General features: G+C 62.0%; 100 protein-coding genes and 4 pseudogenes. 64 read left to right on the forward strand and 40 right to left on the reverse strand.

Features of this window, described 5'->3' with window-relative positions:
* Positions 1 to 263: 263 nt before the first annotated feature.
* Together IVA95_RS29530 and IVA95_RS29535 are read right to left on the reverse strand one after the other, a co-directional pair.
* The gene (locus tag IVA95_RS29530) at positions 264 to 536 is read right to left on the reverse strand and encodes a hypothetical protein (protein ID WP_057841791.1); all 273 of its coding nucleotides are present in this window, start codon (positions 534 to 536) and stop codon (positions 264 to 266) included.
* 217 nt (positions 537 to 753) lie between these two features.
* Entirely contained in the window at positions 754 to 1080 is a 327-nt protein-coding gene (locus tag IVA95_RS29535) for a hypothetical protein (RefSeq protein WP_247513697.1), read from the reverse strand.
* 416 nt (positions 1081 to 1496) lie between these two features.
* Between IVA95_RS29535 and IVA95_RS29540 the strand changes: the two genes are divergently transcribed.
* Together IVA95_RS29540 and bfr are read left to right on the forward strand one after the other, a co-directional pair.
* The gene (locus IVA95_RS29540; RefSeq protein WP_247513784.1) at positions 1497 to 1772 is read left to right on the forward strand and encodes a (2Fe-2S)-binding protein; all 276 of its coding nucleotides are present in this window, start codon (positions 1497 to 1499) and stop codon (positions 1770 to 1772) included.
* A gap of 138 nt (positions 1773 to 1910) precedes the next feature.
* Positions 1911 to 2396, forward strand: a complete 486-nt coding sequence (bfr, locus tag IVA95_RS29545; protein WP_057841789.1) for a bacterioferritin — start codon at positions 1911 to 1913, stop codon at positions 2394 to 2396.
* Positions 2397 to 2535: 139 nt separating this feature from the next.
* On the opposite strand, the gene IVA95_RS29550 is transcribed toward bfr, so the two are convergent.
* The gene (locus IVA95_RS29550; RefSeq protein ID WP_247513698.1) at positions 2536 to 3138 is read right to left on the reverse strand and encodes an MSMEG_1061 family FMN-dependent PPOX-type flavoprotein; all 603 of its coding nucleotides are present in this window, start codon (positions 3136 to 3138) and stop codon (positions 2536 to 2538) included.
* 64 nt (positions 3139 to 3202) lie between these two features.
* Complete coding sequence (locus IVA95_RS29555) at positions 3203 to 3556, reverse strand: hypothetical protein (RefSeq protein WP_247513699.1); 354 nt, start codon at positions 3554 to 3556, stop codon at positions 3203 to 3205.
* Between the two features lie 384 nt (positions 3557 to 3940).
* On the opposite strand from IVA95_RS29555, the gene IVA95_RS29560 reads away from it, so the two are divergent.
* Positions 3941 to 4573: a hypothetical protein gene (locus IVA95_RS29560; RefSeq protein ID WP_247513700.1), complete on the forward strand. Its 633-nt coding sequence runs from the start codon at positions 3941 to 3943 to the stop codon at positions 4571 to 4573.
* 29 nt (positions 4574 to 4602) lie between these two features.
* Here IVA95_RS29560 and IVA95_RS29565 read toward each other — a convergent pair whose 3' ends face one another.
* Entirely contained in the window at positions 4603 to 5667 is a 1065-nt protein-coding gene (locus tag IVA95_RS29565) for an alpha/beta fold hydrolase (protein ID WP_247513701.1), read from the reverse strand.
* A gap of 116 nt (positions 5668 to 5783) precedes the next feature.
* Positions 5784 to 6023, reverse strand: coding sequence for a DUF2188 domain-containing protein (locus tag IVA95_RS29570; protein ID WP_247513702.1), 240 nt, complete (start codon positions 6021 to 6023; stop codon positions 5784 to 5786).
* Between the two features lie 131 nt (positions 6024 to 6154).
* On the opposite strand from IVA95_RS29570, the gene IVA95_RS29575 reads away from it, so the two are divergent.
* The 6 genes and pseudogenes from IVA95_RS29575 to IVA95_RS29600 all read left to right on the forward strand — a co-directional run bounded on the left by IVA95_RS29575 (position 6155) and on the right by IVA95_RS29600 (position 10899).
* A complete protein-coding gene (locus IVA95_RS29575; protein ID WP_028347019.1) occupies positions 6155 to 6421 on the forward strand; it encodes a DUF2277 domain-containing protein in 267 nt (88 codons plus the stop codon).
* A 506-nt stretch (positions 6422 to 6927) separates the two neighbouring features.
* Positions 6928 to 7389 carry a hypothetical protein gene (locus tag IVA95_RS29580; protein WP_247513703.1) on the forward strand — a complete coding sequence of 154 codons (462 nt, stop codon included), beginning with the start codon at positions 6928 to 6930 and terminating at the stop codon, positions 7387 to 7389.
* A 96-nt stretch (positions 7390 to 7485) separates the two neighbouring features.
* A complete protein-coding gene (locus IVA95_RS29585; RefSeq protein ID WP_247513704.1) occupies positions 7486 to 7950 on the forward strand; it encodes a cupin domain-containing protein in 465 nt (154 codons plus the stop codon).
* 364 nt (positions 7951 to 8314) lie between these two features.
* Positions 8315 to 9345, forward strand: a pseudogene (locus tag IVA95_RS29590) (IS110 family transposase).
* A 522-nt stretch (positions 9346 to 9867) separates the two neighbouring features.
* Positions 9868 to 10332 carry a cupin domain-containing protein gene (locus IVA95_RS29595; RefSeq protein ID WP_213253831.1) on the forward strand — a complete coding sequence of 155 codons (465 nt, stop codon included), beginning with the start codon at positions 9868 to 9870 and terminating at the stop codon, positions 10330 to 10332.
* A gap of 129 nt (positions 10333 to 10461) precedes the next feature.
* Complete coding sequence (locus IVA95_RS29600; RefSeq protein WP_247513705.1) at positions 10462 to 10899, forward strand: hypothetical protein; 438 nt, start codon at positions 10462 to 10464, stop codon at positions 10897 to 10899.
* A gap of 256 nt (positions 10900 to 11155) precedes the next feature.
* Here the strand turns inward: IVA95_RS29600 and IVA95_RS29605 are convergent, their stop codons facing one another.
* On the reverse strand, positions 11156 to 11392 hold the full coding sequence (locus tag IVA95_RS29605) for a hypothetical protein (RefSeq protein WP_247512877.1): 237 nt from the start codon (positions 11390 to 11392) through the stop codon (positions 11156 to 11158).
* A gap of 480 nt (positions 11393 to 11872) precedes the next feature.
* Between IVA95_RS29605 and IVA95_RS29615 the strand changes: the two genes are divergently transcribed.
* Together IVA95_RS29615 and IVA95_RS29620 are read left to right on the forward strand one after the other, a co-directional pair.
* Positions 11873 to 12226 carry a hypothetical protein gene (locus tag IVA95_RS29615; RefSeq protein WP_247513706.1) on the forward strand — a complete coding sequence of 118 codons (354 nt, stop codon included), beginning with the start codon at positions 11873 to 11875 and terminating at the stop codon, positions 12224 to 12226.
* A complete protein-coding gene (locus IVA95_RS29620; RefSeq protein WP_247513707.1) occupies positions 12223 to 14211 on the forward strand; it encodes an alpha-amylase family glycosyl hydrolase in 1989 nt (662 codons plus the stop codon). Before IVA95_RS29615 ends, IVA95_RS29620 begins: the two co-directional genes overlap by 4 nt.
* A 36-nt stretch (positions 14212 to 14247) precedes the next feature.
* Here the strand turns inward: IVA95_RS29620 and IVA95_RS29625 are convergent, their stop codons facing one another.
* The 6 genes from IVA95_RS29625 to IVA95_RS29655 form a co-directional block, all read right to left on the reverse strand.
* On the reverse strand, positions 14248 to 15273 hold the full coding sequence (locus IVA95_RS29625) for a Gfo/Idh/MocA family oxidoreductase (protein ID WP_247513708.1): 1026 nt from the start codon (positions 15271 to 15273) through the stop codon (positions 14248 to 14250).
* The gene (locus IVA95_RS29630; RefSeq protein WP_247513709.1) at positions 15270 to 16262 is read right to left on the reverse strand and encodes a zinc-binding dehydrogenase; all 993 of its coding nucleotides are present in this window, start codon (positions 16260 to 16262) and stop codon (positions 15270 to 15272) included. Before IVA95_RS29630 ends, IVA95_RS29625 begins: the two co-directional genes overlap by 4 nt.
* 138 nt (positions 16263 to 16400) lie before the next feature.
* On the reverse strand, positions 16401 to 17546 hold the full coding sequence (locus IVA95_RS29635) for a DUF305 domain-containing protein (protein WP_247513710.1): 1146 nt from the start codon (positions 17544 to 17546) through the stop codon (positions 16401 to 16403).
* A complete protein-coding gene (locus IVA95_RS29640) occupies positions 17546 to 18715 on the reverse strand; it encodes a zinc-dependent alcohol dehydrogenase (RefSeq protein ID WP_247513711.1) in 1170 nt (389 codons plus the stop codon). Before IVA95_RS29640 ends, IVA95_RS29635 begins: the two co-directional genes overlap by 1 nt.
* Before the next feature lie 168 nt (positions 18716 to 18883).
* Positions 18884 to 20218 (reverse strand): phosphoribosyltransferase, encoded by a 1335-nt coding sequence (locus IVA95_RS39175; protein WP_346658075.1) that lies wholly within the window; start codon positions 20216 to 20218, stop codon positions 18884 to 18886.
* Between the two features lie 2 nt (positions 20219 to 20220).
* Positions 20221 to 21558, reverse strand: a complete 1338-nt coding sequence (locus IVA95_RS29655) for an erythromycin esterase family protein (RefSeq protein ID WP_247513712.1) — start codon at positions 21556 to 21558, stop codon at positions 20221 to 20223.
* Positions 21559 to 21805: 247 nt separating this feature from the next.
* On the opposite strand from IVA95_RS29655, the gene IVA95_RS29660 reads away from it, so the two are divergent.
* Positions 21806 to 22270 carry a YbhB/YbcL family Raf kinase inhibitor-like protein gene (locus IVA95_RS29660; RefSeq protein WP_213249177.1) on the forward strand — a complete coding sequence of 155 codons (465 nt, stop codon included), beginning with the start codon at positions 21806 to 21808 and terminating at the stop codon, positions 22268 to 22270.
* A 186-nt stretch (positions 22271 to 22456) separates the two neighbouring features.
* Here IVA95_RS29660 and IVA95_RS29665 read toward each other — a convergent pair whose 3' ends face one another.
* Positions 22457 to 22897, reverse strand: coding sequence for a CBS domain-containing protein (locus tag IVA95_RS29665; RefSeq protein WP_247513713.1), 441 nt, complete (start codon positions 22895 to 22897; stop codon positions 22457 to 22459).
* 217 nt (positions 22898 to 23114) lie between these two features.
* Between IVA95_RS29665 and IVA95_RS29670 the strand changes: the two genes are divergently transcribed.
* Positions 23115 to 24023 carry an SDR family oxidoreductase gene (locus IVA95_RS29670; protein WP_247513714.1) on the forward strand — a complete coding sequence of 303 codons (909 nt, stop codon included), beginning with the start codon at positions 23115 to 23117 and terminating at the stop codon, positions 24021 to 24023.
* A 45-nt stretch (positions 24024 to 24068) separates the two neighbouring features.
* Here the strand turns inward: IVA95_RS29670 and IVA95_RS29675 are convergent, their stop codons facing one another.
* Positions 24069 to 24257, reverse strand: coding sequence for a hypothetical protein (locus IVA95_RS29675; RefSeq protein ID WP_247513715.1), 189 nt, complete (start codon positions 24255 to 24257; stop codon positions 24069 to 24071).
* A 308-nt stretch (positions 24258 to 24565) separates the two neighbouring features.
* On the reverse strand, positions 24566 to 25039 hold the full coding sequence (locus tag IVA95_RS29680) for an Lrp/AsnC family transcriptional regulator (RefSeq protein ID WP_247513716.1): 474 nt from the start codon (positions 25037 to 25039) through the stop codon (positions 24566 to 24568).
* A 142-nt stretch (positions 25040 to 25181) separates the two neighbouring features.
* On the opposite strand from IVA95_RS29680, the gene ald reads away from it, so the two are divergent.
* A complete protein-coding gene (gene ald, locus IVA95_RS29685) occupies positions 25182 to 26297 on the forward strand; it encodes an alanine dehydrogenase (RefSeq protein ID WP_247513717.1) in 1116 nt (371 codons plus the stop codon).
* 285 nt (positions 26298 to 26582) lie between these two features.
* The gene (locus IVA95_RS29690; protein ID WP_247513718.1) at positions 26583 to 28019 is read left to right on the forward strand and encodes an NAD-dependent succinate-semialdehyde dehydrogenase; all 1437 of its coding nucleotides are present in this window, start codon (positions 26583 to 26585) and stop codon (positions 28017 to 28019) included.
* A 72-nt stretch (positions 28020 to 28091) separates the two neighbouring features.
* On the opposite strand, the gene IVA95_RS39180 is transcribed toward IVA95_RS29690, so the two are convergent.
* Together IVA95_RS39180 and IVA95_RS29700 are read right to left on the reverse strand one after the other, a co-directional pair.
* Positions 28092 to 29804, reverse strand: a complete 1713-nt coding sequence (locus IVA95_RS39180; protein WP_247513719.1) for a bifunctional protein-serine/threonine kinase/phosphatase — start codon at positions 29802 to 29804, stop codon at positions 28092 to 28094.
* A 33-nt stretch (positions 29805 to 29837) separates the two neighbouring features.
* On the reverse strand, positions 29838 to 31097 hold the full coding sequence (locus tag IVA95_RS29700) for an MFS transporter (protein WP_247513720.1): 1260 nt from the start codon (positions 31095 to 31097) through the stop codon (positions 29838 to 29840).
* Between the two features lie 648 nt (positions 31098 to 31745).
* Between IVA95_RS29700 and nirB the strand changes: the two genes are divergently transcribed.
* The 3 genes from nirB to IVA95_RS29715 are packed head-to-tail and all read left to right on the forward strand — an operon-like array spanning position 31746 to position 37207.
* The gene (nirB, locus tag IVA95_RS29705; RefSeq protein ID WP_247513721.1) at positions 31746 to 34205 is read left to right on the forward strand and encodes a nitrite reductase large subunit NirB; all 2460 of its coding nucleotides are present in this window, start codon (positions 31746 to 31748) and stop codon (positions 34203 to 34205) included.
* Positions 34202 to 34537: a nitrite reductase small subunit NirD gene (gene nirD / locus IVA95_RS29710; protein ID WP_247513722.1), complete on the forward strand. Its 336-nt coding sequence runs from the start codon at positions 34202 to 34204 to the stop codon at positions 34535 to 34537. The genes nirB and nirD overlap by 4 nt, the downstream gene beginning before the upstream one ends.
* A gap of 12 nt (positions 34538 to 34549) precedes the next feature.
* Positions 34550 to 37207, forward strand: a complete 2658-nt coding sequence (locus tag IVA95_RS29715) for a nitrate reductase (RefSeq protein WP_247513723.1) — start codon at positions 34550 to 34552, stop codon at positions 37205 to 37207.
* Between the two features lie 83 nt (positions 37208 to 37290).
* On the opposite strand, the gene IVA95_RS29720 is transcribed toward IVA95_RS29715, so the two are convergent.
* From IVA95_RS29720 to IVA95_RS29730, 3 genes are all read right to left on the reverse strand, one after another.
* Positions 37291 to 38145: a hypothetical protein gene (locus tag IVA95_RS29720; protein ID WP_247513724.1), complete on the reverse strand. Its 855-nt coding sequence runs from the start codon at positions 38143 to 38145 to the stop codon at positions 37291 to 37293.
* Between the two features lie 194 nt (positions 38146 to 38339).
* Complete coding sequence (nhaA, locus tag IVA95_RS29725) at positions 38340 to 39530, reverse strand: Na+/H+ antiporter NhaA (protein WP_247513725.1); 1191 nt, start codon at positions 39528 to 39530, stop codon at positions 38340 to 38342.
* Entirely contained in the window at positions 39527 to 40165 is a 639-nt protein-coding gene (locus tag IVA95_RS29730; protein WP_247513726.1) for a TetR/AcrR family transcriptional regulator, read from the reverse strand. Before IVA95_RS29730 ends, nhaA begins: the two co-directional genes overlap by 4 nt.
* A gap of 153 nt (positions 40166 to 40318) precedes the next feature.
* Between IVA95_RS29730 and IVA95_RS29735 the strand changes: the two genes are divergently transcribed.
* From IVA95_RS29735 to IVA95_RS29770, 8 genes are all read left to right on the forward strand, one after another.
* Positions 40319 to 40528 (forward strand): ferredoxin, encoded by a 210-nt coding sequence (locus IVA95_RS29735; RefSeq protein ID WP_213249156.1) that lies wholly within the window; start codon positions 40319 to 40321, stop codon positions 40526 to 40528.
* A gap of 60 nt (positions 40529 to 40588) precedes the next feature.
* The gene (locus IVA95_RS29740) at positions 40589 to 41809 is read left to right on the forward strand and encodes a cytochrome P450 (protein WP_247513727.1); all 1221 of its coding nucleotides are present in this window, start codon (positions 40589 to 40591) and stop codon (positions 41807 to 41809) included.
* A gap of 222 nt (positions 41810 to 42031) precedes the next feature.
* Positions 42032 to 42565 (forward strand): VOC family protein, encoded by a 534-nt coding sequence (locus IVA95_RS29745; RefSeq protein ID WP_247513728.1) that lies wholly within the window; start codon positions 42032 to 42034, stop codon positions 42563 to 42565.
* Between the two features lie 94 nt (positions 42566 to 42659).
* Positions 42660 to 43220 (forward strand): carboxymuconolactone decarboxylase family protein, encoded by a 561-nt coding sequence (locus tag IVA95_RS29750; protein ID WP_247513729.1) that lies wholly within the window; start codon positions 42660 to 42662, stop codon positions 43218 to 43220.
* Between the two features lie 63 nt (positions 43221 to 43283).
* Positions 43284 to 43709, forward strand: a complete 426-nt coding sequence (locus IVA95_RS29755; protein WP_247513730.1) for a DOPA 4,5-dioxygenase family protein — start codon at positions 43284 to 43286, stop codon at positions 43707 to 43709.
* A 254-nt stretch (positions 43710 to 43963) separates the two neighbouring features.
* Positions 43964 to 44899, forward strand: a complete 936-nt coding sequence (locus IVA95_RS29760) for a DUF2778 domain-containing protein (protein ID WP_247513731.1) — start codon at positions 43964 to 43966, stop codon at positions 44897 to 44899.
* The gene (locus IVA95_RS29765; RefSeq protein ID WP_247513732.1) at positions 44896 to 45165 is read left to right on the forward strand and encodes a hypothetical protein; all 270 of its coding nucleotides are present in this window, start codon (positions 44896 to 44898) and stop codon (positions 45163 to 45165) included. The genes IVA95_RS29760 and IVA95_RS29765 overlap by 4 nt, the downstream gene beginning before the upstream one ends.
* A gap of 81 nt (positions 45166 to 45246) precedes the next feature.
* On the forward strand, positions 45247 to 45858 hold the full coding sequence (locus tag IVA95_RS29770; RefSeq protein ID WP_247513733.1) for a nuclear transport factor 2 family protein: 612 nt from the start codon (positions 45247 to 45249) through the stop codon (positions 45856 to 45858).
* Here IVA95_RS29770 and IVA95_RS29775 read toward each other — a convergent pair.
* The 8 genes from IVA95_RS29775 to IVA95_RS29810 are packed head-to-tail and all read right to left on the reverse strand — an operon-like array spanning position 45851 to position 52605.
* On the reverse strand, positions 45851 to 46891 hold the full coding sequence (locus IVA95_RS29775; RefSeq protein WP_247513734.1) for a uroporphyrinogen decarboxylase family protein: 1041 nt from the start codon (positions 46889 to 46891) through the stop codon (positions 45851 to 45853). The two genes, IVA95_RS29770 and IVA95_RS29775, sit on opposite strands and share 8 nt — an antisense overlap.
* 37 nt (positions 46892 to 46928) lie before the next feature.
* Complete coding sequence (locus tag IVA95_RS29780) at positions 46929 to 47798, reverse strand: fumarylacetoacetate hydrolase family protein (protein ID WP_247513735.1); 870 nt, start codon at positions 47796 to 47798, stop codon at positions 46929 to 46931.
* Positions 47795 to 48460 (reverse strand): polysaccharide deacetylase family protein, encoded by a 666-nt coding sequence (locus IVA95_RS29785; protein WP_247513736.1) that lies wholly within the window; start codon positions 48458 to 48460, stop codon positions 47795 to 47797. The genes IVA95_RS29780 and IVA95_RS29785 overlap by 4 nt, the downstream gene beginning before the upstream one ends.
* An 11-nt stretch (positions 48461 to 48471) precedes the next feature.
* The gene (locus tag IVA95_RS29790; protein WP_247513737.1) at positions 48472 to 49272 is read right to left on the reverse strand and encodes an ABC transporter permease; all 801 of its coding nucleotides are present in this window, start codon (positions 49270 to 49272) and stop codon (positions 48472 to 48474) included.
* A gap of 7 nt (positions 49273 to 49279) precedes the next feature.
* The gene (locus IVA95_RS29795; protein ID WP_247513738.1) at positions 49280 to 50077 is read right to left on the reverse strand and encodes an ABC transporter ATP-binding protein; all 798 of its coding nucleotides are present in this window, start codon (positions 50075 to 50077) and stop codon (positions 49280 to 49282) included.
* Positions 50056 to 50811, reverse strand: a complete 756-nt coding sequence (locus IVA95_RS29800; RefSeq protein ID WP_247513739.1) for an ABC transporter permease — start codon at positions 50809 to 50811, stop codon at positions 50056 to 50058. The genes IVA95_RS29795 and IVA95_RS29800 overlap by 22 nt, the downstream gene beginning before the upstream one ends.
* 10 nt (positions 50812 to 50821) lie before the next feature.
* Positions 50822 to 51793, reverse strand: a complete 972-nt coding sequence (locus IVA95_RS29805) for an ABC transporter substrate-binding protein (RefSeq protein ID WP_247513740.1) — start codon at positions 51791 to 51793, stop codon at positions 50822 to 50824.
* A 47-nt stretch (positions 51794 to 51840) separates the two neighbouring features.
* A complete protein-coding gene (locus IVA95_RS29810; protein WP_247513741.1) occupies positions 51841 to 52605 on the reverse strand; it encodes a GntR family transcriptional regulator in 765 nt (254 codons plus the stop codon).
* Between the two features lie 173 nt (positions 52606 to 52778).
* On the opposite strand from IVA95_RS29810, the gene IVA95_RS29815 reads away from it, so the two are divergent.
* The 3 genes from IVA95_RS29815 (at position 52779) to IVA95_RS29825 (ending at position 55728) form a co-directional block, all read left to right on the forward strand.
* Positions 52779 to 53219, forward strand: coding sequence for a MarR family winged helix-turn-helix transcriptional regulator (locus IVA95_RS29815; protein ID WP_247513742.1), 441 nt, complete (start codon positions 52779 to 52781; stop codon positions 53217 to 53219).
* Positions 53216 to 53989 (forward strand): enoyl-CoA hydratase, encoded by a 774-nt coding sequence (locus IVA95_RS29820; protein WP_247513744.1) that lies wholly within the window; start codon positions 53216 to 53218, stop codon positions 53987 to 53989. The genes IVA95_RS29815 and IVA95_RS29820 overlap by 4 nt, the downstream gene beginning before the upstream one ends.
* Positions 53990 to 54114: 125 nt before the next feature.
* Positions 54115 to 55728, forward strand: coding sequence for a choline dehydrogenase (locus IVA95_RS29825; RefSeq protein ID WP_247513746.1), 1614 nt, complete (start codon positions 54115 to 54117; stop codon positions 55726 to 55728).
* 146 nt (positions 55729 to 55874) lie between these two features.
* Here IVA95_RS29825 and hemE read toward each other — a convergent pair whose 3' ends face one another.
* Positions 55875 to 56921 (reverse strand): uroporphyrinogen decarboxylase, encoded by a 1047-nt coding sequence (gene hemE / locus IVA95_RS29830; RefSeq protein ID WP_247513747.1) that lies wholly within the window; start codon positions 56919 to 56921, stop codon positions 55875 to 55877.
* Positions 56922 to 57053: 132 nt separating this feature from the next.
* Here hemE and IVA95_RS29835 point away from each other — a divergent pair, with 132 nt between their 5' ends.
* On the forward strand, positions 57054 to 57275 hold the full coding sequence (locus IVA95_RS29835; protein ID WP_247513748.1) for a hypothetical protein: 222 nt from the start codon (positions 57054 to 57056) through the stop codon (positions 57273 to 57275).
* Between the two features lie 74 nt (positions 57276 to 57349).
* On the opposite strand, the gene IVA95_RS29840 is transcribed toward IVA95_RS29835, so the two are convergent.
* The gene (locus IVA95_RS29840) at positions 57350 to 57565 is read right to left on the reverse strand and encodes a SlyX family protein (protein WP_247513749.1); all 216 of its coding nucleotides are present in this window, start codon (positions 57563 to 57565) and stop codon (positions 57350 to 57352) included.
* The gene (locus tag IVA95_RS29845; RefSeq protein ID WP_247513751.1) at positions 57558 to 58310 is read right to left on the reverse strand and encodes a rhodanese-related sulfurtransferase; all 753 of its coding nucleotides are present in this window, start codon (positions 58308 to 58310) and stop codon (positions 57558 to 57560) included. The genes IVA95_RS29840 and IVA95_RS29845 overlap by 8 nt, the downstream gene beginning before the upstream one ends.
* A 192-nt stretch (positions 58311 to 58502) precedes the next feature.
* Between IVA95_RS29845 and ggt the strand changes: the two genes are divergently transcribed.
* From ggt to IVA95_RS29880, 7 genes are all read left to right on the forward strand, one after another.
* The gene (gene ggt / locus IVA95_RS29850) at positions 58503 to 60089 is read left to right on the forward strand and encodes a gamma-glutamyltransferase (RefSeq protein WP_247513752.1); all 1587 of its coding nucleotides are present in this window, start codon (positions 58503 to 58505) and stop codon (positions 60087 to 60089) included.
* 85 nt (positions 60090 to 60174) lie between these two features.
* Positions 60175 to 60588 carry an FKBP-type peptidyl-prolyl cis-trans isomerase gene (locus IVA95_RS29855; RefSeq protein WP_247513786.1) on the forward strand — a complete coding sequence of 138 codons (414 nt, stop codon included), beginning with the start codon at positions 60175 to 60177 and terminating at the stop codon, positions 60586 to 60588.
* Between the two features lie 24 nt (positions 60589 to 60612).
* Positions 60613 to 61593: a D-2-hydroxyacid dehydrogenase family protein gene (locus IVA95_RS29860; RefSeq protein WP_247513753.1), complete on the forward strand. Its 981-nt coding sequence runs from the start codon at positions 60613 to 60615 to the stop codon at positions 61591 to 61593.
* Positions 61594 to 61722: 129 nt separating this feature from the next.
* A complete protein-coding gene (locus tag IVA95_RS29865) occupies positions 61723 to 62229 on the forward strand; it encodes a cupin domain-containing protein (RefSeq protein WP_247513754.1) in 507 nt (168 codons plus the stop codon).
* Positions 62230 to 62274: 45 nt separating this feature from the next.
* Positions 62275 to 63012: an enoyl-CoA hydratase-related protein gene (locus tag IVA95_RS29870; RefSeq protein ID WP_247513755.1), complete on the forward strand. Its 738-nt coding sequence runs from the start codon at positions 62275 to 62277 to the stop codon at positions 63010 to 63012.
* A 128-nt stretch (positions 63013 to 63140) separates the two neighbouring features.
* A complete protein-coding gene (locus tag IVA95_RS29875) occupies positions 63141 to 63572 on the forward strand; it encodes a VOC family protein (protein ID WP_247513756.1) in 432 nt (143 codons plus the stop codon).
* Positions 63573 to 64181: 609 nt separating this feature from the next.
* Positions 64182 to 65444 carry a phospholipid carrier-dependent glycosyltransferase gene (locus IVA95_RS29880; protein ID WP_247513787.1) on the forward strand — a complete coding sequence of 421 codons (1263 nt, stop codon included), beginning with the start codon at positions 64182 to 64184 and terminating at the stop codon, positions 65442 to 65444.
* 237 nt (positions 65445 to 65681) lie between these two features.
* Here IVA95_RS29880 and IVA95_RS29885 read toward each other — a convergent pair whose 3' ends face one another.
* Positions 65682 to 66314 carry an OmpA family protein gene (locus IVA95_RS29885; protein ID WP_247513757.1) on the reverse strand — a complete coding sequence of 211 codons (633 nt, stop codon included), beginning with the start codon at positions 66312 to 66314 and terminating at the stop codon, positions 65682 to 65684.
* A 498-nt stretch (positions 66315 to 66812) separates the two neighbouring features.
* Between IVA95_RS29885 and IVA95_RS29890 the strand changes: the two genes are divergently transcribed.
* The 9 genes from IVA95_RS29890 (at position 66813) to IVA95_RS29930 (ending at position 76811) form a co-directional block, all read left to right on the forward strand.
* The gene (locus IVA95_RS29890) at positions 66813 to 67043 is read left to right on the forward strand and encodes a hypothetical protein (RefSeq protein WP_247513758.1); all 231 of its coding nucleotides are present in this window, start codon (positions 66813 to 66815) and stop codon (positions 67041 to 67043) included.
* A 71-nt stretch (positions 67044 to 67114) separates the two neighbouring features.
* A complete protein-coding gene (locus IVA95_RS29895) occupies positions 67115 to 68287 on the forward strand; it encodes a crosslink repair DNA glycosylase YcaQ family protein (RefSeq protein WP_247513759.1) in 1173 nt (390 codons plus the stop codon).
* A gap of 68 nt (positions 68288 to 68355) precedes the next feature.
* A complete protein-coding gene (locus IVA95_RS29900) occupies positions 68356 to 68895 on the forward strand; it encodes a hypothetical protein (protein WP_247513760.1) in 540 nt (179 codons plus the stop codon).
* A 247-nt stretch (positions 68896 to 69142) separates the two neighbouring features.
* Positions 69143 to 70249: an efflux RND transporter periplasmic adaptor subunit gene (locus IVA95_RS29905; RefSeq protein WP_247513761.1), complete on the forward strand. Its 1107-nt coding sequence runs from the start codon at positions 69143 to 69145 to the stop codon at positions 70247 to 70249.
* Positions 70250 to 70289: 40 nt separating this feature from the next.
* Positions 70290 to 73442 (forward strand): efflux RND transporter permease subunit, encoded by a 3153-nt coding sequence (locus IVA95_RS29910; RefSeq protein ID WP_247513762.1) that lies wholly within the window; start codon positions 70290 to 70292, stop codon positions 73440 to 73442.
* Positions 73443 to 73461: 19 nt separating this feature from the next.
* Complete coding sequence (locus IVA95_RS29915) at positions 73462 to 74070, forward strand: TetR/AcrR family transcriptional regulator (RefSeq protein WP_213249106.1); 609 nt, start codon at positions 73462 to 73464, stop codon at positions 74068 to 74070.
* A gap of 150 nt (positions 74071 to 74220) precedes the next feature.
* On the forward strand, positions 74221 to 74844 hold the full coding sequence (locus tag IVA95_RS29920; RefSeq protein ID WP_247513763.1) for a flavin reductase family protein: 624 nt from the start codon (positions 74221 to 74223) through the stop codon (positions 74842 to 74844).
* A 108-nt stretch (positions 74845 to 74952) separates the two neighbouring features.
* Entirely contained in the window at positions 74953 to 75945 is a 993-nt protein-coding gene (locus IVA95_RS29925; protein ID WP_247513765.1) for a L,D-transpeptidase family protein, read from the forward strand.
* A gap of 89 nt (positions 75946 to 76034) precedes the next feature.
* Positions 76035 to 76811 (forward strand): potassium channel family protein, encoded by a 777-nt coding sequence (locus IVA95_RS29930; RefSeq protein ID WP_247513766.1) that lies wholly within the window; start codon positions 76035 to 76037, stop codon positions 76809 to 76811.
* A gap of 16 nt (positions 76812 to 76827) precedes the next feature.
* On the opposite strand, the pseudogene IVA95_RS29935 reads toward IVA95_RS29930, so the two are convergent.
* A pseudogene (locus tag IVA95_RS29935) lies at positions 76828 to 78040 on the reverse strand (serine hydrolase domain-containing protein).
* 377 nt (positions 78041 to 78417) lie between these two features.
* Between IVA95_RS29935 and IVA95_RS29940 the strand changes: the two are divergent.
* From IVA95_RS29940 to IVA95_RS29965, 6 genes and pseudogenes are all read left to right on the forward strand, one after another.
* Positions 78418 to 79656, forward strand: a complete 1239-nt coding sequence (locus IVA95_RS29940) for an SMP-30/gluconolactonase/LRE family protein (protein ID WP_247513767.1) — start codon at positions 78418 to 78420, stop codon at positions 79654 to 79656.
* A gap of 284 nt (positions 79657 to 79940) precedes the next feature.
* On the forward strand, positions 79941 to 80207 hold the full coding sequence (locus IVA95_RS29945; protein WP_247513768.1) for a hypothetical protein: 267 nt from the start codon (positions 79941 to 79943) through the stop codon (positions 80205 to 80207).
* 255 nt (positions 80208 to 80462) lie between these two features.
* Complete coding sequence (locus IVA95_RS29950) at positions 80463 to 82730, forward strand: acyl-CoA dehydrogenase (RefSeq protein ID WP_247513769.1); 2268 nt, start codon at positions 80463 to 80465, stop codon at positions 82728 to 82730.
* On the forward strand, positions 82730 to 84013 hold the full coding sequence (locus tag IVA95_RS29955) for an acetyl-CoA C-acetyltransferase (RefSeq protein ID WP_247513770.1): 1284 nt from the start codon (positions 82730 to 82732) through the stop codon (positions 84011 to 84013). Before IVA95_RS29950 ends, IVA95_RS29955 begins: the two co-directional genes overlap by 1 nt.
* 2 nt (positions 84014 to 84015) lie before the next feature.
* Positions 84016 to 86112: a 3-hydroxyacyl-CoA dehydrogenase NAD-binding domain-containing protein gene (locus tag IVA95_RS29960; RefSeq protein ID WP_247513771.1), complete on the forward strand. Its 2097-nt coding sequence runs from the start codon at positions 84016 to 84018 to the stop codon at positions 86110 to 86112.
* Positions 86113 to 86186: 74 nt separating this feature from the next.
* Positions 86187 to 86471: pseudogene (locus IVA95_RS29965) on the forward strand (acyl-CoA thioesterase); the annotation flags it as partial.
* A gap of 204 nt (positions 86472 to 86675) precedes the next feature.
* Here IVA95_RS29965 and IVA95_RS29970 read toward each other — a convergent pair.
* Positions 86676 to 86975 (reverse strand): annotated as a pseudogene (locus IVA95_RS29970) (YMGG-like glycine zipper-containing protein); the annotation flags it as partial.
* A gap of 140 nt (positions 86976 to 87115) precedes the next feature.
* Between IVA95_RS29970 and IVA95_RS29975 the strand changes: the two are divergent.
* Positions 87116 to 87304 carry a hypothetical protein gene (locus IVA95_RS29975; RefSeq protein ID WP_057844059.1) on the forward strand — a complete coding sequence of 63 codons (189 nt, stop codon included), beginning with the start codon at positions 87116 to 87118 and terminating at the stop codon, positions 87302 to 87304.
* Positions 87305 to 87328: 24 nt separating this feature from the next.
* Here IVA95_RS29975 and IVA95_RS29980 read toward each other — a convergent pair whose 3' ends face one another.
* Positions 87329 to 87775: a nuclear transport factor 2 family protein gene (locus IVA95_RS29980; protein WP_247513772.1), complete on the reverse strand. Its 447-nt coding sequence runs from the start codon at positions 87773 to 87775 to the stop codon at positions 87329 to 87331.
* Positions 87776 to 88003: 228 nt separating this feature from the next.
* Here IVA95_RS29980 and IVA95_RS29985 point away from each other — a divergent pair, with 228 nt between their 5' ends.
* On the forward strand, positions 88004 to 88846 hold the full coding sequence (locus IVA95_RS29985) for a DeoR/GlpR family DNA-binding transcription regulator (RefSeq protein ID WP_213249086.1): 843 nt from the start codon (positions 88004 to 88006) through the stop codon (positions 88844 to 88846).
* Here the strand turns inward: IVA95_RS29985 and IVA95_RS29990 are convergent.
* Complete coding sequence (locus IVA95_RS29990; protein ID WP_247513773.1) at positions 88843 to 89448, reverse strand: ABATE domain-containing protein; 606 nt, start codon at positions 89446 to 89448, stop codon at positions 88843 to 88845. The two genes, IVA95_RS29985 and IVA95_RS29990, sit on opposite strands and share 4 nt — an antisense overlap.
* An 88-nt stretch (positions 89449 to 89536) precedes the next feature.
* Between IVA95_RS29990 and IVA95_RS29995 the strand changes: the two genes are divergently transcribed.
* Positions 89537 to 90472, forward strand: a complete 936-nt coding sequence (locus IVA95_RS29995) for a DMT family transporter (RefSeq protein WP_247513775.1) — start codon at positions 89537 to 89539, stop codon at positions 90470 to 90472.
* 116 nt (positions 90473 to 90588) lie between these two features.
* Positions 90589 to 90732 carry a hypothetical protein gene (locus IVA95_RS30000; RefSeq protein ID WP_247513776.1) on the forward strand — a complete coding sequence of 48 codons (144 nt, stop codon included), beginning with the start codon at positions 90589 to 90591 and terminating at the stop codon, positions 90730 to 90732.
* A 7-nt stretch (positions 90733 to 90739) separates the two neighbouring features.
* Here the strand turns inward: IVA95_RS30000 and IVA95_RS38945 are convergent, their stop codons facing one another.
* A complete protein-coding gene (locus IVA95_RS38945; RefSeq protein WP_346658076.1) occupies positions 90740 to 91333 on the reverse strand; it encodes a LysR family transcriptional regulator in 594 nt (197 codons plus the stop codon).
* Between the two features lie 129 nt (positions 91334 to 91462).
* Between IVA95_RS38945 and IVA95_RS30010 the strand changes: the two genes are divergently transcribed.
* The 8 genes from IVA95_RS30010 to IVA95_RS30045 all read left to right on the forward strand — a co-directional run bounded on the left by IVA95_RS30010 (position 91463) and on the right by IVA95_RS30045 (position 99704).
* Positions 91463 to 91846 carry a RidA family protein gene (locus IVA95_RS30010; protein ID WP_247513777.1) on the forward strand — a complete coding sequence of 128 codons (384 nt, stop codon included), beginning with the start codon at positions 91463 to 91465 and terminating at the stop codon, positions 91844 to 91846.
* 187 nt (positions 91847 to 92033) lie between these two features.
* The gene (glpD, locus tag IVA95_RS30015) at positions 92034 to 93578 is read left to right on the forward strand and encodes a glycerol-3-phosphate dehydrogenase (protein WP_247513778.1); all 1545 of its coding nucleotides are present in this window, start codon (positions 92034 to 92036) and stop codon (positions 93576 to 93578) included.
* Entirely contained in the window at positions 93575 to 94711 is a 1137-nt protein-coding gene (locus IVA95_RS30020; protein WP_247513779.1) for an ABC transporter ATP-binding protein, read from the forward strand. The genes glpD and IVA95_RS30020 overlap by 4 nt, the downstream gene beginning before the upstream one ends.
* Before the next feature lie 12 nt (positions 94712 to 94723).
* The gene (locus tag IVA95_RS30025; RefSeq protein ID WP_247513780.1) at positions 94724 to 95809 is read left to right on the forward strand and encodes an ABC transporter ATP-binding protein; all 1086 of its coding nucleotides are present in this window, start codon (positions 94724 to 94726) and stop codon (positions 95807 to 95809) included.
* Complete coding sequence (locus tag IVA95_RS30030) at positions 95809 to 96711, forward strand: sugar ABC transporter permease (RefSeq protein WP_065743369.1); 903 nt, start codon at positions 95809 to 95811, stop codon at positions 96709 to 96711. Before IVA95_RS30025 ends, IVA95_RS30030 begins: the two co-directional genes overlap by 1 nt.
* Entirely contained in the window at positions 96711 to 97517 is an 807-nt protein-coding gene (locus IVA95_RS30035) for a carbohydrate ABC transporter permease (RefSeq protein WP_213249068.1), read from the forward strand. Before IVA95_RS30030 ends, IVA95_RS30035 begins: the two co-directional genes overlap by 1 nt.
* A 9-nt stretch (positions 97518 to 97526) precedes the next feature.
* Positions 97527 to 97853, forward strand: coding sequence for a DUF2160 domain-containing protein (locus IVA95_RS30040; RefSeq protein ID WP_247513781.1), 327 nt, complete (start codon positions 97527 to 97529; stop codon positions 97851 to 97853).
* Between the two features lie 108 nt (positions 97854 to 97961).
* Positions 97962 to 99704 carry an ABC transporter substrate-binding protein gene (locus tag IVA95_RS30045; RefSeq protein ID WP_247513789.1) on the forward strand — a complete coding sequence of 581 codons (1743 nt, stop codon included), beginning with the start codon at positions 97962 to 97964 and terminating at the stop codon, positions 99702 to 99704.
* Positions 99705 to 99889: 185 nt separating this feature from the next.
* On the opposite strand, the gene IVA95_RS30050 is transcribed toward IVA95_RS30045, so the two are convergent.
* Together IVA95_RS30050 and IVA95_RS30055 are read right to left on the reverse strand one after the other, a co-directional pair.
* Positions 99890 to 100987, reverse strand: a complete 1098-nt coding sequence (locus IVA95_RS30050) for an alkene reductase (protein WP_247513782.1) — start codon at positions 100985 to 100987, stop codon at positions 99890 to 99892.
* Between the two features lie 221 nt (positions 100988 to 101208).
* Positions 101209 to 101733 (reverse strand): SPFH domain-containing protein, encoded by a 525-nt coding sequence (locus tag IVA95_RS30055; RefSeq protein ID WP_247513783.1) that lies wholly within the window; start codon positions 101731 to 101733, stop codon positions 101209 to 101211.
* Positions 101734 to 102191 lie beyond the last annotated feature (458 nt).

Raw genomic sequence — 102191 nt, forward strand, 5'->3', positions numbered from 1 at the left:
TCCGGCATAGTAGTACATGGTCGTCCCTCGATGATGCTTGGAGCGGGCTTGCCCGACTCCGGTTTTTGACACCATCAGTTTGAGGGACGACCGCCTCCCGGCAAAGCCGCACGCGAGCGCGCTCTCAAATCGCGCCGTAGCGAGCGTGCGGCTCGATCGGCCGGCCCGTTACCCCATCTACGGAAGCGACAAACAAAAAGCCCGGCCGAGATATCGGCCGGGCTTTCGATTAAGACGCGCAGCTCGCGCGCCGATCAGTCAGATCAGTGGCAGACCTCGACGCGGCGATAGCGCCAGTCGTAGCCATCCCAGAAGCGCTCGCGCACCATGCGGCACGCCGGATAGGGCGCTTCTTCCACATACACCGGTCCGCCGTAAGCCGGGCGGCTGGAGGCGATCGCACCGCCGATGATCGCGCCGCCGAGCAAGCCGGCCGCTACGCCTGCGGCAACGCCACGCTGTGCGCTCGCGGGCGTCGAGGCAAGCGAACCGGCAATCGTTGCGACCGCGACGAAGGCAGCAAATGTCTTCTTCATGTCCTGGGCTCTCCTGGAGTGACGCCTTCGGGCGCCGGGTTTAGGGGATGACTCACACGCTGTTTCGCTAAAAAAGCGCACATCGGTCAATCGAAGGTAAACGTCTCAAACGGTCGACGAAAAAAGCGGTCTTTTTCGGGCCGGAAATGACATGCATCCCGGAACAGCAGCGCCTTTCCGGGATGTCGGACGCAATTTAATGAAGATGAACGGGGTGCTAGTCGCAAACCCTGACGCTGCGGACCCGCCAGCCATAGCCATCCCAGAACCGCTGCCGCTGCCAGAAGCAGGATTCGCCGTAGCCGGGATCGACCACATAGGCCGGGCCGCCATAGCCGGGCCCGTAATAGCCGGGCCCGTAATAGCCGGGGCCGTAATAGTAGCCGTTCTGCGAAGCAATCGCGCCGCCGACAATAGCGCCGCCGATCAATCCGGCTGCGACGCCCGCGGCAACGCCGCGCTGCGCCTGGGCGGGAGCGGGAACAGCCACGGCCGAAACGGTCAACGCGGCGGCGGCACCGAGCGCCATCAATGTCTTCTTCATGGCCTCACCTTTCTCGTGGAGCAAAGGACATTCGGGTTTGTCCCGGCGAAAGTTCCACATTTCGCTTGAATGATCAATGAACGGCGATGTCTCCGCGGGCGACAAAATGGCGAACGGCCGGCGGATTGGCGGTGCAACAATACCGAACGTCCCCCCGGCGCGAGCGCGCGGCGGCGACACCTGTGGGCATGGCTTCCAGCGGAGTTCTGGTGAGAGGGGATGGCGGCGATTGATCCCGAAACCCAACGGGCAAGTGACCGGCAGTGTGATCTACCGCAATTCCGGCCTTTTAGATTCATTCCAGTGTTTCTCCGGCATCAGTTTGGAATTGCTTGAAAATGCGGCTTTTCCTTTTGCATCTCGGCGCGCTCTTAAATATCGATGAAGTCGCATCACCGAAGGGTCTTACCGGTTTCATGATCGTCTGTTCCTGCAACGTTTTGAGCGACCACGATGTCCGTAATGCCGTAAGTGCGGCTTCGGACCTGCCGCGAAATCCCAAACAGATTTACGGTTGCCTCGGCTGCAGCGCCGAATGCGGCCGCTGCGCGCGCACCATCAAGACCATCATCGATGAAGCGCTCGGCGCCTGCGCCAAGGAGTGCTGCGCCGGTTGCCCGCACACGCGTCACGCCGCCAATGACGAGCCGGCGCAGGAAGCCGCCCCGGCCTTCGCCCTCGCGGCCTGCTGAAAAACCCTTAAAATCCACCGATTTCCACCGTTCCCCACGGCTTTTTTCGTGGAACGGTTGCCCTTGGCACTAAACTGATTTAGAAGCGTTCTAAATACAGTGTCAGGTCGCGTCGGCCTGAGGAAATTGGAGTGGACCATGCAGGGCGATCCCAAAGTCATCGACTATCTCAACAAGGGCCTGCGTAGCGAGCTTACCGCGATCAACCAGTATTGGCTGCACTACCGGCTGCTGAACAATTGGGGCCTGTTGGAATTTGCCAAGGTCTGGCGCAAGGAATCCATCGAGGAGATGGAGCACGCCGACAAGTTCACCGACCGGATCCTGTTCCTCGACGGCTTTCCCAACATGCAGGTGCTCGATCCCTTGCGCATCGGCCAGAACGTTAGGGAAATCATTGAATGCGATCTGGCAACCGAGATGACCGCGCGCACGCTCTATCAGGAAGCGGCGACCTACTGCCATGGCGTGAAGGATTACGTCTCGCGCGACTTGTTCGAGACCGTGATGAAGGACGAGGAACATCACATCGACTTCCTCGAAACCCAGCTTGACCTGATCCAGCGCATCGGGCTTGAGCTCTACACCCAGAAGCACGTCGGCGGCCTCGAGAACGGGGACTGAGGCGTCGCGTATAATTTTAGCGCGCAACTCTGTCAGTTCGTCATGGCCGGGCTTGACCCGGCCATCTCCGTCTTGGCCCCGCAACCACCAAATGTGGATGCCCGGGACAAGCCCGGGCATGACGGGGAGAGAGAAATCCCTACAACTGCGTCTTGTAGCGCTCGTAAATCTCCGCCTGGCTTTCGCGCTCGCCAAGTCCGGTCTGGTCGTGGATCACTTCGCCGATGCTCGGCATCACCGAACGCTCGACCTGCGTAGCCGCCCACAGTTTGGAGCGCATCAGCGCCTTGCCGCAGTGGAAATAGGCTTCCCTGACGTCGATATGCAGCACCGCGCGCGGCGGCTTGCCGAACTCGATCATCGAAGCCATCAGCTCCGGATCGACAGATAGCTTGCCCTTGCCGCCGACGCGCAGCGTCTCGTCGATCCCGGGCACGAAGAAGATCAACTGCACGAAGCCCGATCCCTCGACAATATTGCGAAAGCTGTCGATCCGGTTGTTGCCAGAGCGATCCGGCATCAACAGCAGGTTCGGTCCCGCGACATGGACGAAGCCGGGATTGCCGCCGCGCGGCGACGCATCAACGCTGCCGTCCGAGCCTGAGGTGGCGAGCACACAGAACGGCGACATGCCGATGAACTTTTTCGCGTGCGCGTCGATCTCCGGCCGCGCCTTGGCGATCACGCGCGGCGTGGGAGCGGGATAGATCGTTGCGAGGTCAGAAGGGGCAAGATCGGACAAGGGCGGCTCCTTTGCGTTTTTCTTCAGATTATCATCCGCGGGTTCCGCCGTCATCTTGAAGAACCTAAACCGCGTCCGCCGGCACGAAGCAGCTGATGATGATGCTGCCGCGGTGGTGGACGTACCACACCACGGCTTCGCCGATCGGGTTGCCCTGGTCGCGAATGACCGCGCGCTCGGGCACCTGCATCCATTGGCCCTCGATCGGAACCCAATAGGTCCCGCCGCGGACGTCGTAGTTCGTGCGATGCCCGTCGGAGATATCGCAGCATGGCACGCCGTTCGGCGCGATCACGCTCTTGAACCAGGCGCGAATATCAGGCGGCACGTGGTCGTACTGGCCCCTGTCGACGGCAAGCGCTGCGTCGGCCAGCACCGAAAGGCAGACGAGCAAGCCGAATGGCGCAAGCCTTCGCATCCGATCCTCCGCTGCGTTTGTCTCGTCCTCGCGCCGGCGCATGCCGCCCACGATTCGTAATCCGAAGACAATTCAAGCGGAGCCCGGTTGCGGATGCACGCTCAAATAATGAGCGATGTGAGCGAAGCAGATTTGATGCATTGCGAAATCGGGACTTTCCGGCTGGTCCCGTCCTGTACACAGTTTGATGCGAGCCACTGCCGGCTCAACGATCGCACTGAACTGGTTGCTGCCCTGAAGTAGGAAAACTACGAACGTGCTATCGATCTTGCGTATGGATTCGTGGTGAGCTGCCGGGCGCAGCAAGCTGCCTGACATGCGGTCTAACCGCCCGTGCTTGGTGGAAGGAGCCGGTCAACGGTCATCTTCACGATTGGAAACGCGTTGGGCACGAACCCGAAGACTGCGATAGGCCTGCTTTCACCCGTGGGATTGCTGTTTGCGCTCCCCATATTGCTTTGGGCTTTCAGCTTCACCGAACGTTTCGGACTGGAGAAATGCAGCATCGGTTCGATCAGCGGTGCTGAATACCAGAACATATTGTCGCGAGCCGGCGAGCAGCGCTGGACAGTATGGCCCGGTTTGTCGAATGGGGTGTTTTGGCCGTCAGACAGGGACTTTCGAGGCCCGACAGCATCTTTCAACAGCAATCTCAATGATCAGCTTCTCTCGCATATCAGAGAGCTTGCTGGACCCGACGCGTCCATGAATCGCCAACTTGCTTCGGGCCATGCCGTCATGCGCAGCATGGGCGCAGAATACGTCCAAACTCAAGAACGCGCCGGTTCGCGCGTCCGTTTCACATACTACCTGCCGCAAGTGCGTTTCGCGCCTGTGTGTGTTCTTTGCCTGATATGGTGGTACACGACCATTGACGTGATCTTTTCTCATGACCTCGCCACCGATCGATACGAGTTGCAGGCAGTGAACGTTCTGCACGCCGGGCTGAAAGGTACTCCCGACAAAGAGCGCGCGCGCAACGTTCCATGGGGTAGTTGCCCTGAGTTTCGAAGATAATCGTGCCTCTGCTTTCACGAATATCGGGTTCACATCGCCCGCTGCGGCGCGGTTTGCAACAACTCCTGCAGCTCCTTCTTGTAGAACTTCGCGTTGCCGGTGGTGAGATGGCCGCGCGTCTCGCTGGAGGCCGGGATCAGGAACAGGCGTCCGTTCTTCACGCGCTTCATCGCCGCCTCGGTGACGCCGGTTTCCGGCGGATTGCGCTCGTCGTCGGCGGCATTGATCAAGAGCAGCGTCGCCTCGATCTTTTCCAGCGCGGGTGCGGGATTGTAATCGTGCGAGGCCTCCCACTGGTAGATGAAGTCGTTGGCGTCGGCGGTGATTGCGGTAGCCAGCCGGTCGTCGACCATCTTGTCGGCTTTCGCCGCCGTCGGCGCCAGCGCCTGATATGCCAATGTGCCGCCGGCGGTCGCAATGCCATAGGCATTGATGGCGTATTTCATCATGCGCGGCTGGGCGGTGTAGTTGCCGCCATTGTACTCGGGATCGTTCCTGATGGTCTCCAGCATCATCCTCCGCAGCATCCAATTGCGCGCCGCCATCTCGGTCGGCTGCGAGGCCATCGGCACCAGCGCGTCCATGAAGTCAGGATATTTGCCGCCCCAGATCCAGGTGTGCATGCCGCCCATCGAATTGCCGATGACGAGCCGCAGATGCTTTACTCCGAGACCTTCCGTGACAAGGCGATACTGCGCATCGACCATGTCCTCGTAATTGTATTTCGGAAAAATGGTCTTCATGCCGTCGGAGGGCTTTGACGATTTGCCGTGGCCGAGACTATCAGGAATGATGATGTAGTACTTCGTCGCATCGAGCGGCTGGCCGGGGCCGAACAATTCGCCGCCGAAGGTGGCCGTCAACATGCTGGCGGCCGAGCCGCCCGAGCCGTGCAACACCAGCACCGGCTGACCGGTCGGCTCGCCGATCGTGGTGTAGTGCAGCCGCAGCTCCGGCATCGTCTCGCCGGTGTGGAACTTGAAATTCTTGGCGATCCAGTTGCCCTGTTTCGGTGCGGGATAATCGGCGGCGAAGGCAGTGAAGGAGGTGAGCGCCAGTGCGGCGGCCGCAAAGGCCGCGTGCAAAAAATTCATCATCGTCTCCCCAAGACTCACAGTTTTCCAGAACCTGCGGCTATCTTTTGCGAACCGCTTGGCAGGGAACCTAGCACACCGGCTATTTCTCCGTCATCAGATCGCCCAACGATGCATTAGCCCTCCACCTCGGTTTCCGGCCGGTCGTTGCCGGCGGCGGTTTCCGAGTGCCATCGTCCGTCAGCGGTTTCGTATTCGATGACCTCGGTGCGGCCGGGCACCCGCTGCTCGGCGGCCGCGCGCCGGGCGGCTGCCAGCGCCGCGGCGCGGTTCGGAAACGGCTCGGAAAACACGCCGTTGACGGTGTAGGCCCAGCCGCCGTCATGTTCGACGATCTTGTAGGTCAGATGGGGCATCGGGAACTCGCTGCTTGCAGGTGCCGACAGGGGGTGAACGCGCCGCTGGATTCATGACAGAATAAGCCAGGCTGTCGGATTTTGCACCGGCCGTTCGTCCTTGATCGAAGACCTCTGCAGAAGAGAGAACCATGTGCCGTAACATCAAGACCCTGTTCAATTTCGATCCCCCGGCCACGCACGCGGAGATCCATGCCTCCGCGCTGCAATTCGTGCGCAAGCTTTCCGGATTCAATTCGCCGTCGCAGGCCAATGCCGAGGCGTTCAACCGCGCGGTTTCCGAAGTCTCCGACAGTGCGCGGCGTCTGCTCGCCTCGCTGCAGACCAACGCGCCGCCGCGCGACCGCGAAGTCGAGGCAGAGAAGGCGAGGGAGCGTTCGCGGGCGCGGTTTGGGTAGGGGCGTGGACTCATAAGCGCGCAACTAAATGCGGCGGGCATCGATTTCCGGATCGCGCTAGGGAGCATCGAGTGCAAGACCCAAGATACCTTTCAGGACGCGTCGGTCGTCAACACGGGGAATGCCACGCGGTCATTTGGAAGGAACGACCTGATCACAGCGCATCCAGAGCCTGTGAGTTCGTACCGACACCCCCACGTTGGGTGCCGCGATGTATCTTTCGAAGGTGCCATCGTTGCAGAGTTGCGCATCCTTTGGCAGCGCGGCGATCTGAACCGAAACATGCATAATCACGCGTCTAATAGACGCATTATCCAAAAATGGGTCTGCGCAAGTCCTCCTTGGAAGCAGTGGTATGATTGGCATCGTGAAACTGGATCATGGAGATTCTTGCTCCGACCAAATTGTAACCTGCAGCCTATCTGGGAGGAAACCATGAGACATCATCTCAGTTCATCGTGGATGTGCGTTGTGTTGTGCTTGCTTTGGCAGTCCCGGGGGGCGCTGTGCCGGCCTTGGCGGAAGAAGCGGGCCAATGGTTCGGTCGAGCCGTTCTGGTCACCCTGTCCAGTAAGAGCGTGAAGGTGGAAGACAGGGCCGACCATACGGTGTCGGTCACCGAATACGACGGCGCCGTGTTCAACGCCGATGGCAAGCCATTCCTCGACAAAGCTCGCTATCAGGTTGTTGATCTGACGGATGCTGGCATTTCCAGCGGCGGCCATAAGACCTTCACAGAGGCCGATGGATCCAAGGTCTTTGCCAAGTACGTCCTGAAAGACGCGAAGCCGAAAGAGTTCCGCGGCACCTTCGAGTTCACTGGCGGCACGGGAAAATATGCAGGGATCACGGGCCGCGGTGAATACCACGTCGTGCTGGTCAGCGACACGGCCTTGTGGGATGAACTCCGCGGCGAGTACAAAATTCCGGCTACCGTCGGAAGTTCGCGACCTGATCCGAGCAAATGAACATGGAGAACCCGCTATGGGGAGCGGGGCGGCGATCGTGCTGTCGGCAAGCAATAGCACTCTGAAAAATGGAGCAACAATCGTAAGGAGGACCTCATGAAAAAGCTTCTGGCCTTGACGGTCTTGATCGCACTGGCAAGTCCGGCACTGGCGCAAGATGCCGTGACCATGGTCAAACCAGATGCGCTGACATGGAAGGACAATCCGAACATTCCGAAGGGTGGCCAAACCGCGGTCCTGGTAGGCGATCCAACGAAAGCTGGCAGCGTGGTGGTCCAGCGCGTCAAGCTTCCGCCCAACTATAAAATTCCGCCGCACACTCATCCCTATGCCGAGACCGTCACCGTGATCAGCGGTAGCGTCGGCTTTGGCATGGGCGAAAAATTTGACTCTACGAAAGGCGAGGTGGTCAAGGCGGGTGCCTTGCAGGCGATGCCGGCGAAGCACGCTCATTATACTTGGACGGGAAACGAGGAGGCGATCATCCAAGTTCAGTTCATCGGCCCAGGAGGCATCGACTACATCAACCCGGCTGATGATCCCCGCAAGAAGACGCAGTGAAGTATACCAACTCTAATTTGCAAACCGGTGGTGTCCATCACTCATCGTGTCTGGAAGCGAGCCTCCTTGGCACCACCTGCATGAGACCACCTCTAGACCGGCCCCGCTGCGGCCGAAGCCGAGCGGGGCCTTTGCATATTGAGCGAGAGTCTTGCCGCTGCGTTTGTCTGAGTGGCATGTCGGGTCATGGCACCTTTGAGACATGCCCTCCTATCCTGAGATTGTCCGTTCACCGGGCTAGACCGGAAGTCGCCATAGTCCGGTCAAATCGACGCGAATGATGTGGTGGACGACGCCCGCTCCCGGCATCGAATGTGCCAAAGGGTGATTGTTCAACAACGAATCACCGGAGGGGGTCGTCCACATGCAGGTTAGCACCATCGGCGTTGATCTTGCCAAGAACGTGTTCCAAGTGCACGGCGTGGATAGTGCGGGCAAGGTCGTCATCATTCGTCAGTTGCGGCGCAAGCAGGTCATTGACTTCTTTAGCAAGATTCCCCTTGCCTGGTCGGCATGGAAGCCTGCGGAACCGCTCATCGTTGGGCGCGTGAAGTTTCCAAGCTCGGTCACACCGTGCGCCTGATGCCGCCGAGTTACGTGAAGGGCTATGTCAAACGGTCGAAAAACGATGCTGCCGACGCAGCCGCCATCTGTGAGGCCGTGACACGCCCACCAATGCGGTTCGTGCCGATTAAGTCGGCCGATCAGCAAGCCTTGCTGATGTTGCATCGAACGCGGGATCTTTTAATCCGTCAGCGCACGCAGCTGATCAATGCGCTCCGAGGCCACCTTGCCGAGTTCGGCCTCGTTGCGGAGACGGGGCGCGAAGGTCTCGCGCAGCTTGCCGCGATCATCACGGACGAAAGTAACCGCGAAGCTCTTCCATCTGCGATGAAACAGGCGCTGCAGGCCATTGTCGACCAACTCGCTGCTCTGGAATTGCAAATCGCGACTCTGGATCGCGCCATTCACGCCCATCATCGTGCCAATGACATGAGCTGCCGCCTCGAGACCGTGCCCGGGATTGGCGTGATCGGGGCCATGGCCATTGCTTCTACTGTCACAGACCCGAGTGACTTCAAATCCGGTCGGGATTTTGCGGCATGGATCGGACTTGTGCCGCGGCAGCACTCGACGGGGGGCAAGGAGCGGCTCGGCGGCATCTCCAAGCAAGGAGATCGCTATCTCCGACGGTTGCTCGTCATCGGTGCAACAGCCGTTGTTCGACACGCCCGGCAGCAGCCGCAAAAGCATCCCTGGGTCATGAGGCTGCTGGCCAAGAAGCCGGCCCCGCTCGTCGCCGTTGCCGTTGCCAACAAGATGGCGCGCATCGCTTGGGCGATCATGGCCAAGGGAGGATACTATCGAGCGCCGGAGCTTGCTGCAGCCGCCTGAAGAGGCTTGGCAATAGGAGCCTGAGGCGACGGCGGGGCAAGACAACCGAATTGCGAGGGTGATGATGGCGTGATGCGAAACGGTCGAGCCGTCGATTGGGACGACCCGCTTCTGGGTCATGGGCGTCAAAGCCCGTGCGAATGATTGGGACCCGATCCGCGGACTACATCAGGGCCAGCGGTCATGGTGCCGCGCAAACAGGCCGGACACATGACTTGTACCCGACCGCAAGCCGAACGTCAGATTCTTCTTGCAACGTGGGCGTCGTCCACACATGACCCTAAACGGAAAACGCATCCGAATTCCGGTAGCCGAGCGCGCCCACAATCTCTTGAAGAGGCGGCTGCCACGACGTAACCTAAAGCTCCAAGGTGGCGAAATTGCCACTTGCTTTTTCGGCTGCGCACATAGGCAGCCAAGCATTCGGACAATCGATAGAAGGCGCTTTTTTCTTGGGAGCGACCGCTATCGTTCACGCCGATCCTTGGTCATCTGAAACGTCGGATAACAAGGGAGGGATTCATGATCTTTTCATTCACCCGCGCCCTGATCGTTTTATCTGTCGCTGCGCTTGGGCCGTCCGGTATCTTCGGCGGAGTCGATGAGGCAAGGGCCGACGACGTGCCCGACGCACTATCTGTTGAGTGGCAAGGCAAGAAACCTTGCGAGAAGCTTTTTGACGACGCGCATGTCCGCGTGGCCCGGTGCACGTTCCCACCGGGGGCTATGCACGTCTGCCACTCACACCCGGGTTACCTTACCTATGTGGTGAGCGGAGGCCAAGGACAGATCGAGGACGAGAAAGGAATACGTAAGATTAATATACCCGCCGGCGCATTGTTCGATGCGCCTCCAACCCCATGGCATGAGTTTGCAAACCTAGGAGACACCACGATTCAATACATCATCGTCGAGAAAAAATACCAGGGTGTCACCCCAGTGAGTCAGACCGCATGCCCGAAAGGAACAGTGGGCCGCTCTCAATAACTGACGGCAGGGTCAAGCCGCCGGCTCACTTTTCGGTTCGCAGGCAGCGAGTCGTTTGCTGAAACGACTGCTGGTAGCGCCTTGCGATCGGAAAGGGACAAATCGGGTGCCACAGAATGCGAGACTAGCGTGACTTCTCAGTGGCAGTACCAGGTTAGGTTCGATCTGAACGATTCTGCCACGGCGGAATCGGTACGCCGAAAACACCGTGTTCCGGCACTGGCGCCGCTGTTCGATATCCTCGCCGAGCATCGCGCTGCGCTGAAATGTCAGTTCGACGCCTTTGCGGAGTATGTCGCCGCAGCAGAAGAGCACGGCGTCGAAAACTATCCGCTCTACCAGTGGACGAAGGCGACGATCGAAAATCCGGCGAAGAAGGAAAAGTATTTGAGATCCTTTACAGTCTACGTGGACGACCGGGAGGTCTATGCCAAGGAGATTGCTGACGCGCTGGAGGCGGACTTGCAGCGGCTCGCCACTAGCGGGCTCATCACGCGAATATCCAAGTACGATACCAATCCCGCCAACAATCCTCAGCCGCCGCAGGGCCCCCGCGAGCGGAGCTAGTCCATCCGCGAGAGCGAACTGAATGCCCGCTCCTGGCACCCTTGAGACATGCCCACCTATCCTGAGAATGTCCGTTCACCGGGGTAGACCGGAAGTCACCGTGGTCCGGCCAAACCGACGCCAAAGCGGGCATTACCCCTCCGGCACCCCGGCCATTCGCATCTCAAAGGTGCGCTCGCGCCAGAGAAGCTGGTTCGGATTGTCACTCATCAATGCGCCAGCGAAATTGTTGTGCTGACGGCCTCTGCAACACTGTTCAAAACAGAAAAAAGCTCCCGATCAGCAGGCCCGCAGAAAAGGACCAAAGCCCCAAGGTGCAAGCTGACACAAGGCGCACGAGGTTGCGAACCTGCACCTCGAATTCCGCTTCTGTTGTCTCATGGAACTGAGCTGTCATTGGCGTGGCCCTGCCCAGTAGGCGCGGCCGGATGTACGCACAAATCATGGTGAAGGTGGGGCATTTGCGCCCCGCAGTGATGGCAACGGTGCTCACGCTTGAGGGCTCCCAAGCGGACATGCGGCATCATTCCTCCGATGTCTGCTGTCGAGGGGATTGTGTTGCAAAAGTCGTTTTGCCGAAGGTGTCAAAAATTCTGAGGGCCGCAGGCGCGATTTTCGTGTAGAGATCTGAGGGACCTCATCGCCTCATGCTAAACACTTCGGTAACGCGATTGAGGTTATCCGAATCGTCGATCGCCTCGCGTTTTAAGGTTTCACCAAAAATTCGGACTGATGCAACTTTCGGCTTTTGCAACAGTATCGAGGGCAGAACGGACATGCTGTTCAGTTGGGCCAACTTCCGCTTTGCCTATGGGCGTCCCGAGGCGGGTGAGGAGGACATCTTGGCGGCCACACGCGCCGCCCACGCACAAGCGTTCATCGACCGGCTTCCGGATCGATACGATCGTTCGTAGGGGAGCGCGGCAGTCAGCTCTCGGTAGGGGAGCGCCAACGGATCACCATTGCGCGCGCATTGCTGAAGAACCCGCCGATCCTGGTGCTCGACGAAGCTACGTCTGCGCTCGATGCCGAGTCGGCGGAGGCGGTGCAACACGCGCTCGACAATCTCAAGAGGCAGCGAACGACTTTCATCATTGCGCATAGGCTATCGACGGTGGTGAGTGCCGACCGCATCGTCGTTCTGAAGGACGGAACCGTCGCGGAGAGCGGAACCCACGGCTCGCTGATGAAGGCCGGCGGCCATTACGCGTCGCTGGTGAAACGGCAAAGTCGCGGCTTGATCGCCAACGAGGTCGATTCATGGGCGCGCCTTGATGGAACCGGGTATACGGACTATTCCGCACCTGTTCCTCGAGACAGCGGATGAAATTCTCGGCCAATGACGTTGGGTCGGGAGCGGCGATGAAAATAGCGTCCCGGCAAAGTGCGTCTCGCAAGTACCTGCATTTGATACGTGCCGGCCTGCTTGGCGCGGCCCTGTTGTTGACAGGCGCCACGGATCAGGTTCCCGTCTCATTCGGCACCGCCGGAGGCGATGCGTGGGACTTTTCCAAATCGGTTGACATCACTGTCCCTAAAGGCCGCTGCGATCAAATTGTGGTCACCTCACCGGGCTCGGCCGTCACACTGCCGGCCAAGCAAGGGCGGACTCACGCCCGGATTTCGCTTCAGCCAGGTGACAATCAGGTCAGGGCCGAATGTCGACAAAACGGCGTCGAGCGTGGGTCGGCACAGCAGAGCTGGAACGTCCGACTCCGCAACACGCCAACCGCATTGGTCGACACATCCGAGAACAGCAGGGGCGTTACGCTGAGTGCGCAACGAAGCTTGCCTGCGCCGGTCCGCGGCAGCGCGATCGCCGCGTACGAATGGCGCGCGCGCGATGACAATCCGGCACCGCTTGCTGGATTGCCGGCGAACGGCGCGCGCATCGAGTTCTCCGATGTGCCGCCGGATGGCGAATATTACGTCACCGTCAAGGTCACGGATGGCAATGGTCGCGCCGACGAGGCGACGGTGATGCTTCGTGCGCAGGGCGGCACCCTGCGGACGGTTGATGCCCAGCATGATCACGCCGCCTGGATCGACCGCGCCGTCGTATATGGTGTTGTGCCCACGCTGTTCGGCCCTCGCGGCCTTGCCGATGTCACCGCGCGCCTCGATCAGCTCAGGGAGCTCGGGGTGACGGCCCTGTGGCTTTCGCCGATTACCGAAAGCCCGCCGGGCGACTTCGGCTACGCCGTGACGGACTATTTTCGGATACGGCAGAGCGTTGGCGATGAACGGAAGCTGCGTGAACTGGTCCAGGCTGCCCACACGCGCGGGATCCGGGTGATCATCGACTTCGTTCCGAACCATTTGTCGGATCAGCACGCGTACTTCGCAGATTCTGTGCGGCGTGAGCGCTCGTCACCTTACTTCAGCTTCTTCGCGCGCGGGCGGGACGGCAAGGCCGAGCACTACTTTGATTGGAGCAATCTCAAGAATCTCAACTACGCCAATCCGGAGGTGCAGCGCCTGGTGATCGAGGCTTTCGCATATTGGGTGCGCGAATTCGATGTGGACGGCTTCCGCGTCGATGCCGCATGGGGCCCGAAGCAGCGGGCGCCGGAGTTCTGGCCCCGCTGGCGTGCGGAGCTCAAGCGCATCAAGCCAGATCTGTTTCTGCTTGCCGAAGCTTCCGCGCGCGACCCCTATTACGGCCGACATGGGTTTGATGCAGCCTATGACTGGACCGGGAAGCTTGGTGAATGGGCCTGGCGCGATGCATTCGAGGACAAGCCAAACACGGCGCGACGACTGCGTTCCGCGATCGAAGCATCGGCGTCAGGCGACGTTCTGGTATTCCGGTTTCTGGATAACAATGACACCGGGCCGCGTTTCCGTTCACGCCACGGAGTTGGCCGGACCCGCGTCGCTGCGGCCATGCTGCTGACGCTGCCCGGCATTCCGGGCATCTATACGGGCGAGGAGGTCGGTGCAGCCTACGAGCCGTACAAGGATGCCCGCCAGATCGCATGGGATGATGCTTATGGACTGCAGCATTGGTACAAGCGGCTGATCGCATTGCGCCAAGAGCATCCCGCGCTGCGTTCGCGCGAAATCCGCATGCTGGACGTGGCCGACGGCCAGAATGTGCTGGCCTATCTGCGAGTGGCCGGCACACCGTCAAACAACGTGCTGGTGCTTCTGAGCTACGGCAAATCGCCCGCACAAATGTCGATTCCGCACGATATCATCGAGAAGCTGTCCGGCGGGAGTTTGAGCGATCTCTTGACCGGTGAGGAAATCGGCATCGATGGCAACATCAGACTGGATGGCGAGACCGTTCGCATCCTGAAGCCCCGCTAAGGCATGTCAAACGTGGTGTAGCTGCAGGCAAGGCTTTCACCTGCCATATATCCGGTCCAACACCGCCGCCACGTCGGCACATCGTTCGACGGAAGGATCGAAGTTCGTGCCCGCAGCGAGCGCCCGCGCCCATTCGACGGCGGCGCGTCCGAACCATGCATCCGGCGGGGTCGCGAGTGTTTCACTTGCCGTTCCACGGTAGAGTTCGGCGACGAAATCATAGAACGATCCATTGATATTGCGCATCGCGGCGCCGCCGCGCGTGCCGTAGAAGGCCGCGGAAATCACCGCATCGCGCCCGGCAGGCAGCCGCCATGAGCAGGTAAGATGCACCGTCGCGCCAGTTTCCAGATCGATTGTGGCGAGTGCATAGTCTTCGGCGCGCTCAGCATACGTGGAAAGCAACTGGCCATCGGCAAATAGCCGTGAGGAGGAGCGTGCGACCGCCGGAAAATCAAGCACCCATAGCGCCAGGTCGACCAGGTGAACTCCCAGATCGATCACGCAACCGCCACCCGCCAGTGCCGGGTCGTAGAACCACGGCTTGTCCGGCCCGTAGGCATTATGGAAGGTCAGCTCCACCGCGTAAACATGTCCGAGCTCGCCACTCCGCACCAACCGCCGGATCTGACGCATGGCCTCGGTAAATCGGTACGAAAGGTCGACTGCGAGCAGCCGGTTTGCCGAGTGCGCCGTATCGATCACCGCGCGGACTTCTTGAGCCGTGCGTCCCAGCGGCTTCTGGCAAAACACCGCTTTACCGCGGGCGAGTGCGCGGATCGATTGCTCGGCATGGAGTGCTGTTGGCGTTGCAATGACGACGCCGTCGATGTCCTGGTCCAGAAGCTCTTCGAATGTCGAAAGCGCTTTCGCATCAGGCGCAAGCGGCGCCGCCTGCGCAATCATCGCATCAGAGGAATCGGCAACGGCTGCGATCTCGACCACATCCGCTTCGGCGATCGCTCTCATACGATGGTGTCCGATCCAGCCTACGCCGAGGAAGCCGATCCGCGGGCGCGTCGTTGCGCGCGCGGGGCTAGTCTTGATCGACACTTGCGTCATGTGCATGTCACCAGGGCTTTGAGAAAGCCGTCCGGACGATCGCGTGTCGCGTCGAGGGCATCGCCCAGGCGGTCGAGGGGAAAACTGTGCGTATACAGGGGGCTCGGATCGAGTTGGCCCGCATTGACGATGTCGATGGCGTCGCGAATGCCACGCATGTAGATCTGCGGATCGCGCTCATGCGCATTGATCACGTCAATCCCGCGCCAATTCCAGAGCTGCATATTCACCTGTCGCGGTCCGTCCTGATGATAGCCTGCGACGATCAGGCGGCCGCGCTCGCGCGTCAGCTCTGTGGCAAGGTCCAGCGGCCACTGCTTTCCGGTCGCCTCGATCACGCGATCGCAGAGCTCACCCCCGTTCAGCGCTTTTGCGCGCTCGATGGCGCTTGATTTGTCGTCGATCAGAATGGTCTCGGCTGCTCCCATTTGCCTGGCCATTTCGAGCGCGAATGGCCGTCTGGAGAGGGCGATGACGTTGGCGCCGGCACTGGCGGCCAGGCTCGTCAGGATAGCGCCGAGAAATCCGATTCCGACAATTGCTACCGTCTGTCTCGTGCCGATTTCGCTCCGCCGAAAGATGTTCATGGCGCAACCGAGCGGTTCGCCTGGAAACGGCTGATCCTTGAGCGTTACGGGGATCGGCACCACGGCGTTCGCATCCGCCAGATCGTATTCGGCGTAGCTGTGATAGGACAGCGCGGCCACCCGTTCGCCGATCGATACACCCGTGACGTTCTCGCCAACGGCATCGACGATGCCCCAGCCTTCGTGACCGAGATCGCCGGGTTCCGTCGGAAACGTCGCCCACTGCGGGCCCGCCCAGACCGCGAGGTTGGACGCGCAAACGCCGCAGCCCTGCAAGCGGATGCGTACCTGATTGGCTGCAGGCTCTGGCCGATGCACCGTCTCGACGCGCGCCACGCCCGGTCCGCGAAGAACAGCCGCGCGCATGGTCCGCGCGATGGGTGAGACTGAAAGAACGTTCATGGCTATCGCTTGCTTTGAAAGGGCAGGACCTTCACGCCACTAACTTTCTTCGGGCGGCGCGAGTTCCCCGGCGGCAACCGAACGGCCGACGCCGTACGCTCGGATGCGCAGGTAATCACACCCTCGTGTGAGCGTCGGCTAGTTAACATTGTCGGCAAACATGTTGCGGAGCGCCGTCGCGACCGCCGTAGTTCCTTCTATCCCTTGCATGAGCGCGATTTGGCCTTGCTGCTCATGCCGGATCGCGTGCGCCATGATGCGCAGGCGAAAGTCTGCGGGGCTGCGCCAAGCCAGATCGGCCATCTTGACGGCGCCCTTGTGATGCAGAGTCATCATTGCGGTGAATTGCGCATCGAATTGCTCCGGCGCTGCGCTCCTGACCTGCTGTATCTGCATGGGCGTCAGATAGCCTGGCATTATCGCGCGCTCATCCGCCGTGCAATCCGGCATCGGTGTCTTGAACCAGCTTTGCCACCAGCTCTCGAATATCCTGGTCTCGCCGCTCTGGCTTGCGACCATTAGGTTTGCGAGCGCGCGCAGATGCGGATCGCGGGCCCGCTCGGCGCCGAGACTGGCCAGCTCGATCCCCTGGGCGTGATGCGTGGTCATGTGGCGGATATAGGCTTGGTCCGCATCCCTGTCCCGCCCCATCCATGGCAACTCGCGGCCGATAGTGCTCAAGAACGCTATGCCCCCGAGCACGAGGATCACAGCCGCCGACGCTGCCGCCCACACTTTGACGACCCGCACATCCCTGATCGGCGCGCAGCCGGGCGCCCAGCGCAGCCATGCAAACAGCGGATACATGAGGGCTGATGCGCCGTGAACGAGGAGGCCGATCCAATAGGGCTGCTGAAGCGTGAACAGCGGCTGCCAGAATGGAATGAGCGGCACCAGCAGGAGCCATTCCGTCGCAGACGAAAAGACCGCCCAGAGCAGGGCAAGCAGCAGGATGGCGAGCGGACGAAGCTGCGCGGTCCAGCGGCCGAGTACACCGAAGAACACCATCGCCCAGGAAAAATCCGCCCATTGATGAAAGGCAATTCCCGCGAGGACCGCGCTCCACGAAGGCTCGGCACTGAGCGCCCAGTCGCGCGCCGGTATCGCGGCGACCGTCGTCCAGTCGACCCATGCATCGCGTCCGATGCGCGCAGCAAAAAGCTGGCTGACGATGGTTGAGAACGTGCTGCTGATGAGGCCAAGCTCCGCCGCAGCGATCCAGCGCGACCGAAGCTGATGCGCCGGGATCGCTGCACGTCCGTCGAGGGGGCCTCCAAGCTGCACTAGGGTTTCATCACCACTTTGATGCAGCCGTCCTTCTTATCCCGGAACGTCTTGTACAGCTCCGGTCCTTGTTCGAGCGTGGCGCGGTGGGTGATGACAAAGGAAGGATCAATCTCGCCTTTGGTGATCCGCTCGAGCAGCTTTGGCAGGTAGTGCTGCACTGGTGTCTGGGCCATACGAAAGGTGAGGCCGCGGTTGATCGCCGAGCCCATCGGGATTTTGTCCAGCAATCCGCCATAGACGCCGACGATCGAGACCACGCCGAAATTGCGGCAGCAATGGATGGCTTGGCGCAGGACGTGCGGACTGTCGGTGCCGAGATAGGTGGCGACCTTGACTCGATCGACGACCGCGTCGAAGCCGGAGCGGATGTCCGGTTCGGTGCCGACCGCATCGATGCAGGCGTCGGCACCGCGGCCTTGGGTCAGCTCCTGGATCCGATCGTAGATCTCTTCCTTCCTGAAATCGAGTGTGATGGCCCCGGATGCTTGCGCCAGCGCCAGCCGCTCCGGCACGGTATCGATCGCGATCACCCGCCCGGCGCCGAGCAGGAAGGCGCTCTTGATGGCCATCTGGCCGACGGGCCCGCAACCCCAGACCGCGACCGTCTCGCCGCCTTTGAGGTCGCAGAACTCGGCGGCCATGTAGCCGGTCGGGAAGATGTCGGAGAGAAACAGCACCTGTTCATCAGTGAGACTGTCAGGAACCTTGATTGGTCCGACGTCGGCATACGGCACGCGCATATACTCTGCCTGTCCACCGGCAAACCCGCCGAGCATGTGTGAATAGCCAAACAGTCCGGCGGGCGAATGCCCCCACAGTTTTTCTGCGGACTTCGCGTTCGGGTTGGATCGTTCGCAACCTGAGTAGAAGCCATTCTTGCAGAAGAAGCATTCCCCGCAAGCGATTGTGAATGGTACGACAACGCGTTCGCCGGCCTTCAGCGTCTTGATCTCCGGCCCCACCTCGACCACCTCGCCCATGGTTTCATGTCCGAGCACGTCGCCCTTTTCCATGCTGGGCATGATGCCGTCGTAGAGGTGAATGTCGGAGCCGCAAATCGCGCAGGCCGTCACCTTGATGACGACGTCGCGTCCATGCTCGATCTTCGGGTCGGGCACGGTATCGCAGCGGATATCGTTTTTGCCGTGCCAGGTGAGGGCGCGCATCGAGTGAGCTCCGGCATACAAATGGCCGAAGACTTAAATCGCAAAATTGCGGCCGGTTCCTATTTTTGAGCCCGCAGAATTGGAACGAGCAGGCGCCGGCGGGGGACCGATGCCGAGAAGATCGCGACGAAATTTGGCGGCCATCGCTGACCGCTGGTCACAAGCTCCTCACGCACGCGCCTGGTTTGGGCTGCTGGCCTTGGAACGATGCAACAGTTCGGTAACTTCCTTATCCGAAGTCTGGCTGAAATCCCTATAGTGCATGCCGACCGCAAAGAACGGATCGGGGCTCTTGAGACAAATGACCTCGTCTGCCTCCGCACTCAGTTCGTCAAGCGAATCGCGTGGCGCAACCGGCACCGCAAGGACGAGACGGCCCGGCTTCGCCCTTGCCAGCGCTCGCAGCACGGCTTTCACGCTTCCGCCAGTGGCGATGCCGTCGTCTACGACAATGGTCGTACGGCCAGCAATCTCTGGCGGTGGATCACCGCCGCGGTAGAGCCGCCGTCGACGTTCGATTTCGGCAAGCTGGCGGGCAGTCTCAGCTTCCAGGTAGGCCGCGCCCGGCTGGATCTCGCGAACGATGTCCTCATTGAGTACGATCTGCGGATGGGCGCCGTCGACGACCGCGCCAAGCCCGAGCTCCTCATGACCCGGCGCGCCGATCTTGCGCACGAGCGCTACGTCAAGCGGGGCGTGCAGCGCTTGCGCAATCTCGAACGCGACGGGTACGCCGCCGCGCGGCAGCGCAAGCACGACCGCGTCGCTGTCTCTGAATTTCATGAGCGCTGACGCCAGCCGGCGTCCGGCGTCTCGCCGGTCGGCGAAAACCGTATCGGCGTCGATCACCTCTTCGGGGAGGGGCGACGCCAGGAATTGGCGGAACCAGCGCGTGGCATATTGCGTCACCTGCTCGAGCGCGCCGGGTTCTTCGAACAAATGCGTCGCCTTCGGCACGATCACGAGGTCCTTCTCGCAAGAGAGCTCCGCAAAAGCCGAACTGTTGAGCGGAATCACCGGCAGGTCGGCTCCGCCGACAATCAACAGGGTCGGCGCCCTAACGGCGCGTAGCGCTTTGCCGGCCAAGTCCGGGCGACCGCCTCGCGAAACCACCGCAGCGACGTTTTGCCGGTCGGCAGCCGCGACCAGCGCGGCCGCTGCACCGGTGCTTGCGCCGAAATAACCAATCGGAAACTTCGCGAGCTCTGACCTGTTGCGGGTCCAGTCCGCGGCATCTGCAAGCCGTGATGCCAACAGCGGGATGTCGAATACGTTGCCGCGGTCCCGCTCCTCCTCCGGGCTGAGGAGATCAAGCAGCAGCGTGGCAAACCCGGCCTCACGGAGAGCCGCTGCGACCTGGTTGTTGCGTGGGCTTAGACGGCCGCTACCGCTGCCATGCGCAAAAATAACGATGCCGGCCGCATCGTGAGGCACGCCCAAAATGCCCGCAAGGTGGTGCGGACCGACCAGGACTTCGCTGAGCTGTTCCCGTGCACGTGCCATGATCAGAACCCAAAGGGATAAGTATCTGCCGCGCCCGCTGTGGCTCGTGTCGCAAGCGGTGTCACCGCCTTGGTATCTTCGAACCAGACGAACGCGTCGAACTGTTCGGGTAATACCGCCTCAAAGTAGTGGCTGAGGAGCTCCGTCTCGGGTCGATAGATGACACCAATCGCTCGCTCAAGTCTGGGACCGGTCAGCCTGTCGCGCAGCTCGCCTCGGCCGGGCGGCCGCAAATCGGTCAGTGATCGCGCCAGGCCTGTGCGGCGGAACAGGTATTCATAGCTGTCCTCGCGTGCCGGCCGAACCGACTTGATTTCCATCTCGCCGCCCCAATCGGAGGCCGCAGCCACTGTGCCGCGATCCGTGCCGAAGCCGATCAAGACAGCCTCGTCGCCATAGGCGTTGCGGACGAGCTCGCCGATATTGAATTCGCCGCCCCAACCCATCGAAGTTGCCGCGGCGTTGCCGATGTGGGAGTTGTGGGCCCAGACCACCGCCTTCGCCTGCGGCCCGCGTTCGTGCATCACATATTGCAGCGTGTCGAACATGTGACGGTCGCGCAGGTTCCACGATTCGGTCGAGCCGCGATACATGATGCGGTAATACTGCTCGGCCGCGCGCACGATCCGCGCATTCTGCGCGGCACTGAAGAAGGCCTCGCCGCCGACTTCCGGATGCGAAAGCCGGTGTGACAGAAGCTCGCGCAGTTGAGCCACCACCGCATCTTCGCAACTGTCGCGGCCGGACAGCACAGCGCGTCCGTAACCGGCAGGGTCTGCCTGCCAGGGCGTCAGGCAGGAATAGCGTTCGCGCGCCGCGCGGGCGCGCTCCGGGTCGATGCGTTCGAGATACGCGATGACAGCGGCAATGGAGCTGTTGAGGCTGTAGACGTCGAGCCCCCGGAACTCGACTCTCCGGTCCGCAGCGCACGCATCGTTGTGGAAGTGCAGATACTCGATCAATTGCTTCACTTCGATATTGCGCCACATCCAGATCGGAAAACGCTCGAACGGCCGCTCCTTGGGCGGCTCAGATGGCAGTTGCCGGACGAGGTGATCGAGCACTGCTGCGTCCGGCCAATCGGCCTCGACCGCGACAATGTTGAAGCCGTGTTGCTCGATCAACTGGCGGGTGATCGCGGCACGTGCCCGATAGAATTCTGACGTGCCATGTGTCGCTTCGCCGAGCATCACGATTTTCGCAGGGCCGAACCGGTCGAAATAGGATGTGAAACCGTCCTGCTCGGGCGCCGGGAGATGCTCGCCCGCCTCGTGCAAGAGATCGATCAGCTCGCGATTAGTCCTCTCGCGAACTTGTTCGGCTTCCGGTGAAAGGGCCATGCGCCAGGTTCCCTAGATGGTTGCTGCGCTTGTCCAGCATCGGCGTGCCCCGCACAGGCTTGCAGGGGATCATCCTGAGCGCGCGGGAAACGCCGATCAGCGTGCCTCGTTAAAGCAACTCAAGCGCCGGTCCGACGTTCCTCCCTATCGGCGGAATCGACCGGTAAGGTGTGTCGCTACATTCCGGAGGACCGAGCGAGCCCGCCGCTGCGACCCTTTCGCATTCCATGAGCACGGGAGTCTGCATATGGTGTTCAAGTTGACGAGCCCTGCATTCGACAACGACCAGCCGATTCCGGTCAAATACACTTGCGACGGCCAGAATGTGTCTCCGCCGCTTCAATGGTCGGATCCACCGCCGGGCACGAAGAGCTTCGCCCTTATCGTTGAGGACCCGGATGCGCCGTCCGGCACGTTTCGGCATTGGGGCATCTATAACATCATGGGCGAGCGGACGATGCTGCCGGAAGCCATCGGTCACGGGCCAAAGACGGAGCGTCTCGGGAAGGGCGTGAACGATTTCGGCGAACTAGGCTATGGTGGGCCTGCGCCGCCCAAGGGTCATGGTACGCATCACTATCACTTCAAGCTAGCGGCTTTGGATGTCGACGAGCTTTCGCGTTCGCCCAGCATGCCGGTAGCCGACATCTGGAAAGCAGCCGAGAAGCACGCGATCGGCCAGGCTGAACTCGTCGGCACGTACCGCAGGTAGTGGCGACGTGTTGCATGGAACGAGCGGGTGTCGTAGTGCGCCAGTGGCATGCCCGCTCCCGCTCGGCCCTCTGTTCCTTCTGTTTGCATCGATAGAAGGTCGTGCGATTACGTACCTTGCTGGCTTGAGTTGTCGGTCCACAGGCTTAGTGACGCAAACGCTCCTGCAGTCCTCCGACTAAATGCCTCAGCCGGTGACCGCGCCCGCATGTTGCCCGCCCGGCCGCGAAATCCCATGCAGCGCGGTAGCGGCGCCGTCACCCGGCTTGGAAACCGCGATATCGCCGAGCGCGATGATACCGACCAGTCGCTTGTTTCGAGCGAGCACCGGCAGCCGCCGCACCTGAATATCGGCCATGTTGCGAGTGACCTCATCGATATCCTGGTCTTCGAAGCAGTATTTGACGTCTGCTGTCATGACGTCGCGCACCGGCGCATCCGGACCTCGGCCCATCGCTATTCCGCGGGTGGCAATATCACGGTCGGATATCATTCCCACCAACCGATCATTTTCAGCCACGGGCAACAGCCCGATATTGAGCGTTGCCATCGCCTCGGCTGCGTCCCTGATGCTGTCCTGCGGCGTGCAGAGCTGCACGTTTGTGGTCATGGCATCGCAAACTCTCATCTGGGGCCTCCACTCTTGCTGATAGGCCGCCAACGAAATTTGCAAGCGGACGTTCCCCTCTGTCGACCGGAAATCTCGGTGTTGCTGACTTCTGCAGCACTCGCGAGGAAACCGAGTTCATGCGGCGCCCGTGGCGACCGTTCCACGCGCGCCGCCGATTCGCAGCGCGGCCACGGTGCCCCGCGCGGAACATCGCGGCTACGAGTGTGTTCAACGCTTGGACCAGAGCAAAGCGGAGCGGATGACGATGGCGGGACGGCTGAACGGCAAATCATCAATCGTGACAGGTGCGGCGACAGGAATCGGCGAAGCTATCGCCCACAAATTTGCGCGAGAAGGTGCGAAAGTCATTGTTGCCGGACTATCCGCCGATCCGGTGGAGGACGTCGTCCATGCCATCCGGGCACGCGGCGGCGTAGCCGAACCGTTTCTTGGCGATGTTGCGGACGAGGTGGATGCGCAAGCCTGTATCGCTCTGGCGATCGACGCATTCGGCAGCCTTGACATCCTGATCAACAATGCCGGCGTCTTTCCTGAAATTGCCGAATGCCAGGATCATTCGGTCGAGATGTTCGACTACATCGTGCGTAACAATATCCGTTCTGCATTCCTGATGACGAAATTTGCGCTGCCGCATCTGAAGCGCTCGCGGGGTGTCGTGATTTCGACGGGATCGGAGGCCGGCGAAATGGGTGAGCCGACGGCGGCGCCCTACGGCGGTTCAAAGGGCTTCCTTCACGCTTTCATGCGCGGCGTGGCCTACGAACAAGGCAAATACGGCGTGCGCGCGCTCTGTGTGTGCCCTGGTCCTATCGATACGGCCTGGACGCACAAGGAGACCGGACCGATGAACGCAGAGATGGAGAAGCAAACTCTTGCCGGTACCGTGCTCGGTCGGCGCGGCACCCCGGAAGAGATGGCCAATGTCTTTGCGTTCGCCGCGTCGGATGAGGCGAGCTTCGTAACGGGAGCGCTTCTATTTGCTGACGGCGGCACCACGATTGCGAAGGGCGGCCCGGGGGAGATGGTGCAGAGCTTTGTGAGGGAGCAACCTAAACCGACGCTCGATCTCAGGCACTCGCACGACGGTCTCAAGGGCAAGCCTGTCGAGAACCGCATGCACTAGATGAAGCTGCGAGCAGAATGCCGGTCACCATCGAGTCGCTGCTGGTCAGAGCATCGGTACCGCCCGGAGCAGGCCCTTTCTGCCCGATTGCGTCTCTTGGCCGAGGCGAGCATCCGGATGCTCGCTGACCGCATCCGTCGGCGGAAATATGCTGTCATATATCGCGCGGGCCTCTCGAATTAAGCGAGCCCGCTCCAGCTCTGGCTTCGGAACAAGTCGAATGACTTCGCCCATGTGCACCCACAGACAGCGTTATGTTATAACGTAACATACAGGGTGTTCGGTTCTTGTCAAGTCGCGCTTGCCCGGTCGGCATCTGCCCGCAACCCGCCGCTCACCGGATGACGCCGAAAAAAACGATTGATACTCGGCCGTCGTATCTACTCTACGCGTTGGTAGGGCATCTACATTCCCAGGCGGCGCGGAGTTCGTATTGCGCTCGGCATCGTGCTCGTTGTTCGCGGCAATCGTGTCGATTGACGTGCAACATGCTCGTCGATAGCGCGATGTCCGCAGTGGATATGCTGATTGCGTCGAGTTGGCTAGCGCCGCAATGCCGTCTCGGGGATGGCCCTGCGCACCACCTCGCGCATCGCAAAGCTCGAGTGGATGCGCGCAACCCCGGGCATCCGTGAAAGATGTTGCTTGTGGATGCGCTCGAAGTCCGCAATGTCGCGCGCGATGACCTGCAAGTGATAGTCGTCGCTGCCCGACATCAAGTGACAGGACACGACATCCGGACAGCGGGCGATCGCTGCTTCGAACGCGGCCAGGTAATCCTCGCTCTGTTTTTCCAGCGTGATGGTGACCACGACGGTCGTGACGAGCCCGAGCGCAGTCGGCTCGAGATCGGCGCGATAGCCCCGAATGATTCCACTTTCCTCGAGTTGACGGATACGGCGCGCGCAGGCGGTCGGCGACAGTCCGACCTTTTCGGCGAGCTCGATCTGGCTCGCCCGGGCGTCGGTCAAGAGCTCCGTCAGAATCCGATAATCAATGCGATCCAGTTCATTCACGCTACAAGTGCCTAATTTGTAGGGGTAAAATGCAGAATATATGCGTAATTCGCTTCCAGCAAGCCGCAATTCGCCGAGAAGCGTTGCCAACTCAGAAGTACTCTATACGCAATCGGACAACCTCGAATGCAGGAGCAAGCCCATGCGGATCGGTGTGCCCAAGGAAATCAAGGTCGAGGAATATCGGGTTGGCCTGACGCCGGCTTCGGTGCGGGAATATGTGACGCGCGGACACGCGGTGATTGTCGAGCAGGGCGCCGGGATCGGCATTGGCGCAAGTGATGACATCTACCGTTCGGCTGGCGCCGCAATCGTGGATACGGCCGCAGAAATCTTCGCCACCGCCGACATGGTGGTCAAGGTCAAGGAGCCGCAGCCGAGCGAATGGCGTCAGCTTCGCGAGAATCAGATCCTCTTCACCTATTTGCACCTTGCGCCCGATGCGGCACAGACCAAGGGACTTCTGGCATCCGGCTGCACTGCAATCGCTTACGAGACGGTGACGGACTCTCATGGAGGGCTTCCTCTGCTTGCGCCGATGAGCGAAGTGGCTGGACGGTTGGCGATCGAGGCGGCGGGCGCTGCCTTGCGGAAATCGGCGGACGGAATGGGCAAGCTGATCGGCGGGGTGCCCGGCGTTGCGCCGAGCAGGATCGCGGTTATCGGCGGTGGCGTGGTCGGCATGCACGCCGCGCGGATGGCCGCAGGACTCGGCGCCGATATCGTTATTCTGGACCGCTCGCTGCCGCGCCTTCGCGTTCTCGACGAGATGTTCCAGGGGCGCGTGCGCACGCGCTATGCAACGCTGGAAGCGATCGAAGAGGAAGTCATTGGGGCCGATGTCGTGATCGGAGCCGTGCTGGTGCCGGGCGCCAGCGCGCCGAAACTCGTCTCGCGCGCGCAACTTGCCCGCATGAAACGCCGTGCTGTGCTGGTCGATGTCGCGATCGACCAGGGCGGCTGCTTCGAGACGTCGCGGCCGACGACCCATCAGGCGCCGACCTATCTCGTCGACGAGATCGTGCACTATTGCGTCGCCAACATGCCGGGCGCGGTGCCGGTAACGTCGAGCCATGCGCTCAACAATGCCACGCTGCCGTTCGGCCTTGCGCTGGCTGAAAAGGGCATCCGCGCGCTGATCGAGGATCCGCATCTGCGCGCCGGACTCAACGTGCACCGCGGACAGATCACCAATCGCGCGGTCGCCGACAGCCAGAATTTGCCTGCAGCGACACCCGAAACGATTTTGGCGGCGTGACGCTGGCCGCCCCGGTGGCCTCTTCGCCGCTAGCCGGCCAGGTGGTTACCTGCTGGTTGGTGACAGTGGCGTGACGCGATAGCCGGATTCCGCGAGCCTCACCGATCAGCCGCGCTTCCGAAGCAATCCAGGCCTCGGCATGGCGCAGGCAGCGGAGGCGCTATGCGCCGGTCGCGCGGCCGCACACCATTGAACGGCTTTGCAATTCAGTCGAGCTTCCATCATATAGGCGCCTGATTTTCCGCCGCGCGCCATTTGGCGGTCAATAAGCTCAGGGAGAAATTCGTGGCATATTCAAATACCCAGCTCTTCATCAACGGCAAATGGCGTCCGAGCCAGTCGGGCAGGACCATCGCCGTACTCAATCCGGCGACCGAGGAGACGATCGGCACCGTGGCGCATGCCGACCGTGCCGACCTTGACGAGGCGCTGGAAGCCGCCGCCAAGGGTTTTAAGGTCTGGCGCGCGGTGGCGCCGTTCGACCGCTGCAAGATCATGCGCAAGGCCGCCGCGATCATGCGCGAGCGCAATGACGAGATTGCGCCGCTGTTGACGATGGAGCAGGGCAAGACGCTGGCCGAGGCCAAGATGGAGGCCATGGCTGCCGCTGACGTCATCGAGTGGTTCGCCGAAGAAGCCAAGCGCGCCTATGGCCGGGTGATTCCGGCACGCGGCCCCGGCATCTACCAGATCGCCATTAAGGAGCCGGTCGGCCCGGTCGCGGCGTTTACGCCGTGGAATTTCCCGATCAATCAGGTGGTTCGCAAGCTCTCCGCGGGGCTCGCGGCCGGCTGTTCGATCATCGTCAAGGCGCCCGAGGAAACGCCGGCGTCGCCAGCACAACTGATCAAGGCATTCGTCGATGCGGGCGTGCCTGACGGCGTCATCAACCTTGTCTACGGCGTACCGTCAGAGATTTCGGAATATCTCATTCCGCATCCGGTGATCCGCAAGATTTCCTTCACCGGATCCACCGTCGTGGGCAAACAGCTCTCGGCCTTGGCGGGCCTGCACATGAAGCGCGCCACCATGGAATTGGGCGGCCATGCGCCGGCGATCGTGTTCAAGGATGCCGACGTCTCCTCGGCGGCGAAGATTCTGGCGGCGGCGAAATACCGCAACGCCGGCCAGGTGTGCATCTCGCCGACGCGCATGCTGGTGCAGGACGATGTGTTCCGTGAGTTCGTCGACAAATTCGTCGAAGGCGCCAAGTCGATGAAGGTCGGCAATGGTCTCGATCCCGACTCGAAGATGGGGTCGCTCGCCAATCCGCGCCGCGTCACCGCCATCGAGGGCATGGTGCAGGATGCGGTCGGCAAGGGCGCCAAGCTCGAGACCGGCGGTCACCGCGTCGGCAACAAGGGCTACTTCTTCGAGCCGACGGTCGTCAGCGACGTGCCGAAGGACGCCCGCGCCATGAACGAGGAGCCGTTCGGGCCGCTGGCGCTGATCTCGCGGTTCTCCACTTTCGACGAGGTGGCCGAGGAGGCGAACCGCTTGCCGTTCGGTCTCGCGTCCTACGCCTTCACCAGCTCGACCAAGACGGCGACTGCGATCGGCGCAGCGATCGAAGCCGGCATGGTCTCGATCAACAGTTTTGGTCTGGCCCTGCCCGAAGTGCCGTTCGGCGGCGTCAAGGATTCCGGCTACGGCTCGGAGGGCGGCACCGAGGCGATGGAGGGTTATTTCAACACCAAGTTCATCACCCAGACCGGGGTGTAAACCAGACTGCGAAGCCAGTGCGGCTTGCTTCGCTCACATGATATGGCCCGACGCTTCCTTGGGAGCGTCGGGCTAATTTTTTACGATCCATGCGAGAAGCAGGACGACGAGCACGACCAAGCCCGCCGACAGGCTCTTCCAGAACACGAGCGGATCGCGCTCGTAGAGCGAGCGCCGTGATGTGACGGCTGGCTTTGCCCACATCGCGCCATTTTCGAGCTCGTGCGAGAATTCGATGACGTCGCCATAGCGCTGCGTGCGATCGACGTTGAGCGCCTTTCCAACCACCGCGTCCAGCCAAGCCGGCAGATCGGGGCGATAGCGCGAGAGATACGCGGGCTTGCCGAAGCGGGGCCGTGAGAACGGCTCGATCTCGCCGTAGGGATAGGCGGCAGTGAACATCCGGTACACGGTGACGCCGAGCGCATAGAGATCGGAAAATTCGTCGCCTGGCCGTCCGCCGAACAGCTCCGGCGCCATGTAGCTCGGTGTGCCCGGAATATCCTCGGCCGGGAAGTCCTCAAGCAACGGCACCCGCGCGACGCCGAGATCGACCAGCCGCAATCCGCCGCCCTTCAACAGGATCACGTTGTCAGGTTTGATGTCGCGATGAATGATGCCGGCCCGGTGCAGGGTCGCAACCGCGCGCGCCAGCTTGGTCGCGATGCCGATGCCTTCGGCCAGCGAAAGCTGTGGCGGGCGATTGAGGCGCTGTTCCAGCGTCTCACCTTCGTAAAGCGGCATCACCGAATAGAGACGGGTCTGCCGTTCGGCAGGCAGTTCGATGATCTCTCCGATCCACAGGCTTCGCACGCGCGCCGCGACCCATGCCTCGCGGACGAAGGCGAGGCGATAGGAGCCCTCACTGGCCACGCGCGGATGAGGAAATTTTAGCACAACGTCGCGGCCCTGCCGGTTGTCGATCGCCTTGAACAGCCGGCTGTAGCGGCCGTCCGACAGTATTTCGCCGAGGGTGAAATCGTCGACCACATCGCCCGTCTCGGGCAAGTCCAGGATCGGAAGCGTCGCGATCGAGTGGGTGAGCTCGTCGCGGTCGGCGGGCGGCAGGTCGACGACATCGAGTACCAAAGCGGTCATGTTGTCGGTGGAGCCGGCATCCAGCGCCGCGTCGACGAGCGCGCGGGCGGATTCTTCCGGCGAGGTGCGCTCGCTCAATAGTAGCTGCAGCCGGTGATCGGCGAGTACGCCATGGACGCCGTCGCTGCAGATCAGGAGCCTGTCGTGCTGCCGCAGCCCGACGGTCGCGTAATCGAAGCGGGCAAAATCCTCGAACCCGATGGCGCGGTTGAGCAGGTGAGCCAGATCGCCGCGTCCAGCGATGTGGTCGGTGGTCAGCCGCTCCAGCCGTCCCTCGCTCAGCCGATAGGCGCGGGTGTCGCCAATGTGAATGATGTGGCAAAGCCGCCGCGACAGGATGATCGACGAGAAGGCGCAGCTCATCCCGCTGAGCCGAGGATCGGTGCGGCCTTGCGTGTAGATCCAGCTATTGGCAGCTTCCAGCGAACGCGATGCCCGGCGACGCACGCCGAGCGTTTCGGGGAGGGAATAATAGGCGTCGATGAAGCAACGAACCGCAAGCTCGGCGGCTTCGCGCCCGCCCTTGTGTCCGCCGACGCCATCGGCGACGGCGGCGACGATATCGCGGTTGGCTAGACCGGACCGGCCGAGGCAGGTCCCGACATAATCTTCATTGGCGGACCGCTTGCCGGTCTCGCTGACGAAGCCGACGCGAACCCCGAGATTTCGTTGCGAACCGATCGTCACCCGCGCGACCTGTCAGGTTAGCAGCGCGCGTCGTCAGACCCGCGCTCCCGATGCGGCGCCCCACGTGGTGCGCCAGCGCACCTTGACCATGGCAAGCCCGAGGAAACCAAGCAACGCCAGCAGGCCGAAAAACAGGAAGCCTGCGCCGAACCCGCCGGTCATTCCCTTGGCCACGCCGAGGGCCTTGGCAAGGAAGAAACCGCCGATGCCGCCGGCGCAACCGACCATGCCGGTCATCAGGCCGATCTCATGCCGGAAGCGGAGCGGGATGAGCTGAAACACGGCGCCATTACCCATGCCGAGCGCGAGCACTCCGATCGAGAACAAGAGCACCGACATCCAGGCGATCCGCGGCATTTCGGTGAGCCCCCAACCCGCAGCCGCCGGCGCGGCCGGCCCCTCCGGCAGGAAGGCGATGACGAAATACGCCGCCACAACGACGCCAAAGAACATCGACAATGAGCGGATGCCGCCAATGCGGTCGGCGATCAGGCCGCCGACGGGGCGGAAGCCCGAGCCGAAAGCAACGATCAAGGAAACCAACAGACCCGCCGCGACGCCTGATACGTGATACTGCACCGTGAAATACAGCGGCAACGCGTTGGCCAGCCCGACGAAGCCGCCGAAGGTGATGAAGTAGAAGAACATGAACCAGCGGCTGTCGGGATCGCGCAGCAACGTGCCATACGCTTTCAGCGAAATCGGTTTGCGCTCTCCGGGCGCGTCCTTGGCGGCGACGACGTAGTAGGCGAGGATCAGCACCATCGGAACCAGCAGCACGCCGAACACGGCCTGCCAGCCCCAATGTTCGGCAATCGTCGGCGCGAACATCGTGTCGAGCACGACACCCATGTTGCCGGCGCCGGCGATTCCCATCACCACGCCCTGATATTGCGGCGGATACCAGCGGCTCGCCTGCGGTAGCGCTACCGCGAACGAGGCGCCGCCGATGCCGAGCGCGAGACCGAAGATCTCCACCGACAGCTTGCTCGGGAGTCCGAAATAGCAAACCCATCCCGTCGCGGCGATGACGACGAGTTGCGCGACAATTCCGGTCCGCTTGGCGCCGAACAGATCGGCGAGAAGGCCCATCGGAACCCGCAGCAACGCGCCGGCCAGGACCGGAATGGCGACGAGCGTGAACTTCTCGTCGACGGCAAGGTTCATGTCATGCACGATGTAGACGATCAACGGACCGAGCGCGACCCAAGCCATGAAGCTTATGTCGAAATAGAGAAAGGCGGCGAGCAGCGTTGGCCAGTGGCCGGCCTTCTTGAATTCAGCAAACTTCATCGAGCAGCCTCGAACAGCGGCGTGTGATACCGCGCGGGCCGCGCGGGATCTCGGCAAGAGACGGAATTTGGGAAGCGAGCCCGCTCGTCGTTGAGACGCACTCTAGGTCTCAACGTCAGCAATTCACGTGCCAGACAGACAAGCGCGCCACTTGGCGTGTATTTGCAGTACCTTGCCAGGTGCGCCCAAACTGCCGCGAATGCAGCCGCTGCTCCGTTTGTTGGCAAAACCAGCCGCTCGAACGTGCAGTGTGGTGTTTTATTATGCTGTGCGAAGTATTAACGGAAAAGCTCTCCCGAAAGCCGGCAGTCCGGTGCCGTGCTGTTTCCACGGGCACATTGCCATCAAGTCATGGCGGAGTATTCGGGTTGTGCACAATGGATAGCCCTTACAGGTGATTTTTTGGGCATCTATGCACGCGAAGGTGCAGCCAATTAACGATTTACTGGCTGACGCCGCGTGTTGCGCCCGAAGAATTACGGGTTCGGCGTTGGCACGTCTCTTGAATACGTGAGATATCGATTGTCATAGTCGACGATACTCTGCCCGCCGATGGGCGCTCCTCAATCATCAATTATCTCGCCGATCGAACGATGCACAGTTGCGTCGCCGAGCGGAGCCATCGGAACCTGGATCAGAAGGCAGAGCATGCTCGATAAAGTAAACAAGCCAAAGCTGGTGGTGATCGGCAACGGAATGGCCGGCATCCGCACGGTGGAATTGCTGCTCGACCGAGCGCCCGATCTCTATGACATCACCGTCTTCGGGTCCGAGCCATACGGCAACTACAACCGAATTCTACTATCGCCCGTGCTTGCCGGCGAGAAAACCGTCGACGACATCATGCTCAACACGGTGCAGTGGTACGAGGACAACGGAATAACGCTGCGCAAGGGCGAAATGATCGAGATGATCGATCGGCGTACCTGCGAAGTTGTGACGAGAGAGGGCGCGCGGGTACCTTATGATCGCCTGCTGATCGCCACCGGCTCGAACCCGATCATGTTGCCGCTTCCGGGCAAGGACCTCCGGGGCGTCATCGGCTTTCGCGACATTCAGGACGTCGAGCACATGGTTCAGGCCTCGACGAGCTTCAAGAACGCCGTCGTGATCGGCGGCGGTCTGCTCGGCCTCGAGGCTGCCAACGGCTTGATGAAGCGCGGCATGAACGTCAGCGTCGTGCATCTGCTCGACACGCTGATGGAGCGCCAGCTCGATCAGGTCGCAGGTGGATTGCTGCGCAAGTCGCTGGAAGAGCGCGGCATGGTGTTCAAGATGCCGGCGCAAACGGAGGCTATTCTCGGGCAGGATCGCGTGACCGGCGTGCGCTTCGCCGACGGCGAGGAGATCCCTGCGGATCTGGTCGTGATGGCAGTCGGCATCCGCCCGAATGTGGAGCTGGCGCGCAAGGCAGGGCTGTATTGCGAGCGCGGCATAGTGGTCTCCGACACCATGCAGACTTACGACGGACGAATCTATGCCGTCGGCGAATGCGTGCAGCACCGGCGCCAGACCTACGGTCTCGTGGCTCCCTTGTTCGACCAGGCCAAGGTTTGCGCCAACCACCTCGCGATGAAAGGCTTCGCTACCTATGACGGGTCGGTGGTTTCGACCAAACTGAAGGTGACCGGGATCGACCTGTTCTCCGCCGGCGACTTCGCGCCGGGTGCGGACAAGGAAGAGATCGTCATGCAGGACGCCTCCCGCGGCGTCTACAAGCGCATCATTCTGCGCGACAAGAAGATCGTCGGCGCCGTGCTCTATGGCGATACCATCGACGGTCCGTGGTACTTCCAGCATCTGCGCGACGGCACCGACGTTTCGCAGATGCGCGAGCGACTGGTGTTCGGCGCCGCCAATCTCGGCGATGGCGGCCATAGCGGCAAGAACTCGGTCGCCGCCATGAGCGACGATGCGGAAATCTGCGGATGCAACGGCGTCTGCAAGGGGACGATCGTCAAGGCGATCAGCGAAAAGAAACTCTTCACGATCGACGACGTGCGTGCCCACACCAAGGCATCATCGTCATGCGGCTCCTGTACCGGTCTGGTCGAGCAGGTTCTCGCTTTCACGCTCGGCGGCGACTATTCGGCGGCGCCGAAGGTCAAGCCGATGTGCGCGTGCACCGATCACAGCCACGATGACGCGCGCCGCGTCATCGTCGAGAACGGATTGAAGACCATCCCCGATGTCATGAAGTTCATGGACTGGAAAACGCCGAACGGGTGCCACTCCTGCCGGCCTGCCCTGAACTATTATCTGCTCGCGACCTGGCCCGGCGAGTATCGCGACGATCAGCAGTCGCGCTATATCAACGAGCGAGTTCACGCCAATATCCAGAAGGACGGAACGTACTCTGTCGTGCCGCGGATGTGGGGCGGCGTCACGACGCCGGATGAATTGCGCGCCATCGCCGACGTCGCGGACAAGTTCAAGATTCCGACGGTCAAGATGACCGGCGGACAGCGCATCGATCTTCTGGGCGTGAAGAAGGAGGACCTGCCTGCGGTCTGGGCCGATCTCAACAATGCAGGCATGGTGTCGGGCCATGCCTATGCCAAGGGGTTGCGAACGGTGAAGACCTGTGTCGGGTCGGAATGGTGCCGTTTCGGCACGCAGGATTCGACCGGCCTCGGCATCAAGCTCGAAAAGTTCATGTGGGGCTCGTGGACGCCGGCCAAGGTGAAACTCGCGGTCTCCGGCTGTCCGCGCAACTGCGCGGAAGCGACCTGCAAGGACGTCGGCGTCGTCTGCGTCGATTCCGGGTTCGAGATCCATTTCGCCGGCGCTGCAGGTCTTCACATCAAGGGGACCGAATTCCTGGCGAAGGCAGCGACGGAAGAGGAGACGCTCGAAATCATCGTTGCGCTAACGCAGCTCTATCGCGAACAGGGCTGGTATCTGGAGCGCATGTACAAATGGTGCGATCGGGTCGGTCTCGATGCGATCCGCAAGCAGGTGGTTGACGATGTCGCCAACCGCAAGGCGCTGTTCAGCCGCTTCGCCTATTCGCAGCAATTCTCGCAGAGCGATCCCTGGGCGGCGCGCGCCCAGCGCGGCGTCGACCGTAACGAATTCACCCCGCTGGCGGAGCTCGAACTCGCATGACCAAATGGATCGAAATCGGGGCGTTGAACGACATTCCCGTTCTCGGCTCGCGCGTGGTGAGGACGGGCTCTGGAGACATTGCGGTATTCCGGACCAGCGAGGACGAGGTGTTCGCGCTCGACGACCGCTGTCCGCACAAGGGCGGACCCTTGTCGCAAGGCATCGTCCACAACAAGCGCGTGACCTGTCCGCTGCACAATTTCGTCATCGAACTCAAGAGCGGCATGGCGGTCGCGCCCGACGAGGGATGCACGCGCGCGCATCCGACCAAGGTGGAGAACGGCATGGTCTGGCTAAGCGTCCAAACGGCAGCGGCTGTGCCCGCCGAGTGAGGGTGATCGCCTGTGCCAGTGAAGACAACCTGTCCGTATTGCGGGGTCGGCTGCGGCGTTGTCGCTGACAGGGGTCCCGCCGGCGCCGTGACCGTCCGGGGCGATCCGCTGCATCCGGCCAATTTCGGGCGGCTGTGCGCGAAAGGCTCGGCGCTCGCCGAGACCATCGGCCTTGAGGGGCGGCTGCTCGCCCCTGTGGTCAACGGGCAGGAAACGAGCTGGGATACGGCGCTCGATCACGTCGCGGAGGGATTTGGTAGAATCGTCCGCGAGCATGGACCGGATTCCGTCGCCTTCTATGTCTCGGGCCAGATTCTCACCGAGGATTATTACGTCATCAACAAGCTCGCCAAGGGCTTTATCGGCACCGCCAACATCGACACCAATTCCCGGCTGTGCATGGCGTCGAGCGTGGCGGGCCACAAGCGTGCGTTCGGCAGCGACACCGTTCCGGGCTGCTATGAGGATCTCGAAACCGCCGATCTTCTGGTCCTGGTAGGCTCCAATGCCGCCTGGTGCCATCCGATCCTCTACCAGCGCATGGTGGCCGCCAAGGCCAGCAATCCCGCGTGCCGCATCGTCGTCATCGACCCGCGGCGGACCGCAACGTGCGACGGCGCCGATCTGCACCTGCCGCTTCGCTCGGGTAGCGACTCCGTGCTGTTCAACGGGTTGCTTGCGCATCTTGCATCGCGCAACGCCATCGATCGCGCATTCGTGGATGGCTTCACCACCGGCGCCGAAGCCGCGCTGCAGCAGGTCGCCGGCCAGACGGTTGCGCACACCGCCGACATCTGCGGTCTGTCCGAGGGCGCCGTGGCGTTGTTCTTCGACTGGTTTGCCAAAACCGAGCGGGTCGTCACGCTCTATTCGCAAGGTATCAACCAGTCGAGCAGCGGCGTCGACAAGGTCAATTCGATCATCAATTGTCATTTGCTGACCGGCCGCATCGGGCGGCCCGGTATGGGGCCGTTCTCGCTGACCGGACAACCCAACGCCATGGGCGGCCGGGAAGTCGGCGGGCTGGCCAACCAGCTTGCCGCCCATATGGAGATCGAGAACCCGCGGCACCGCGATATCGTTCAACGCTTCTGGCAATCGCCTGTGATCGCGGACAAGCAGGGCCTCAAGGCCATCGACATGTTCGACGCGATCGCCGATCGGCGCATCAAGGCGGTCTGGATCATGTCTACCAATCCGCTGGTCAGCCTGCCGGATGCCGATCGCGTGCGCCGCGCGCTTGAGGCATGCGAGCTTGTCGTCGTGTCCGACTGCATGCGGCACACCGACACTACCCGGCATGCCCATGTATTACTGCCTGCGCTCACCTGGGGCGAAAAGGACGGCACCGTCACTAATTCCGAACGCCGCATTTCTAGGCAGCGATCGTTCCTGCCGGCGCCCGGCGCTGCAAGGGCTGATTGGCGAGCCGTTTGCGACGTCGCCCAGCGCATGGGTTTTTCGAGATTCGACTATCCGAGCGTTGCCGCGATCTTCCGCGAGCACGCCCGGCTTTCCAGTTTCGAGAATGAAGGGACGCGCGATTTCGATCTGTCCGCCCTGAACACGCTCGACGATCGCGCCTACGATGCGCTTACTCCGATCCAATGGCCTGTGACGCGCGAGTATCCGACCGGTACGCCGCGGATGTTCGAAACGCGCGAATTCTTCACCGCCGACCGCAAAGCCCGTTTCGTGCCGGTGACGCCGCGTGCTGCCGTGAACGTGACCAGCCGCGACTATCCGCTGGTGCTCAATACCGGGCGGGTCCGCGATCAATGGCACACCATGACGCGGACCGGGAAATCGCCGCGGCTGCTGGCGCATGTTTTCGAGCCCTGTGCCGAATTCCATCCCGACGATGCGCGCATGGCAGGCGTCGAGAATGGCGGGCTCGCGCGGCTGACGAGCCCCTGGGGCGAGATGGTGGCGCGCGTTGTCGTCACCGCCGAGCAGCGGCGCGGCTGCGTGTTCGTGCCGATGCACTGGAACGGCGAGTATGCCGGCGATGGCCGGGTCAACGCGCTGGTCAATCCGGCGACCGATCCGATCTCCGGGCAGCCGGAATCCAAGCACACGCCGGTCAAAGCGGCGGCTTACTTGCCGAAATGGCATGCCTTCATCCTCAGCCGCCGGGAGATCGAGCGTCCCGAAGCGGGTTATTGGGTCGGCGGGCTTTCAGGGACCTGCTGGCGGATGGAGCTCGCCGGCGACGAGCGGCCGCCGAGCTGGCGCGATTGGGCGCGGGCGCAGCTCGGCGTCGGACACGACATCGAATGGATTGCCTATCGCGATCCGAAGGCCGGCCGGTTCCGCTACGCCGCTGTTCGCGACGGCCGGCTGGAAGGTTGCGTGTTCATCGCGCCCGATCACAAGCTGGTTTCGCGGTCGTGGCTCTCCGGCCTGTTCGCGGAACAGGAATTGTCACCGAGTGCGCGGATGTCGCTGCTGACCGGACAGCCGCTCGATACAGGCGACGACATCGGGCCGATCGTCTGCTCGTGCTTCGGCGTCGGCCAGCACCAGATCTCGGCCGAAATCCAGAAAGGCGCGACCAGCGTCGACGACGTCGGCCGGCGCCTGAAGGCCGGCACCAATTGCGGTGCCTGCAAGCCGGAGATCGGCAAACTATTGCGCGGCGTGGCCGTGCGCGACCCGCATCCGGCATGAGAGTGGCCCGATCGCAGGTTCCGATCCGTCAAACGGCTGTTGCCGGACCATCGGCCTCGGCGGCTCCTGCAGTAACGTCGCCGCTAGTTCTTGATCGCGTAGAGCGGCGTTCGCAGCGTTAGCTGATACGATGGCTTCGGCGTCCAGGCGATCTGCGCGGTGATGCCGAACAGCCGATTATCGTCGTCATCCATGCGGTCGAGGTCGAAGCGCACGATCGGCTGCGTGAACGCGGGAAACGGCGTCAGGTTCAGAAGCTGCGCGCCGCCGAAGTGCTGCACGCCGAAACGGCCGGTGAACTTCCAGTTGTTGTCCCAATGATAATAGCCGCCGACATAGCCCATGACGTCGGGACTGACGCGGGCGAACGGGGTATCGACCAGAACCCTGGTGTATTGCATCCCCGCCAGCAACCCGCGCGTCTCATCCGTGTCCAGCGCGTAGCCCGCCTCGAGGATGGTGTTGTAGGCCGTCGTGGCCAGCGGCGCGTCCGAAATCGATCGCGTCGCATTGGCTTGGATGGTGATGGTCGGAAACATTCCGCCGTTCTGTTGATAGAGGTCAGCCTGAAATCCGACGGTGAAGGCGTAGATCGAGAACATCGTCCAGGGATCGGTACCCGCCTGCGAGGTGGCTCCGCTGACCCCGCCATAGACCGAGAGCCGATCATTGACGTCGACGGTCAACGGCAGGTCGACCGAGACGCTTTGGATGGACGGCGAGGTAAGGGTTCGGAGTGAGGAAAGGTTCGCCAGCCTCGATAACAATGGAGGCGCGCTGAATCCGATCGAGAGCGAGCCGGCGGGCAGCGTCGAGTAGATGGTTCTCATATCGAGGTAGAAGTTCGGCAGGGCTGGTTTTGCCTTGGCCGCATCCTCCTCACCGTCGCCTTCGTCTTTTCCAAGCGCAAGGCCCGTAACGCAAAACCACACCAGCATACCGAGCGCTACGTTTCTGACGGATCGCGCTGGCGCGAGTTTCAGACGGCGCGGTGCAGTGGATCTGGTAAAGCTCGTGCTCAACCGGCGTTGCCCTTGACTGGACAAGCTAGATCATTTGCCCATGGCGAATACAAGCAGCGGCTGCCATCCGGGCTTCGATCTCATGGGCGGTGTGGCGCGTTTGCTCCGCCCTATCGGGAAGCCGGAACTTCGTTTGATCGGCCGAGGGCCGCAAAAAGCAGCGCGGCGACGATGCCGGACAGCAGTGAAGCCGCGAGGACGCCGAGCCGGACCTGTTTCAGCACCGCCTCGTTGTCGAAGGCCAGCGTTCCGATGAAGAGGCTCATGGTGAAACCGATGCCGGTCAGGATGGCCGTTGCATAGAACTTCGTCGTCGTGGCCCCGTCCGGCATCGCAGCGAGGCCCAGCCGGACGGCAAGCAGAGAGGCGCCGAAGACCCCGATCTGCTTGCCTATGAACAGCCCCGCGATGATCCCAAGTGGTATCGGCTCTGTCAGCTTTTCCAAGGTCAGTCCATGAAACGATACGCCTGCATTGGCGAAGGCAAAGAGCGGCACGATGGCGAAACTGACCCACGGCTTGAGTGCATGCTCGGTGTCCTCGAGCAGGCTGTGCCCATTATGCCGGGTCAGCGGCATCGCGAAGCCGACAGCGACACCGGCAAGTGTCGCATGCACGCCGGACTTGAGCACGCAGACCCAGGTGAAGAGACCGGCGATCAGATAGAATGCGGGCCTTCGCACATCGAGCAGGTTGAGAACCACGAGCGCAGCGATGCCGAGTGCGCCGAGCCCCAGCGCCAGAACCGAAAGATCGGCGGCATAGAACATCGCGATGACGATGATAGCCATCAGGTCGTCGATGATCGCGAGCGCTAGTAAAAAAGTTTTCAGCGAAGCCGGTACCTTGCGTCCCAGCATGGCGCAGACGCCGAGCGCAAAGGCAATGTCGGTGGCTGCCGGTATGGCCCAGCCGCGCAACGCCTCGGCATCGCCCCAGTTGACCGCGGCAAAAATGGCGGCCGGCGTGATAAATCCGCCGAACGCGGCGATCACGGGCAATGCCGCTTTCTTCGGGCTCGCCAGCGCACCCTCGATCGCCTCGCGCTTGATCTCGAGGCCGACCAGCAGAAAGAACACCGCCATCAAGCCGTCGTTGATCCAGTGTTCGAGCGTCTTGCTCAGTCCGATCGATCCGATCCGCACCTCGCCGGTCGTATGCAACAGCGCCTGATACTGCGAGCCGAGCGGCGAGTTAGCGACGATGAGCGCTGCGGCGGCGGCGATGCCAAGGGCGATACCGCCATAAAGGTCGATATTGTCGGCAGTGTAAGGCGCGGCCGTCGGAGCCTTGGCCGTCATGAACCAGCCTTGCCGGCCTTCTCGATGGCAACGGACAGCGCGAGCTTGGTTTCCTCCACCATATCCTCGACCAGCTCTTCCCGGCTGACATGGGCGGCCTGGCCGGTGAGCAATCCCTGTTCGGCGAGCATCACCACGCCGTGCAGCGAGGCCCAGATCTTGAGAGCGCTCCGCTCGCGCAACAGCTCTACAGCGGGCGCCTCCAGCGCTTCTACCAAGAGCTCGAAGGTCTCCATTGCTGCACTATGCAGCTCGCTGCCTTTCGCCGCGCATGCCATGGTTCGAGACGCAAACATCAGGCGATAGATGCCGTTGCGGCGCAGGCCGAAATCAAGCGTGAGCTGCGCGAAGCGCGACAGCTTCGACTGCTTCGACGGTTTTTCAAGCGCCGCACGCATCATGGCGCTGAACTGGCGGAACGCTTCGGCCGTCACAGCCGTCAGCAGCGTCTCGCGATCGGCAAAATGCTTGTAGGGCGCGGGCTGCGAGACGCCGAGTTTCTTGGCCAGCGCGCTGATGCTGATCGCTTCGGGACCGCCCAGTTCCACTTCATGCAACGCGGCCTGAACCAGGGCATCTCGGAGATCCCCGTGGTGATAGGCATTCAGCGCTTTGCGTGCAGGTCGAGGTGGCATTCAGTTCCATGATCTATAACTTTTGCCTTGACAGCACAACGGCAACGCGAATGTAATACGATATAACTTCGCGGTGCTCCGGCGGGTCTGTGCCGCTGCGCCGACGGAAAGGCAGCGCGAGAAAATGCGCGCCACAAAGAGGGAAACGCTGCGATGGCTGCAAAGCTGAAGATCCGCGTCGACCAGGACAAATGCCAAGGACACGCGCGTTGTAAATCACTGGCACCAGAACTGTTCGACCTCGACGAATTCGGCAACGCGCACGAAACAGGCGACGGTTCCGTGCCTGCGGGCCTGGAAGACAAGGCCTGGCTCGCTCAGAGTAACTGTCCGGAAATTGCCATCGAGGTGACCGAAGAATAATCCGGTCGCGGATCTTTCATCCATCACGATCTGAACGAACCAAGCAGAGGAATTGCTCCGATGTCCGATTCCGCCAGCATCATGCCCGAACATCCGCCAGTCACCGACTGGATCAACGATTTCGACCATACTGACCCGGTGTGGACGGAAGATCCATTTCCGATCTGGGAAAAGCTGCGCGCGGCTTCGCCGGTCGTTCACACCGAGCGCTTTCTCGGCTGCTATATGCCGACCACCTACCAGGCGGTGAAGGAAATCGCCTACGACACCGAACACTTTTCTTCCCGACGTGTGATCGTGCGCGACGTTCGGCCGGAGATCACGGCCCGCGCGCCGCCGATCACCTCCGACCCGCCCGAGCACAAGCCGGCCAAGCAAATTCTGCTGCCGCCTTTCACTCCGGACGCGATGAAGAAGCTGGAGCCGCGGGTACGCGCGATCTGCAACGAACTGATCGACGAGTTCATTGCCGACGGCAAATGCGACGCCGCCGCCCGCTACACCAAGCATATTCCGGTGCGCGCCATCGCGCACATGCTCGGCATTCCGGAGAAGGATGGCGACCTCTTCATCAAATGGATTCACGACATCCTCGAACTCGGCATCAAGGACGACAACGCGCTGATGGAGGCGGTGAAGGAGATGACCGGCTATTTCGCCGGCCACCTCGAGCAGCGCAAGAAGAATCCGACCGACGATCTGATCTCGACCTTGATGAAGGCGAAAGACAAGGATGGAAATCCGTTGGCTGACGAACACGTGCTGGGTTCGCTGCGGCTGCTGTTGATCGCCGGCATCGACACCACCTGGAGCGCGATCGGATCCTCGCTGTGGCATCTGGCCAAGACGCCCGCGGACCGCGAGCGCTTGGTCAATGAGCCGGAGCTGATGCCGCTCGCGGTCGAGGAGCTGCTGCGCGCCTACTCGCCGGTGACGATGGCACGTGAGGTGATGAAGGAGACGACGATCAGCGGCTGCCCGGTCAAGCCCGGCAACATGGTGCTGTTGTCGTTCCCGGCCGCCAACCGCGATCCCGCCATGTTCCCCGACGCCGATAAGGTCATAATCGACCGCAAGGAGAATCGCCACGCCGCGTTCGGCCTCGGCATTCACCGCTGCGTCGGCTCCAATCTCGCCCGCATGGAAATGACGGTTGCGATCGAGGAATGGCTGAAGCGGATTCCGGATTTCAGGCTCGACCCGGCCGGCAAGGTCACATGGTCGGAAGGCACCGTTCGCGGTCCGCGTCAGTTGCCGCTGCTGTTCGGGAAGGAGAATTGAGGGCCGGATAGGGCGTGACTTCACCTCTCCTGCTTGCGGGGAGGTCGCATCGCATCCAAAGATGCGATGCGGTTGAGGGAAGCTCTCTCCACACGAACAGCGTGATTCGCGGCGACACCCACCCCGGCCCTCTCCCGCAAGCGGGAGAGGGAGGAGAACGCCGAAGCGGGTACTGTTCGATCTAATCTCGCTACACCGCCGGCAAGCACAGGGGAGGTCGCGATGAGTCGTATCTTTGGCGCGGTTTGCCAGAACGGATATGTCGTACGGGATATCCGCGCCGCCATGGATCACTGGGTCAATGTGATGGGCGTGGGGCCCTGGTACTACATCGACAGGGTCAAGACCGATTACTTCCGCCACCGCGGCCAGGACTCCATCATGGAGATGAGCGTGGCGCTCGCCAATTCCGGCGATCTCCAGATCGAGCTGATCCAGCAGCGCAACGACGCGCCCTCGATGTACAAGGAGTTTCTCGACTCCGGTCGCGAAGGCTTGCAGCACATGTCGTACTGGACCCGCGAATATCAGACTCTCTACGACCGCGCGCTGTCGCTTGGCTATAAAGTGGGGCATGAGGGGCAGATCGGCGGCGAAAAAGGCCGCTTCGCCTATTTCGATACCCAAGCCCATCCCGGCACCGTGGTGGAGATTTCAGACATCAGCGGAAGCAAGGGAAGTTTCTTCGAGCACATCCGCCGGGTTGCCGCCGATTGGGACGGCTCCGATCCGATCCGCGAAGTCGGCGGCCGCTGAGGGATGTGCGATCCGGCACCCGTGAAGTAAATTACGACCAGAGCGCGGGAGCGTCTCGCAACGGCAATAAGAACAGCAGCGCAAGGAGAGGCGAGTGGCCAGACTTCCCCTGATCGATCCGGCAACAACCAGCGGCGACGTGCGTGCATCCTTCGATCGGATGCCGGTCGTATTGAACATCTTCCGGATGATGGCGCATGCCGAGGCCAATTTCATTCCGGCGATGCGGTTCGCCAATTCGATCCTGCACCGCCAGAAGCTCAGCCACGTCAATCGCGAATTGCTGATCCTCCAGGTCGCGCAATGCGAGCACGGCGAATATGAGTGGCGGCAGCATGTTCCGATTGCGCTCGGCGTCGGCGTCACCCAGCGGCAGATCGACTGCATCGAACAGGGCAACTACGGGGACGCCGCGTTCAATGCCGCCGAAAGGGCGCTGCTGGCGTTCGGCCGCGAGGTGATCGAGAACGTGCGTGTTTCAGAACCGGTCTTTGCCGCCATGCGCAAGCATTTCAGCGAGCAGGAGATCGTCCAATCGATTCTCGCGATCGGCTTTTACATGACAATGGCGCGACTGACTGAAGCGACCGGGGTTGACCTTGACCCTGCCGCTGGGATGACCGTCTTCGAGAGCGGCCAGAAGCGAACGGGCTGACATTGACCACGCCCCCGGTTGCAGCGATCATCGGCCGGTCCAACGATAGCGTGGAGCACAGCGATGACGAGTGAGCCCGGTTCGAGCGGTCCGCGACCGCTAGGCGAAATTGCCAGCTATCACGCCCACATCTACTACGATCCGGCGACCACGCGGGCTGAGGCCGAGCAACTGCGCACGTGGATAGGCGAGCGCTTTTCGGTCACGCTCGGACGGTGGCACGACGTCAAGGTCGGGCCGCACGATCAGGCCATGTACCAGGTCGCCTTTGCCCGCGAGGTGTTTTCTGAGTTGGTCCCTTGGCTGATGCTCAACCATGGCAAATTGAGCGTCCTGGTCCATCCGAATACGACCAATCCTCGGCGAGACCATCTCGCCGATCCGATCTGGATCGGGCCGGCGCTGGCCGTACATGGCGATAAGCTGCCAGAGCACGCCGAGATGGAAGAGGCGCCGGCACCCAATACCAATCCAATTCTCCGGCCTTGAGCGCGGCTCCGCCGGTCGGAAGCCCCGGTCCGTTTACCAATACAAGGCTTGAACCTGTGAATTCGGCCGGTCATGATGGCCGAAAGCGCCTGTCTCGATTATGCCTTACTTTGGTTTGCATTATATTGGGACTTATTCGGTGAATCCCTTAGGAACTATTCGATTCCGAAGCGCCGATCCGGGGACGAATGGATAGAGCCAAGACCAGCGCAGCCGGGCTTGCGTCAAGCCGCGGTAGCCGATTGCTCCGTGAGATGGCATTCGGCACGGCGGCGCTCGCCATGGCATTGGGGTTGGCCGCCTGGGTGACCGATTTCGACGTGGCCGGCTTGGTCAAACCCGCATCCGCGAATGTCGGCAGCACATCCTCATTCGACGAGCGCTTCGGCTCCGCCTCGGTGCGTCGTTCGCTGGCCCTCAATTATCCCTGGCGTGCCGCCGCCCGCCCGCAGCGCGCTGACTTCGACGCGGAGTTCGCGTACATCGAAATCCTGTTGGGCGGACAATCGCGCGAGGAGCAATCGCGTGAGGAGAACGTGCAGCCTCCGCCGCAGGCCCCGACAGTCGAAGCGGCAATCCCGCTCCCGAGGTCTCGGCCGGTCCTGGCCAACCTTCAGTCGGTGAAAAGCGATCCGCAGCCGGTCTCGTCCGACAACCGCACCATGTTCGAGAAGCTCGCCGATCTGGTGCCGATGCGCTTCTCGCTGGCCTCGTTGACGCCGGGGGATGGGCTGCTCAGCGAGCGCAAGGATCTGGCGGCGCTAGGCTATGACAGTCAGACCGCCGTCTATGATATTTCGGCCCGCGCCGTTTACCTGCCGAGCGGCACCAAACTCGAGGCACACTCAGGGCTGGGCAGCCTGATGGACAATCCGGCGCACGTCGACCAGCGCATGGTCGGCGCGACGCCGCCCAATATCTACGATTTGAAGCCGCGCGAGAAACTGTTTCATGGTGTCGCGGCGCTGCGCATGACGCCAATTGGCGAAAACGAAATGCACGGGCGAACGGGCCTGCTTGTGCACAGTTACCTGCTCGGGCCCAACGGTGATTCCAACGGCTGCGTCTCGATCAAGGACTACGACAGGTTCCTGCAGGCTTACCGGAACGGCGAGGTCAAGCGGCTCGTCGTCGTGCCGAGTCTGCGCGAAGGCCTCACCGCGTCGCGGCGTTCGCCATCCCCATCATGACCGCAGTTGCGGGCGATGCCGCCTGTTCCGACACCCCGCTGCGGGCGGTTTTCAAAATCAGCCTGAACGGCAATACGGTATCGATCGCGACCGTCGGTCAGGCCTATCGCTTCATCACCAATCTCTCATCGATCGAATGGATCGAATTTCGCGCGCTGCACGCCGATGCCGTGCAAGCACTGCAGGGCGCAGCTGATAACGCGATGCTGACCGTACAGGCGACCAATGCCTTGCGTGCGCTGTTCGTCCGCGCGAAGCTGTTGTGAAGGCGCCCGCCTGTCGGTGGAAGTCCCACGGTTACGCCTCATGGACGTTTGAGAAAATATGTCCCAAGGGAAAATGCCCGCATGCCCATAAGTCACGCCGAAATTGAAGACGATCGCTTGATCCGGGAATTGTTGCAGAACTGGGCGATCTGGCGCGATGCCGGCGACTGGGAGCGTTTCCGCACGGTCTGGCATCCGGACGGCCGCATGATGGCAACCTGGACGCAGGGCACCGGCGACGAGTTCATCGAAATCAGCAAGCAGGCCTGGGCCAAGGGCGTCAGCATCCTGCATTTTCTCGGCGGCATCTCCGTCGACTTGGCGGGAAATCGCGCGATTGCGCAGACCAAGATGACGATCTCGCAGCGTGCCGAGGTCGAGGGCGTGCTATGTGACGTGCTCTGCACCGGGAGATTCTACGACTTTCTCGAAAAGCGGCAGGGACGCTGGGGTATCGTGCTGCGCCAGCCGATCTATGAGAAGGATCGCATGGACCCCGTCACGCCGGGCACGGTCCCGGTGCTGGACAAGGCCCTCCTCGAGCAATTCCCGCCGGGCTACCGCCATCTCGCCTATTTGCAGACCCGTATCGGTTACACGGTCAAGCGCGATATGCCTGGCCTGAAGGGACCCGAGGTCGAGGCTTTGTATGCGCGCGGTGTGGCGTGGCTGCAGGGCAGGCCGCTTAGCTGATCTCCTTGCGCACCGTCGCTGCGGCGTCGCACATCGCCTTCAATTTCCCAAACGCGATGTGGCGCGGCATGTATTTCATGCCGCAATCGGGCGCGATGACCAGCCGGTCGGAGGCGACGTGCTTGAGGCCGTTGCGGATGCGGCCGGCCACCACATCGGCGGATTCGATCTCGAGGTTGCCGAGGTCGAGCACGCCGAGCATGATCTTCTTTGACGACAGATCCCTGAGCACGCCGAGATCGAGTTTCGGCTGCGCAGCCTCGATCGAAATCTGCTCGGCACTGGTATCGGCAAGTTCGGCAAGGAAGGAATAGCCGGCCGGCTTGGTCGAGCCGGGGACGACCGCGGCATAGCCGAAGCACAGATGCACCACGGTCGGTACAGTGATGCCTTGCAGGGCGCGGTTGATCGCCTTCACAGCGTAGCGGCGGGCAAGATCCGGGTTGTTGCGCACCCAGGGCTCGTCGAGCTGGATCACGTCAGCGCCGGCCTTTTGCAAATCGAGCGCTTCGGCGTTGACGGCTGACGCGAATGCCATCGCCAGTTCTTCGTCGTCTTTATAGAATTCGTTCTTCGCCTGCTGGCTCATCGTGAACGGGCCGGGCAGGGTGATCTTGGCCGCGCGATCGGTGTTCTCTCGTAGAAATTCCACGTCGTGCAGCTCGACCGGGCCGCGGCGCTTTACCGGACCGACCACACGCGGCACCGGCGTTTCGTGTCCGCTACGCGAAGTGATCATCGCCGGATTTTCGTCATCGATGCCTTCAAGCGCGGTGGCGAAGCGATTGGAATAGCTTTCGCGGCGGATTTCGCCGTCGGTTACGATGTCGATGCCGGCGCGCTCCATGTCCCTGATCGCAATGATGGTGGCGTCGTCCTGCGCTTCTTTCAGGTGCTCCGCAGGCAGTCGCCACATCGCGTGCAGGCGCGTGCGCGGCACCACCTTCGACAACATCGCGCGATCAACTAGCCATTCCGGCTGCGGGTAGCTGCCGACGACGGTGGTCGGCAGCAGATGTTTTGGCAGGTTCATCATCGTCTCCGTGCTCTTGTTATTGCGCTCTCAATCTTCAAGCCGCGCGCGTCGCGGCCGCCGCGACCTCGTCCTTCACAGGATTGCGCAGCACGCCGATGCCGGACACCTCGACCTCGACCACGTCGCCATCCTTCATCCACAGCGGCGGCGTGCGATAGGCGCCGACGCCGCCGGGGGTGCCAGTGACGATGACGTCGCCCGGGACGAGCTCGGTAAACGTCGAGCAGTAGGCGATCAGGGCAGGGACGTCGAACACGAGGTCCGAGATCGGCGCGGCCTGCACTTCGACGCCGTTGAGGCGGGTCGCAATGGTCTGCTTGCTGATATCGGGGATTTCGTCCGTCGTGACCATCCATGGTCCGAACGCGCCGGTGCCGACAAAATTCTTTCCCGGTGCGAATTGCGAGGTGTGGCGCTGCCAGTCGCGGATGCTGCCGTCATTGTAGCACGCATAGCCCGCGACATGCGCGAGTGCCTCTTCCCGCGAAATCCGGCGGCCGGCCTTGCCGATGATCACGGCCATCTCGCCCTCGTAATCGAAACGTTCGGATTCCAATGGCCGGATCATCGGCTGGCCGCCGCCGACCTGACTGTTGGCGAAACGCGTGAAGATCATCGGATGCGGCGGCGTGGGATGGCCGCTTTCGGCAAGGTGCGTGGCGTAGTTGACGCCGATGCAGAAGATCTTGTCCGGGTCGGGCACGGTCGGCAGCAGCTCGATTTCGGCCGATGCGTAATCGGGACGCTCACCCTGCAGCGCCCTTAGTTGGTCTAGCGATCCCTTGGCGAGCAGCGACTTCAGGGTCGGATAAGCCTTAAGCCGTTTTCCGGCATCGATAATGCCTGCGTTCGTGACCAGGCCGTAGGTTGCCGTCTGACCTGCCTTGAAACTCGCGATCCTCATGCTGTGACACTCTCTTCGATGTTGGAAACGTAGGGCTGGATGGGCAGCACGATCTTGCCCGACCGGATCGGGACGCAGTCGGGTGGAAAGTCCTGGTGGAAGCGCGCGCCGGCTTCCTCTGCTCGGTCGAGAAAGCGCTCAAGGTGGTCCATGGCGCCGCCAGGCAGATCGTGCAGCACCATCAGGCTCCACGGCTGCGAGCGGCACAGGTCGAGGGCCCGGTTGACCCAGCTATCGGGATCGTCCCAGTCGCGCGGGATCGCATTCCAGAGTACGCAGCTATGCCTGTTGCGGATGAGATAGTCGACGACGGAGGGCTTCAACAGCCGCTGATCGAGATTGCCGCCGCCGCCGAACGGTCTGAACCAGCGCTCTGCATGGGCGAGGTCGCCGATCGCGTCTTGCGTTCGGCCGATCTCGCTTTGTGCGGCTTCCGGATCGCGTTGCTGCCCGAGCGGCACGGTGTGCGCAAAGGTGTGATTGCCGATCCAATGGCCTTCATCATGCGCGCGCACCGCCAGCCGGCGGCGTTCACCATCGCCAAGCTTTTCGCCGATCACGAAGAAGCTGGTCTTGATGCCGCGCTCGCGTAAGGTATCGAGCACGCGCGGCGTGACGCCAGGTTCGGGCCCGTTGTCGAATGTCAGGGTCAGGTCGAACACGCAACCCTCCGTCACGTTGCAGGCTGCAGGGCAGTCGGCGCGACCTCACCCGCGGAATCTTGCCCGGCGCGTGTGCCGGTCTGCCAGATCGCGGCCTTGCGCTCGATCCATTTGATGGCGGCGTTGAAGGCGATCGCCATCGCCAGCACCAGCAACACGCCGGCGAACACATGCGGACTGTCAAGGATGGTGCGGTAGCGCGAGATCAGATAGCCGATGCCCGCGGACGAGATCAGCATTTCCGACACCACCACGCCGACGATCACGAGTGCGCCACCGACGCGCAGTCCCGACAGCACGGTCGGGATCGCCGCTGGAATGATGACGCGAACCAGCCGCTGGCTCAGCGTCGCGCCCATGCTGCGGGCGGCCAGCAGCAATTGCGGATCGATGGTCTGGATGCCTGCGGCAGTCGCCAGCATCGTGGGCAGAAAGCCATAGATCGAGGCGAATGCGATCTTGGATTCCGAACCGATGCCGAGCCAGACCGTGAAGACGGGATAGAGGATGACCAGCGGCACCGCATAGAGGCTCGAGACCATCGGCATGATCAGGATGCGGGGCCGCGGCAGACTGCCAACGATGGCGCCGAGCAGGATGCCGCCGCCGCAGGCGAACGCCATCGAGATCGCGACCTCGTAGAGCGTGACGGCAAGGGCGTGGCCGTACTCGCCCGCCTCATTCCATCCGGCCGCGAGCGTGGAGGACAAGGACGGCAGAAACAGTTCCGGAATGAAGCCGGCGCGTGGCAGGATTTCCCACAGTGCAATCAGGCCGATCACGATCAATCTGCGAAGTGTTGCCGCGCTCATGCCAGCCTCATGCCGATTTGCGGATGTGCCGCCAGATGCGGTCGCGCAGGCTGCCGAACGCGTCGCCGCTCAGCATCTCATAGGTACGCGGGCGGGGCAGCGAGACCTGCAGATGGTCGACGATGCGGCCGGGGCGCGGCGACATCACAATCACCTCATCGGCGAGATAGACCGCTTCCGTCAGGCTATGGGTCACGAATACCACCGTCTTGCCGGTCGCCGCCCAGATCCGCAGCAGCTCGTCGCCCATGGTCATGCGGGTCTGTTCGTCGAGCGCTGCGAACGGCTCGTCCATCAGCAGCACCGGCGGGTCCTGCACCAGGCCGCGCGCGATCGAGACGCGCTGCTTCATGCCGCCCGATAACTCGTGCGGATGGCGCTTGCCGAAGCCGTCAAGTCCAACGAGCTTCAGCGCGTCTTGCGCCCTGGCGCGGCGATCGCTCTTGGTGACGCCGCGCAGCGCCAGCGGAAACTCGACATTCTCTTCCGCGGTCAGCCAGGGAAACAGGCTGGCTTCTTGAAATACCACGCCGACCCGGTTCGGATCGGGCTGCGGGATCGGCGCGCCGCTGATGGTGATCGTGCCGGAGGTCTGCTGGCGCAAACCCGCCATCATCATCAAAAGCGTCGACTTGCCGCAGCCGCTCGGGCCGACCAGCACCACGAAGCGGCCGGGTTTGACGTCGAGCGAAACATCTTCCAGCGCGATGACGTCCTGTGTCGTGGTCTTGAAGACCTGCCCGACATTGCGGACCTCGATCGCGCCGGCCGGCTTCAGCGGGGTTATGTTCGCCAATGGCTGCATCGTGTTTCCACCCATCTGACCAGTTCGTTGAAAGCAATCGCGATGGCCGCGATCATCACCACGCCGGCCAACAATTGCTTCATCTGAAAGTTCTCGCCCCAAGTCGCGATCTGGTGCCCGATGCCGTCGCGCGAGGCGTACATTTCGGCGAGAATGACGCCGGTGAGATTGAAGATCATCGAGATCCGCAGCGCCTCCAGCAGAACGGGGAGCATGCTGGGCAGGTAGACGCGAAACGCGGTCTGCATAGGCGTCGCGCCATAGGAGCGGGCGACCGTCAAATGCTCGACCTTGACCGACTCCACCGCCGTCGTGGTCGACATGATCACGATGAAGATCGTCGAGAAGAAGCCGAAACCGACCTTCTGGGAGAAGCCGACGCCGAACACCAGGATGAACATCGGCAGGAAGATCGACTTCGGAATGCTGAAGGCAAAGAATAGCAGCGGCTTTGCCACGTCGGCAAAATAGCGGTTCTCCGCGATCAGGAAGCCGATCAGCGCGCCGACGGGAACCGCGAGCGCGAACGCGGTCACCACCTCGGTTGCGGTGACCGCCAGATCCTTGCGAACGCTCGCCCGCTGCAGGAGATCGCCGAGTGTGGTGAGGGTATCGGAGGCAGAGGGAAGCAGGCGCGGATTGACGATGCCGGTCCGCGACAGGATCTCCCATATCGCAAACAGCGCCACCACAATGGCGACCCGCGCCGCCTTTACCGCTAACCCGCTTTGCATGGCGCTTGTCTTAGAACTTGGTCGGAATCGGCTTGAACTGTGTCGAGATGATTTCCGCGGCCGGCCCAAGGTCCTTCATGCCGCCAGCTTTGGCCATGTCGAGCGCGAGCTGGAGCTGTTCCGGAATTTTCGGCCCGTCCATGCTGCCGTCGGTTTCCAGCTTCATGATCGTGTTCTCATATTCCAGCGCCGCGATCTCGGCGGGAATTTCATAGAGTTCGGTGACTAGCTTGACGGAGGCGTCCTTGTTGGCGCGCATGTACATCAGTGCGCCATAGAGCGCGTTCAGCGTCTTCTGGACGAGCTGCGGTTTCTCCTGCACGTATTTATCGAGCGCGATCCAGCCGGCGGCGAGGTTCGGCGGCACTTCCTTGGAGAAGTCGAGGATGGTGCGTGCTTCGCCCGATTTGGAGATCTGGAAGCTCAGCGGTGAATACACCACAGCGGCGTCCACATTCCCGGCGAGCAGGTTTGGCACCAGGCCGCCGCCGCCGACGGGAACGCGGGTGAACTCGATCTTTTTGTCCTGCTGGGTCCACAGCGCCAGCAGGTCGGAGCCGGAGCCGGCGGACGTGATCGCTACCTTCTTGCCATTAAGATCCTTGACGCCGAGCGTCGATTTCGAAAGCGTCATCAGCTGCCAGCCGTAATAGCCCATGGCGGCATTCGCGAGCACTTTGGAATTCACGCCCTTCTTGCGTCCGGCCGATACCAGCGAGGTCGCGTCCAGGATGACGTCGGCGGCGCCCGCCGCCATCGCCTCGAAGGTCTCGGCGCCGCCGCGATAGATCGTGAGTTCAGCCGTGATGCCTTCCTTCTCGAATAGTTTTTGGCGCACCGCGGTTTCCGCGATCGTCGTGGGCCAATAGGTCTTGGTGGGAAGACCGATGCGGACGGTATCGGCAGCCTGCGCTATGCCCGATACGCCAAGCACGCTGGCAGCGGTGATTGTTGCCAGTATTTGGCGTCGCGTGATTTTCATTGTGACGTTTCCCTTTACTTTTCTTGATTTGATCTTCGAACGGTCGATCAGGCGGTTTCGCCACCTCCGAACGTTTTGGGTGTAGCGAGCTCGACGAGGTGCATGGTCGTCATGAAATGCTTCGAGAGCGCCGCGACTGCAGCATCGGCATCGCGCTTGAGCACGGCACGCACGATTGCCGCGTGTTCGGCCTCGACGTCGCGTGTGTGTTCGGTGTTGCGCCGGATCGCAAGCCTTCGATATCGCTCGCTCTGCTCGTGCAGTACGTCGCGGAAGCCAAGCAGCCATTGGGAGCCGCAGGCGTTCACCAGCGTGCGGTGGAAGATGCGGTGCCGCACCACCCATTCCTCGTAGTGATGGGTCGGATCGTCGGGGTAGATGTAGGGCACGGCGCAGAGTGCCGCGAAAGATTTCTCAACCGAGGCAAGCCATGCCGCATCGCCGTGCTCGATCGAGCGACGCAGCGCCAAACCTTCGATATCGACGCGGGTCTGCGTCACGTCCCTGAGGTCGGCTGATGATACCGGGCTGACACGAAAGCCGCGCTGGTCGGACGCCTGCACCAAACCATCTGCGACAAGCCGTGACAGCGCCTCGCGCACCGCGGCGAGGCTGACCGAAAACTGCTTGGCGAGACCGGCGATATGCAGCTTCTGGCCGGGTAGCAGCCGGGTTGAGAGAATATCCGCGCGCAGCCGTTCCTGAACGGCGGAGGTGAGGCTTCGCGGCCGTTCGTCGGCAAGGCGCTCACCAAAGCTCAACCCGATACTGCTCATGGCGGGCAGCTTGGCGGGAGTAGGTGAGATCGTCAATCGAAAATCGATTTTTCGCCTAAGCCGCTGCTTACGTTTGAATTTCTTCCCGCCAGCTCGCTTCAGCCGACGAGCCTCGGATATCTCGCGATGAGCCGGATCAAAATCATCGTGACAATCTCCCTGCACCTGCTTTAGATAGTTCGCATGCGAAATAAATTCGCTTCATCGATATGAGCCCGCGTCGCGAGCACCGGCTGGTTTTCCTGCTCAACGTCGCGCAGCGGCGGCTGCAGCGCTGGATGGCGGCGCGCAAGCAGAACACCGGCGTAACCGCGACGCAGTCCGGTCTGCTGTTCATTCTGGGGAAGCGTGACGGCGCCCTGATGGGCGAGGCCGGTGCGGCGCTCGATCTTGGACCACCTGGCATCAGCGGATTGGTGGACCGGATGACGGCGGCGAACCTGATCGAGCGACGGGCCGATCCGGATGACGGGCGAGCGTGGCGTCTTTGGCTGACGGCGGCCGGGCGCGCGGCAATGGCGCAGTCGAAAGCGGGGCTCGCCGAGGTCAATGCGCGGCTCACGGAAGGGTTTACCGACGCCGAGATCGATGTCGTCGCGCGCTGGCTCACCACTATGCAAAGCAGATTTCCCAGAGGAGAAGACGAATGACCGAGCATATCAAGATCGAGAAGAGCGACGGGATTTTGAGTCTGACGATGGCTCGCCCCGATAAAAAGAACGCGCTGACGAATGCGATGTACGGCGCGCTTGCAGACGCGATCGAAGCCGTCGAGATGGATTCATCCGTCCGGGTGCTGCTGATCCGCGGCGAGGGCGACATGTTCACCGCCGGCAACGACGTCGGCGAATTCGCAGCGATTGCGACCGGTGCGTTTCAGGGCGAGCGGCATGTCGGCCGCTTCCTGCAGGCACTTGCACATTCGAGCCGCCCGCTGGTCGCAGCCGTTCAAGGCCGTGCCGTTGGCATCGGCACCACGATGCTGCTGCATTGCGATCTCGTCGTGCTGGCCGAGAATGCGCTACTGTCGACCCCGTTCGTCAATCTCGCGCTGGTGCCGGAAGCCGCCTCCAGCCTGCTCATGCCGCTCCGCATCGGCTATGCCCGCGCCTTCGAGATGTTCGCGCTCGGTGAGGTGGTCGATGCCAAATCCGCATTCGCCTGGGGACTTGCCAACCGTGTGGTGCCGCTCGACAAGCTCGATGCGGAAGCGAAGGCTTTCGCGTCCCGGTTGGCGAAACAGCCGGCGGGAGCCGTCAGCACGACCAAACGCCTGATGCGCAATCCGGAACTTCTGATGGCGCAGATCAAGGCGGAGAGCGAGCAGTTTGCGGAACGCCTGAAGACCGCGGAGGCGCGCGAGGCCTTCGTTGCGTTCGCCGAGCGCCGGCCGCCGGACTTTTTGAAACTGGCAAGCTAGTTGAAACTGGCCAGCTAGCCGGCGCCGGCTGCAACTGAAGACCGTTTTTCCTGCCTGCGACTGCGAGGCAATTGACCACCCGTGGCGGCCCGGCTACCTCTTTGGGCCGCCTACGGGGGAAACAAATGAACAAGAACAATGAAGCTTCCGAATTCGACTACGTCATCGTCGGGGCCGGCTCGGCCGGATGTGTGCTCGCCAATCGCCTAAGCGCCGATGGCAAACATTCCGTGTTGCTGCTGGAGGCCGGACCGAAGGACACCAATCTCTGGATCCACGTGCCGCTCGGTTACGGCAAACTGTTCAAGGAAAAATCCGTCAACTGGATGTATCAGACCGAACCGGAACCGGGATTGAACGGCCGGCAGGTGTTCCAGCCGCGCGGAAAAGTGCTTGGTGGCTCCAGTTCGATCAACGGCCTGCTCTATGTGCGCGGGCAGCATGAGGATTACGATCGATGGCGCCAGCGCGGCAATGCCGGCTGGGGCTATGACGACGTGCTGCCCTATTTTAAGAAGGCCGAGAACCAGCAGCGCGGCGCGGACAAATATCACGGCACCGGCGGCCCGCTGCCGGTGTCCGACTGGCGGCACCACGATCCCCTGTCGGAAGCCTTTGTGACCGCTGCGGCCGAGATCGGCATTCCAACCAACCCCGATTTCAACGGAGCCACCCAGGAAGGCGCGGGCTTCTTCCAGACCACGACAAGCCGCGGGCGCCGCGCCAGCACGGCGTTCTCATATCTTCGTCCTGCCAGGAAGCGACCCAACCTGCACATCGAGACTTCCGCGCTGGCGCAGCGCATCCTGTTCGAAGGACGCCGCGCCAAAGCGGTCGAATACAAGCAGGAAGGCCGCGTGTGCACGGTGCGGGCGCGCAAGGAAATTCTGGTCTCCAGCGGCGCCTATAATTCGCCGCAACTACTGCAGCTCTCCGGTGTCGGACCGGCGGATCTCCTGAAGCAGCACGGCATCGAGATCGTGCTCGACGCGCCCGGCGTCGGCAACGATCTGCAGGACCACATGCAGGTCCGCCTGATCACCCGCTGTGCGCAAAAGTGCACGCTCAACGACGTCGTCAACAACCCGATCCGCAAGATGATGGCGGGCATTCAGTACGCAGCCTTGCGCAAGGGGCCGCTGACAATCGCGGCCGGCACGTCAGGCGCTTTCTTCAAGACCAGCCCGCGGCTGGCGTCGCCCGACATCCAGATTCACTTCCTGCCGTTTTCGACCGACAAGATGGGCGAGAAACTCCACGCGCTTTCCGGCTTCACTGCCTCCGTCTGCCAGTTGCGCCCGGAGAGCCGCGGCTCGCTGCGCATCAGGAGCGCGGACCCTTCGGTGCCGCCGGAAATCCGCATCAATTACCTCGCCACCGAAACCGATCGCCGCGCTTTCATCGACGGCATCCGCATCCTGCGCAAGATCCTGGCAGCCCCTGCGCTGAAGGCTTACGCAGTCTCAGAAGTCGATCCGGGTTCGAAGGTACAGAGCGACGATGAATTGCTGGACTTCTGCCGCCGCACCGGCAGCACGGTCTATCACCCGACCTCGACTTGCCGGATGGGCAACGATCCGCTCGCTGTCGTCGATCAGCGCTTGCGCGTGCGCGGCATCGAGGGCCTTCGCGTGATCGACGCCTCGATCATGCCGGACCTGATGTCCGGCAATACCAATGCGCCGACGATCATGATCGCCGAGAAGGCGTCGGATATGATTCTGGAGGATGCAAGGTAGGTTCTTAACCTCGCCCCGCTTGCGGGGAGAGGTCGGCGCGAAGCGCCGGGTGAGGGGGTACAGGTCTATCAACTCGCACCACCTGGTGGAGACAGCCCCTCACCCCAACCCTCTCCCCGCAAAGGAGCGGGGCGAGGGAGCAGACCTCAACCCCTATGCTCCCGCACCCGCTTGAGCATCTGCTCGACATGGGCGATTGGCGTTTCCGGCTGGATGCCGTGACCGAGGTTGAAGATCAGCCGTCCTTTCGCGTAGTTCGCCAGCACGTCGTCGACGGCGCGGTCGAGTGCGGCGCCGCCTGCGATCAACGCCAGCGGGTCGAGATTGCCCTGCACGGCGACGCGGTTTTGCACGCGCTCGCGGATCATGGAAGGCTCGGCCGCCCAGTCGATGCTGACGGCATTGACGCCGGTTGCTTCCACATAGGCCGGCAGCAGCGCGCCGGCGCCGCGGGGAAAGCCGATGATCTTGGCACCCGGCACTTGCGCGCGCACGCCAGCAACGATGCGCTTCGCGGGCTCGATCGACCAGCGCTCAAATTCGCGCGGCGGCAGCACGCCGGCCCAGGTGTCGAAGATCTGCAAGCAATCGGCGCCGGCCTTGAGCTGACCGAGCAGATACTGGATCGAATTCTCCACCAGCACGTCGATAATTTCAGCGAACGCCTCGGGATGACGATAGGCCATCATCCGCGCCGGCGCCTGATCCGGCGTGCCCTGTCCTGCAACCATGTAGGTTGCGACCGTCCAGGGCGCGCCGCAGAAGCCGATCAGCGCGATCTCGGGCGCGAGCTCGCGCTTCACGCGGCGCAGCGCTTCATAGACCGGTTCGAGCTTGCCGAAATCGGCATGGCGGGCCAGCGCCGCCACCTGTTCGGGGGTATCAAGCGGATCGAGACGCGGGCCTTCGCCGGCCTCGAAGCGCACGGAGCGGCCGAGTGCGAAGGGAATGACGAGAATGTCGGAAAAGATGATCGCCGCATCGAAGTTGAATCGGCGGATCGGCTGCAGCGTCACCTCGGCGGCATACTCCGGCGTAAAGCACAGGTCGAGAAAGCTTCCCGCCTTGGCGCGCAGCTCGCGATACTCAGGCAGATAGCGGCCGGCCTGCCGCATCATCCATACCGGCGGCACCTTTTGCCTGTGGCCGGACAGCACTTCGACAATGGGTTGCACGGCGGATTTCTGGGACAAAACGTAGATTCCTGCGGGCGCGGCTGATGCGCCTCTGATACACGCAGGTTCCCTCAAGGCCAAGAACGGATACCGAGGGCGAACGTGGAACCGGCGTAAAACGGGGCCGTTATCTCATTCATGGAGGTACCTATGGCCCAGAAGTTCAATCCTGCGGCGCATGACAAGCACGCCGAAGATCCCCGCGAAGCGCTGAAGGCCGACCGGGACATCCACGAAAAGCTCGAGGCCGGTCTGGTCGATACCTTTCCGGCTTCCGACCCCGTGAGCGCTGCGCAACCGGCGCCATCGAAAGCCGATCACGAACATGAGAATCCATCGCTGTGGGGCAAGGTTCGCGCCGTCTTCCGCTAATGCAAACGGGCAACGCGAGCCAGATCGGCGTTGAGAAACGGCCTCCTTCGGGGAGGCCGTTTCGATCTGGGGTGTCAATAATGCGGCGGCTTTTCGTTCAACGGCCCGGGCGCATTGCTTTCGGCCTCCCGCACCCGCTCCTTCAGTTCAGTGACTTGACGCGTCAACCTGTCGATCTCGCTCCATTGCGCCGTGATCGTCTGGTTCAGCGTTTCGATGGTCACGTCCTGATAGGCCAGCCGCATTTCCAGCGCGTCGATACGTTCGCTCAGCGTATTGACATCACTCATCGGAGCCGCCGTTCATCTTCTGCTGCCGCAGGCCATGGCCCAGCGCCACGCGTTCGTCGAACACGAAACATTCGCCCCGCCAGCGGCTCTCTGTTTCAGGCACGCCTTCGAGATAACGCAGGATGCCGCCCTTGAGGTGATAGACCTCATTGAATCCGCGGGCCAGCAGATACGCACTGGCCTTCTCGCACCGGATGCCGCCGGTGCAGAACATCGCGATCCTCTTGTGCTTCGCCGGGTCGAGTTTCTGTGCGGCAAATTCCTTGAACTGCCCAAAGCTCTTGATGCCTGGATCGACCGCGCCTTCGAAGGTCCCCATCGCCACCTCGAACGCGTTGCGGGTATCGATGACCAGCGTGTCGGGCGCTGCAATCAGCTCATTCCAGTCTGACGGCTCGACATAGGTGCCGACCTGTCGCGTCGGATCGACCGCAGTGTCTCCGAGTGTGACGATTTCCTTCTTCAACCGGACCTTCAATCGCTGGAACGGCATCTCGGAAGCGGTCGAAAACTTGAGTTCGAGATTGCTGAGCCGGCCGCCGAAAAGGGCGCCGTGCTGCAATTCGCCGACGAACGCGTCGATGCTCGCATCGCCGCCCGCAACGGTGCCGTTGATGCCCTCATGCGCCAGCAGCACGCTGCCCTTGAGCCCGCGGCCTGCAGCAAACCTGCGCAGCGGCTCGCGCAACTCCCGGAAGTCCGGCAGCGCGGCGAATTGATAGAAGGTAGTGACCTTGAGCGGCATGGCGATCGTTTATCAGGCGGGCCGGGCAGGGGAAACCCTGTAAAGCCCTGCATATTCCGCGCACTGCCCCTGACGTCCCATTGGTATGCCAACCATTGCCCTGCCGGGGATGAATATGCCAAAGAACCGTCTGTAAACCCGCCCGATGCTCCCGCGGGATGCTCAAGAAACGCTGAAAAGAAAGCACTCGCGATGAGGAATTTCCATTTCGCCGGCCGCTCCACGGTCCATGCCCAGAACGCGATGGTGGCAACGTCGCATCCGGAGGCCGCGTTGACCGCGATCGACGTGATGCGGGCCGGCGGCACGGCGGCGGACGCCGCAGTGGCGGCCTGCGCGTTGCTCGGGGTCATCGAGCCGCAATCGACCGGCATCGGGGGCGATTGCTTCGCGCTGATCCAGCCCAAGGGCGAAGGCAAGATCGTCGCCTATAACGGCTCCGGTCGTGCGCCGATGGCGGCCAAGGCCGAATGGTACCTTGAACGCAAGATCCATTCGGTACCGCTGACCTCAGCCCATGCGGTGAGCATTCCCGGCGCGATCGACGCCTGGGAGACCATCCTGCGCGACCACGGCAAGATGGGGCTCGATACGCTTTTGCAGCCCGCGATCAAGGCCGCAGAGGAAGGCTACGTCGTCGCGCCCCGTATTGCTTTCGACTGGAAGAACCAGTTCGAGAAGCTGAAGAACGGCACCAACACCGAGCGCTATCTCTTGCCGCATGGCAAGCCGGCGGTCGCCGGCGACGTGATCCACCAGCCCGAACTGGGTAAGACCCTGCGTGCGATCGCCAAGAATGGCCGCGATGCTTTCTATACCGGAGAGATCGCCGCCGACATGGTGGAAACCCTGCGCGGCATCGGTGGCCTGCACACGCTGGAGGATTTCGCCGCACATTCGACCGAGACGACATCGCCGATCGGCACGATGTATAAGGGGCACGACGTCTGGCAATGCCCGCCGAATGGTCCTGGCATCACCATGCTCGTGATGCTGAACATCCTCTCCCGCTTCGATCTGACGAAGTTTCCCGCGCTCAGTGTCGAGCGCTTTCATCTCGAGGCGGAGGCCGCGCGCATTGCCTATATGATGCGCGAGCAGCACATCGCTGATCCCCAACATGTCCATGTCGACGTCGCCGGTATCCTCGCAAAGGAGTTCGCCGACGAGCACATCAGGAACATCAGGATGGACCGGCTGCTCGATCTGCCGAACGTCGCGCCGCCGATGAATCCATCCACCGTCTACATCACCGTGGTCGACAAGGATCGCAACGTCTGCTCGTTCATCAACTCGATCGCACATTCCTTCGGTTCCGCGATCGTTTCCAACAAGACCGGCATCCTCCTGCAGAACCGCGCCGGCGGCTTCCGGATTCAGCCCGGCCATCCCAACTGCATCGCGCCGGGCAAGCGGCCGCTGCACACCATCATCCCCTCGCTCGCGACCAAGAACGGCCGCGCGGTGATGCCGTTCGGCGTGATGGGCGGACAGTATCAGCCGGTGGGACAGACTCATGTGCTGACCAACATCCTCGACTATGGCTGCGATGTGCAGGAAGCCATCGATATGCCGCGCGGCCTGCATTACGAAGGCGTCTACCAGCTTGAGGACAGCGTGCCGGTCGAGATCGTCGAGGGCCTGAAGAAGATCGGCCATAAGACTACCAGCGTGGTTGGTCCGCTCGGCGGCGGCCAGGCGATCTGGATCGACTGGGACAAGGGCACGCTGACCGGCGGTTCCGATCCCCGCAAGGACGGTTGCGCGCTGGGCTACTGAGCGTCTAGAAGCTCTTTCTCTCCAGAAAGAGGTTCAATAGATGCGCTTCTCGCGACGCACGATCTTCCGGACCGCCTTTGCCGCCATGGCAGCCGCGGTTTCCACACCCGCTGCCATCAGGACGGCATCGGCCCAGACCGCAGGAAAACCCATGACCACAGCTTCAGGCTTGCAGATCATCGACAGCAAGGTCGGCACCGGCGCCTCGCCCAAGTCTGGCCAGACCTGCGTCATGCATTATACCGGCTGGCTCTACGAGAACGGCCAGAAGGGAAAGAAATTCGATTCTTCCGTCGATCGTAACGAACCGTTTGAGTTCAAGATCGGCCAGCGCCAGGTGATTGCCGGCTGGGACGAAGGCGTTGCGTCGATGAACGTCGGCGGCAAGCGCACCTTGATCATTCCGCCCGCGCTCGGTTACGGCGCGCGCGGCGCTGGCGGCGTCATTCCGCCGAACGCGACGCTGATGTTCGACGTCGAGTTGCTGGCGGTGAAGTAGCCGCACATTACGAGGGAGCGTATCGTGAAGGTCTCGATCCTCGACGATTATTTCGACACGCTGCGCACCCTCGATTGTTTCCGCAAGCTGGCCGAGCATGACGTTACGGTCTGGAACGATCACGTCCAGGATGTTGATGTCCTTGCTGACCGCCTGCGTGAGACTGAGGCGCTGGTCCTGATCCGCGAGCGGACGCAGATTCGCACGCCGCTGCTGGAACGCTTGCCGAAGCTAAAACTGATCAGCCAGCGCAGCGTCTATCCGCATATCGATATCGATACCTGCACCCGGCTTGGCATCGTCGTGTCGTCGAGCCAGCACGCCGATACGCCGTCCTATGCGACCGCCGAATTTACCTGGGGCTTGATCCTGGCGGCGATGCGCGCCATTCCGCAGCAGATGGCGGCGCTTAAGGCCGGCAAATGGCAGATCGGCGTCGGCCACACGCTGCGTGGCAAGACGCTCGGCATTTATGGCTATGGGCGGATCGGCGCCGTCGTCGCCGGCTACGGCAAGGCGTTCGGCATGAACGTGCTGGTATGGGCGCGCGAACCGGCCATGGCGAAAGCCCGTGCCGACGGATACGAGACCGCTGCAAGCAAGGCTGATTTCTTCGAACGATGCGACGTGCTTTCGCTGCACATGCGGCTCGTCGAAGCCACGCGCAGCATCGTGAAAGCAGAAGATCTCGCGCGCATGAAGCCGTCGGCGCTTCTGGTCAATACCAGCCGTGCGCCGCTGATCGAGTCGAACGCGCTGGTCAATGCGCTGCGCGCCGGAAGACCCGGCATGGCGGCGGTGGACGTCTACGAAAAGGAGCCGCTTCGCGACGTCAACGATCCATTGCTGAACATGGACAACGTAATCTGCACACCGCATCTTGGCTACGTCTCGCGGGACGAATACGAAATCCAGTTCACGGATATCTTCGATCAGATCGTTGCCTATGCCGCCGGAACACCGACGAATGTCGTCAATCCGGATGTGATGTCGGGACGGCGTTGAATAGGCCGGGTGCGCCCGGCCATGACGAAAACCGGGGCGCCTATGCGTCGCCGGCTCTCTTAATCTTCTGGTTTGCGGGCCCGGTTTTCGATACCGTTCGGGACAAACTATACTTCGAGAAGGCGCCCAATGACCGGCACGCATGACCACACCCATTCTCACGATCACGACGAGCGCTGGAAGCATGACGGCGTCCGCGTGATTCCCGGCAATCAGCTCGATCCCAACGTGCCCTCGACCGCAGGCATGGACCGCAAGGCCGCGATCAATTTCGCCCGCGTCGGCGCGCAGAAATTGTGGGCGGGCACGGTGACGATCCGGCCCGATGCCAAGACCGGCGCGCATCATCACGGCCATCTCGAAAGCATCATCTATGTCGTGAAGGGCAAGGCGCGGATGCGCTGGGGCGAACATCTGCAGTTCACCGCTGAAGCCGGGCCGGGCGATTTCATCTTCGTGCCGCCCTATGTGCCGCACCAGGAGATCAACGCCAGCCGCGACGAAGTGCTGGAATGCGTGCTGGTGCGCTCTGACGGCGAGGCGGTGGCGATCAATCTCGACATCGAGCCGGTGGAAAAGCCGGAGACCGTGCTCTGGGTCGATCCCGTGCACCGCGATCCCGCCGAGAAGAAGTGACGATTGCAACGTTACCTGGCACCCGCCGCCGCTTGAGAGAATCCCATGACGCTTGTTCGCTACGAGAGCACGGGCCACGTCGCCACCATCACGATGGATCGTAGATCCTCGCACAACGCGCTCAACAACGCCTTGTGCGACGAACTGCGACAGGCCTGGCAGCGTTTTCACGACAGCGACGATCGCGTGGCGGTGCTCGCCTCCTCGGAGGAGGCGTATTTCTCGGTCGGCGCCGACGTGAAGGATCTCCCCGTCAACATGTGGCACGCAGTGCCCGGCTTGGGCGTTGAACTGGATAAGCCGGTCATTGCCGCAACCTCGGGCTGGGTCGTCGGCGGCGCCTTCGTGCTGGTGCAGATGGCCGACATGTGCGTGGCGTCGGAGACGACGCGCTTCATCTATCCCGAGGGCAAGATCGGCACCACGGCGGGCGGCGTCTCCTCGGTGATGGCGCGCATGCCGCACAAGATTGCGATGGAATTCCTGCTGGTCGGTGAGGAAATTTCGGCGGAGCGGGCCTATCAGATCGGCTTCGTCAACAAGGTCGCGCCGAAGGGGCAGCATGTCGTGCTCGCCCAGGAGATGGCCGCAAAAATCGCCGCCAACGCGCCGCTGGTGGTCCGGGCGCTAAAGAAGCTTGCCCGCGATGCGATGCCGAAGGGACCACTGGAGACGGTTGCCGAGGTGCGCCGGCTGCTCGACGTCGTGCGCGACAGCGACGACCTCAAGGAAGGCGTCAAGGCGTTCGCCGAGAAGCGCAAGCCTGACTTCAAGGGCAGGTAGCGACCATTCGCCGCCGGGTTCCGGTGAACGCGCGCCAACTCGCCGCCAGAAAAATAGTTTGAAACGAGATGTCGGACTTGTCTCCGTTCGTTCGTTCTAGGTCCGAACCCCGCGAAAAGGAGCCCATCATGGCTAAAATGATCTTCGTCAATCTTCCTGTCAGCGATCTCGCCCGCTCGACCGCATTCTATCAGGCGATCGGCGGCGAAAAGAATCCGCAATTCTCCGATGATACAGCGTCCTGCATGGTGTTTTCTGACACGATCTACGTCATGCTGCTGACGCACGACAAATACCGCCAGTTCACCCCAAAGAAGATCGCCGACGCCAAGGCCACCAGCCAGGTTCTGATCTGCCTTTCTGCCGACAGCCGTGAGGCGGTCGACGACATGGTCAGCAAGGCGCAAGGCGCAGGCGGCGGCGTCGATCCGGGCCCGAAACAGGATTACGGCTTCATGTACGGCCGAAGTTTTGAAGATCCCGATGGCCACCATTGGGAAGTGATGTGGATGGACGTCGCGGCCGCAACCGCTGCGCAATCCGCCACGGCCGCCGCCTGATGTCGGACGCGGTAGAGGGTGGGCAAGGCGATAGCGTGCCCACCGTTTACGTTCGCGATAGACCGAGAGATGGTGGGCACGGCGCAAGCGCGCCGTTGCCCATTCTACACCTCTGTTAGACCTCGTCCCGAGGAGCGCGCATCGCGCGCGTCTCGAACGATGGGTGGGCCTCGTGGTTCGAGACCGCAGCTAAAGCGCCACCTCACCATTGGGGTTTAATGGTTGTCGTCCAAGGTCCGGGAACGCGGAGCTCTTCATCCCCGACGACGGCCGCTTCGCCGACTTTGCGCGTACGCTGGAGCCATCAACGCAGCAACCAGGCCAAGCGCAGACAGCGAATAGAGCAGTTACAGAAATTCATTTCAAAACCGATCGATTATCCCGACATAGCACCGGGTCGCACGCGTTTCGATGTGGCAGAATTATCACTCGCGCGACTTACTCGCCCCGCAGGTTAGTGATTGCGAAATCGAAACGCGTTCAACGCGATGGACATAAAAATCCGGAGCCATCACACTCAATTTCGCCCCAATGTCATATCGTCCCTCATTCTGTGACAGATCGTCCGTGAAGCCAGCAACCCGATCATTCTCTGTTCTGCCCGGTTCGATGATGCGCACGGGTATCATCGCGGCAGCCGTTTTTGCTCTCGCGCACTTCGCGATGCTGATCGGCGTCACCGCGCCGGAAAAATTCTATTTCGACGAGGTGCATTACGTCCCGGCCGCGCGGCAGATACTCGAGCCGGCGATGCGAGAGCCGATGCTCAATCCGATGCATCCACCGCTCGCCAAGCAGTTCATCGCCCTGTCGATCCATTCATTCGGCGACGGACCGCTGGGCTGGCGCTATCCCGCCGTATTGTTCGGATCGCTTGCCATTGTTGCGGTGTATCTGTGCGGCCTGGCGCTGTTCGCTGCCCAAGGTCCGGCGATTGCGGCGAGCTTGCTCGCCTTTTTCAACCAGATGCTGTTCGTGCAATCGCGGATCGCGATGCTGGATATTTTCGCGCTCGCTTTCGGCCTGTTCGCCATCGCCGCATTCATGCATGGCTTTCGAAGAGAGCGGCCGCATCTGTGGTTCGCGCTTGCCGGGATGGGCTTTGGCTTGTCGGCCGGCTGCAAATGGAGCGGACTGTTCGCACTAGCGGTCTGCATCACCATCGTCGCCGTGATCGGCTTGATGCAAAGCTGGCGCACTCAATTCGCGGATCCCCAGCCGGAGGATTGGTACTGGCCCGATCTCTGGCCCAATTTCAAGGCCTGGCATTTCGCCGTCTGCTTCGTACTTGTTCCAGCCGTCGTTTATCTCGCCACCTTCATTCCGCTCTACGGATTGTCAGTTTCGGATATTCTGCAGGCGCAACGACGCATCTTCAGCGATAACACGACGAGTGCGATTGCAGGCCACACCTATATGAGTTCTTGGCCGTCCTGGCCGTTCCTGGTGCGCCCGGTGTGGTATCTCTTCGACAGGGTCGACGAAGACCATATCGCCGCCGTGGTCTTTCTCGGCAACCCGCTGATCCTGTGGCCGGCGCTGATTGCGGTTGCGGTCTGCCTGCGCGACTGGATCGTGACGCGGCGCGTCGACGCCTTCCTGATACTGGTGTTCTATTTCGGCCCATACCTCGCATGGGCGTTGTTGCCGCGAACGCTCGGCTTCATCTATTACTATCTGCCGGCCGCGACCACAGCGAGCCTTGCGCTGGTGTATGCCTTGAAACGCGGCAGCATGCCCGGTTGGGTACTATGGGCCTATGTCGCAATCGGCTTTGCCGGCTTTGCTGCAATGTTGCCGATATCGGCCGCGTTCATAGGCACTTCGATGGCGACGTTCAGCCGCCTGATGATCTTCCAGAACTGGATTTGAGGCGGCACCTCTCCCGCTTGAGGAAGGTCGGATCGCATCGCCAGATGTGATCGGGTGGGAGACTCTATCCACTCGGACAGTGTGACTCACAGCGAGATCCCACCGTAGCCGATGCTTCGCATCGGCCTTTCTTAGAGCGGCGGCTGCGGGTCGCCTTATGCCCCCGCAGCGGGAGAGGGAGAGCGCCTGCCGCTGGCGGCAGGCGGACCGGCTTTCAAGACCTCATCTTTCAAAACCTCACTTGGAGGCGGTCTTGCTATCCATGTTGACGACCTGAACGCGGCGGTTGGTGGGGTCCATCGGCGCGTTCGCATCCTTCGGCTTGGTCTCGCCGTAACCAACGGTCACGAGATTGGAACCGGCGATGCCGTACTTCTCGGTCAGGTACTTCTTGATCGTATCGGCGCGGCGTTCGGAAAGATCCTGGTTGTAGGCCTCGCCGCCGATCGCGTCGGTATGACCGGCGACCACGAAGGTCGAACCCTTCAGGCTCGAATCGGAGAGCGCCTTGCCGAGCTCCTGCACCGCGGAAACCGAGTTCTTGCTGATGTCGGCTGAATTGTAGTCGAACTGGATTTCGAGATCGATCTTCGGCTTGCTCGCGGCAAGTTCCGCGATTTCCTGGCGCTCGCCGAGCGACAGCGACCGGGTCTTGCGGTTGCGTAAGGTGTCGACGAAGCTGACTTCCTTGGCTTTTGCGGCAGCATCCACCGGCTGCTGCGGGCCGGCCGAGAGGCCGCGGGTCGCGCCGGGCTTCGGTTTCAGGGCGTCCAGGATCTTGTCGGCCGAGACGGTGTCGCCGGCGACGGCCAGCCCCGCCGTCATCGACAGCGCGGCGCCGATAGTCATGATCGAAAGAGAGCGGGTCATTGTTTTAAATCCTCACTGTTAACGCCTGCAAATTGGCGTGCATGACGTTTTGATGCTGCGACGATAGAACGGGTTCAAAGCAGGCAATGTGATTCAAATCACATTGGGAAACGCTGCCGTTCCGGGCCTCATCGAACGTGCCGGAAGCCCTGATGTCGACGTCCAGAGTGGTGACGCCGGAGGTCGCGGCGCTAGCTACGCTGTCGTCACTGAACGGTCTCAGCACGTTGCAATGACGCTTCGCCAGATAGCGGGCCGCTCCGTCACTTCCCTCCGCTGATTTCGGAAAAGAAAAAGTGGGTCGTCGCGCCAGCGCCGATCTGTGGACAACAAATCGGCCAGATGCGCGTCTAGCAAAACTACTCACAGAAAAATCTGAAGAAGAATTCGTTCGGGGCAACCAAACGGGCGGGGCGGGTGTTACAGTCAGTCAAGCGTCAGCGTGAGTATCTGGGTTATCGCACCAGCGCATCGGAGCCTGCCGGTTCCGGAAGTTCAATGCCAACACTGATCGGCGCGGCGATGATCGCCGCCGCAATCTTGCTGTCGACGCTGATCAGCGCGCTCGGCAGCCGCTATGTCGGGTTCGAAAGCCCGGCGGAGGAGAGCGCGTGGCTGGTCGATCGCCTCACGGGCCATGTCTACAAATGCCATGCGCCGCAGCCCGGTCGCGCCTCCTGCGAGGCCGAGATCGCAACCGGCAGCGTCGGAGAGCGGCAGAAGCAGTGAGGTGAGTTCGCGCGGCGATCAGGGAACCCGGGGGCTCCCCACGCGCGCGAATCCCGCTACATTGCCGTGCGATGCCCCGCGCGACTAAACCCCATCCTCTGACCAACCTTGAGGCCCGGCGAATCTGGCTGCACGCCCAACGGCTCGACACCAGCGAACCGTTTGGCGCCGGACCGCAGGCGGTGGCGGCTGCGGTGGACCATCTCGGCTATGTCCAGATCGATACCATCCACGTCATCGAGCGCTGCCATCACCACATTCTCTATAGCCGCATCCCGGCTTACGCCCGCGCCGACCTGCGCCAGGCGCAGAGCGTCGACAAGAGCGTGTTCGAATACTGGACCCACGCGCTGTCCTATGTGCCGGCGAAGGATTTTCGCTTCTTCGTTCCGGCGATGCGAGAGCACCGGCGCGAAGGCCACCGGTGGTTTGCTTCCGTCAAGCCGGAAGACACCCGCAAGGTGATGCGGCTGTTGCGGCGCGACGGCGCGCTGACCATTCGCGACATCGAGGACGACATCCTGACCGAGAAGGAGCATCTATGGCAGAGCCGCAAGCCTTCGAAACGGGCGCTGCAGCTTGCCTTCTACACCGGCGAGGTGACGATCTCCGAACGCACCGGGATGCTCAAGACCTACGAGCTGATGACGCGGCATTTCGGTTGGGACAAGCCGCCGAAGCCGGCGACCTCGGCGGAGATCACCGCCTACGTGCTGGACCGCGCGCTTCGCTCGCAAGGCGTCGTCAGCCTGGATTCCGTCTGCCATCTCGACGCGCCGAGCAAGCCGGCGGTGCGGCGCTTGATCGAGGCGCGGGTGCGGCGCAAGGAACTGGTGCCGGTCGCGCTCGAAGGCGCCGGCAAGCAGGAGCACTGGGCGCGGCCGGAAGTGCTGGAGGTGAATCCGCCGGCGGATTTAGGCGATGGCCTGGTGCACATTCTCTCGCCGTTTGATCCGCTGATCATCCAGCGCAAGCGCACCGAACTGTTCTTTGACTACGGCCATCGCTTCGAGGCCTATGTGCCGAAGGAGAAGCGTCTGTTCGGCTATTTCGCGCTGCCGGTGCTGGTCGGCGAAGACATCGTCGCCGCCATCGATCTCAAAACCGATCGCCAGAGCAAGAAACTCCTGATGCAGAAATGGAGCTGGGTCGGCAAGTGTGCGGCGAGGGCGGCGCGCAAGGACTACAAGCGGCGCATTGAAGAAGAGCTGGATCGCTTCGAGCGCTTTCAGCTGGGGGAGTAGCGTTTGCGTTCGGGAACCCGACTCCGCCTCATCAGTTAGTTCCATGGATCACAGCCCCGGAGGGCGACATGGACAAGGACAAATCGGTTCTGGAGAAATTCACCGACACGGTGAAGGAGATTGCGAACACCGCAACGGAAGCTGCCGGCCAGGCACTGAAAGCCGACGAGCCGGGCTTGAAGGCCGACGAACGCGCGGCGGCCTATGTGCCGCTTGCTGCCGATGGTCTCGTGTCCGATCCGCTCATGGCGCCGCCGGTCGCAGCCGCGCCCGCACGGCGGAAGCGCACAACGAAACAGCGGCGTAGCGCGCCGGCGGCCAGGGCCACGAAAACCAGAGCTGCCAAGTCTCGAGCTGCCAAAACTCGAGCTAACAAGTCTCGAACTGCGGCTGCCAAGACTCGAACTGCGAAGACTCGACCCGCCCGAGCTGCGAAGGCCGGAGCCGCCAAGACTAGAACCGCACGGGCGCGGAGCGCCAAGAAGACGGCGAAAGGGTCGGCCGCAAGGAAATCGAGCAGCCAGAAATCAAGGCCGGCGAGTAAGGCCGCGAGCAGCGCGAAGAAGGCCACCGCAAAGAAGTCTCGCAAGAAAGCTCGACGTGCTTGATGCGCGGATAGCGGGCGAGGCGAAAGCCGCATGGCCGGATGGAGGAGTGCTCCAGTCCGGCATTTGGCGCGAGGCCTCTCTGAGCTTCGCTGTGCCGGCTAAGAGCGGGCCGGTCGGGACGCAATTCCCGTTGGGAAGCAATTACCTCTCACCCACCTTCCTTCACGAATTCATGATCAGTGACGAATATTGACATTCGTCAGTCGCCATTCAATACTCTTCATCAGTGTCCGCGATGGAGAGTTCGATGTTCGCCCGGTCCATTTTCTCTAGTTATTACAGGCCCTTGACGGGAGCTTTTTTGGCATTCGCGGTGTTCGTGCTGGCTGGCTGCAATGAAAAAGCGGCCGAAACGGCTGCTCCCGGGCGCCCGGTTCTGGTTGCCACCGTGCACTATGCCGCCGAGACGCCCGAACGCAGTTTCGTTGGCACCATCCGCCCCCGGATCGAAACCGACATGGGTTTTCGAGTCCCCGGCAAGGTTGCCCGGCGTCTGGTCGAGGTCGGCCAGACCGTGGACGTCGGCCAGCCGCTCGCCACCCTCGATGAGGTCGATCTGAAGCTGCAGGCCGAGCAGGCCGAGGCCGAATTCCGCGCCGCCACCGGCGTGCTGGCGCAGGCTAGCGCTTCGGAGCAGCGCGCCAAGGATCTGCGCGCCAAGGGCTGGACCACCGATGCGCAGATGGACCAGAGCCGCGCCGCTGCTGATGAAGCCCGCGCCCGCTTCAATCGCGCCGAGCGGCAGGTCGAACTCACCAAGAACTCGCTCTCCTATGCGACGCTGGTCGCCGATACCCGCGGCGTGGTCACCGCGACCTTGATCGAGCCCGGCCAGGTCGTCGCCGCCGGCCAGACGGCGGTGCGCGTCGCCCGCTTTGCCGAGAAGGAGGCCGTGGTCGCGATTCCCGAGACGCTGGTCGGCCGTGCCAAGTCCGGCACCGCCACCGTGACACTGTGGTCGGATTCGGAAAAGAAATATGCCGCGAAGCTGCGCGAGATCGCGCCTTCGGCTGATCCGGCGACGCGGACCTATCTTGCCAAGTTCTCGCTGCCGGATGCCGACGACAAAGTCTCGCTTGGCATGACCGCCACGCTGACGCTGGCTGATGTCGCCAGCGAGCGCGTGGCAAAACTGCCGCTGTCGGCGCTGTTCAGCCAGGGCAGCAATCCCTCGCTCTATATCGTCGACGATTCCGGCGCGATTACGCTCAAGCCGGTCGTCGTGAAATCCTATGAGAGCAATTCCGTCGTGATCTCTGGCGGTGTTCCTGAAGGCGCCAAGGTGGTTGCGCTCGGCGTGCAGAAGCTCGATCCGGCCCAGAAGGTCCGGGTGGTCTCGTCGCTGTCGTTCTGATGCGTGGTCGGTGATAACGGATATCGTCGGAGAGAGTGACATGAAGCGCTTCAATCTTTCGGGCTGGGCGGTGAGCCATCCGACCCTGATCCTGTTCCTGATGATCGCGCTCGGCGTCGCCGGCTTCTTCTCCTATCAGCGGCTCGGCCGCGCCGAGGACCCATTCTTCACCGTGAAGGTGGTGAACGTTTCCGCGATCTGGCCGGGCGCGACCGCGCAGGAGATGCAGACGCAGGTCGCCGACCCCATCGAGAAGAAGCTGCAGGAATTGCCGTTCTTCGAGAAGGTACAGACCTATTCCAAGCCGTCGTTCACGGCAATGCAGGTCACCTTCAAGGATTCGACGCCGCCGAAGGACGTGCCCTATCTGTTTTATCTGTTGCGCAAGAAACTCGCCGACGTGCAGGGCCAATTGCCCGCAGGGCTGCTCGGGCCGAACGTCAACGACGAATTCTCCGACGTCGATTCCATTCTCTACATGATGACCGGCGACGGTGCCGACTACGCGCAATTGAAGAAGGCCGCTGAAGGCATGCGCCAGCGCCTGTTGAAGGTTTCCGGCGTCACCAAGGTCAATCTCTACGGCACCCAGGACGAACGCATCTTCGTCGAATTCTCCCACGCCAAGCTCGCAACGCTCGGCATCACGCCGCAGGCGCTGTTCGATTCGCTCGCCAAACAGAACAACGTCACGCCCGCTGGCACGGTGGAAACCTCCTCGCAGCGTGTGCCGCTGCGCGTCACCGGCGCACTCGACGGCGCCAAGGCTGTCGCGGAAACCCCGGTCGAAAGCAACGGCCGCGTGTTCCGGCTCGGCGATATCGCAACGGTCAGCCACGGCTTCGTTGATCCCCCGACCTTCGTCGCCCGCCAGGAAGGCAAGCCTGCGATCGGCATCGGCGTCGTCACCACCAAGGGCGCGAACATCCTGGAACTCGGCAAGGAAGTCGAGAAGGCGACTAATGATTTCATGAAAGCCGTGCCGCAGGGCATCGAGGTCGAGCAGATCGCCGACCAGCCAAAGGTGGTCGAGCGCGCCGTCGGCGAGTTCGTGCATTCCTTCATCGAGGCCCTGGCGATCGTGCTGTTCGTCTCGTTCGTCGCGCTCGGTTGGCGCACGGGCATCGTTGTCGCGATGTCGGTGCCGCTGGTGCTGGCGATTGTTTTCATCGTCATGAACGCGATGTCGATCGACCTGCACCGCATCACGCTCGGCGCGCTGATTATTGCGCTCGGCCTTCTGGTCGACGACGCCATCATCGCGGTCGAAATGATGGTGGTGAAAATGGAACAGGGCTGGGACCGCGTCCGCGCAGCGTCGTTTGCCTGGGAATCAACTGCGTTTCCGATGCTCACGGGAACGCTGGTCACGGCCGCTGGCTTCCTCCCCATCGGCTTTGCCAATTCGGCGGTCGGCGAATATGCCGGCGGCATCTTCTGGATCGTGGCGATCTCGCTGGTCGCCTCCTGGTTCGTCGCGGTGATCTTCACGCCTTATCTTGGCGTCAAGCTGTTGCCCAACATTGCCGTCCACCACAACCACGATCCGCACGCGATCTACGAGACGCGGATGTATCGAGGCTTGCGCGCCGTGGTGCAGTGGTGCGTCGATCACCGGATCAAGGTCGTGGCGGCGACGGTCGGCGTGTTCGCGCTGTCGATCGTGGGCTTCGGCTACGTGCAGCAGCAGTTCTTCCCGCTTTCCGAACGGCCTGAGCTGTTCCTGCAGTTGCGCCTGCCGGAAGGCACCGCCTTCAACGTCACTGAAAAGTCCGTCAAGAAGGCCGAGGCGCTCTTGAAGGACGACAAGGATATCGCGACCTACACCGCCTATGTCGGTCAGGGTTCGCCGCGCTTCTGGCTCGGCCTCAATCCGCAACTGCCCAACGAGGCCTTTGCCGAGATCGTGATCGTCTCCAGGGACGTCGAAGCCCGTGAGCGGATCAAGGCGCGGCTGGAGAAGGCGGTCGCCGAGGGCGAACTGTCCGAAGCGCGCGTTCGCATCGACCGCTTCAATTTCGGCCCGCCGGTCGGTTTCCCCGTCCAGTTCCGCGTGATCGGCCCCGACGCCAACACCGTGCGCGACATCGCTTACAAAGTCCGCGATGTCATGAAGCAAAATCCCAACGTCGTGGAGCCGCAACTCGACTGGAACGAGCAGTCGCCTTACCTGAAGCTTGTGGTCGATCAGGACCGGGCGAGGGCGCTCGGCCTCACCCCGCAGGACGTCTCGCAGGCGCTCGCCATGCTGATCTCCGGTGCGCCGGTCACTACCATCCGCGACGGCATCGAGAAGGTCGGCGTGGTCGCGCGCGCGGTACCGTCGGAGCGGCTGGACCTCGGCCGCGTTGGCGAGCTGACCGTGACGTCGCGCAACGGCGTCGCCGTGCCGCTGCAGCAGATTGCCAGGATCGAATATTCCCATGAGGAGCCGATCATGTGGCGGCGCAACCGCGATATGGCGATTACGGTGCGGACCGACGTCGTCGACGGCGTCCAGGCGCCTGACGTCACCAACCAGATCTGGCCGAAGCTGAAGGAAATCCGCGATCATCTCGAGCCGGCCTACCGGATCGAGCCCGGCGGCGCGTTCGAGGAATCCGAAAAGGGCAACGCCTCGATCGCCCTGCTGTTTCCGCTGATGGCGCTGGTGATGCTCACCCTGCTGATGATCCAGTTGCAGAGCTTCTCGCGCCTGATCCTGGTGTTCCTGACCGCGCCACTCGGCATCGTCGGCGCCTCGCTCGGCCTCAATATTGCCAACCAGCCGTTCGGCTTCGTGGCGCTGCTCGGACTGATCGCGCTGGCGGGCATGATCATGCGCAACGCTGTCATCCTGGTCGATCAGATCGAGGCCGACGTTTCCCAAGGCCTGACGCGGAAGGAAGCCATCGTCGAAGCCACCGTCCGGCGCGCCCGGCCTGTGGTGCTGACGGCGCTGGCGGCGATCCTGGCCATGATCCCGCTGTCGCGCTCCGCCTTCTGGGGGCCGATGGCGATCACCATCATGGGCGGGTTGTTTGTTGCAACCTTCCTGACCTTGCTGTACCTGCCGGGCCTTTACGCCCTGTGGTTCAGGAAGAGCCTGGAAGAAAGCGGTCAGGCCGAGCAGCCCGATCTTGCGGCGCAACATCAGGCCAAGGAGCATCCCAAGAGTCCGCACGCAATTCCGCTTGCCGACGCCGCAGAATAATTGAACATTGAGAGCTGACATGACGCTGATTTCGGAACACATCGAGACTGACACCCGCGAGAAGATCCTCGTGGTGGCGGAGCGTCTGTTCAGGCAGATCGGCTACCAGAAGACGACGGTCGCCGACATCGCCAAGGAACTGCGGATGAGCCCCGCCAACGTCTATCGCTTCTTCGATTCGAAGAAGGCGATCCATGAGGGCGTGGCGCGAACCCTGATGGGCGAGGTCGAGGTCGAAGCGCAAAGGATCGCGCAGGCGGCGGGGCCGGCGTCGGTACGCCTCCGCGAGCTTATGAAGACCGTCAATCGCATGAACACCGAGCGCTATGTCGGCGATTCCAAGCTGCACGAGATGGTCGAGATCGCGATGCAGGAGGACTGGGACGTCTGCGTCGCCCATATGCTGCTGATCACGGAGACCATCGGCAGCGTGATCGCCCAAGGCGCGGCCACAGGCGAATTCGAGGTCGCCGATGTGCCGCTGGCCGCGATGTGCGCCTGCACTGGCATGATGCGGTTCTTCCACCCGCAGATGATCGCCCAATGCGCCACCAAGCCCGGCCCCACGATCGACCAGATGATCGATTTCGTCATCGCGGGTCTTTCGCCGCACGCCAAGGCGAATTGAGCTCTCCGCCACTTGACTCCACCCTCATTGCGAGCGAAGCGACTTGTCCGCCGTAGCTTTAGCGAAGGCGGAAGCAATCCATAGCTCCGCGCGAGGCGGCATGGATTGCTTCGTCGCTTTCGCTCCTCGCAATGATGGAAGAGTCCCCGCGTGACCACCAAAGACCTGCATTTCTACGAGCCGAAGAACGGCCACGGCCTCAAGCACGACCCCTTCAACGCCATCATCGCGCCGCGCCCGATCGGGTGGATTTCCTCGCGCGATGGCAAGGGAAGCATCAATCTGGCGCCTTACAGCTTCTTCAACGCCTTCTGCTATCACCCGCCGATTATCGGCTTTTCCTCCACCAACTGGAAAGATAGCGCCGGCAATATCCAGGAGACCGGGGAGTTCGTCTGGAATCTCGCCACCATGGATCTGGCGAAGCAGATGAACGCGACGGCGGCCCACGTTGCCGCTGATGTCGATGAGTTCAGGCTCGCCGGCCTTACGGCCGCGTCCTGCAAGCTTGTCAACGTGCCCCGGGTGGCGGAAAGCCCTGTTGCCTTCGAATGCAAGCTGACGCAGATCATCCAGTTGCAGGGCAAGGACGGCGAAAAGGCTCAGGCTTGGCTGACGCTGGGCGAAGTCGTCGCCGTCCACATCGACAAGGCCTTCATCAAGGACGGCGTCTACCAGACCGGCCTCGCCCACCCGATCGTCCGCGCCGGCCGCCGCGGCGACTATTTCGAAATCAAGCCGGAAAACATGTTCGAGATGATCCGGCCGGATTAGTCGAATGTAGTCCGGATGGAGCCAACGTGTCGCGCGAATGCGCGCCCCACGGCAACACGGAACTCCGACGCGCCGAAATGCTTATCGTCTGTATTTCGGAGATTGCCGATGATCCGCTTGTTTGCCGGCCTGATCGTGCTCGCCTGTGTTGTCCAGCCGGTCTTCGCCGGCCCTGATGCGGCCGCGATCAATAACGCGGAGTTCAGGGGCAAGCCGCCGGCCAACGAAAAGATCGATCCCATTGTCGTCAAGGCTCAGGTGCTGCTGGACCGCGCTAGTTTCTCGCCTGGCGAAATCGACGGCAAGCTCGGCGAGAACGCCCAGAAAGCCTTGCGGGCGTTCGCCGAAGCCAAAGGCCTCATCGTCAACAAGCAGCCGCTGACCCCGGAGATCTGGAGCGCTTTGATCGCGACCAGCGCGGATGCCATCGTCGTTGACTACAAGATCGCAGCGGAAGACGTGAAGGGGCCGTTCCTCAAGAAGCTGCCCGCCAGGATGGAAGACATGAAGCGGCTGAAGGCGCTCAGTTACACCAGCCCGCGCGAGGCCATCGCCGAAAAATTTCATATGAGCGAGGCGTTGCTCGCGGCCCTCAACCCCGGCAAGAAATTCGACGAGGCCGACCAGACGATCTCGGTGATCAATGTGATTGCGCAAGAGACGAAGCCAATTGCAACCCGTGTCGAGGTCGACAAGAGCTCCCAGACCGTCAAGGCGTTCGCGAACTCCGACCTGATCGCCTTCTTTCCCGCAACGGTCGGAAGCGAAGAAAAGCCGACCCCGAGCGGCGTGCTCAAGGTGATCTCAATAGATGGCCGCCCGCACTACCGCTACAACCCCGATTACAAATTCAAGGAAGTCAGATCCAGGCGTGCCTTCACGATCAAGCCCGGGCCCAACAATCCTGTCGGAACGCAGTGGATTGGACTTTCCGCGGAAGGCTACGGCATTCATGGCACGGCCAATCCGTCAAAAGTAAGCAAGGCGGAATCTCACGGTTGCGTGCGTCTCACCAACTGGGATGCCGACAAGCTGGCCAAGCTGCTGAAGAAAGGCGTAGAGGTTGCTTTCATCGAGCGCGAGGCGGCCAACAGGAAGTGACGTCTGGTGGGGGGAGGGCTGGCACGCAATTTTTCGCGGTCGCCACCAACATCATTTACAATGACGCATGTGAGCGGTGAATATGCGCCATGTCATTTGCCTCGCTCCAGAACAACGTTCGACAGCTCTACCAGGGTGCAACGCCGGAAGGCGTTCGTTTTCGCTATGCACTGCTAGTGTTCGACATCGTAACCGTCGTGTTCATCATCGCGACGTCGTTTTTTCCCTCCAACAATGTTACTGAAATACTCGATGTCCTGTTCGGCATCGTGATCCTGACGGATTTCTCCGCGCGGCTGCTCGTCAGCCGGCGTCGAATGCTGGAGTTCACACGCTTCTCGACATGGACGGATGTCGTCGCGATCATTTCATTCCTGGCGCCGCTGGCCGGAGAGGCCGGTGGTTTTCTGCGGATCCTGCGAACGCTGCGGCTGCTGCGCGACTATCAGATGCTGGTGCGGCTGCGCCAGGACAGTTCATTCTTCCGGCGCAACGAGGAGGTGATCTTCGCGGTGACCAATCTGGCGGTCTTCATCTTCGTGATGACCGCGATCGTCTACGAGACCCAAAAATTCCGCAACCCTCAGATATCGAACTATGCGGACGCGCTCTATTTCACCGTCACCGCGCTGACGACGACCGGCTTCGGCGACATCACCTTGCCCGGAACGACCGGCCGCTTGATCTCGGTTGTCATCATGATTTTCGGCGTTACCCTGTTCTTCAATCTCGCCCGCGCGCTGCTCTCGCCCACTAAGGTGCGATTTCCATGTCCCACCTGCGGATTACAGCGCCATGACAGCGACGCGGTTCACTGCAAGGCCTGCGGTACGGTGTTGAATATTCCCGACGAAGGTTTGACGTAGCGCGGCTGCCACCGGTTCATTCGTCCGTGGCAAACGCGTCGTAGACCAGTTTTCTGAATGCTGGCGTGATGCGCCCACGTTCGTTCTGGGTCTGCTCGAGCAGGATGTAAATCATGTCCAGCTTTGGGTCGACGCCGAAATAGGTACCGCTGCCGCTATCCCATTTGAGTTCGCCAATCGAACCTGGCGGCGGCGGCTTGGCATTTCCCGGATCGGTGCGCACGGCAAAGCCATAACCGTAGCCAAAGCCATCTCCGGGAAAATAGTAATAATCCCGCGCAACGCCGGAGCCGGGCCCGATATGGTCTGACGTCATCGACTTGAATGCGGCCGGGCTAAGGTACCGCTTGCCATCGAGTTGCCCGCCGTTGAGGATCATCTGGGCAAAACGGGCATAGTCGTTGAGCGTCGAGACCAACCCGCCGCCGCCGGATTCCCATTCCGGATGGGCGCGGCGTTCAGTCTCTGCACGTTTCAGGATGGTATCGCTTGGCAGCGGCTCCGCCATCCGCGAGCGTTCGTCGGCACTTTCCAGCACGAATTTCGTGCTGGTCATGCCAAGCGGATCGAAGATGTGCTGCTTTTCAAACTGATAGAGTGTCTGTCCGGATACGATCTCGATGATGCGTCCGAGGACGTCGGTTGAATGTCCGTAACGCCAAAGCGTGCCGGGTTGTCGTGCCAGAGGCAACCTGGCGATGCGGTCGGCAAACACCTTGTTGTCGTAGCGCCCATCGAAAAGGCCTGATTCCGAATAGGCCTTCATGATCAGCTTGCCGCCGATATAATCGTACGTGATGCCCGACGTATGGCGTAGCAGATCCATAATGGTCACCGGCCGATCTGCCGGGACAAGCGTTAGAACGTTCTTGCCGTCAATAGTTTCAGAACCGAAGTACCTTCGCGTCAGCAAACCCCGGAATGAATTTGGACACGGGATCGGCGGGCGAGAGCTTGCCTGCGTCGATCAACATCATCGCCGCGACACTGGTGATCGGCTTCGTCATCGAATGAAGCGCAAAGATCGTGTCTGATGTCATCGAAGCCTTGGTCTCGACATCCTGAACGCCGAAACATTTCAGATAGACCGGCCTGCCGTGTTGCTGGATCAGTACGACGGCGCCTGGCAATCGCCCCGTTGCAACTTCATTGTTGAAAAACTCGGTGATACGTTCGAGCTTGCTCGGCGATGGCGCGGGGACCTTGGCCGCTTGGTCGGCACCTGCCATGTCCGTCCAGATTGCCAATGACAAAACCGCAGCAAAAAGTCGTTTGCCGCGAGATCCCGCAGTGCAATGCAATGTCTGCCGGGTCGGTGTCTGCATTTTGATTTGCCCCGCGGACCGACTGATTTGCCGGAGGAATTCGACCAACTGTCGAATGATTAGCATGTCGCGCACCTTGTCGCCACGTGGGCAATTGCCCCCCAGTGCGATGATGGCGGAGTCTCCCGACAGACATGCATTGGACGAGTTGATGCCATCTTCGGCTGCAAGCTTGTGCAGGGGGCTCAATCGAAAAGCAGCTCTCGTAACCAGGTGCAGACTTGGTTAACCTCAAGTTGCCAGGCCGGATCAACGGCCGGCGAACAGATTGGGAGGATGCGATGATACGCCAGGAGCGGCGCGATTCACCACGGCATGATCCAGAAGTCGCGATTTCACGACGAGCGCTTGTCCAGGGTTTGGCGGTATGCGCCGGTGCTACCGTCGCGGGGGCCGGAAGCGCATTGGCTCAGGCCGGCCCCGTGGCGCCCCCGTCAACAGTCACCAGCCCGCCGCGCGATTTCAGTCCACGCGGTGCCCCCACCACCTATTTCTGGGATCCGGACATCATCGCCGTCGACCCATCCTTCAACAATCTCGCCCAGCCCAATACGGCGATCAAGCGCCTCCACACCGGTCTCTTGTGGGCGGAGGGCCCCGCCTGGAGTTCGCAGGGGCGCTACCTCCTGTGGAGCGACATTCCAAATAACAGGCAGATGCGATGGTCGGAGGATGACGGTCACGTCAGCGTCTTCCGTGCGCCATCCAACAACAGTAACGGCAACTCGTTTGATTTCCAGGGACGACAGCTTTCCTGCGAGCATCTCACCCGGCGCGTCGTGCGCTATGAGCATGACGGCACCGCAACCGTGCTGGCTGACTCCTATGACGGCAAGAAGCTGAACTCGCCGAACGATGTCGTCGCGCATCCGGACGGCAGCTACTGGTTCACCGATCCGCCCTATGGTGGCATGCTCTATGAGGGTGAGCCTGACGTCGCGGGTGGGCCGAGCAATTCTGCCGGCAAGCTCAACCCACGGATCGGCCAACCGGCAGGCTTCGTGCCGGGCAAGCGCGAACTGCCGACCAACTGCTATCGCATCGATCCGTCTGGCCGGGTCGATCTCGTCGTGACCGAGGAACAGGTGCCAGATCCCAACGGCCTCTGCTTCTCGCCCGATTACAAGAAGCTGTATGTCGCCTCTACCGGCAAGGGGCCGGGCGACACCGGTCCGGGCGGCAAGGGCGACGTGTTCGTGTTCGACGTCGGCACCGACAACAAGCTGACCAACCACAAGCGGTTCAGCGATTTCATGGTCGACGGCGTGAAGTGCGGTCCGGACGGCGTGCGCTGTGACGTCAACGGCAATGTTTGGTGCTCCAGCAACGCCGGCCGCGCCGTCGGCTACAGCGGCGTGACGGTATGGTCCCCGGAGGGCAAGCTGATCGGCCGCATCCGTTTGCCCGAAGTGTGCGGCAACATCTGCTTCGGCGGCCCCAAGCGCAATCGCCTGTTCATGGCCGCGAGCCAGTCGCTCTACGCCGTGTACACGGCAACTCAGGGTGCCGGACCGGGCTGACGCGTTCCGCCTCTCTCATGTCATTCTCCGATGCGCAATTGCGCATCGGAGATGCGCCCGCGAGGGCGCAGGCCCGGAATCCATCGGGCCGCAGAGGTGGATGTTGAATGGATTCCGGGCTCTCGCTTCGCGAGCCCCGGAATGACGAAACGGCGATTCATTAAAATTCGTCGCAAATTGGCAACGTCCAGCCAACCGCTCCGGCAAAAGTTGGGCACACCTAAACTCAGCGTTTATTGCGAACGGTCCACTCTTCTTCGCCAGAAGGGAGGCTTCGTCTATCAATGCCTATTTTCAAGTATTTTACCTACGTCGGATCGGCGTTACTCGTATTGTTGTTTGTTTCAAACGCTTATCTCACTGACGACGAAAGCAATTTGCGCTTCGATGGTTCGCTGTACGGGAGCGCGCTTTACGCGCCTCGCGTCGCAGAAACCCGAGCGACCGCGGAGCTTCGCATTACCCGTGATGTCACGCCTGCGGTTCGCGTCAGGGAAGTGTTTGCCGTGTTCGCCCCCAATGAGCGCCGCCGCAACAAGCGTGATTCATAACGCCGGTGTGTCCGCGGTTGAGACCGGCGGGTACTCCCGAGCGGCATCCATCCGGCAACATTGCCGGTCTCTAAACGCCGGACAATGCACGCGCTTCTGGAACGGGCCCGGGCCTTCGCCGTTATCTCCAAGTTATCAATTTTAGCTTCATTCCCGATGCGAAGCGTCCCCGAAACCCGTGCATTTCAGCTAGGATGAACCCATGTTTGGCATAGGTGAGGCGCGGCGTCGCGCCCCGATCATGAGGAGGTCGCCATGAGCTTCCGCCGCGATTTCATCAGCAAGCCGATCTTCGCTTTCGCGCGTGGTGCAATGCCCACGATGTCCGACACCGAGCGCGAGGCGCTGGAGGCGGGCGACGTCTGGTGGGACGCCGATCTCTTCACCGGCAATCCCGACTGGTCGAAATTGCTCGCTGTCGCGCCGGCGACGCTGACTGAAGAAGAAAAGGCCTTTCTCAACGACCCCGTCGACGAGCTTTGCGCCATGCTCGACGAGTGGAAGATCAATTGGGAATGGCGCGATCTTCCGCCGGAGGCGTGGGCCTTCATCAAGCGCCACAAGTTCTTCGGCATGATCATTCCGAAGGAGTTTGGCGGGCTCGGCTTCTCGCCCTATGCGCATTCGGAAGTGGTGCGAAAGCTTTCATCGCGCTCGCTGACCGCCGCCGTCACTGTGATGGTGCCGAATTCGCTCGGCCCGGGCGAACTGTTGATGCGCTTCGGTACCAAGGAGCAGCAGGATAGATGGCTGCCGCGGCTCGCCGAAGGCGCCGACATTCCTTGCTTCGGCCTGACCAGCCCTGAAGCCGGCTCGGACGCGGCCTCGATGGTCGACACCGGCATCATCTGCAAGGGCAGTTTCGAGGGCCGGGAAGTCATCGGCCTGCGGCTGAACTGGCACAAGCGCTACATCACGCTCGGTCCCGTCGCGACGCTGCTCGGTCTCGCCTTCAAGGCCTATGATCCCGATCATCTCGTGGGCCAGCAGGAAGAGCTCGGAATTACCGTCGCCCTGATCCCGACCCATCTGCCGGGCGTCGAGATCGGCCGTCGCCATCTGCCGGCGATGCAGGTGTTTCAGAACGGCCCGAACTGGGGTCGCGACGTGTTCATTCCGATGGACTACATCATCGGCGGGCAGGAGCGGCTGGGCCAGGGCTGGAAGATGCTGATGACAGCGCTGGCCGCCGGCCGCGGCATCTCGCTGCCGTCGCTGTCGGCTGCGGGGGCGGCGTATGCGGCACGCACGACCGGCGCCTATGCCCGCATTCGCGAGCAGTTCGGTATCTCCATCGGCAAGTTCGAAGGTATCGAGGAGCCGCTCGCGCGCATCGCCGGCACCGCCTATCTGCTCGATGCCGCGCGGCGGCTGACCTGCGCCGCCCTCAACCAGGGGCATCATCCCGCCGTCATCTCCGGCATCATGAAGCTGCACGCCACCGAGCGGATGCGGATCGTGATCGACGACGCCATGGACATCCATGGCGGCAAGGCCGTGATCGACGGACCGCAGAACTACATGGGCAGCCTCTATCGCGCGGTGCCGGTCGGCATCACGGTTGAAGGCGCCAATATCCTCACGCGAAATCTCATCGTGTTTGGCCAAGGCGCGATCCGCGCTCATCCATTCCTGCTCGAGGAAATGAATGCGCTGGGTGAAGCCGACCGTGCCAAGGGCTTGGAAGACTTCGACAAGGTGTTCTGGAGCCATGTCGGCCACAGCTTCAAGACCATGTTCCGCGCCTGGGCTAGGTGCTGGACCTTCGGCCTGTTTGCGCCGGCGCCCGATGCCGGCGAGGCAACGCGATTCTATCGCCAGCTCTCGCGCTATTCCTCGGCATTCGCACTGTGCGCCGACATGGCGCTGTTGACGCTTGGCGGCGCGCTCAAACGCAAGGAAATGCTCTCGGCCCGGTTCGGCGACATTCTGTCCGAACTCTATCTGCTATCCGCCGCGCTGAAACGCTGGCAGGACGAGGGACGCCAGCGCGAAGATTTCGCGGCGCTCGAATGGTGCATGGCGAGCGGCTTGAAGACCATCGAGAACCGCTTTGCGGAAATCCTGGCCAATCTGCCGAACCGGTTTGTCGCTGTGATCCTGAAATTCCTGATCCAGCCGTTCGGTGCGCGCGTGCTCGGCCCGTCTGACCGCGTCGTGCATCAATGCGCGCAGCTCGTGCTGGAGCCGTCGGCGGCGCGGGAACGGCTCACCTCCGATCTGTCAGCGGTCGATGATGACGGCGGCATCGCGCGGCTGGAGAAGGCGTTCCGGCTGGTGGCGGCTGCGGACGACGTCGCAAAGCAGATGCGCGCCGCGCGGCTGCATGACTGGAAGGAGGCGGTGAAGAAGGGTGTCATCACCCAGGCCCAGGGCGAGAAGTTGCAGGCTGCACATGAAGCCGTTGCCAAGGTGATTGAGGTCGATGATTTCGCCCCCGAGGCGTTGTCGCCGATTTACAGGAAGGGCGCCGACGTGCATCAGTTCTTCCAGGAATTGGGTGAACAGAGGGCGGCAAGCTGATGGCGCGACCGGTCTTTATCGTCGACGGCAGCCGGACGCCGTTCCTGAAAGCGCGCTCTGGCCCGGGACCCTTCACGCCGGTTGATCTCGCCATTCAATGCGGCCGCCCGCTATTGGCGCGGCAACCCTTTGCGCCATCGGCGTTCGATCAGGTCATTCTCGGCTGCGTCAACGTCATCGCCGACGAGATGAATCCGGCCCGCGTCGCGGCGCTGCGGCTCGGCATGGGCGAGAAGATGGTCGCCTTCACCGTGCAGATCAATTGCGGCTCCGGCATGCAATCGATCGACACCGGTTATCGTTACATCCGCGAAGGCGTCTCCGACCTGATCCTGGCCGGCGGCGCCGAAGCGCTGAGCCATGCGCCGCTGGTGTGGCCGCAACAGGGCGTGCGCTGGTTTGCCGGCCTTGCCGGCGCCAAAGGCATCGGCGCCAAGATCATGGCGGCGCTGAAGGTAAAGCCCGGTTACTTCAAGCCGATCATAGGGCTGGAGCGCGGGCTGACCGATCCCATCACCGAATTAAATATGGGACAGACCGCCGAGGTTGTCGGGCATCTCTTCGGCATCACCCGCGCGCAATCTGATACCTATGCCGCCGAAAGCCACAAGCGGCTGGCAAAGGCGCAATCGCAGGGCTGGCTCACAGACGAAGTAGAGACCGCATTCGCGCGCGATGGAAAGTTCTACGATTATGATGACGGCGTGCGGCCGGACTCGACGCCGGAGTCGTTGGCAAAACTGAAGCCGGTATTCGAGCGTCCCTGGGGCAAGGTCACTGCCGGCAATTCCTCGCAGATCACCGACGGCGCGTCCTGGGTGATCTTGGCGTCCGAAGAGGCTGTGGCCAAACACGGCCTGGCGCCGAAGGCGGTCATCCTTGACAGCCAGTGGTCGGCACTCGACCCTGGCATCATGGGGCTAGGGCCGGTGCTGTCGGCGACAGAGCTTCTCAAGCGCAACGAGCTGACGCTTTCCGATATCGAGACCTGGGAACTGAACGAGGCGTTTGCGACCCAGGTGCTGGGCTGTCTCGCCGCCTGGAACGACGAAAAGTTCTGCAAGGAGATTCTCGGCCTCGACGGCGCGGCCGGCGAACTCGACCAAAGCAAGCTGAACGTCGACGGCGGCGCGATCAGCCTCGGTCATCCCGTCGGCTGCAGCGGCAACCGCATCGTGCTGCATTTGGTGAACGCGATGAAGCGATTGGGCACCAGACGCGGCATCGCCACCGAATGTATCGGCGGCGGGCAGGGCGGCGCGATGTTGATAGAGACGGTGTGAGCATGGATAGCCAGATCATGAACGTTCTCGGCGATCGCGTGCTCGAGCTCGGGCCGAAACCTGACGCTGATAGCCCGTACAAGAATTTCCGGCTGACCCGCGATGGCGACGGCGTCGCCTGGCTCTTGTTCGATCGCGAAGGCACCAGCGCTAATACACTGTCCGCCGATCTGATCGAGGAATTGGACAAGGTGCTGGCAGAGCTGGAAGGTCGACGTCCCACGGGCCTTGTCATTCGTTCCGCCAAAAAATCCGGCTTCATCGCCGGCGCCGACGTCAACGCCTTTCGCGGCGCGACCGACGTGGCGGCAGTCGAGACAGAGATCGGTCGCGCGCATGCTGTGATCGACCGCCTCGAAGCCTTGCGCGTTCCGAGTGTGGCCGTGATCCACGGCTTCTGCCTCGGCGGCGGCTTAGAGGTGGCGCTGGCCTGCCAGATGCGAATTGCGATCGAGGACGCGCGGTTTGGCTTCCCCGAGGTGATGCTCGGCCTGCATCCCGGCCTCGGCGGCACCGTGCGCTTCACGCAGCTCGTCAATCCGATCCAGGCGATGCCGCTGATGCTGACCGGCAAGACCATCGATGCCCGCCGCGCAAAATCGCTCGGGCTGGTCGATGCCGTGACGCAGGAGCGGCATGTCTTGAATGCCGTGAAGGATGCCGTGTCCGGCCGCCTGAAGCGCGCGAAGCCCGGGCTTCTCAACTCCGTTCTCAGCCTCGGCCCGGTCAAGGGCTTTCTCGCCTCGCGCATGCGCCGCGAGGCCGGCAAGGCGGCGCGGGAGGAGCATTATCCCGCGCCTTATGCGCTGATCGATCTCTGGGAAAAGCACGGCGGCGACCGACGGGCGATGCTGAATGCGGAGAAAGCGTCTTTCGCCCGACTGATGGTGACGCCGACCGCGCAGAACCTGATCCGCGTGTTCTTCCTGCGCGAGCAGATGAAGAAACTCGCGGGATCCGGCAACAAGATCGAGCATGTTCACGTCATCGGCGCCGGCGCCATGGGCGGCGACATCGCCGCCTGGTGCGCCGGCCAGGATTTGCGGGTGACGCTCGCCGACATGAAGCCGGAGCCGATCGCAGGCGCGATCAAGCGCGCCGCCGATCTCTACGGCAAGATCCTGCGCAAGCGGACTGCCGTGCGCGATGCGCTGGACCGGCTGATGCCGGACATGCAGGCCGAGGGTGTTCGCAACGCCGATCTCATCATCGAGGCGGTGCCGGAAAAACTGGAGCTGAAGCAGAAGGTGTATGCCGGGATCGAGCCGAAAATGAAGCCGGGCGCGATCCTCGCGACCAACACGTCGAGCATTCCGCTGCAGGACCTGCGCACCACGCTGCAAAAGCCCGAGCGGCTTCTCGGGCTACACTTCTTCAACCCGGTGTCGCGGCTGCAACTCGTCGAAGTCGTCAGCCATGACGGCACCGACGCGCAATTGCTGAAAGAAGCGCTCGCCTTCGTCGGCGCCATCGACCGGTTGCCGCTGCCCGTAAAATCGTCGCCCGGCTTCCTCGTCAACCGCGCGCTGACGCCCTACATGCTGGAAGCGATGCTGATGCTGGACGAGAAGATCGACAAGACTGTCATCGACGCCGCTGCGAAAAAGTTCGGCATGCCGATGGGTCCGATCGAACTCGCCGACCAGGTCGGCCTGGATATCTGTCTCGATGTCGGCGACATGCTGCGCTCGAAGTTCGGCGACATGCTGCCGCCGACGCCGGCCTGGCTGCGGGAAAAGGTCGCCAGAGGCGAACTCGGCCGCAAGTCGGGCAAGGGCTTTTACACCTGGAAGGAGGGCAAGGCCGACACCTCATCCGGCCTGCCCGCGACATCGGAACCATCTGCGGAAATGATCGACCGGCTGATCCTGCCGATGTCGAATGTCTGCGTCGCCTGCCTGCGCGAAGGCATCGTCGACAATGCCGACGTGGTCGACGGCGCCGTCATCTTCGGCACCGGCTACGCGCCGTTCCGCGGCGGTCCTCTGAACTATGCGCGAACCCGAGGGGTTGAGAACGTGGTCTCGACGCTGCGGGCGCTCACGGAAAAATTCGGCGGAAGATTTGCGCCGGATGCCGGCTGGGAGAATTTCAAGTGAATGAACCCCGTCTGCACGCGCCGGTCGCGACCGAGATCGAGACGCGCGGCGATCTCTGCATTCGCACGTTGGCGATGCCGGCCGACACCAACGCCAATGGCGATATCTTCGGCGGCTGGCTGCTCAGCCAGATGGATATCGGCGGCGGCGTGTTCGCTTCCAAGATCGCGAAATCGCGCACGGTGACGGTTGCGATCGAGGCCATGAATTTCCGCAAGGCCGTCTATGTCGGCGATCTCGTTTCAGTCTACGCCAATCTGGTGCGGGTCGGACGCACCTCGATCACGGTGCATCTCGAAGCCTGGGTCGTACGCCGCAAGGAGTTGCAACAGATCCTAGTGACCGATGGCAACTTCACCTAGGTCTCGATCGACGATAACGGCCGCCCGCAGCCGGTCAGTCCGGACGGCGTTATCAAGACCTAGCAATTACGGGCAGGGACGCTCATAGCCGTCACGGCCGATGAAGGTGCCGCGGCGCGGGTCATAAGTCTGCGAGCGCATGCAGCGCGGTGTATCGTCGTAATACCGGGGCGGCGGCGGTGCGTATTGCGCCTGGACGCCGCAATAGCGCGGCGAAACTGCGACCCAGCCGTCAGGCTGTTCCATGTAGCAACCGCCCTGATACCAGCGATAGCCGCCGGGCCTGGGCTCGCCCTGGGCGCCGATCGCAGCACCCGTGGTCGCCCCGACGATCGCGCCAACCGCCGCACCGCGGCCGCCGCCGAGCGCGCCGCCGACGATGGCGCCCGCCGCGCCGCCGAACAGCGCCCCGCCGAGCGTGCTTTCCTGCGCCGTAGCCTCTTGGAGCGGTGCGCAAGCCGCAAGGGCAACCAGCATCGAGAGCGCGAATTTCGGCATCATGTCAGTTCTCCGGCCATTGGACGATTCGCTTTGTTCCGGGACCAGCTTTGGCACAGCTCAGCCCCGCGGCGCAATGGTGGCAGCAGGAACAATTGCAGGTGCAACCCGTTGTAGGCCCGGAATAAATCTGAGGCTGGGCCATGTCGGACACCTACATCATCGAAGTCGGCTCGCAGCCGGCAGGGATCATCGTGCGCGCTCCCGGCGGCTATCGGTTCTTCGCCGCCTCGCATCGTTTCAACCGGCTGGAAGGACAGATATTTCGCAACGCGCGCGAGGCCGAGCGTGCAGCCTACCGTCTCGTCAGCGGGATGACGCTGGCGGCGTAACCGCCAGCGCCGGGCTTCCGGCGGTCAGAGCTTGGTGGCCGACCGCGACAGCAGCTTCCAGTCCGAACCCTGTTTCTGCCAGTTCATCAGGACGTGCAGGTTCTGCGGAACCTTTTTTCCGTCGGCCGCAAATTCCTGCTCGCCAACAAAATTGAAGCGCACGATGGCGGCCGGGCCGACGACACGGATGGTGGGGTTCTTGTATTCAAGCGAGGTCCATTTGTATTTCGCATTCTTGACGCCCGCCAGCAGGGCCGCCTTGTCGTCGACAGCTCCGCTGGAGTGGCTGTAGCTGAGTTCTTCCGCGCAGAGCGGGGCGATCCCTTCGGCATCGCCGGCCGCCTGCGCTGCACGGAAGACTTCGACATTCTTCGCGATGGCATCCTCGTCCGCGCCGGCAAAAGCGGGGATCACGCCCATGAGACCCAGTGCGAGTACAGGCAAAGCTAGCTGACGGCGATCGATGTTCATGGTTTCCTCCATTCGTTTTTAGTTGTGATGGCAGTGTTGCAGCCACAAATTGCTTTGTCGAGCGGTCGCGCATGACGTGGCTCGCATGGCTTCGGGGCCCTAACCAGGTTCGTTGTTTCGCTCTGCCAAACGCCTCCGCGGCCTATCTACCTCGTTGACCGCGACCCCAATCAGCCGCACCATAACGGCAACTTTGTGCCCCAAGTCCATATCGCGAGGGAGCCAGCCGTGGCCGGATTGTCCCACCGTCAGACTGAAATCCTCAACATCGCCCGCGCGTTTGGTCGGGTGATGGTGGAAGACCTCGCCAAGCGGTTCGAGGTTTCGGCGCAGACTATCCGCAAGGATCTCAATGACCTCTGCGATCAGCGCTCGCTGACCCGCATCCATGGCGGCGCCATCATTGCCTCCGGCGTGGAAAACCTCGCCTACGAGGCGCGGCGTTTCGTGGCGGCGGAGGAGAAACGGGCGATCGGCATCGCCGCGGCGTCGCGGATTCCGAACGGCTGCTCGCTGTTCATCAACATCGGTACCACGACCGAAGAAGTCGCGAGCGCGCTGACCTCGCATGAAGATTTGCTGGTCATCACCAACAATCTCAATGTCGCGATGCTGTTGTACCGGCATCCGCGCATCGAGGTGATCGTGGCTGGAGGAGCCGTGCGCCGCGCCGACGGCGCCGTGATCGGCTCGACCGCGATCAGCCTGATCGGCCAGTTCAAGGTCGATTACGCCATCATCGGGGCGTCGGCGATCGACGAGGAGGGCGCATTGCTCGACTTCGATTATCGGGAAGTGCAGGCCGCGCAAGCGATCATCGCCAATGCGCGCAGCGTCATGCTGGTCGCGGATTCCACAAAACTCCGCCGCAGCGCGCCGGTGCGCATCGCTCATCTCAGCCAGATCCAGACATTTGTGACTGATGCGCCGTTGCCGGCGGGTCTTGCCAGCATCTGCAGCCACCGCGGCATCGAGGTGGTCGAGGCGATGGAAAAGCCGGCCGCGGACATCGACGAGCCTGCTACCGAGCCTACCGCGGCCACGACCGCAACGCCTATCCGCTTGCGCTAGTTTCTGGCCACGGCGCGTCGTCGCCGCTGTTTTTCGCGATTGCCGCACCCGTTCATGCTGCACCATTGCCGGCGCTGACTCTTGCTCGTGTCGAGGTAGTAGACATCGCAATCAGCGGCAGCGCATTTTCGGATTCTCGTGCACTCCTCGTCGACCAGTAGAGATTCGATCGCCAGCGCGCAGGCATGCAGCGGAATTTCGGGTGTCCGCGGCGAACACCAGCGGTATCTGACCAACCCGCCGGCCCGCGAAGCGACCAGCGTCCGGGCTGCGTGGGCGGCCTTGATCGCGGCAGAGAGGGCGTCCAGGTCTGGCTGCCGCCCCGGCCGTCCAGAGATTTTCGCTGCCAGGATGTCGTGAAGGTGCTCGCGAAGCCTGCGGGCGCGTTTCACGAGGCGACCAGGCGCCGGACCAAGCAGCCGCAGCAGCGGCTTAGCAATCGGTGGCTCGATAAGTCCAGCCAATTCAGCGAACCGTACCAGGTCATGGTAAGTCGCAAGATTTTCGATCGGCTCGTCAGAGGGCCGCTCATCCAGCGTATTCACGAAGTCGAGGGCTGGATGTCCACCACTCCATTCAAAACCATCGCCGCGGTTGTTCATCTCGTCCTTGTTCGGTGGTTCGCTTTGGCGTAACCGTTAAAATACTATATTCAGGTTATCATTCCTGCGATCTTAATGGAAGTAGATCATGTCCGAGTTGGCCGCCGATCGGCGCGTGCCCGGGAATTACGTTCGCGGGGCTCTCTACGGGCTCGCGGCCGTAAGTATCTGGTCGGGTTGGATCGTTGTGGCTCGGCTCGGGCTAAAGACGAGTCTTACGCCGTGGGACATCGCTGCGCTTCGTTTCGTCGTGGCCGGCGTGCTCCTGCTGCCTTATGTCCTGCAGAAGGGTCTCGCGTTCGAACGCTTGGGCTTGATCGGATTGGCGGCAATCGTGCTTGGCGGTGGCGCTCCCGTGCTGCTCGCCAACACAGGTCTGCTGTTCGCCCCTGCAGCCCATGCCGGCGCCCTGTTTCCCGGAGTGATGCCGCTGGCGGTCGCGGTTCTGGCTGCGGCCTTCCTGCACGAGGCGTTCACGGGCGCGAAAAAGATCGGTTTTGCGCTGATCATGATGGGCATCGCCGGCATCGCATGGGGCACGGCCGGGGCGATAGATCCGAGGCAGACGACGGGACACGCGCTGTTCCTCGCGTCCGCGTTTGCCTGGGCCTGCTACACGGTGGCAATGCGGCGGGCGCGGCTTGATGGATTGCATGCTGCAGGCATCGCCGCGGTCGGCGCCTTGATGCTCTATGTCCCCGTCTACTTTCTTGCGGAGGGCACAAGCCTCGGTAGGGCATCGTGGGGTGACGTTGCTCTTCAGGCATTTGTCCAGGGTGTTCTGACAGCAATTGTTTCACTGGTTTTTTATGGACGCGCTGTCAGTCTGCTGGGCGCCTCAAGCGGGGCCGCCTTTGCCGCACTATCTCCAGTCATGACGGCGGTGATGGCTATTCCGATTCTCGGGGAATGGCCGGTGACGTTGGACTGGATTGCTATCGCCTCGATCTCGGCCGGTGTTTACGTCGTGAGCGGCGGGCCACTGCCGCGACGGGCCTACTCGGCTTCTGTGCCGGCCAAATGATCCCGGTATGCTCCTCGTTTTCGTCTTGCTTTCATTGTCATGCTCGTCGCGGATTCTACAAATCTCCGCCGCAATGCGTCGCTGCGTATCGCTCAGCTTACCAGATCCAGACCTGTGTGACTGAGGCGCTGTTGCCGGCGGGGCTTGCCGGCATCTGCAGCCACCGCGGCATCGAGGTGGTCCAGGCGATGGAGAAGCCGGCGGCGGATATCGACGATTCCGGCGGCGAACCGGCTTCGACCGTGGTGCGGCTGAAGTAGCGCGCGATTATCCGAGCGAGCCGAGCAGCGACCTCGTTTTCAGGAACTCCCGACACTTGGCGAGGCCAGGCCAAACGACAAGAGACGCCTGCGAATGCGGCGAGAATGCCCGGTGCAGATCCAGCACTTCCGCATGCATTCCGGGGTAGGGGCCGGGCCCCGGGCGCAAGATGGCATCCAGCGCGCCGCTCAAGAGATCAGCGACATCATCGGTCGAGCTAATGCGAACATAGTCCGGCGTTTGATCGGCGTCCGTCAGTTTCGCCAACAGTGCCTGCGGGTCATCAGTGAGGTTCGGAGAGATACCAAGCCTTAACGCCTTCGTCGGCAGTGTGCGCGCGACAGCATCCGCTGCCGCCGACATGCGTTCGAACGCATCGCTGATGGTGGGCAGCATTGCCTCGCCATGGCCGGTGAGGGTGAGGCCGCGCGGCATGCGCTGAAACAGCGGAACTCCCAAGATCTGCTCCAGATGCTTGATCTGCTGGCTGACGGCGCCCGGTGTTACCGAAAGCTCCTGCGCAGCCAGTTTGAAGCTGAGATGGCGGCCGGCAGCCTCGAAGGCTCGCAGTCCGTTGAGTGGAGGCAGTCTGTAGCTCACTAGGATTCCATCCATAGGCGTTAGGCGCGCGCAGATTAGAAAATCTAACTCAACTGTCTAGGAAAAATGGTTTGTGCGCGACGGGTGCAGCGGTGCACGAGGTGATGTTTCGAGGACAGGAGAAACCAAATGCACATCCGCCGCATCAATGCCGAAACAGTAACCGTTCCGGCGACGGGCTACAGCCAGGCGCTTGAGGTCAGCGGTCACACGCGTCTTCTTTTTGTAAGTGGCCAGATCCCGCTCGGCATCGATGGCACTTTGCCTGAGGGGTTTGAAGCGCAGTGCAGGCTCGCCTGGCGAAATGTCGAGGCTCAGCTCAAGGCAGCCGGCATGACACTCGACAATCTGGTCATGCACCGAACCTACCTTGCCGACCGGCGGTACGCCCTTCTCAATCGCTCCGTGCGAAACGAGGTACTTGGTGGACGGGAAACAGCGCTGACGGTGGTTATCGCTGGAATCTTCGACGAAGCGTGGCTTCTCGAAGTCGAGGCCATGGCCGCGGGCTGATGCCGAGACCAATGCGCCGCGGTCTGCCGCACGTGGCGCGGACCTGTGCGGTCAAGTCTGGCCTTACTCTCAAGTAGGGAGACCCGGTTCCCCGCTTTCAGCTTGCTTTCGTTTTTCTTTGTGATTAACTCCCATACGAAAGCAAAATCGCCGAAGTGAAGAGGCGATTGCCGGGGGAAGCGTTTCGTTGGATCGGATATTCGACCTCGCCATTATCGGAGGCGGCATCAATGGCTGCGGCATCGCGCGCGATGCCGCGGGCCGGGGCAATTCCGTTTTCCTTTGTGAAATGAACGACTTGGCCAGTGGAACGTCGTCCTGGTCGACCAAGCTCGTGCACGGGGGCTTACGCTATCTCGAATATTACGAGTTCCGCCTGGTCCGCGAGGCGCTGATCGAGCGCGAAATCCTCTGGCAGATCGCGCCCCACATTATCAGACCTTTGCGTTTCGTTTTGCCGCACCACGCCGGCTTGCGGCCGGCTTGGCTGCTCAGGTTAGGGTTGTTCTTGTACGACCATATCGGTGGCCGGCATCTGCTGCCGCCGACGCGCTCGGTCAATCTCCTCCATGACGAGGTAGGCAAACCCTTGATCGCCAACCGCTACCGAAAAGGCTTCGAATATTCCGACTGCTTCGTCGATGACGCGCGCCTGGTCGTGCTCACGGCGCGGGACGCGGCCGATCGCGGCGCCGAAATTCACACCCGGTCGCGCGCGGTCGAGATACGGCAGGTGGACGGCATCTGGCACGTGACCGTCGAGAAGGCCATCAGCGGCGGGCGCACTACCATCCAGGCGCGCGCGCTGGTCAATGCCGGCGGCCCCTGGGTCGAGCAGGTGCTGTCGTTGGGCTCAGGCGTCAACGCGCGGGCAAAAGTGCGGCTGGTGCAAGGCTCCCACATCGTGGTGCGCAAGCTCTATGAGCACGACCGTGCCTACATGTTCCAGAATGCCGACGGCCGCATCATCTTCGTCATCCCCTACCAGGACGATTTCACGCTGATCGGCACCACCGATCGCGATTACGATGGCGACCCCGCCAAGGTGAAGGCCTCGCCGGAGGAGATCCAGTATCTCTGCGCCTCCGCCAGCGAGTACCTGAAAAAAACTGTGCTGCCTGCGGATGTGGTCTGGACCTATTCCGGCGTTCGCCCGCTCTATGACGATGGCGCCAGCGAAGCGAAAGCGGCGACCCGCGACTACGTGTTCGAACTCGATACGCCCGGCGGCGCGCCGCTGCTCTCGATCTATGGCGGCAAGATCACGACCTACCGGCGGCTCGCCGAAGAAGCGCTGGAACGGCTTGCGCCCTATCTGCACAGCGCAAAGGAAAAGGAAGGCTGGACCGGCAAGTCGCCGCTTCCCGGTGGCGACATCGGCGTTTCGGCGCTCGGCGCGCTGGCCGCGGAACTGACGCAAAAATATCCGTTCGTCACCCCGACGCATGCCAACCGGCTGGCGCATGCCTACGGCACGCGCGCGACAAAGTTGCTCGGCAACGCGAAATCTTTTGCCGATCTCGGCCAGGCGTTCGGCGCTACGTTGACGGAAAGCGAGGTCAGGTACCTGATTGCGAACGAATGGGCCTGCACCGCCGAAGACGTCGTGTGGCGCAGGTCCAAGCTCGGATTACGGTTGTCGGCGGACGAAATTGCCGTGCTCGACGAATGGATCAAAGCCAACAGCGGCTCCGGTGAACGTCCCTTGCGTGAAGCGGGAGGGCGGTCATGAGCGTCACGCTCGAGCATGTCACGCGCACCGTGGACGGCATCCCGACTATCCGCGATGTTTCGCTGACGCTCGAGCGCGGCACGCTGAGCGTGCTGCTGGGACCGACGCTGTCCGGCAAGACCTCGATCATGCGACTGCTCGCCGGTCTCGACAAGCCCACGACCGGCCGCGTGCTGGTCGACAGCAAGGACGTCACCGGCGCCGACGTGCGGCAGCGCTCGGTTGCGATGGTCTATCAGCAATTCATCAATTATCCCTCGCTGACGGTCTATGAGAACATCGCCTCGCCGCTACGCGTGCAGGGCAGGCCGCGGGAGGAGATCGACCACCGCGTGCAGGACGCCGCGAAACTACTGCGGCTCGAGCCCTATCTAAAACGCACGCCGCTGCAGCTTTCCGGCGGTCAGCAGCAGCGCACCGCGATCGCGCGTGCGCTGGTCAAGGGCGCCGACCTCGTGCTGCTCGATGAGCCACTCGCCAATCTCGATTACAAGCTCCGAGAGGAGCTGCGCACCGAACTGCCGCGTATCTTCGAGGCGTCGGGCGCGATCTTCGTTTACGCCACCACCGAGCCCTCGGAGGCGCTGCTGCTCGGCGGCAACACGGTGTGCATGTGGGAAGGCCAGGTGCTTCAGGCCGGCAATACATCGCAAGTCTATCGCCGTCCCGACACGCTGCGCGTCGCACAGGTATTCTCAGATCCGCCGCTCAACATCGTCGGTCTCGAGAAGAAAAACGGGTCGGTGCAATATGCCGGCGGCATCCAGGCGCCGGCCACTGGGCTCTATGCGCAGCTTTCCGACGGCCCCTATCGCGTCGGCTTCCGCGCCCACCAGCTTGAAGTGGCGAACGGCATCGCCGGCCGCCACGCCTTCCACGCCACCGTCACCGTGACCGAGATCACCGGCTCGGAAAGTTTCGTGCATCTCAGCCGCGACGCTTCCAACTGGGTTGCGGTGCTGCCGGGCGTGCATGAATACGAGCCCGGCCAGACGCTCGATGCCGTGCTCGATCCCGACAACGTCTTCGTGTTCGACGCCGCCGACCGCCTGGTCGCAGCGCCAGCCGTCGCGTTTTCAGGCGAAGCGCGTGGTGGTTCGCTTGAAAACGCGTCAACAAAGAAAAGCATGTGAGGGAGATGCGATATGGCCCGCATTGACCTCGTCGATCTCGCGCATTCCTACGGCGGCAATGACGCTGCGCCCGAATCCTTTGCGTTGAAGCCGGTGACCATGACCTGGCGGCAGGGCGGGGCTTACGCGCTGCTCGGCCCCTCCGGCTGCGGCAAGACCACGCTGCTCAACCTGATCTCCGGTATCGTCACGCCGTCGCGCGGAAAAATCCTGTTCGACGGCGCCGATATCACGCCGCTGTCAACCCAGAAGCGCAATATCGCGCAGGTGTTCCAGTTTCCGGTGATCTACGACACGATGACGGTCGGGCAGAACCTCGCATTCCCGCTCAGGAATCGCGGCGTGCCGAAGGCCGAGGTCGAGGCGCGGGTGAGGCAGATCGCCGATCTCCTCGATCTGACGTTCTATCTCGACCGCAAGGCGACGCGCCTGACCGCGGACGCCAAGCAGAAGATTTCGCTCGGTCGCGGCCTCGTCCGCTCCGACGTCGCCGCCGTGTTGTTCGACGAGCCGCTGACGGTGATCGACCCCGAGCTGAAATGGCAGTTGCGCTCGAAGTTGAAGGCGCTGCACCGCGAGCTCGATCTCACGATGATTTACGTTACGCACGACCAGACCGAGGCACTGACCTTTGCCGACACGGTGGTGGTCATGCATGACGGCCGCGTGGTGCAGAGCGGCACGCCGGCCGAATTGTTCGACAAGCCCGCGCATACGTTCGTGGGTTACTTCATCGGTTCGCCCGGCATGAACATCGTTCCGGCTGTGGTGAGCGGACACGAAGCCCGCATCGACGGCCATATCATCGGCCTGCATCGCAATTACGGCGTCCTGCCGGCGGATGCGAAGATCGAGATCGGCGTGCGGCCGGAGTTCGTCAATATCGCAGCTCCCGCGTCCGGCCTTTTATCTGCAACCATCGAACGGATCGACGACCTCGGTCGCGCCCGCTTCGCCCGCGTTCGTATCGGCGATGCCAAGTTTGCCGCGCGCGTGCCGCCCGGGTTCTCCGTGCCCGACAACATGGTCGGGCTGGTGTTCGATCCCGCGCATGTTCACGTCTATGCCGACAGCCGTCTGGTCGAGGGGGTTGCCTGATGGACAAGATCGTCAACCAAAAAGCCTGGTTTCTGGTGCTGCCGGTATTCGCGGTGGTCGCGTTCTCCGCGATTCTGCCGCTGATGACGGTCGTGAACTATTCGATGCAGGACACGTTCGGCAATAACCAGTTCTTCTGGAACGGCGTCGGCTGGTTCAAGGAGTTGCTGGATCCCTCGACCGATCTCGGCGGCCGCTTCCTGGCCTCGCTCGGCCGTAATCTCTTGTTCTCGGCCATCATCCTGGCGATCGAGGTGCCGCTCGGCATCGTGGTGGCGCTGTCGATGCCGCGTGAGGGCTGGACCGTCGCCGTATGTCTCGTCATCCTGGCGCTGCCGCTGCTCATTCCGTGGAACGTCGTCGGAACGATCTGGCAGATTTTTGGCCGGCCCGATATCGGCCTGCTCGGCTATACGCTCAACAGTCTGGGCTTCGACTACAATTACGTCTCCAACGAGTTCGACGCCTGGGCCACCGTCATCGTCATGGACGTCTGGCACTGGACCAGCCTGGTCGCGCTGCTTTGCTACGCTGGCTTGAAGTCGATTCCCGACGCTTACTATCAGGCGGCGCAGATCGACGGCGCTTCGCGCTGGGCGGTGTTCAAGGCGATCCAATTGCCGAAGATGAACCGCGTGCTGCTGATCGCCGTGCTGCTGCGGTTCATGGACAGTTTTATGATCTACACCGAGCCGTTCGTCGTGACCGGCGGCGGTCCGGGCAACTCGACCACCTTCGTCTCGATTGAGCTGGTCAAGATCGCGCTCGGACAGTTCGACCTCGGCAAGGCTGCCGCTCTCTCGCTCGTCTACAATCTGATCATCCTGATCGTGTGCTGGGTGTTCTACACCGTCATGACCAATGCCGGGGCCGAGCGTCCCGCCAAGCAGGGAGGCGCCTGATGCATTCGATTCCCGGCCGCCGTCTCATCATCTCGCTGTTTTTGATTTTCCTGCTGTTGCCGATCTACTGGCTCGTCAACATGAGCTTCAAGACCAATGCCGAGATCGTCACCACGATGACGCTGTGGCCGCACCAGCCGACGCTGGAAAATTACAAGCGCATCTTCACCGACGAGAGCTGGTATTCCGGCTACATCAACTCACTGACCTATGTGCTGATCAACACCGTGATCTCGATCGCGGTGGCGTTGCCGGCCGCCTATGGCTTCTCGCGCTATCGTTTCCTCGGCGACAAACATTTGTTCTTCTGGCTGTTGTCGAATCGCATGGCACCGGCCGCGGTGTTCGCGCTGCCGTTCTTCAATCTCTATTCGGCACTCAACCTGTTCGATACGCCCTGGGCGGTCGCGCTGGCGCACTGCATCTTCAATGTGCCGCTGGCGGTGTGGATTCTCGAAGGCTTCGTCTCGGGCGTGCCGCGCGAGATCGACGAGACCGCATTCCTCGACGGCTATTCGTTCCCGCGCTTCTTCGTCAAGATCCTGGTGCCGCTGATCGCGAGCGGCATCGGCGTCGCCGCGTTCTTCTGCTTCATGTTCTCCTGGGTCGAACTCTTGCTGGCGCGCACGCTGACATCGGTCAACGCCAAGCCGATCTCCGCGATCATGACCCGCACGGTCTCAGCCGCGGGCATGGATTGGGGGCTACTGGCGGCAGCCGGCGTGCTCACCATCATCCCCGGCGCGCTCGTGATCTGGTTCGTCCGCAACTACATCGCGCGCGGTTTTGCGCTCGGCCGGGTGTAGGGGGCGCAGATGGAAAACATCGCATGGATGGCCTGGACGCTGCCGACCGCGATCTTCTTCGTGATGCTGGCGCTGACGCTCGGCGTGATGACATGGCTTGGGATAGCGTATCCTGAAGCCGAGCGCGTCGGCATCCTGCGCATTCCGACCACGCGCGGCGATCGGCTGTTCATTTCGCTGGTGCTTGCCGCCGTCATTCATTTGCTGTGGATCGCCTTCGTCGGCCCCGATCCGATCGCTACTCTGCCGATCGGGGAGGGCGTTGAGATTTCGAGCCTGTGGCTCGCAACCCTGATTTCGCTCGTCTCGGCCGTTGCGATCTTTCGCACGGTCTGAAACGGCGGAAAAAGACAGATCCGGGATCAACCCGGGCCTGAATATGTGTTTGTCGCTGCAACCGGAGGATCCAATATGCGACGCTTGACCAAGGAGAGCTTTCTGACGATGACCAGCGCGGCCGCGCTGATCGCCGCATCCGTGACCATTGCCGCACCTGTGCGTGCCGACGACGCCGTCAATCAAAGGTGGATCGACAGCGAATTCCAGCCTTCGACATTGTCGAAGGAGGAGCAGATGAAGGAGCTGCAGTGGTTCGCCAAGGCCGCCGAGCCCTTCAAGGGCATGGAAATCAACGTCGTGTCGGAAACGATCACGACGCACGAATATGAATCGCGGACGCTGGCGAAAGCTTTCACCGAGATCACCGGCATCAAGGTCAAGCACGACCTGATCCAGGAAGGCGATGTCGTCGAAAAGCTGCAGACCCAGATGCAGTCCGGCAAGAACGTCTATGACGGCTGGATCAACGATTCGGACCTGATCGGCACCCACGTCCGCTACGGCCAAACCGTGATCCTGTCGGACTACATGACCGGCGAGGGCAAGGACGTCACCAATCCGCAGCTCGATGTCAACGACTTCATCGGCAAATCCTTCACCACGGGTCCGGACGGCAAGCTCTATCAGTTGCCCGACCAGCAGTTCGCGAACCTCTATTGGTTCCGCTACGACTGGTTCTCCAATCCGGAATACAAAGCCAAGTTCAAGGCGAAGTATGGCTACGAGCTCGGCGTTCCCGTGAACTGGTCCGCCTATGAAGACATCGCCGAGTTCTTCACCAACGACATCAAGGAGATCAACGGCGTCAAGGTCTATGGCCACATGGACTATGGCAAGAAGGATCCCTCGCTCGGCTGGCGGTTCACCGACGCCTGGCTGTCGATGGCCGGCAACGGCGACAAGGGCATCCCGAACGGCCTGCCGGTCGATGAGTGGGGCATCCGCATGGAAGGCTGCCGTCCGGTCGGCTCGTCGGTCGAGCGCGGCGGCGACACCAACGGCCCGGCGGCGGTCTATTCGATCACCAAATACCTCGACTGGATGAAGAAGTATGCTCCGCCCCAAGCGCAAGGCATGACCTTCTCCGAAGCAGGTCCGGTACCGGCGCAGGGCAACATCGCCCAGCAGATCTTCTGGTACACCGCCTTCACCGCCGACATGGTGAAGCCCGGTATCCCGGTCGTGAACGCGGACGGCACGCCGAAGTGGCGCATGGCGCCGTCGCCGCACGGCTCGTACTGGAAAGAGGGCATGAAGCTCGGCTACCAGGACGCCGGCTCCGCGACGCTGCTGAAGTCGACCCCGCCGGATCGCCGCAAGGCGGCCTGGCTCTATCTGCAGTTCATCAACTCCAAGACGGTCAGCTTGAAGAAGAGCCATGTCGGCCTCACGTTTGTGCGTGAATCCGACATCTGGGACAAGTCGTTCACCGAGCGCGCGCCGAAGCTCGGCGGCCTGATCGAGTTCTACCGCTCGCCCGCCCGCGTGCAGTGGACGCCCACCGGCAACAACGTGCCTGACTATCCGAAGCTTGCGCAATTATGGTGGCAGAACATCGGCGATGCGTCGTCCGGTGCAAAGACGCCGCAAGCTGCGATGGACGCGCTGGCCGCAGCCCAGGACTCGGTGCTCGAACGTCTCGAGAAGAGTGGCGTGCAGAAAGAGTGCGGGCCGAAGCTGAACAAGAAAGAGACCGCCGAGTTCTGGTTCGCCAAGGCCGAGAAAGACAAGACCATCGCGCCGCAGCGCAAGCTGGCGAACGAAAAGCCGAAGGGCGAGACGGTCGACTACGACGCGCTGATCAAGTCGTGGCCGGCTACGCCCCCGAAGCGGGCGGAGGCGAAGTGACATCGTAGATGTCATGGCCGGGCTTGACCCGGCCATCCACGAACAAAACCAAAGGCCGGGAGCGATCCCGGCCTTTTTCTTTTGTCATTGCGAGCGAAGCGAAGCAATCCATCTCGCCGCTTGCTGAAGCATGGATTGCTTCGTCGCTTCGCTCCTCGCAATGACGGAGAGAAAGCTTAGCAGCCTCACTCCGCCGCTTGCGCCGCCAGCGTCGGATAGTCCGTGTATCCCTTCGCGCCGCCGCCGTAGAATGTCGCCTTGTCCCATTCATTCAGCGGCGCGCCCTTCTTCAGCCGCTCGACCAGATCGGGGTTCGAGATGAACGGCTTTCCGAACGCGATCAGGTCGGCGGCGCCGGCCTCGAGCACTTTTGTCGCGAGGTCGAAGCCGTAGCCGTTGTTGGCGACATAGGCTCCGCCAAAGCGCTTACGCAAGGACGCGTAATCGAACGGCGCGATATCGCGCGGGCCGCCGGTCGCGCCTTCGATGACGTGGATGTAGCTCAGCTTCAGCACGTCGAGTCCATCCACGATGTGATCGAACAGCGGCTGTGGATTAGAATCGGAGACGTCATTAGCCGGCGTCACCGGCGAAATGCGGATGCCGGTGCGCTCGGGGCCGGCGATCGCGGCCACCGCCCGCGACACTTCCAGCATCAGTTTTGCGCGGTTCTCGATCGATCCGCCGTAAGCATCGGTGCGCTTGTTGGTGCCGTCCTTGGCGAACTGGTCGAGCAGATAGCCATTGGCGCCGTGGATCTCGACGCCATCAAAGCCGGCGGCCAGCGCGTTCTCGGTGCCGCGCTTGAAGTCGTCGATGATCCCTGGAATTTCCGACAGCTCCAGCGCGCGCGGTTCGGATATCTCGGTGAAGGTGCCGCCCACAAACGTCTTGCCCTTGGCTCGGATCGCCGACGGCGCCACCGGCTTACCGCCGCCGGGCTGTAGCGTGGTGTGCGAGATGCGGCCGACGTGCCAAATCTGGATGAAGATGCGCCCGCCTTTTTCATGCACGCGGTCGGTGACCTTGCGCCAGCCCTCGACCTGCTCTTTCGAATAGATGCCCGGCGTATCCTGATAGCCCTGGCCTTGCTGCGAAACCTGGCTCGCTTCGGTGATGAGCAATCCGGCGGAGGCGCGCTGGCCATAATAGTCGATCGCAAGCGGGCTCGGCACCATGCCCGGAGGCACCGCGCGGTTGCGGGTCAGCGGCGCCATCACAAGGCGGTTGGGCAGCGCAATCGGGCCAAGCTTGAGGGGCTCGAACAGTTTGGTCTGGCTCATGTCGCGGATGTCCGGATGAATGACGATAGGAGAGAGTTGGGCATTGTCGCCAATTCTCGCAATCCCCGAGCCATTCGGCTTGTGCAGACGAGCTGCGCGCGGTCCCGGCGACGTGGCCGGCGTCGCGCAACAGCGAATGCGCGCCAGCATAGGATAATTGTTTCCAAATCGGCACCGGCGCAGCATGGGCAATCTCTCTACGGGCACCGGATCACATTGATTCAGGCTTCCTTCATCATGCTGTGGTGCGCCGCAAATCCCATGCGCCTGTTCTCCAATTCCGCGATCGGCCCCGCGGAATCGACCTGCAGCAGCTCGAACGTCAGGCATTCGCAACCGATCGAGCGAAGCACCTGGCTGGCGGCCTTCTGGACGCTGTTGCCAAAGCTCTGGTGGTCCATCTGAATTTCGAGGCGCGGCTTTCGGCTGCACACCGCCTTCACGACCGACTGCAGGCGTATGCAGACCTCGTCCCGGTAATTCTGCGTGCTTTCGAAAGCGGCCCGGGGGTCGACGATCTGGGTGCGCGCGACATAGACGAGGTTGATCGCAAAGCGGTCCGCGGAGACCGCCCCTTGCGTGAACCGAAACACCTCGGGCCGCAGATCGATCCGCGCCAGTTGGCGGCTGCCGGCGCGGATCCGGTGCCGGCCGGGTGCCAGGGCCTTTTCAAAACGCCCGTTCCGATAGAGCAGGACAGTCTCGAACTGCTGGACGCAGAGCGCATCGAAACCGAGCAGCGCCATGACCCCTTTTCTGAACAGCGTCGAAATCCAGGTCCATGCGCCGGCGATTAGAGCAATTACAATCAAAGAAAAAACGATAGAGCCCAGAAGTTCACCCACTTTTATCCTTCCCTGCCGTGTTTTTATCTCGTTGGCGGATACCGCGATATCCGTTCTTCTCTTGGCTTTTCCTGCGTCGAAAATAAGTCATTGCTATCTAAAGTAGAATGGAAGTTGAAAAAAACCGGGCTCTTCCCCCGTCATTTGGATTCCGATCGGCGCATCACGACGCCGGATCGTTGGTCTTGCCCCGTCGTCCCTGAGTCCTCCGCTGTCATCGCCGGCTCGACCGGGCGACCCAGTACGCTGCGGCCTATCCACGTCATGTATGGACGGCCCCCTCTCGGCAAGGGCTTTTTGGTGCTTCGGCAACGGATCGGGGAGCGGTCATGTATACGGCCTCGAGAAGCGGCCATTGA

It is taken from the genome of Bradyrhizobium sp. 157 (assembly GCF_023073815.1).
Classification (GTDB): Bacteria; Pseudomonadota; Alphaproteobacteria; order Rhizobiales; family Xanthobacteraceae; genus Bradyrhizobium.

Coding starts and splice junctions, on each gene's coding strand:
- IVA95_RS29530 (WP_057841791.1), bottom strand. CDS start 536: ATGAAGAAGACATTTGCTGCCTTCGTCGCGGTCGCAACGATTGCCGGT.
- IVA95_RS29535 (WP_247513697.1), bottom strand. CDS start 1,080: ATGAAGAAGACATTGATGGCGCTCGGTGCCGCCGCCGCGTTGACCGTT.
- IVA95_RS29540 (WP_247513784.1), top strand. CDS start 1,497: ATGATCGTCTGTTCCTGCAACGTTTTGAGCGACCACGATGTCCGTAAT.
- bfr (WP_057841789.1), top strand. CDS start 1,911: ATGCAGGGCGATCCCAAAGTCATCGACTATCTCAACAAGGGCCTGCGT.
- IVA95_RS29555 (WP_247513699.1), bottom strand. CDS start 3,556: ATGCGAAGGCTTGCGCCATTCGGCTTGCTCGTCTGCCTTTCGGTGCTG.
- IVA95_RS29565 (WP_247513701.1), bottom strand. CDS start 5,667: ATGAATTTTTTGCACGCGGCCTTTGCGGCCGCCGCACTGGCGCTCACC.
- IVA95_RS29570 (WP_247513702.1), bottom strand. CDS start 6,023: ATGCCCCATCTGACCTACAAGATCGTCGAACATGACGGCGGCTGGGCC.
- IVA95_RS29575 (WP_028347019.1), top strand. CDS start 6,155: ATGTGCCGTAACATCAAGACCCTGTTCAATTTCGATCCCCCGGCCACG.
- IVA95_RS29585 (WP_247513704.1), top strand. CDS start 7,486: ATGAAAAAGCTTCTGGCCTTGACGGTCTTGATCGCACTGGCAAGTCCG.
- IVA95_RS29595 (WP_213253831.1), top strand. CDS start 9,868: ATGATCTTTTCATTCACCCGCGCCCTGATCGTTTTATCTGTCGCTGCG.
- IVA95_RS29620 (WP_247513707.1), top strand. CDS start 12,223: ATGAAATTCTCGGCCAATGACGTTGGGTCGGGAGCGGCGATGAAAATA.
- IVA95_RS29625 (WP_247513708.1), bottom strand. CDS start 15,273: ATGACGCAAGTGTCGATCAAGACTAGCCCCGCGCGCGCAACGACGCGC.
- IVA95_RS29630 (WP_247513709.1), bottom strand. CDS start 16,262: ATGAACGTTCTTTCAGTCTCACCCATCGCGCGGACCATGCGCGCGGCT.
- IVA95_RS29640 (WP_247513711.1), bottom strand. CDS start 18,715: ATGCGCGCCCTCACCTGGCACGGCAAAAACGATATCCGCTGCGATACC.
- IVA95_RS39175 (WP_346658075.1), bottom strand. CDS start 20,218: ATGGCACGTGCACGGGAACAGCTCAGCGAAGTCCTGGTCGGTCCGCAC.
- IVA95_RS29655 (WP_247513712.1), bottom strand. CDS start 21,558: ATGGCCCTTTCACCGGAAGCCGAACAAGTTCGCGAGAGGACTAATCGC.
- IVA95_RS29660 (WP_213249177.1), top strand. CDS start 21,806: ATGGTGTTCAAGTTGACGAGCCCTGCATTCGACAACGACCAGCCGATT.
- IVA95_RS29665 (WP_247513713.1), bottom strand. CDS start 22,897: ATGAGAGTTTGCGATGCCATGACCACAAACGTGCAGCTCTGCACGCCG.
- IVA95_RS29675 (WP_247513715.1), bottom strand. CDS start 24,257: ATGGGCGAAGTCATTCGACTTGTTCCGAAGCCAGAGCTGGAGCGGGCT.
- ald (WP_247513717.1), top strand. CDS start 25,182: ATGCGGATCGGTGTGCCCAAGGAAATCAAGGTCGAGGAATATCGGGTT.
- IVA95_RS29700 (WP_247513720.1), bottom strand. CDS start 31,097: ATGAAGTTTGCTGAATTCAAGAAGGCCGGCCACTGGCCAACGCTGCTC.
- nirB (WP_247513721.1), top strand. CDS start 31,746: ATGCTCGATAAAGTAAACAAGCCAAAGCTGGTGGTGATCGGCAACGGA.
- nirD (WP_247513722.1), top strand. CDS start 34,202: ATGACCAAATGGATCGAAATCGGGGCGTTGAACGACATTCCCGTTCTC.
- IVA95_RS29720 (WP_247513724.1), bottom strand. CDS start 38,145: ATGCTGGTGTGGTTTTGCGTTACGGGCCTTGCGCTTGGAAAAGACGAA.
- nhaA (WP_247513725.1), bottom strand. CDS start 39,530: ATGACGGCCAAGGCTCCGACGGCCGCGCCTTACACTGCCGACAATATC.
- IVA95_RS29730 (WP_247513726.1), bottom strand. CDS start 40,165: ATGCCACCTCGACCTGCACGCAAAGCGCTGAATGCCTATCACCACGGG.
- IVA95_RS29735 (WP_213249156.1), top strand. CDS start 40,319: ATGGCTGCAAAGCTGAAGATCCGCGTCGACCAGGACAAATGCCAAGGA.
- IVA95_RS29740 (WP_247513727.1), top strand. CDS start 40,589: ATGTCCGATTCCGCCAGCATCATGCCCGAACATCCGCCAGTCACCGAC.
- IVA95_RS29745 (WP_247513728.1), top strand. CDS start 42,032: ATGAGTCGTATCTTTGGCGCGGTTTGCCAGAACGGATATGTCGTACGG.
- IVA95_RS29755 (WP_247513730.1), top strand. CDS start 43,284: ATGACGAGTGAGCCCGGTTCGAGCGGTCCGCGACCGCTAGGCGAAATT.
- IVA95_RS29760 (WP_247513731.1), top strand. CDS start 43,964: ATGGCATTCGGCACGGCGGCGCTCGCCATGGCATTGGGGTTGGCCGCC.
- IVA95_RS29765 (WP_247513732.1), top strand. CDS start 44,896: ATGACCGCAGTTGCGGGCGATGCCGCCTGTTCCGACACCCCGCTGCGG.
- IVA95_RS29770 (WP_247513733.1), top strand. CDS start 45,247: ATGCCCATAAGTCACGCCGAAATTGAAGACGATCGCTTGATCCGGGAA.
- IVA95_RS29775 (WP_247513734.1), bottom strand. CDS start 46,891: ATGAACCTGCCAAAACATCTGCTGCCGACCACCGTCGTCGGCAGCTAC.
- IVA95_RS29780 (WP_247513735.1), bottom strand. CDS start 47,798: ATGAGGATCGCGAGTTTCAAGGCAGGTCAGACGGCAACCTACGGCCTG.
- IVA95_RS29790 (WP_247513737.1), bottom strand. CDS start 49,272: ATGAGCGCGGCAACACTTCGCAGATTGATCGTGATCGGCCTGATTGCA.
- IVA95_RS29795 (WP_247513738.1), bottom strand. CDS start 50,077: ATGCAGCCATTGGCGAACATAACCCCGCTGAAGCCGGCCGGCGCGATC.
- IVA95_RS29800 (WP_247513739.1), bottom strand. CDS start 50,811: ATGCAAAGCGGGTTAGCGGTAAAGGCGGCGCGGGTCGCCATTGTGGTG.
- IVA95_RS29805 (WP_247513740.1), bottom strand. CDS start 51,793: ATGAAAATCACGCGACGCCAAATACTGGCAACAATCACCGCTGCCAGC.
- IVA95_RS29815 (WP_247513742.1), top strand. CDS start 52,779: ATGAGCCCGCGTCGCGAGCACCGGCTGGTTTTCCTGCTCAACGTCGCG.
- IVA95_RS29820 (WP_247513744.1), top strand. CDS start 53,216: ATGACCGAGCATATCAAGATCGAGAAGAGCGACGGGATTTTGAGTCTG.
- IVA95_RS29825 (WP_247513746.1), top strand. CDS start 54,115: ATGAACAAGAACAATGAAGCTTCCGAATTCGACTACGTCATCGTCGGG.
- IVA95_RS29835 (WP_247513748.1), top strand. CDS start 57,054: ATGGCCCAGAAGTTCAATCCTGCGGCGCATGACAAGCACGCCGAAGAT.
- IVA95_RS29840 (WP_247513749.1), bottom strand. CDS start 57,565: ATGAGTGATGTCAATACGCTGAGCGAACGTATCGACGCGCTGGAAATG.
- IVA95_RS29845 (WP_247513751.1), bottom strand. CDS start 58,310: ATGCCGCTCAAGGTCACTACCTTCTATCAATTCGCCGCGCTGCCGGAC.
- ggt (WP_247513752.1), top strand. CDS start 58,503: ATGAGGAATTTCCATTTCGCCGGCCGCTCCACGGTCCATGCCCAGAAC.
- IVA95_RS29855 (WP_247513786.1), top strand. CDS start 60,175: ATGGCAGCCGCGGTTTCCACACCCGCTGCCATCAGGACGGCATCGGCC.
- IVA95_RS29865 (WP_247513754.1), top strand. CDS start 61,723: ATGACCGGCACGCATGACCACACCCATTCTCACGATCACGACGAGCGC.
- IVA95_RS29870 (WP_247513755.1), top strand. CDS start 62,275: ATGACGCTTGTTCGCTACGAGAGCACGGGCCACGTCGCCACCATCACG.
- IVA95_RS29875 (WP_247513756.1), top strand. CDS start 63,141: ATGGCTAAAATGATCTTCGTCAATCTTCCTGTCAGCGATCTCGCCCGC.
- IVA95_RS29880 (WP_247513787.1), top strand. CDS start 64,182: ATGATGCGCACGGGTATCATCGCGGCAGCCGTTTTTGCTCTCGCGCAC.
- IVA95_RS29885 (WP_247513757.1), bottom strand. CDS start 66,314: ATGACCCGCTCTCTTTCGATCATGACTATCGGCGCCGCGCTGTCGATG.
- IVA95_RS29890 (WP_247513758.1), top strand. CDS start 66,813: ATGCCAACACTGATCGGCGCGGCGATGATCGCCGCCGCAATCTTGCTG.
- IVA95_RS29895 (WP_247513759.1), top strand. CDS start 67,115: ATGCCCCGCGCGACTAAACCCCATCCTCTGACCAACCTTGAGGCCCGG.
- IVA95_RS29900 (WP_247513760.1), top strand. CDS start 68,356: ATGGACAAGGACAAATCGGTTCTGGAGAAATTCACCGACACGGTGAAG.
- IVA95_RS29905 (WP_247513761.1), top strand. CDS start 69,143: ATGTTCGCCCGGTCCATTTTCTCTAGTTATTACAGGCCCTTGACGGGA.
- IVA95_RS29910 (WP_247513762.1), top strand. CDS start 70,290: ATGAAGCGCTTCAATCTTTCGGGCTGGGCGGTGAGCCATCCGACCCTG.
- IVA95_RS29915 (WP_213249106.1), top strand. CDS start 73,462: ATGACGCTGATTTCGGAACACATCGAGACTGACACCCGCGAGAAGATC.
- IVA95_RS29925 (WP_247513765.1), top strand. CDS start 74,953: ATGATCCGCTTGTTTGCCGGCCTGATCGTGCTCGCCTGTGTTGTCCAG.
- IVA95_RS29930 (WP_247513766.1), top strand. CDS start 76,035: ATGTCATTTGCCTCGCTCCAGAACAACGTTCGACAGCTCTACCAGGGT.
- IVA95_RS29940 (WP_247513767.1), top strand. CDS start 78,418: ATGATACGCCAGGAGCGGCGCGATTCACCACGGCATGATCCAGAAGTC.
- IVA95_RS29945 (WP_247513768.1), top strand. CDS start 79,941: ATGCCTATTTTCAAGTATTTTACCTACGTCGGATCGGCGTTACTCGTA.
- IVA95_RS29950 (WP_247513769.1), top strand. CDS start 80,463: ATGAGCTTCCGCCGCGATTTCATCAGCAAGCCGATCTTCGCTTTCGCG.
- IVA95_RS29955 (WP_247513770.1), top strand. CDS start 82,730: ATGGCGCGACCGGTCTTTATCGTCGACGGCAGCCGGACGCCGTTCCTG.
- IVA95_RS29960 (WP_247513771.1), top strand. CDS start 84,016: ATGGATAGCCAGATCATGAACGTTCTCGGCGATCGCGTGCTCGAGCTC.
- IVA95_RS29975 (WP_057844059.1), top strand. CDS start 87,116: ATGTCGGACACCTACATCATCGAAGTCGGCTCGCAGCCGGCAGGGATC.
- IVA95_RS29980 (WP_247513772.1), bottom strand. CDS start 87,775: ATGAACATCGATCGCCGTCAGCTAGCTTTGCCTGTACTCGCACTGGGT.
- IVA95_RS29990 (WP_247513773.1), bottom strand. CDS start 89,448: ATGAACAACCGCGGCGATGGTTTTGAATGGAGTGGTGGACATCCAGCC.
- IVA95_RS29995 (WP_247513775.1), top strand. CDS start 89,537: ATGTCCGAGTTGGCCGCCGATCGGCGCGTGCCCGGGAATTACGTTCGC.
- IVA95_RS30010 (WP_247513777.1), top strand. CDS start 91,463: ATGCACATCCGCCGCATCAATGCCGAAACAGTAACCGTTCCGGCGACG.
- IVA95_RS30020 (WP_247513779.1), top strand. CDS start 93,575: ATGAGCGTCACGCTCGAGCATGTCACGCGCACCGTGGACGGCATCCCG.
- IVA95_RS30025 (WP_247513780.1), top strand. CDS start 94,724: ATGGCCCGCATTGACCTCGTCGATCTCGCGCATTCCTACGGCGGCAAT.
- IVA95_RS30030 (WP_065743369.1), top strand. CDS start 95,809: ATGGACAAGATCGTCAACCAAAAAGCCTGGTTTCTGGTGCTGCCGGTA.
- IVA95_RS30035 (WP_213249068.1), top strand. CDS start 96,711: ATGCATTCGATTCCCGGCCGCCGTCTCATCATCTCGCTGTTTTTGATT.
- IVA95_RS30040 (WP_247513781.1), top strand. CDS start 97,527: ATGGAAAACATCGCATGGATGGCCTGGACGCTGCCGACCGCGATCTTC.
- IVA95_RS30045 (WP_247513789.1), top strand. CDS start 97,962: ATGACCAGCGCGGCCGCGCTGATCGCCGCATCCGTGACCATTGCCGCA.
- IVA95_RS30050 (WP_247513782.1), bottom strand. CDS start 100,987: ATGAGCCAGACCAAACTGTTCGAGCCCCTCAAGCTTGGCCCGATTGCG.
- IVA95_RS30055 (WP_247513783.1), bottom strand. CDS start 101,733: ATGGCGCTGCTCGGTTTCGATGCGCTCTGCGTCCAGCAGTTCGAGACT.